This window comes from Clostridium sp. AM33-3 (assembly GCF_003480315.1).
Lineage (GTDB): Bacteria > Bacillota > Clostridia > Lachnospirales > Lachnospiraceae > Brotaphodocola.
In genome coordinates this window covers 159,406-241,841 of record NZ_QUIV01000002.1, presented here as the reverse complement: position 1 = coordinate 241,841, position 82,436 = coordinate 159,406, and the positions used below count along the sequence as shown (strand labels likewise).

Below are 82,436 nucleotides of genomic sequence, written 5' to 3'. Positions count from 1 at the left end.
AGCGGATGTAGTCCGATGCAGGCGAACGCGTGTTGTGAGAGCAAGCAAACAACGATATGCGAAAATAGAGGAAGGCGGTCTCATTCTCTTCCGGAACTTTATTCGTTCCGTCCTATAATTGCTATTTGTTTTCGATATCGAAGATCATATCCACTCTTCTCTGGTGGCGGCCACCCTCATACTCATTGTCCAGCCATTCATCCACGATCATCTTCGCCATCTCCACGCCTACCACGCGGGCACCAAAGGTCAATACGTTGGTGTTGTTATGCTTACGGGACATTCTTGCGCTGTATGGTTCGCTGCAGGTGCAGACTAAAACGCCCTTTACCTTACCTGCTGCCAGGCCGATACCAATGCCGGTACCGCAGATGGCAATGCCGTAATCTGCCTCGCCGGATGCTACTGCGCGGCCTACCTTCTCTCCATATGCCGGGTAGTCACAGCTTTCGCTGGAATTGGTTCCGAAGTCGATGACCTCATAGCCCTTCTGCTCTACATATGCCTTGATTGCTTCCTTCATCTCCACTGCGGAGTGGTCATTGCCCATAGCGATTTTCTTCATAATTTTCCTGTTTCCTGCCTTTCATTTTAAGTTTAATCCAATTTTGCATTCTTGCCCATCAGCAGCAAATCCACAATGGTCAGCGCCGTCATGGCTTCCACCACAACCACTGCCCTCGGAACGACCACCGGGTCGTGGCGTCCCTTGATTGCGATCTCCACGTTTTCACCGTGATTGTTCGCTGTCTTCTGCAGCTGCGCAATAGACGGAGTCGGCTTAAACGCCGCCCGCAGCATGATCTGGCTGCCGTCGCTCATGCCGCCTAAAATACCGCCTGCGTGGTTGGTCTTTTTATTGACCTTACCATAAGCATCGACATAAAATTCGTCGTTATTCCGGGAGCCCAGGGCCTTCGCTGCCTCAAAGCCATCTCCGATCTCAAAGCCCTTAACCGCACCGATGGACATGATGGCACCGGCCAGCCTTGCATCCAGCTTATCAAATACCGGCTCACCAACGCCGACCGGCATACCGTCTACCAGGCACTCTACGACGCCGCCCACGGAATCCTGCGCCGCGATCATGCGCTCCAGAAACTCTGCGGTTTCTTCTGCTGCGACCTTGTCCGGCATATTCAGGCTGTTCTTATCCCGCTCGGAAAGATCAAAACGCTTCGGGTCAATCTCAAACTCACCGATACTCTTTACATAGGCATTGACGGTAATACCGTAATGCGCCAGCAGCTTGCAGGCTACCGCACCTGCTGCCACCCGGGCAATGGTCTCACGGGCAGAGGAACGTCCGCCGCCCCGGTAATCCCGGAAGCCGTACTTCTGCTCAAAGCAGTAATCCGCATGACCCGGCCGGTATACATCCATGATCGCGCTGTAATCCTTGGAGCGCTGGTCCGTGTTGCGTACCATCATGGCAATAGGAGTACCTGTAGTCTTTCCCTCAAATACGCCGGAAAGGATCTCTACCTGGTCACTCTCGTTTCTCGCGGTGGTAAATTTGCTCTGCCCCGGCTTTCTTCTGTTTAAATAAGTCTGAATATCTTCCTCACAAAGCGGGAGTCCCGCCGGGCAGCCGTCGATGGTAACACCGACGCCCTTCCCGTGAGACTCTCCCCAGGTCATAATGCGGAAGATGGTTCCATATGTGGATCCTGCCATATTGTCCTCCGTTTAATCATCTACCTTCACAATAATGCAGCTGTTTGGCTCATTGCACTTGATGGCATTGGAGCTCATAATCAGCAGCTTTTTCTCATAATCGACCTTAAAGAAGGTAATAGTGTTGCTCTCATGATTGATCACCGCCAGATGCTTATCATCCGGGAACACGGAAATGTCCTTCGGATACTCACCGCTGATCGGCAGACAACACAGCATATCCAGAAGGCCGGTTTTCTCATCACGGCTGTAGACAGCCACGCTCTCATCTCCGGCATTGCTGCAGAACATATGCTTCTCATCCGGAGAGAAGCGTAAGGAGCATGCAGCTGCCAGGGAACTGTGCTTCTCGCCCAGGGTAGAAATCGTCTGGATCTTTTCAATCTCCGGCACACGGTCACCGGTCGCATAGGTAAATACATCGATTACATTCTTCTGCTCATACATTAAATAGAAGAATTTGCCATCCGAGCTGAAGCGCAGATTGCGCGGCGCAGACTCCATCTCACACGGAATGGTGTCTACCTGGACCAGATGCTCGTCCTTTTCGCTGAAACGGTAGATCTTGACCTGATCCAGTCCGGAATCCACGATCATGACATACTTGTTGTCCGGCGTACGTCTGCAGCAGGTAACATGCGGACGGAAATTACGCTCTGCCACACTGCCGAGACCCTTGTGGAACACACCATCCACGATCTCGCCAACACCGCCGTCTTTTCTTAAACGCAGCACGGTTGCCTTGCCGTCATGGAAGCCGGACACAAACACATAGCGGTCTTCCTTATCCATGGAGAGATGGCAGGCTCTCATTCCCTTGGTCTTTGCACTGTTTAAGCGGGACAGGCTGCCGTTCTCCAGAATGCGGAATGCCACCACACCCTCATCTGCTACAGAGTAAAGGGTCCTGTTATCGTTAGATGCCGTGACATAAGAAGAGTTATCCACTTCCACTTCACAGCGCTCCTTAAATGTTCCCTTTTCCACGTCCACATCGTAAACGGTGATTCCCTTTGCTTTGCCGTTATATGAATAGGAACCGACATACGCCATATACTTTCCTTCTGAAGCCATCGCTCTTCCTCCTGTTGCATTGCTTAGATTTTCTGTTCAAAGTCAGAATTTTCACCCGGTCTGCTCCAAAAACAGGCAAACCGGAAACTAATAATCAGCATACCACAGATTCTCAAAAAAATCTATTCTGAATCTATTGACATACAGATATTTTCCAGTATAATTGAGCTTGCTTTGTGTTTACTAAAACTAAACTTTGAAGCACATTTTACATTCATTTAATATTTCTAAACTTTTCGGATAGTACGATCATGGAGGGCTTTTATGGATATCGGATCAAAACTGAAGGAGATACGGACCCTGAAGGGTCTGACACAGGAGGAGCTTGCGGACCGGGCAGAGCTTTCCAAGGGTTTTATTTCCCAGCTGGAACGTAACCTGACCTCTCCCTCTATCGCGACGCTCACCGATATCCTGCAGTGCCTCGGCACCACACTCGGTGAGTTTTTTAATGAAACACCGGAAGAGCAGGTCGTATTCGGAAAGACGGATTATTTTGAAAAATACGATGCGGAGCTGAAAAATGAGATCCGCTGGATCATCCCCAACGCACAGAAAAATATGATGGAGCCGATCCTCATCACCCTGGAGGCCGGGGGCTCTACCTACCCGGACAACCCGCACGAGGGCGAGGAATTCGGCTATGTGCTGCAGGGAAGCATCTGCATCCACCTTGGAAACAAAACCTACCGGGCAAAGAAGGGCGAGTCCTTCTACTTTACCCCGGACAAGAAGCATTACCTCACAAGCCGTCACGGCGCATCGCTGATCTGGGTCAGCACGCCGCCCAGCTTCTAAACCATCCGGCTGCAGCCCGCACACTGCCAGGCTGCAGCATACAAAACCTTGAAAACAGTCACGAATATCACATGTGAATTTATAAACTTACTTTAGGAGGAATACTGCGATGGCACAGCCCCTGATCGATTTGGTCAATATTTCAAAAAGCTTTGACAATACCATGGTCTTAGATGACCTCAGCCTTTCCGTAAAAGAAAACTCTTTCGTAACCTTACTTGGTCCCAGCGGCTGCGGCAAGACCACAACCCTGCGCATCATCGGCGGCTTCGAGACCGCCGACACCGGAAAGGTCATCTTCGACGGTGTTGACATCAGCAAGCTGCCGCCGAACAAACGCCAGTTAAACACGGTATTCCAGAAATATGCCCTGTTCACCCACATGAATATCGCGGAAAACATTGCCTTCGGCTTAAAGATCAAGGGAAAATCCAAGGCCTACATTGACGATAAGATCAAATACGCCCTGAAGCTGGTAAACCTGGACGGATACGAGAAGCGTACCGTAGACTCCTTAAGCGGCGGTCAGCAGCAGCGTATCGCCATTGCCCGCGCTATTGTCAACGAGCCTCGCCTGCTGCTCTTAGACGAGCCGTTAGGCGCCCTGGACTTAAAGCTGCGCCAGGACATGCAGTATGAGCTGATCCGCTTAAAAAATGAGCTTGGCATCACCTTCATCTATGTCACCCACGATCAGGAGGAGGCACTGACCATGTCTGACACCATCGTAGTCATGAACCAGGGCTACATCCAGCAGATGGGTACCCCGGAACAGATCTACAACGAGCCGGAAAATGCCTTCGTGGCAGACTTCATCGGCGAGAGCAACATCGTTCCCGGCATCATGCTCCGCGATGAGCTGGTTGAAATCTTCGGTGCAAGATTCGCCTGCGTGGACAAAGGCTTTGGCAACAATAAGCCGGTTGACGTAGTGATCCGTCCGGAGGATATTGATCTGGTTGACCCGTCCGAGGGCACCCTGGTGGGCACCTGCACGCATCTGATCTTCAAAGGCGTTCACTACGAAATGGAGGTTACCACTCCGGACGGCTTCGAATGGCTGGTCCACAGCACCGATATGTGCCCGGTAGGAAAACAGGTCGGCATCAAGGTGGATCCGTTCGATATCCAGATCATGAACAAACCGGCATCAGAGGATGAGGAGGCTGTGGGAGTCAATGAATAAGAAATGGTTAGCCGGACCGTACCTGGTCTGGATGGTTGGTTTCATCGTCATTCCGCTGCTTCTGATCGTGTATTACGGACTGACGGATAAGTCCGGGGCTTTCACCCTGGCAAATGTGCTCTCCATCTCCACCCCGGAGCATGTGAAGGCGCTGTATCTCTCCCTGGGATTATCCCTGGTGAGTACGGTCATCTGCCTGCTCTTAGCCTATCCGCTGGCCATGATCCTGCGTAACCGCGGCATCGGCCAGGGCAGCTTCATTGTTTTCATCTTCATTCTTCCGATGTGGATGAACTTTCTGCTGCGCACCCTGGCATGGCAGACCCTTCTGGAGAAAAGCGGTGTCATCAACGGCATCTTAACCGCCCTGCACCTGCCGAACCAGAGCCTGATCAACACACCGGGCGCCATCATCCTGGGCATGGTCTACAACTTCCTGCCGTTTATGGTGCTTCCTATCTATAACGTGCTGTGCAAGATCGATGACAACACCATCAACGCAGCAAGGGACCTGGGCGCGAGCTTTACCCAGACGCTTTTGTGGGTATGGCTTCCCTTAAGCGTGCCGGGTATCATCAGCGGCATTACCATGGTATTTGTACCATCCCTGACCACCTTCGTAATCTCCAACTTACTGGGCGGCAGCAAGATCCTCCTGATCGGCAACGTCATTGAGCAGGAGTTCACCAAGGGCAGCAACTGGAACTTAGGCTCCGGCCTCTCCCTGGTTCTCATGGTCTTCATCCTGATCAGCATGGCGCTGATCGCAAAATACGATAAAAACGGCGAAGGGAGTACATTCTAATGAATAAGATCCGACAGAATTTCAGACGGTTCCTGCAGGATTTCTACCTGGTGCTCATCATGCTGTTTTTATACGCGCCGATTGCCACCATGGTGGTGTTATCCTTTAACAGTTCCAAATCCCGTACCCAATGGGGCGGGTTCACGCTGCAGTGGTACACCCAGATGTTTGCCAGCCGCAACATCATGGCCGCTTTGCAGAACACCCTGCTGATCGCATTTTTGTCCGCACTGATCGCCACCATAATCGGCACTGCGGCTTCCATTGCCATCAGCAGCATGAAACAGGTTCCCCAGACCATCGTCATGGGAATCACCAATATCCCGATGTTAAATGCCGATATCGTGACCGGCATCTCCCTGATGCTGGCCTTCATCGCTTTCGGCGTATCCCTTGGCTTTAAAACCGTGCTGATCGCCCACATCACCTTCAATATTCCCTATGTGATCCTAAGCGTCATGCCAAAATTAAAGCAGACCAACCGCTTCACCTACGAGGCAGCGCTGGATCTTGGCGCAAGCCCGCTGCGGGCCTTCTTTAAGGTAGTGTTCCCGGACATTTTACCGGGTGTGCTTTCCGGCTTTCTGCTGGCCTTCACCATGTCCCTGGATGATTTCATCATCACCCACTTTACCAGAGGCGCTGGCATCAACACCCTGTCCACCCTGATCTACAGTGAGGTACGCCGCGGCATCAAGCCGTCCATGTACGCACTGTCCACTGTGATCTTCGTGTCTGTCCTGGCCCTGCTTCTGATCAGCAATTTTGCTCCGAAGAAAAAGCAGGAGACTTAATATTACCGAAATCAAGATTGAGAGGAGATGACTATGAAAAAGAAAGTATTTGCAATTTCCATGGCAGGCCTTACTGCCGCTTCCGCCCTTCTGTCCGGCTGCGGTGCATCCGGAAACACCGGAGCCTCCGGCACGGATTCCGCTGCTTCCGGCAGTGCAGATGGCGGCGAGCTCTACGTTTACAACTGGGGCGAGTACATTGACGAGAATGTGATCTCCCAGTTTGAGGATGAGACCGGCATTACCGTTGTTTACGACCTGTTTGAGACCAACGAGGAAATGTATCCGGTCATCGAGGCCGGTGCTGTCAACTACGATGTCGTATGTCCGTCCGATTATATGATCCAGAAGATGCGCGAAAACGACCTGCTGGCTGAATTAAACTTCGACAACATTCCGAATATTGACCAGATTGATCCGGCTTACATGGAAATGTCCCAGGCCTTTGACCCGGAAAACAAATACTCTGTTCCTTACTGCTGGGGGACGGTCGGTATCCTGTACAATACCAGGCTGTTAGACGAGCTTGGCGTTCCGGCACCGACCAAATGGGCTGATCTGTGGGATGAACGCTTAAGCGGCGAAATCCTCATGCAGGACAGCGTCCGCGACGCCTTCATGGTAGCATTAAAAAAAGACGGCTACTCCATGAACAGCGAAAGCAAGGACGAGCTTGAGCAGGCAAAGCAGGAGCTGATTGACCAGAAACCACTTGTCCAGGCTTATGTCATCGACCAGGTAAGAGATAAGATGATCGGCGGCGAGGCTGCTGTCGGTGTCATCTATTCCGGCGAGATGCTTTATATCCAGGATGAGGTTGCAAATCTGGGGCTCGACTATAATCTGGAATATGTGATCCCGGAAGAGGGAACCAACCTGTGGCTGGATTCCTGGGTCATTCCGAAAAACGCGAAAAACAAAGAAAATGCAGAAAAATGGATTGACTTTATGTGCCGTCCGGAAATCGCGAAGGCAAACTTTGAGTACATCACCTACCCGACCCCGAACAAAGGCGCATTCGAGCTGTTAGACGAGGACATGCAGAACAACAAGGCAGTCTTCCCGGATATCGATTCCCTGAAGGATTCTGAGGTTTATCAGTACCTTGGTGATGAGACAGATGCTATTTACAATGAGCTCTGGAAAGAAGTCAAAGCAAACTAAATAAAATTCAGACATATTACGCAATACAAGAGGAGATTGAGAAAATGAAAAAAAGATGGATCGTATCTGCTGCGGCACTGTCCGCAGCGGCACTTGCTGTAACTGGCTGCGGCGCTTCTGCGTCTGACAGCTCTGCTTCCGGTAATTCCGGTGATTCCGCCGCATCCGGTGACGCCGGAGAGCTCTATGTTTACAACTGGGGCGAGTACATTGATGAAACCGTCATTGATGAATTCGAGGAAGAAACCGGAATCAAGGTTGTCTATGACCTGTTCGAGACCAACGAGGAGATGTATCCGGTCATCGAGGCCGGCGGCATTGCCTACGATGCGGTATGTCCGTCTGATTTCATGATCCAGAAAATGCGCGAGCACGACCTTCTGGCTGAGATCAACTTTGATAATGTACCGAACATTGACCAGATTGATCCCCTTTACATGGAGCTGTCAAAATCCTTCGATCCGGAAAACAAATACGCCGTTCCGTACACCTGGGGCACCATCGGCATCCTCTACAATAAGGAGCGCCTGCAGGAGCTTGGCGTTCCGGCACCGACCAAATGGGCAGACCTGTGGGATGAGCGCTTAAGCGGCGAGATCCTCATGCAGGACAGCATCCGCAGCGCCTTCATGACCGGTCTAAAGAAAAACGGCTACTCCTTAAACAGCACCAACCCGGATGAGATCAACAAGGCCAAGCAGGATCTGATCGACCAGAAGCCACTGGTCCAGGCTTATGTGGTAGACCAGGTTCGTGACAAGATGATCGGCGGCGAGGCCGCTGTCGGCATCATCTACTCCGGCGAGATGCTCTACATTCAGGGCGAGGACGGCACCGACAACCTGGAATATGTGATCCCAGAAGAGGGCACCGACCTGTTCATCGACTGCTGGGTCATCCCGAAAAATGCGAAAAACAAAGAGAATGCTGAGAAGTGGATCAACTTCCTGTGCAGACCGGACATCGCAAAGAAGAACTTTGAGTACATCACCTACTCCACCCCGAACAAGGGCACATTTGAGCTGTTAGATGAGGACATGCAGAACAACAAGGCAGTTTTCCCGGACATCGACTCCATCAAGAATGCCGAGGTATTAAAGTACCTGGGCGATGATGTGGATGAGCTTTACAATGAGGCATGGAAGGAAGTTAAGTCCAAGTAAATATTGATAAGTAAAGACGATAAACCCCCGGAACGCAGTGTAGAAGCTACGCCCCGGGGGGTTTTGTTTTAATCAATTATGTTTTAGTTATTTACAACCGACTGCTTATACCTGATCTGTTCAGATCAGTGCCAGAGTCTTTAACACATACAGCCAGAATGTCAGGGAAAACGCGCTTCCCAGTGTGGTGATTGCCACAATGCTGGAGCTTAAAACACCGCTGTGTCCCATATTCCGGGCCATAACGTAGCTGCTAACGGTGGTGCTGGAACCCAGCATGACCAAAATTGCGATCAGCTCTGCCTCACGAAAGCCCAGAAGCACCGCCACCGGAAGGAAGAGCGTACACAGACCGATCAGCTTCATGAAGCTTGCCGCGAATGCCGGCCCCATGCCGGATTTCGCTTCGCTCCAGTTAAAGGCAGCGCCCATTGCCATCAGTCCGAGAGGTGTTGTCAGACCGCCAAGACTGGAAACCGTCTTTGTAAGGATTGTTGGCATCGGAAGCCGTAAGACTGACCACAATACACCTGCCAGAATTCCCAGAATGATCGGATTAGTCGCAATTCCCTTTAAGGTCTTTTTGATCAGTTCCGGACTCATCCCATTCTGTCCCGGTTTTGTGAAGGAAAGAACAACAACTGCCATAATGTTGTAAAGCGGCACACTGCCAATGATCATCAGCGGTGCCATGCCGGAATTGCCATAGATATTCGTGATAAACGCAATGCCAAGGATCGCCGCACTGCTGCGGTATGCACCCTGAATGAATTCCCCGCGCTGGGATTTGTCTTTCAGCGCCATGGACATCAGCGCTACAAGAGAAATGCTCACCAGTGTCACCACAAAGCAGAACGCTACAAATTTTCCATTCCATGCCTCGGCAAAATCCTGCTTTGCCAGGTCGCCAAACAGCAATACCGGCAGCGTTGCCTTAAACACAAACTGGTTCAGGCCATTGATCATATTTTCCTTCAAAAGCCCTGTTTTCCTGAAAAACACGCCCAGCACCATCATCAAAAAGATGGGAATCGTGGCATTCAGGCTGAATATCAGATTTTCCATAGATTTCTACCTCTGTTTTTTCATATATTACAAATTTCCGCAGTTTTTCTTTAGCGTCACCACTGTAATTTGCTGAGCTTTACTATACACTCATAAATCTGATTTTGTCAATTGACGGATACTATATTTCCTGTGAAACAAAAAACCGGCAAAAATGGATTGATTTTATCCAGAATAAGTGGTAAAACATGAAACGGAAAGGGAAAGAAGGAATGCTCATGAACCGAAAGCACGGGTATCAAATGTCTGACTCACTGATCATCATGATTCTGCTGAATCTGTCCGGCGGAACCCAGGATGCCTGTTCTTATTTTTTACGCGACCATGTTTTTGCAAACGCACAGACCGGAAATATTGTTCTGATGGGCTGCTATCTGATCTCAGAGGACTTGCGTGATTCCATCCGGTATTTTCTCCCGGTATTCTGTTTTGCGCTTGGCGTTCTTACTGCCTGCTTTATTCGCAGCAAATGCCGCCACACTGGAAAGATCCACTGGCGTCATCTGGTTCTGGTCATGGAAATCCTGCTGCTCTTTGTGGTCGGTTTTCTGCCGCCACAGGTAAACTGGCTGGCAAACGCGCTTACCTCCTTTGCCTGTGCCATGCAGGTGCAGTCCTTCCGCACGGTCAGCGGCAGCGCCTATGCCAGCACCATGTGTATCGGCAATCTGCGAAGTGGTATGGATCATCTCTACCGGTTTATAACCGGGAAAAAGAAAGAAGAAGGAAAAACCGCAGCCATCTATCTGACTGCTATCACCTCCTTTGCCATTGGCGCAGCCTGCGGCGGTCACCTGACCACGTATTTTTCCTACCGCACCATATGGATTTCCTGCGGAATTCTGATTCTCTGCTTCCTTCTGATGCTAATCGAGGAGGAAGAAGATCTGGAAGTTTTGGAAAAGAAAGAACGGAAAGAACTTCAGGCAGAAAAGAATCTGGTAAAAAAAGGACAAGAAGAGCTTCAGGAGGAAAAACTTCTGATGAAAGAAACCGAAAACGAATTTCAGCAAAAAATTTCCAAAGGATAAGCACTGAAATTTTCAAAACAAGAAGGACCACTGTACAAACAGCGGCCCTTCCTATTTTTATCTCTTATTTTTAACCAAAGTATCTCTTTAACAGACCCTCAAATGCTTTGCCATGACGAGCCTCGTCTTTTGCCATCTCATGAACGGTGTCATGGATCGCGTCAAGGTTTGCAGCTTTCGCACGCTTAGCCAGGTCGAACTTGCCCTCGGTTGCGCCGTGCTCTGCAGCTACTCTCATCTCCAGGTTTTTCTTGGTGGAATCGGTTACGACCTCACCTAACAGCTCTGCAAACTTTGCAGCGTGCTCTGCCTCTTCGTAAGCTGCCTTCTCCCAGTAAAGACCAATCTCCGGATAGCCTTCTCTGTGAGCAACTCTTGCCATAGCCAGATACATACCAACCTCAGAGCACTCACCCTCGAAGTTTGCGCGAAGGTCTGCCAGGATATCCTCGCTCACGCCCTGTGCAACACCTACCACATGTTCAGCAGCCCAGGTCATCTCGCCCTCCTGCTCTTTGAACTTGGAAGCCGGTGCCTTACAAACCGGGCAGAACTCCGGTGCAGCCTCACCCTCGTAAACATAACCGCATACAGTACAAACCCATTTCTTCATAACTCAGATCTCCTTTTCTTATTTGATGTGTGATATTCTAACTTGTTGTTCTTGATTGATATTAGTAATTGTTACTGATATTAATATAGCAGATGTTTCTCATTTTGTCAACTCTTTTTTTTCAATTTGCATGAAATACGTAACGGTCCAACCGTTCGAATGCCTCCTGCACCCGGCTGAATGGCAACGCCAGATTCATGCGGATATGGCACGGACCATGGAAGGGTCTGCCGTCCTGCCAGATGACTCCGACCTCTACACCGGCTCTCTGCAGCTCATCGATCGTCTTCCCATGCTTCTCACACCACTTTGTGCAGTCCAGAAACAGCATGTAGGTTCCTTCCGGCTTTGATACCTCGATACCTTCAAAATGATCCTGAATATATCTGCAGGCAAATTCTACATTGCCGGTCAGCACCTGGCGCAGCTCATCCAGCCACTCATAGCCCTCCGGTTTGTACGCTCCAACCAGCGCGTGCATGGAAAGCACATTCATTGCATTATAATGAGATAAGGAAGACTCTTTCAGAACGCGCTCCCGCAGCCAGGTGTTATAAATAATATGGTAGCTTCCCACCAGACCGGCCAGGTTGAATGTCTTGGATGGCGCATACATAGCTACCGTGCGGTTTCTGGCATCCTCACTCACGGACTGAGTTGGAATGTGTTTGTGTCCTTCCAGAATCAGATCAGACCAGATCTCATCTGAGATTACAAAGACATCATACTTTTTATAAAGCTCCATGGCCTTCTCAATCTCCCAGCGCTCCCACACGCGGCCGCATGGGTTGTGCGGAGAACAGAACACGGCTGCATGAATACGGTTTTTCACGATTTTCTTCTCCATATCCTCAAAATCCATGCGCCAGACACCGTTTTCATCCTTTACCAGCGGAGAATGTACAATATGATATCCGTTGTTTTCCAGACTCATGGTAAAGCCGATATAAGTCGGGGAATGAAGCAGTACGTTGTCCCCTTTGGAACACATCACATTCAGGGCGCTGATCACACCGCCCAGCACGCCATTTTCATAGCCGATGTGCTCCGGCTCGAGTCCGGTCACGCCGTTGCGCTTCTCCTGCCATCGGATAATGGAAGCGTAATATTCTTCCGATGGATCAAAATATCCGTATGCCGGATGCTGCACACGCTCCATCATAGCCTCCACAACCGTTGGTGCGGTCGGGAAATTCATGTCAGCTACCCACATCGGGATCCGGTCAAAGCCTTCCTTCACCTGTGCGCCCGGAATCGGAATGTGCTCTACTGCAATCGCATCTTTTCCGTTGCGATCCAGAATCGAAGTAAAATCGTATTTCATAATCACCTTTTTTCCTTTCGTCAGCATTGTAAATCTATTCTCATCTTACCGCGTTTTCGGTCTATCTTCAATATTTTACATGCACAACACAAAAGACTTCCAAATCCAGGTACTTTCTCTGTGATTTGGAAGCCTTTTGTGCTATGATGGACATACTATGAATGAAAAGAAAGTGAGGGACTCCCGTTATGACGATCACGTATATCCACCACAGCGGTTATCTTCTGGAGACGGAGCAGGCGCTGCTGCTCTTTGATTTTGTAGAAGGCGCACTTCCGCCACTGGATCCCGCAAAAGACCTGTTCGTGTTTGTGAGCCACCGCCACGAAGATCACTTCAGCCCGAAGATCTTTGATCTGGCAGCCACTCACCCCCGCATCCGTTTTATCCTTTCCGATGACATCTGGCAGAACAAGGTACCGGAGCACCTGCACGGCCTCTCCTGGTTCATGGATCCGGGAAATGTTCTGGAATGGAAGGAAGGCGGCGGGCTTCGCGTAACAGCCTTCAAATCTACGGATGAGGGCGTGGCCTTCATGGTAGAAACCGGCGGTTATACCATCTATCATGCCGGCGACTTAAACAACTGGCGCTGGAACGGCGAAGAGCTGGCATGGAATAACAACATGAGCACCAACTACCGCCGCGAGCTGGAAAAGATCAAAGCTTCCGGTTTCCACCCGGATGTTGCCATGGTTCCGTTAGATGGACGCCAGGAGGATCTGTTTTACCTGGGACTGGATGATTTCATGAGGATAGTCGGCGCCGAAATGGTCTTCCCCATGCACTTCTGGGAAGATTTCAGCGTCATTCCGGCACTGAAAAAGCTGGACTGCAGCGCAGAATACCGGGATCGCGTGGCAGATATCCGCAAAGATGGGCAGCGTTTTTGCTTTCCGGCTTTTCCGGATAACCGATCAGGCGGAGAGACAACATGATATCCACAGTCACAAAAGCCCATGCACAGCAGGAAATCCTGCTCCTCGCCATGAAGGCCGGGCAGATCCAGCTGGAAAACGGAGCGGAAATCTTTCGCGTGGAAGATACCATCATGCATATCTGCCGCGCCTACGGACTTCATTCTGTCCATATTTTCGTGCTGAGTAACGGTATTTTTCTAAGCTGCGGAGATGAGACGGAACCCCTGTTTGCCAAGGTTTTGCAGGTGCCTGTCAACAATACCAACCTGCGCAGAGTTGCGGAAGTAAACCAGCTATCAAGGCGCATTGAGGAAGAAGGGCTTTCCCCGGAGAATGTACGCAGAGAGCTGACCCGCATCGAGGAGCATCCGGGCTTTCCTGCTGCTTTGCAGATTGCCGTGGCCGGGCTCGCCGGTGCCTGCTTTGGCGTCATGTTCGGCGGCTCGCCGTGGGATTTTTTATGTTCCATTGTTGTCGGAAGCCTGTATCAGGCCTATGCCGTGTATCTCGGCAATCCGCATTTGGGACGGATCGTGCGCACCATTCTCGGCAGTGCCTGGATCACCTTTCTTTGCATCCTCTGTTACCGCTTCGGCCCCGGAGAAAATTTTGATGCCATGATCATCGGCGGCATTATCCTCATGGTTCCCGGAGTTGCCTTCACCAACGCTATCCGCGACATGGTCGACAGTGATTACATTTCCGGCTCTGTCCGAATGCTCGATGCCGTCATAAGCTTTTTCTGCATTGCCATCGGTGTCGGCGTGGTGCTTGCGCTGTACGGAAATATAGCCGGGGCTCCGCTGCTTCCATAATAATAGGAAAGAGAGGTTCTTCATGCTGCACCTACTGATTCAGACCTGTGCGGCCGCCATGGCCACCATAGGATTTTCCCTGCTGTTTGGCGTTCCGGCCCGCTATTATCCCAGCTGTGCCCTCATTGGCGGCGTGAGCTGGCTTGCCTACCTGCTTCTGCTGCCCTACAGCTCTGTCTCTATTGCCACCTTCGCCGCCACGGTCATTGTGATCCTCATGTCACGATGGTTTGCGGTGCGGAAGCGGTGCCCGGTCACCATCTTTCTGATTTCCGGCATCATCCCGCTGGTGCCGGGTGCAGGAATCTACCGGGCAGCCTACTACACGGTCACAGATCAGCTTTATCTGGCTGTCCAGACCGGTTTTGATGCCGTCAAAATGGCAGTTGCCATTGTACTTGGGATCGTGTTCGTTTTTGAAATTCCGCAGACGGTATTTCAGATCGGCAATCAGAGGCTCCATCAAAAACAATAATATTTTACAGATAAGATACAGGAGGAATCATTATGCTGTTACTTCAGAATGGACGGGTCATCGACCCGAAATCAGGACTGGACCAGGTCATGGATCTGGTCACAGACGACAAAAAGATCCTGGAGCTTGGAAATGATTTAAAAGAAAAATACCCGGATGCCCGGGTGATCGACGCCACCGGTCTTGTGGTGGCTCCGGGACTCATTGATGTTCACGTGCACTTCCGTGATCCGGGACTTACCTATAAGGAAGATATTCATACCGGTGCTGCTGCCGCTGCCGCAGGCGGATTCACCACCGTGGTCTGCATGGCCAACACCAAACCGCCGGTTGATAACGTGGAAACCCTCGAATATGTGCTGGCAGAAGGCAAAAAGACTCCGATCAATGTCTTAAGCGCTGCCAATATCACGGTCGGCATGAAGGGCGAGGTTCTCACCGACATGGAGCTGTTGAAGGCCCACGGCGCTGCTGGCTTCACCGATGACGGTATTCCGTTAAAGGACAGTGCTCTGGTTAAAAAAGCTATGGAAGAGGCTGTCCGCTTAAACGTACCGTTAAGCTTCCACGAAGAAGATCCGACGCTTATCACCAATAACGGCATCAACCGCGGTGCCGTGTCCGAGCACTTCGGCATTGGCGGCTCTCCCGCTGCCGCAGAGGATGTTCTGGTAGCCCGCGACTGCATGCTGGCCCTGCACACCGGTGCCCTCATCGATATCCAGCATATCAGCTCCGGGCACTCCGTCCGCATGGTAGAACTGGCCAAGCAGCTTGGCGCTCATGTCATGGCAGAAGTTACCCCGCACCATTTCAGTCTGGATGAGACCGCAGTCTTAAAACACGGCACCCTGGCGAAAATGAACCCGCCGCTTCGCACGCTTGAGGATAAACAGGAGATTCTCCGCGGCTTAAAGGAAGGCGTCATCGACATCATTGCCACCGACCACGCACCGCACAGCGCAGAGGAGAAGGCAAAACCGCTTACCGAAGCACCGAGCGGCATCATCGGCCTGGAAACCGCACTGGCTCTTGGTGTCACCAACCTGGTCCGGGAAGATGTCCTGACCATGCCGCAGCTCATGGAAAAGATGAGCCTGAACCCGGCCATCCTCTACCACCTGGAGGGAAACAAGGGCCATTTAAGCACCGGTGCAGATGCCGATCTGGTACTCTTCGATCCAAACGAAAAATGGACCGTAAAGGAATTCAAATCCAAAGCCACCAACTCTCCGTTCATCGGTGAGGAGCTTTACGGAAAAGTAAAATACACCATCTGCGGCGGAAAGATTGCTTATGTTGCTATTCCCCTCCGGAATAACTGATATTTTTTCTCAATAACGGCCTTTTAGAGGGAGACTTCCGAATTCACCGGTTGTCTCCCTTCTTTTTTTCTGTTATAGTGGTTAGCAAACGCTTACCGTGTGCATATCAGGAATGTTCTTTGAACGGAAGCAGGCACTTTATTCAGGAGGAATCGGATACTATGGAATTACGTCAGCTGGAATATTTTATGATCACCTGCGAAAAAGGCAGCTTTAACCAGGCTGCCGAATGCCTTTACACCACACAGCCCAATGTCAGCAAGGTAATCAGTTCCCTGGAAAAGGAGTTGGGCCGCCCGCTTTTTGAGCGCAGCAGCCGCGGTATCCGCATCACTCCCTATGGTGAAACAGTCCGGGAATATGCCCAGAATATTCTCCACAATGTCAGCCTGATCGACTCCCTGACCGACCGGAACCAGGGCAAGAAATTCAGCCTCGCCACCTATCCCAGCAACATGATTTCCCGCCTGCTGACCGACTTCTATCAGGAAATGGGCGATTCCTACATCGTAGAACACTTAGAAGGCACCGTGGAAGAGATCTGCAACCGGGTTGCCCAGGGACTTTCCGAGATTGGGGTTGTCTATATCGCAGAAAAACAGCTGCACCAGTTCCAGCATATTCTGTCCCACAAAAAGCTGAAATTCATTCCCCTGGATATGAAAGAAGCCTGTGTTTATGTCGGCCCGAATCATCCGCGCTACCACGATGAAAGCATTGACTTTCAGGATCTTTCCTCTCTCTCCTTCGTCCGGGGCGTGCGGGATTTTTTCTCCGTGGAACACCATTTAAGCCATGTAAGCCTGGGCGCCATCAGTACAGAACAGCTCCATTATTCCGTCTACACCAACAGTGACCACCTGACCATCAACCTGCTGATGAATACCGATATCTGCAGCCTGGGCATCAATTTTCTCTATGACCAGTACCGCCAGTACGATGTCCGCCAGCTGCAGATCAACAACTGTGAGCCCTTTCTTCTCATCGGCTACATCTGCCCGGATGACGCAAAATTAAGCACAGCCGCCGACTGGTTCATCCGTCATTTTCAGGCAATTTTGTAAGGATTTCACCCTTGTTATAACGTTTTGGAATAACTAAGCCCCTCCAAATTCATCAGTAGTAAGCTCCTGCTAACCCATGTTATACTTTCATCGTTCGCACCGGATGTGTGGACAGAAACAATAACAAGCTTTTACAACAGGAGGACACTGATTATGAAAAAAAGATGGGGCACATTGCTTCTTGCAGGTCTCTTAGGCACCGCCGTGTTAAGCGGCTGCGGTTCATCCGCCTCTGACTCTGCATCTACTGCTGCCGCAGATTCCGCTGCTGCAGAAAATACCACTTCTTCTGAGAATACGAAAGAAGATCTGATCTTTGTAAACTACCGCGATATCCGCGATTTAAACCCGCATTTATATGCCGGCGAGATGTACGCGCAGGAAATGCTGTACGAGGGTCTCGTCAACATCACCGCAGACGGTTTTGAGGGTTGTCTGGCTGAGAGCTGGGATGTCAGCGAGAACGGTAAGGTCTACACCTTCCACATCCGTCCGGGTGTCCTGTTCTCCGATGGAGAGAAATGTGATGCCTATGCCATCAAGGCCAACTTCGACGCAATTCTGGAAAACAAGGACCGCCACACCTGGCTGGAGATGATGCACCTGCTGGTCGGCGTTGACGCTCCGGATGAAAACACCTTTGTCATCGAGCTGTCTGAGCCGTACTACCCGCTCTTAACCGAGCTTGGTGTTACCAGACCGTTTGCCATGATCTCCCCGAAAGCCATGAAAGACGGCAGCACCAAGGATGGTGTAGAGGCTTATATCGGAACCGGCCCGTATGTACTGGATGAATTTGTCACCGACGAGTATGCCATCTTCAAAGCAAACCCGAACTACTGGGGTGAGCAGCCGGCTATCAAAACCATTACCGTTAAGGTCATCCCGGATAACCAGACCCGTATCCTGGCTCTGGAAAAGGGCGAGATTGATATGATCTTCGGAAAGAACATGATCGATGCCGATGCCATCAACCAGTACTTAAACAGCGATAAGTTCACCGTAGAGCTTTCTGACCCGACCTCTACCAGACAGATTGTCCTGAATACCTCCTCCGATATTCTCTCCGAGAAGGATGTGCGCATTGCGCTTCAGCACGCTACCAACAAGCAGAATATCTCTGACGGTATCTTCTACGGACTGGAGAAACCGGCTGACACCCTGTTTGCAAAAACCATCCCGTACTGCAACATTGACCTGGAGCCGTATGCCTACGACTTAGAGCTGGCTGGCCAGATCCTGGATGACGCAGGCTGGAAGATGGGTTCCGGCAATATCCGCGAGAAGGACGGAAAGCAGTTAAACATCGACCTGCTTTACAACAGTGACAGCGTTACCGAGAAATCCATTGCCGAGTATCTGCAGAGTGAGTATCAGACCATCGGTGTTTCCTTAAACATCCACGGTGAGGAGGAGCAGTCCTACCGCGACAACATGAAGGCTGGTAATTTCGATATGGTATTCAACATCTGCTGGGGTACCCCGTATGATCCACAGTCCTCTCTGGCAGCGATGCGTGCGCCGGTATACGGTGACTACGCAGCCCAGCTTGGCCTGGATGATAAAGCCGAGATTGACGAAGCCATCACTGAGATCCTCATCACCACCGACGAGGACAGACGTCAGGAGCTTTACACCTATGTTCTGACCCATCTGCATGAGGACGCGGTTTACATTCCGCTGACCTATGAGTGCAATAAAGCCATTTATCGTTCCGATATGAAGGGCTTCCACTTTACCCAGACTCAGTATGAAGTTCCATTCCAGGATTTCTCTTTCTAAGTTCTGAGGAGTAATTCAACCTGAAATGTGTACGAAGCCGTCTCCCGCGAGGCGGCTTTGTATTGTTACGGTTCACACGTTTGTTGATTTTTACCGGAGGTACTGTTTTGAAACCATATATCATCAAGCGAATCCTTTCCGCGATCCCGCTGCTTCTCATTATTTCCTTTGTGTGCTTTGTTTTTATCAACCTGATCCCATCCGACCCGGCTGAGGTAGCCTTGCGCGTACGCCAGGTTCCCATCATTACCGAAGAAGCCATTGCCGAGGTCCGGGCGGAGCTTGGACTGGACAAGCCGTATCTGGTCCGCTATTTCACCTGGGTACTGGACTGTCTGCGCGGTGACTTCGGCATCAGCTATGTGAACCCGACCCGTACCGTGGCAGGTGAGCTGCTGCGCTGCATGCCGGCTACCCTTCAGCTGGCGGGTGCTTCCCTCGTCATGGTAATCCTGTTAAGCCTGCCGATCGGCTTTCTGTGCGCGGTATACAAGGATGGCTGGTTTGACCGGATCATGCGCGGCATTGTCTTCATGACCACCGCCATGCCGGCTTACTGGGTCGGCCTTCTGATGATGTGGCTGATTTCCATTAAACTGGATCTTCTTCCTACCAGTGGAAACGGAACCATCAAACACCTGATCTTACCGGCCTTTACCGTATCCTTAAGCTACATTTCCACCTATATCCGCCTGATCCGCAACAATATGCTGGAAAACATGAAACAGGACTATGTGCTCTACGCCAACGTCCGCGGCCTGCCGCAGAAATCCATTCTGGTAAAACATATCCTGAAAAACTCCATGCACACCTGCATCGTTGCCATCGGTATGAGTATTCCGCAGCTGATCTCCGGAACCATCGTCGTGGAAAATGTATTTGCGTGGCCGGGACTCGGAACTCTGTGCATCAGTTCCATTTTCAACCGGGACTATCCGGTGATCCAGACCTATGTGCTTCTGATCGGCGTTCTGTTTGTCGTATTTAACCTGCTGTTTGATATTCTTCAGACGGTGTCTGATCCGCGTATGCGAAAGGAGGGCAACTAATGTTACACCGTTTTCTTCATAATAAAACTGCTGTCGGTACCGTCTCTCTGGTGCTGATCGTAGCTCTGATGGGCATCTTTGCCCCGGTCATTGCCCCGCATGACCCTTACGCTACCGACATTCTCAACAAATTTGCCCACTTCAGCAAGGAATATCCGCTGGGCACCGATAACCTGGGCCGCTGCATTCTTTCCCGCATGGTCTACGGCATCCGCCCAACCCTTGGGCTTGCTGTTTTAACCATGCTTGGCACCATTGGACTGGGCGCCCTGATGGGACTTCTGGCCGGTTATTTCCGCGGTATCACCGAAGAGCTGATCATGCGTGTGGTGGATGTGATGCTTTCCTTCCCCAGCCAGATCATGGTATTTGCAGTCGTTGCGCTGCTCGGCATCAACGTCCAGAACGTCATTCTGGCGAACGTCTTCATCAAATGGGCCTGGTATGCCCGCATGATCCGCACCGGCGTCATGCAGTACCGCGACCGGAACTTTGTCCAGTTTTCCCGCTGTGTTGGCACTCCGGAGCGTTTCATCCTCTTCCGTCACCTGGTTCCTTCCATTGCGGCAGACCTGGCCGTGCTCTCTTCCCTGGATGTAGGCTGGGCCATCATCAACATTTCCACCCTGTCCTTCCTGGGACTCGGTGTACAGGCTCCGACGCCGGAATGGGGGGCCATGCTCAGCGAAGCAAAAAATGTCCTGACCAGCAACCCGGCCCAGATGCTGGTACCGGGTATCGCCATCGTTGTTCTGGTTTCTGCTTTTAACTTAATGGGCGACGCCATCCGCGATGTTCTTGACCCGAAGGAGGTGCTGTAATGTCTGCCATTTTAAAAGTAGAAAACTTAAATGTCACTCTGCAGCACCGCAGAGTCTCCAAAAAGCTGGTGGAAGATGTCAGCTTTGAGGTCCGTCCCGGTGAATGTCTCGGCATTCTCGGCGAGTCCGGAAGTGGCAAGAGCATGACCGTAAAATCTGTTCTCGGCCTGCTGGATAAGAATTTCCAGGTTTCCGGAAGCGCCATCTTTGACGGCCAGGACCTGTTAAAAGAAACCAAAGAGGAGCTGCGCCGCCTCCGCGGAAGCCGGATCACCATGGTCCTGCAAAATCCCATGACCTGTTTTGACCCGCTCTACCGCATTGGAAACCAGATGGCTGAAACCTTTGCCACCCACACCTCCTGGAACGCCCAGGAGATTCGCAGCCGGTGTCTGGAAATTCTCGATCAGATGCGGATCCGGAACGGCGAAGAGGTTCTGGAAAAATACCCGCACCAGCTTTCCGGCGGCATGCTCCAGCGCATTATGATCGGCATTGCCATGGCCCTGCAGCCGGAGCTTCTGATCGCCGATGAGCCGACCACCGCCATCGATGCCATCACACAGTATGAGATTCTGGAAGAATTTATCCGTATCAAAAAGCAGAAAAACACCGCCATGCTGTTCATTACCCATGACCTGGGAGCCATCTCCAAGGTTGCCGACCGCATCCTGGTCATGAACAGCGGACATGTAGTCGACAGCGGAAGCTTCGACCACATTCTCAAACATGCCGATGACCCGTACACCCGCATGCTGGTGGAGAAACGTTCTGCCGTCATGCACCGCTACCGCCAGATTTTACATGGAAAGGAGAGTTCCAATGCTTGAAATAAGTAACATCAATGTCAGTTTCCGCAGCGAACGCCAGGAAAAACTGTTCGGCACCACCAGAGATCAGGTTCTCTTTGATGTTTCCTTAAAGGTGCCCCAGGGAACCTGCCTTGGAATCCTGGGCGAATCCGGAAGTGGAAAGTCCACCCTGGGCCGCGTGATCTGCGGCCTGTTAAAACCTGACAGCGGCGAACTGAAGATTCACGGTACTTCCGTCTACGCATCCAGAAGCGGCCGGAAAAACCTGCAGAAGCGCTTAAGTGTTGTATTCCAGGATTATACCACCTCCGCAAATCCACGCTTCCGGGTAAAGGAGATCATTGCGGAAGGACTGGCCGCAAGAGAGCGTAACCAGAAAATCCGGTTAAACCAGGCAGAAGAAACCAGCCGCCTCTTAGAGCTGGTCGGCTTAAACGCTTCCTACGCAGACCGGTATCCACACGAGTTATCCGGCGGACAGCTGCAGCGCGTCTGCATTGCCCGGGCCGTGGCATGCCAGCCTGAGATCATCCTCTTTGACGAAGCCATCTCCTCCCTGGATGCCCACACCCAGGTCCAGATCATGGACCTTCTGCGTGAACTGAAGGAAAAGCTGGGACTGACCTATATTTTCATCACCCATGACCTGACCTCTGTCACCTACATCTGCGATGACGTGCTCTTTCTCTACCACGGCCGCATTACCGAACACATCCCGGTGTCACACATTGCGGAGACCAAAGACGAATACGCAAAGAAGCTCCTGGCTTCCATGATCGAATTTGACTAAAGGAGAATTTTTGAAATTTATGAGACTGTCTGACTTAAAAGCCGGCAGCGGAGAAAAACAGACCCTCCTGCTGCCTGTCACCAGCCCCTATCCTGTAGAAATGACCGTGATCTGCGGCTGCCGCCCCGGAAAAACCCTGGTGGTGACAGCCGGTGTTCACGGCTGTGAATATGTCGGCATCGAAGCACTGAACCGGCTGAAAAGAGAACTGGAGCCTGCCGCTCTCTCCGGCCGCGTAATCCTTCTTCCCCTGGTAAACCCAGAAGGCTTCTACCATGGCAGCAAACAGACCATCCCGACCGACGGACAAAACTTAAACCGGATGTTTCCCGGCAAATCCGATGGCACCTTTTCCAGCCAGCTTGCCAGAGTGCTGGAAGAAACCCTGTACCCTGAAGCGGATTTCCTGATGGACCTGCACGGTGGCGATGTCAACGAAGCACTGACACCGCTGCTCTTCTTTCCAACAGCCGTTCCGGAATCCTTGTCTGCCGCAGCTTGTGCAGCCGCTGAAAGCCTCTCCGTTCCTTACCGGGTTGCCTCCACCTCCAGAAACGGACTTTACAGCTGGGCAGCCCAGTGCGGCATCCCCGCCCTTTTAGTAGAGCGCGGAGAACGGGGGCTGTGGAGTGGAGAAGAGGTTTCTGCATGCCGGGAAAATGTGTATGAGCTGATGCGGCATCTGGGAATCCTGCATGTGGACATGGTATCTGCCTGCTTTCCGCAGACCGAAATCCGCAAAGCCGTCTACGAGGAAGCGCCCGCGGATGGCTTCTGGTATCCCGCAGTGTCTGAAGCCGGTCAGAAATTAAAACAGGGTGCCTTGCTTGGCACCCTGAGGGATTCTTATGGAAATGAAATTGCCCGCTATACTGCCCCATTTGAGGGAGTGGTGCTTTACTACACTCTAAGTCTTGGAGTAAGAAGCGGAGATCCGCTCATTGCATACGGAAAGCTGTAAATCTGTTACCCTTAGGCTGATACCCAGGCATATTCAGTGTGCCTGGGCATTTTCTTTCACCAGCACATTTTTCCCATCTATAATTACAGATACTTGACTTTTATTTTTTTCTCCCTATAATTAAGTAATAGCTTTATTAAGCAAATACTTCATTATAAAGGAGGCATTCATGACTGATCTTGAGTTGCTTCATATCATTACCATGCCTACACGCTACCAGATTCTTATGCTTTTGTTAAATCATCATTACTGTGGAAAGGCACTTTCCGCAAAACTGGGCATCAGTGAATCGGCGGTATCCCAGCACCTGCAGGTGTTAAAAAACTGTGGCCTGGTCACCGGTCTGCGAATCGATTACCAGATGCATTACCAGGTGAACAAAGACCTGATGCTCCGGGCTGTCAATGCCCTTTGCCAGGCGCTGTCAGAAACAGAAAAAACACACTGGGATCAGGAAAACTGTGACTGTGAATTTGCTGCGTCCTGCAGCAGGAGAGGAGATTCCAGAAAATCATGAACAAGAATAAAGACTATCTGATCACAGAAAAGCCATCCCGGGCACTGTTTGCCTTTGCGCTTCCCATGATCATCGGAAATCTGTTCCAGCAGGCATACACCATTGTAGACTCCGCTATTGTCGGACATTATGTAGGAGAAACCGCACTGGCCGCAGTCGGCGCGTCCTATGCGCTGACCAGCATTTTTATCTGTGTTGCCATCGGCGGCGGTATCGGCGCGTCGGTCATCATCAGCCAGCATTTCGGTGGACATGCCTACAGCCGCATGAAAACCAGTATCCGTACCGCCATGCTTTCCTTCCTGCTCATCAGTCTGCTGCTTGGCGGCATTGGCCTGTGCTTCAGCAGACAGATCATGGAAGCCTTAAACACCCCGGCCGATGCCATGGACATTGCTGTAATCTACTTAAACATTTACTTTTACGGTCTGCCCTTTTTGTTTATGTACAACATCCTTTCCTCCATGTTCAATGCCCTCGGTGAATCGCGGATTCCGCTGTATCTGCTGATCTTCTCCTCGGTGCTGAATATCTTTCTGGATCTGTACATGGTGGCCACCCTGCATCTCGGTGTTGCCGGTGCCGCTTACGCGACCTTTATTGCCCAGGGCATCTCGGCGGTCTGCTCCTTCCTGATCTTTCTGCACACACTCCGCCGGTTAGACGGGAAAGCAGAAACCTGGTTCAGTAAGGCAGAGTTTTCCTCCATGTCCCGCATCGCATTGCCATCCATTCTCCAGCAGTCCACGGTTTCTATCGGAATGATGCTGGTCCAGTCGGTGGTAAACGGCTTTGGCACACAGATCCTGGCCGGGTTTTCAGCCGGCATGCGGATCGAATCCCTCTGCGTGGTTCCCATGGCCGCCATCGGAAACGCCCTTTCCTCCTATACAGCACAGAACATCGGCGCAGAAAAACACGAACGGATCTCCCTGGGATATCGGACTGCCAACCTCATGGTTGCCATCACCGCCGTCATCCTGTGTCTGTTCCTGGAGCTGCTCCACCGTCCTTTGATCGCGCTATTCCTGGACGGTGCTCCCTCTGCCCAGACTGTTGCCACCGGAGAAGGATACCTGCGATTCATCGGCTTCTTTTTCTGCATGATCGGCTTTAAAATGGCGGTCGACGGCATTCTGCGCGGTGCCGGAGCCGTAAAAGTCTTTACCATCGCCAATCTGGTAAACCTGGGACTGCGTGTGCTCATTGCCAAGCTCGGAGCTCCTGTCTACGGCATTGCCATGATATGGTACGCCGTGCCGCTGGGATGGCTCGCAAACTTCCTGATCTCCTACGGATATTACCGGACAGGAAAATGGAAACAGATATCATAAGCATGAATACCGGAAAACCCCGGCTGGCCATCACGGTCCGCCGGGGTTTTTCTCATAATGCAGGTTTTATATGCTTTTAATCATCCTCTTCCGGTGCCAGCTCGGTAGTCTCTACCTTCGGCGGCATCAGCTTGGAGAATACTACAAATCCAATGAATGCTGCAACCAGGCCCGGGATGATCGGCTGGCTGAACTTAATGCCAAACAGCACACCCTTGGAAATATGCTCCAGATACACGACTACAACGGTTCCTGCAAGCAGGGAGGCAATGGTTCCCGCAGTGGATGCCTTCTTCCAGTAATGTCCCATAACGTACGGGAAGAAAGAGCCTGCTGCACGTAAGGTAAAGCAGAACATTAAGATGGAAACAATACTCTGGGTGTTAAACAGCGCAATGAACATGGATGCCACACCTACCAGACACATTACGATTTTGGTAACCTTCATGACAGATTCACTGGACGCATCCGGTTTTAAAACGGCTTTGTAAATATCATTCGCGAAAATGGAACCTGCGCCAAGCAGATCAGAGTCGGAGCTGGACATAGTCGCGGAAATGATACCTGCAAACAGAAGTCCGCAGATCAGGGCCGGCATCGTATTGATGGCCAGAACCGGAAGCGCATAACGAGCGCCTACAGAAGCAAACTGCTCAGAGCTGAACTTGCCCATATTGATCAGCGCCAGGGTGATGATACCCAGGATGGTCGGGATGAATGCGTAGATAAAGTTGACCAGTGCTGCCAGCCATGCGCCGCCCTTTGCTGCTTTCTCGTCTTTTGCCGCATAGAAACGGGATACTGCCTCCTGTCCTACAGAGAAGGTTGCGGTATACATGATCACCAGGGAAATGATGCCAAATAAATCATAACCCTCAAACAGGTTCATGGTTCCTTCCGGAATATTTGCGGAAATGCTGCTCCAGCCGCCTGCATAGTTCATGGCAAACGGAACTGCAATGATCATGCCGATGACGATCAGGAAAACCTGTACAAAGTCGGTCAGGGTAACGCTCCACAGACCGCCCATGATGGAGTAAACGGTAACTACCACTGCTACGATAATAACTGCTACCTGATAGTCAATGTTTAACATGGTAGAAAGAATCACTGCGGATGCAATAAACTGTCCTGCGGTCAGTCCTACCAGCGGAAGCAGCATGATCACAGCGGTGATCAGTCCGCACTCCTTGCCATATCGTCTGCGGAAATACTCCGGAACAGTCTTGACGGTTGCCGCACGGAACCTCGGAGCAACAAAGCTTAAAATGATGAACGCGATACCCATGGTGGTAATATACCAGGATGCGCTCAGACCAAAGCCTGACATACCATTTTGAACAACACCCAGAGAACTTCCGCCGCCGATCTCAGTTGCGGCCAGCGTTCCAGCCATTAAAAACGGTCCCAGTCTTCTTCCGGCTACCATAAAATCTGTGTTGCTCGTGATCTTAGTGGAAGAATACCAGCCGATCCACAGCATGAACAGCAGATACACGATAACAATTGCCGTGACCAATAAATTTGTTCCCATACACATACCCTCCTGTAATATTTGACAACCCTGACAAAAAGTTGTATAAATTGTTTATGTTTTTAGTTTACCACAGGTTTGATGTATGCAAAACTTCCAATTCTGCAAAAACAGGACCAAATATGCAACCAGGAGATAATGCCATGCTGAAAATTGCCATATGTGACGATACAAGAGAAGAGCGGGAGCTGGTGGAGCAATACGCAAAGCGCTATTTTGACGCCCGGAAACAGCCGGCCGAATTTGAGATTTTTCATTCCATGCAGGATGTCCTGGACACCGGCAGAGCCTGCGATCTATACCTTCTCGATGTCCTGATGCCCGGAAAAAGCGGCATTCAGGGAGCAGCCGATCTTCTGAAATTATATGCGGATCCGGTCATCATCTTTATCACCTCCTCCCTGGAATCCGCGGTAGACAGCTACCGTGTCTGCGCCTCCGGCTTTCTGTTAAAGCCCGTGGGCTGGGAGGACTTTGAAGAAACCATGGACCGTGTTTACAGGCAGCGTCTTTCCCTGCCCCAGGCCAGTCTCTCTGTCATAGTAAACCGGGTTCCGGTAGAGCTTTCGCTGGAGCGCATCTCCCATTTCGAGAACCGGCTTCACAAGGTATATGCGACCCTGACCGACGGCAGTGTTGTTCCTTTAAGCCAGAAGCTTTCCTCGATCCTGGAATCTGTAGCGGAACAGGAAATTTTTCTGCGCTGCCACCAGAGCTACATTGTCAATCTGGTACATGTCCGCACACTGGAGGATACCTTCTTCCGGATGGAAGACGGCACCTCCGTTCCCATTTCCCGCGCCTTCTATAAGGAAGCCAAAAATGCCTACTATCATTACCGCCTGCGTTAAAGGAGAATCTTACTTATGAACGATGCTGCCTGCAGTGTTTTCCAGGATCTGATCAATCTGTCCGTGCGCATGATGCCCATCTTTCTCTGCCTGGAGCCAAAACAGAAAAACAGGGAAACCATCGCGGCCTGCTCCGTTTATCTGTGGGTCATCATGATCTTTACCCAGTCCCTGTTCCACATCCCGGACCGCACCTTCTGGATCTTCCAGGGCATTTTTTCGTGCCTGTTTTTTCTGCTGCTCCTGATCTTTTTTAGGGGCTCTGCGGTGGAAAAGCTGTTTTTCTACCTGTCAGCCTGGATGCTTTCCAATCTTTCTTCGTTCCTGAACCGCTTTACAGCCTGGTGCTTCCACACATTGCTTCCATTGTCCGAAGAACAGCTCTGCACGCTCGTCTCTCTGCTCAATGCCTCGCTCTGCTGCCTGTTCGTGCATTTCTGGATGAAAAAGCGGGCAAGGGAAATCTTCGGGAGTCTCTCAGCCCGCTTTTCCCTGCTGTTAGCTGCCTATCCGGCGCTGTTTCTCTTCATCCAGCTGACCGGCGAGCGCGCCCTGTTTCCTTACGGCATTCCATCCGGTCAGAGCCGGAGTCTCCTTCTTTTCTTTCTCATTCTCTGTGTCAGCCTGCTGCTGCTCTATATGCTGACCTTAAACAGCACCGCACAGATCGTGAAACGCAAACAGACTGAGGAAGAGCTGACCTTTGCCCGCCAGATGATCAGCAAACAGCGGGAGCACTACAACCAGACTCTGGACTACATGGAACAGGTCCGTATCATCCGGCATGATTTCCGGCATCACATCCATGCACTGCTCTATATGGACAGAGAGCAGCAGATAAAATATTTAAAGAATCTTCAGAAAGAGCTTGAGACCTCTGAACAGAAGATTTTCTGCGAAAATCAGGCGGTAAACGGCCTGATCCGGGAATATGCGGCACGGGCCGAAAAAGCCGGAATTGCCTTCGCTGCCCGCCTGGATTTATCCGCCCACATCCCCATTGATGACCTGACCTTATGCATCGTCATCGGAAACCTGCTTGAAAATGCCATCGAAGCTTCGAAAAAGGTGACTCAGGGTCCGTTCATCCGCATTCAGGCTCGCATGGACGGCGAGCACCTGCTCATGCTGGTGGAAAATGCCTATCATGGCACCATTCATGAGAAAAACGGAAAGATTCTTTCCAGCAAAAAAGACGGGGGGCTCGGGATGCTGAGTATCCAGCGCATCCTGAACCGCCCCGAAGACGAATTTGATGTTTACTTTAATGATGATACTTTCACGGCCATGGTCCGGATCGGCATAGACCCTTCGGTTCACCGATAGAACGCTCCCTCATGGAAACTTTCTATACGGAAGCTATACAGAAGCAGCGGCCTGTCTGTCTTTCCGGATCATGATCTTCATCGCCTCAATCCCTACCTCAATGGCGCGCTCTTCCCAGCCGCTTGGATAATCATCGGCGTCATTGGAGTACTCTCCAAAATTGGTAGCGCTGATCATGACGCTGGAAGTACGGATGCCTAAGGATGCCCCGATCAGAAACAGAACAGAGCATTCCATGCTGGTGTTCGTTGCGCCGCCCTTTAAATAGGAATCCCACTTTTCCTTTAATTCATAATAAACCGGCTTTGTTTCCGGCTCTGCTTCCGTATAATAGGAATCCTTCGTGATGGTCACACCGATGTTATACGGATAGCCAAGCTTCTCTGCTGCCTCTTCCAGCGCCCTTAACATCTCAAAATCCGGCACTGCAGGAAATTCAAAGGGCAGGTAATGATTTCCTGTGCCCTCCATCCTCACTGCTCCGTTTGGGATCACCACATCACCGAGCTTTACCTTCGGTGATGTAGATGCCGCGGAACCGATCCGCATCATGGTATGGGCTCCGCAGGAATACAATTCCTCAATGGCAATTCCGGCAGATGGGCCGCCGATACCGGTACTGGTCACTGTGACCGGAACGCCCTCCAGGGTACCGGTGTAAGTCAAATATTCCCGGTTATGGGCGATCTTCACCGAATTGTCAAAATGCTTCGCGATCAGGCTCGCGCGCTCTACGCTGCCCGGCAGAAATACATACTTTCCCACCTGGTCAGAAGTTACCCCCAAATGCATGGTTTTTTCTTCGCTCATGGCCTTCTCCTTTACTGATGCGTTTTTTATTCTGCAGCGTGTTCCCTGTCGAAACGGTAAATGGCTTCCAGAACCACACGGATCTCTTCATCCCAGCCGGTAGCCAGACCTTCGTTTGCGGTCTCGTAAATAACCTCTCCGGTGATCAGGTTTCCGGAAACTGCACTGATCATTGCTGCGCGTTTTTTTCTTCTGGTACATACGGTATACAGCGCAGAGCTTTCCATCTCTACGTTCAGGCAGCCATAGGAGGACAGCTTTTCGATCCACTCCTGAGTTTCTCCGTAGAATGCGTCATCCGATGCATTGATCCCGTAGAAAACCTTTCCCTTTAACTCCGGCTGCATCTCTCTTGCCGTATCGATGATGGTACGGGTCAGATCGAAATCCGGTACAGACGGGAAGCAATCCGGCACATAAAAGCGGCTGGTTCCCTCATTTTTCATGGAGCCGGTGGAAATCATCAGATCTCCGATGCTGATTCCATCCTGCAGTGCTGCACTGCTTCCGATTCGGATCAGGCACTCTGCACCAATGTTCATCAGCTCCTCTGCTGCGATCGCTGCAGACGGACATCCCATTCCGGTAGAGGTTACAGAAACCCTGACTCCCTTATAATAACCGGTAAAGGTTCTGTGCTCGCGGTTATTTGCAACGAGCTCTGCATTGTCCAGATATTTTGCCACGCGGTCAGAGCGTGCCGGATCTCCCGGAAGAAGAACATATTTTCCGATATCACCCGGTTTTAAGTGAATATGATACTGTTTTTTACCCAAAGTCTTACTTTCTTTATCAAGAGCCATTTAGTTTGCCTCCTTTAAATTTTTCATTTTTTTCTCAGCCGCTGCAGCCTTCTGAATGGAATAAACAGTCAGACCTGCAATGGTTGCCAGATACGGAAGCATCTGAATAAACTCAGACGGGATTTTCAGTACCTGCAGGATATTGGACAGTCCGTCGAAGAACGCGAAGATCATGGAAGATAACAGTGCGCCCACCGGGGTTGCCTGTCCCATGGAGCATGCCGCCAGGGCGATAAAGCCGCGGCCTGCCGTCATATCACGTACAAACATGGTCAAATAGCCCATGGAAAGATACATACCGCCAAGACCGGTCAGGACACCACAGAGCAGGATCGCCAGGAAACGGATCCCCGTTACATTCTGTCCTACACTGGAAGCCGCATCCGGATTCTCACCTACCGCACGCATGCGAAGTCCCATTGGGGTCTTATACAGGAAAAACCAGATCACAAACACCATAAGCAGGGCGAAGTAGGTCAGCGCGTTGTGTCCGGAAATGATGCTGCCCAGCACCGGGATATCTTTGATCACCGGAATGTTTACCTGCGGAAAAGCAAAGCTCTTCAGGGAAGAGGAATTGCCCTTCTCACCGGTTGCCAGCTGGAGCACAAATACAGTCAGACCGGAAGCCATGGTGTTGACTGCCGTACCGCAAAGCACGTTGTTAGCCTTTAATACCAGATGGAAATACGCAAACAGCGCACTGACTGCCAGGGCTGCCGCCAGACCAGCCACCATACCCCAGAGCAGGCTGCCTCCAAAGGCACTGCCAAGCACTCCGGCCAGGGCAGAAATCAGCATGATTCCTTCCAGACCTAAGTTTACAACTCCGGCGCGGGAACAGATCACGCCGCCCAGAGAAGAAAAGATGATCGGAGTTGCCACACGAATCCACATATACACAAATTCCGGGCTGATGATATAACTCAGTACTTTCATTTCTGCGCCGCCTCCATTTCCTCTGCTTTTGCTGCTTTTACGATCAGTCTCTGTCTCCAGCCCCTCAACAATGCGTCTGCTGCGATCAGGAACATCATCACACCCTGAATGATGTCCACAACCTCACGTCCCACATCGGAGCTGCGCGCCATAATATCCGCACCTACATTCAGATAGCCGATAAATGCTGCCGCAAGCGGAACCAGAAGCGGATTGCTTCTTGCAAGCAGCGCAACCACGATACCGGTCCAGCCATAGCCCGGGGATGTGGTCCATTTAAAACGGTTATACATGCCGAGGATCTCAGCGCCGCCTCCCATTCCTGCAATTGCGCCTGCGATGATCTGGGCAACAAGCATCAGGCTCGTTACCTTTAATCCGGAATACTTTGCAAACAGTGGGTTCTCACCGGTGATACGAAGCCTGGTACCAAAGGAAGTCCGGTACAGGAAAAACCACACCAGGATACATAACACAATACCCAATACAATTCCGGCATGGATCCTGGTTCCCGGGATTACCACCGGAAGGCCTGCCGTCTCTTCAAATTTCAGAGAAGCCAGACTGGAGCTGCTGACCTCACGGAAGTGATAGCTGACCAGATAAATCGCAAAAAACTGCACAACATAGTTAAACATGATAGAAGTAACCAGCTCACTGACATTCCATTTCATCTTCAGCACAGCCGGTACCAGGGATACCAGTGCACCGCAGAAGCCGGCAAATAAAATAGCCACAGCCGGATGAACGCCGCCCGGGAGCTTGCAGGCGATCGCAATGATCATGGCTCCGGAGGTTCCGATAAAGAAAGAACCCTCCGCGATCATGGAAAACTGTCCGGAACCGAAAATGATGATAACAGCCAGAGCTGTGAACATAAGCGGTGCTGCTGCCTCAATGATATTTCCGATTCTTCGCAGAGAGGTAAACGGTCCGATAAAGAAGCTGGTGATGGCTGTCATCGGATCATCGCTGACGAGCAGCACGATCAGAGAAACCAGCGCACAGGCAATGAAGATAATCAGTGCCAGTTTTACCGCATCTACCAGCAGATTGATTTTTTTATTACTGTTCATGGCGCGCCTCCCGAATTTCTTCTTCTGTCTGTTTCTGGATACCCAGCATATAGGTTCCAAGCTCTTCCTCCGTCATGCTGGTCGTATCCTTGATGTACGCCGCGATCCTGCCCTCATAAAATACCAGCAGACTGTCAGACAGTCCCAGTACCTCATTCAGATCTGAGGTTACCAGAATGACACCGTTTCCCGCATCACGGGCTTCTACCAGGCGCTTGCGGATAAATTCCGTTGCACCGACATCCACACCACGGGTCGGCTGATCGGCAATGATCACCTGCGGGTCACCCGACAGTTCTCTGGCCAGAACAACCTTCTGAATATTTCCGCCTGACAGGCTGTCAATAGAAACATCCTGGGATTTACAGAGCACCTGATACTGATCTACCATCTCATCGCCATAGGAACGGACAGCCTTGCGGTTGATGATACCGTTTTTGAAAAACTTTTTCCAGTTTAATTTGTCCGCGATCATATTTTCTGTCAGGGAAAGCTTCGGGGCAATTCCCATGGTCATACGATCTTCCGGAATGTGAGCCACCTTCAATGCGCGAATAGCTGCGACAGAGCTTCCCTGGATGTCTTTTCCGCCGATTTCAATGCTGCCGGATGTATAACCTCCCATTCCGGTCATGGCCTCTACCAGCTCTGTCTGACCATTTCCTTCTACACCGGCAATTCCAAGGATTTCCCCTTTTCTTAAGGTAAAGGAGATTCCGTCTACCGCACGCTTTCCGTTTTCATCCAGGATCACAAGATCCCTGATCTTTACAAGCGCCTCACCCGGCTTGCAGGGACTCTTCTCGGTGTTCAGGATAACATCACGTCCCACCATCAGGCGGGAAATATCCTGCTCGGTAACGGTGGCTACCTCATGAACGCCCATGGTCACACCGCGGCGGATGATGGTGATCCGGTCGCAGATCTGCTTGATCTCCTGCAGCTTGTGGGAAATAAAAATGATGGTATAGCCATTCTCTTTTAAATGAAGAAGCTCATCAAACAATTCCTGCGTCTCCTGGGGAGTCAGCACTGCTGTCGGCTCATCCAGGATCAGGATCTTCGCACCGCGAAACAGCGCTTTTAAGATCTCCACTCGCTGCTTCTGGCCTACCGTCAGATCCTCCACCCGCTTATCGGGATCCACATAGAGGTTAAATTTTTTACCCATCTCCTCTACCTGCTGTCTCGCATAAGCCAGATCCACACGAATACCCTTCACCGGTTCCATGCCCATAATGATATTTTCCGTTACTGTCAAAGACGGCACCAGCATGAAATGCTGATGCACCATGCCCACACCCAGCTTGATCGCCATCTGCGGGGAGGTCATATGTACCTGGTTTCCATTGATATAAATTTCTCCTGATGTAGGCTGTTCTTCCCCAAACAGGATTTTCATGAGTGTGGATTTGCCAGCTCCGTTCTCGCCGGAAAGAGCATGGATCTCACCACGGTTTACTGACAATGTCACATCTTTATTTGCCATTACTCCGTTGGAGTAGACCTTGACGATATGAGGCATTTTTAAAGCTTCTTCCGCCATCTTCAACACCTCATCTGTAAACAGTTTCCCTGATTTTCAGTTTATAAATTTGTTTTTAAGTAGCAAAAAACCGGAGGGGAGCCGGCCCCTCCGGCGGTAAATTTGATTGCCGTTATCTGTTATATCACGGTTTCATGCTGTCACGCAGTGCTGCTACCTCGTCTGTGCTCATATCAAATGCAGTACCTGCCGTGATCTCACCATCGATAACCTTCTGCTCGGTCTCATCGATGAATTTCTGGATATCCTCCGGAACGATCGCCTTATAGTTCTCGTTCTTTGCAAGACCAACTGCTCCGCTGTCAAGACCAAGAGTATAGTCCTGATCCAGGCTCATCTCGCCCTTCTGCCATCCTTCCACTGCGGTAAAGATAGACTCGCCGACATTCTTTAAGCTGGAAGAAAGGATGTTCGCAGCCAGGTCCTTATCAGACTCAGCTAACTCAGAGTACAGATCCTGGTCACATGCGATCAGGTACTTATCTGCATTCTGTGCTGCAGTTGCCGCACCAAGGATAGACTGGGAAGCCGGTGCATATACTACCTGTGCGCCCTGATTGTACAGCTAGGTGGTCATCTCCATACATTTGGAAACATCCTCAAAGGAGCCTACATAAGAGGTCATGACCTTGATCTCCGGATCTACATATTTGACACCTTCCAGATAGCCTACCAGGAAATCGTTGATGTTTGCGGTATCCATGGAACCGACAAAGCCAAGTACCTTCTTGGACGGATCGATCTTTGCATCGCCGGACTCCAGCATCTTTGCTCCCAGAACACCTGCAAGATAAGCTGCCTGATTGGAGTAGTAATTAACACCCATCATGTTGCCGTCAACAACTACATCACGATCTACATCAGAATCGAAAAGCAGATAATGCTTCTCCGGGAACTGGGAAGCAATGTCCTGAGCCAGCTCTTTTACAGACCAGGTACCGGATACAATCATATCCCAATCCTGCTCGGATACATCCAGATAGTTGCCCTCGTAGCTGGTCTCGTCACGTCCCATCTCTACAGTCTTAACCTCGGCACCCAGCTTGTCCTTTAACATCTGCATGCCACGCTCAGCAGAATCGTTAAAGCCCTTATCACCCAGGCTTCCGTTGCACAGGTATACAACCCTTAACGGTTTGTCGCTTCCCTCTGCTGCTGCCTCGGTGCTCTCCTCAGCCTCTGCTTTGGTTTCGGTCTTGTCTGCTTCCGGTGCTTTTGTGGTTTCTTTGGAAGAACCGCCGCCGCATCCTGCCAGGACGCCCGCTGTCATTGCTGCTGCCAGTGCTACGCTTACTACTTTCTTTTTCATGATACTCCTCCTTATTGGAAATAAAAGTTGTTTATGTACAAACTGCCCACCGGCAGCTGTATTCCTGCTTAACGACCGCGTTCCAGGGAAAAGCGGTACCAGTTGCTGTCCATCCAGTATTTATGATAGGAAATGGCCCGGTCTGTATCCGAAAGGACCTCATCCATGACGAGAAGAATAGGTGTTTTCGGCTTATCGTCCTCTTCCTCGCCCCATTCCATGGCACTCATGACAAGCTCCGAGCGCCTGGCCTTTTTGTAAAGCTCCTCCAGCACAAAATGTTCGATCGCGGACTGATCATCCACAGAGATCCCCATTTTTTCCACCTCAGTTACCGGAATTGCCGCAACAGAGGAGGCAACGTGCTCTTCACCGACATAATAGCTGGTATTAACTACCAGGGCAATAAAGGATTCCCGGTCAAGCCCGAGAAGATCGCTGACCAGCTTTCCTCCATTCTGGAAGGTAATCTTTGATGTTGTCCCGGTAACCGGCTGCAGGCATCCGGCCAGACAGGGATGTACGATCTGGGTGATCCCCCTGCGGCTACGCTCCATCTTTCCGGTCACGGTTGTTTTTTTGCCCTGCATTTTGTAGATCAGGCCATCCTCCTCAAGCTTTCGAACGGCCAGACGAATGGTACTGCGGCTCACATTCCAGTAGGCTGCCATTGCATTTTCCCCCGGAATGGTGTCGCCCTCTTTCAAAATCCCGTTGCTGATCATCTCATACACAATGTCATAGATCTGAATGTAACAGGGAATGTTTAGCTCCCTCAGCAAAGGCAGTGTTCTGCAATCATCCATAAATCAGGCATTCTCCTTATCCTTCGCGATCAACACTCTCATGGTCTCGATTGCGGTACGGATCGCTCTGTCTTCAATATCGATATCTGATTTTCTTCCATTTTCAGAATAATCTTTACAGTTGGTAGCACTGGCCATCACGCAGCCGGTTCGAATTCCCAGAGATGCTCCTACCGTGAAAAGAACGGAGCATTCCATGCTGGTAGATGTTGCGCCGCCTTTCTCATAAGCCTCCCACCGGTAGATCAGCTCTGGTCCAACCGGCTTGGTCTCCGGTGCAGTCTGGGTGTAAAACGATGCTTTGGTAATGGTAACTCCGATATTGTACGGAAGCCCCAGCTTCTGCGCTGCCTGCTGTGCCGCCTTGACTACCTGAAAATCCGGAACAGCCGGAAATTCGATCGGAAGATAGTGAGTGCTCACACCCTCCATTCTCACCGCGCCGTTTGGGATCACGACATCTCCCAGCGAAACCTTTCTCGATGTGGATGCGCAGGTTCCCACACGAAGCATGGTGTCTGCTCCGCACTGGTACAGCTCTTCGACCGCAATTGCTGCGGACGGACCGCCGATTCCGGTACTGGTCACAGCCACCTTTACACCATCCAGCTCACCCACAAAGGTACGGAATTCACGGTTATAAGCAATCTCCTTCGGATCATCAAAGTATGCCGCGATCTTCTCCGTGCGCTCCGGGCTTCCCGGAAGAAATACATAGCGGCCAACCGCGCCCGGTTCCAGTCCAATGTGCATCATTTTCTTTCCCATACGGATTCCTCCTTTTTTTGAAGCATCTGCATTCTGCAGCGCTGTCACTGCCATAACTCCATTACCAGTTGTATCTTCCCGGTGTCATGTCCTGATATACTGCAAACAGTCTTCTCACTGCAACCTCAGAGTTGACCGACACACACGCTGCGATCTCTTCCCGGTCCAGGTTCGGAACAAAGCCCATATCCTTCTTGATCATGCCTTTAAACGGCTCATGCTCATATTCCACACTGGCGCGGATCATCTTGTAGAGACCCAGGCTCGGATCCTCTGCGATCAGCATAGCCAGCGGATCGTGTACCACGCAGGCATTTGCCATGCCCATGGATACGCGGTGGAACTCAAAATAGAACTTCAGGACATCCCGGATGTACTCTGCGATCGGTCTGCACTCCTCAGACGCATATTCACAGAGATTTTTCACATCACGGTCGGTGATAAAGGTCTTCATGGTCACATCCAGACCAACCAGCGTCATGTGGAAGCCTGCTCCCATGACAATATCCGCTGCTTTGGCATCTCCGTGGATATTTGCCTCCGCGTAGTTGCTGATATTGCCCGGAACATCAATACAACCTCCCATGGACACAACCTTTTTCAGTTTTTTCGGCAGGGTCTTATCCTTCAGATAAGCTTTAGCCAGGTTGGTCATACGGCCGGTCGTGATCACAATGAGCTCTCCATCCAGTTCGTCAGCTTTCCGGATGATGAAATCTTCCGCAGACTCCGCGACCGGCTTCTGGCTGCTCTCCGGCAGGATCACATTGCCGATGCCGTTGTCACCGTGGATATAAGCCGGAGCAGATTCAAATACGCCCTCTAAGGATTCATTTGCGCCAACTGCTACCGGAACCTCATAGCCGCAGTTGGAAAGTTTGATCAGGCGGAGGCAATTGTCTGCTGACTGCTCCGCATTGTTGTTGCCAAAACAGGTGGTGATTCCCTCTACATGAAAGTTCGGGGAACGCAGTGCGTAAAGAATCGCCAGGGAGTCATCTACTCCGGTATCCGCATCAATGATAATGTTTTTCATTTATAAATCCGCTCCTTTTTATCTTGTATGCTTATAATAAAACATGGCTACCATGTTTGTCAACATGATAGCCACGAATTTTTGTGATTTTTGACGGATTTTCTGTTTTTTCCTCCGTTTTTTTCTTAAAATTGCCTAAAAAATTTTATGTCAGGCTTACAAAATTTCTTTTCTTGCCGGAAATGATGGCTGTGCACCCTCTCTGGTTACCGCGATCGCACTTGCCTTTGCCGCAAATCCGAGTGCTTTCTCCAGCGGATTTCCCTCTGCCAGACTGCATGCCATAGCTCCGGTAAAGCAGTCACCTGCCCCAGTGGTATCCACTGCTGATGCCTTCACCGCAGGCACATTCTCCAGCTTTCCCTCTGCATCCAGGGTACAGCAGCCCTTTGAGCCGAGGGTAATGATCGGATGTGCTACGCCCATTGCCTTTAAGGTATTCAGCTCCCGCTCCGGCTGACAGGTCTCATCTGCCCGTCCCAGCACCTTCATGATCTCGGTCTGGTTCGGCTTTACGATAGTGAGTCCGCGGATCAGCTCTTCCGGAAGCTCTCTCGCCGGTGCCGGATCCAGGATCACGCATTTTCCGGCCTCTTTTGCCTTTTCTGCCACATAGCATACCGTATCAAACGGAATCTCCAGCTGCAGGATCACGATATCGCTTGCCTGGATGACATCCATAACAGAATCCACATAGTCCCTGTCTACCCTGTCGTTGGCCCCCGGAATGACAATAATGCTGTTGTCTCCCTCTGCATTCACTGCGATCAGGGCCGTTCCGGTGCTGACACCCTCCACGGTTCTGATATATTCCGTGTGAACTCCCGCATGCTGTAAACTATCCAGGCTCATACGGCCTGCCGCGTCATTGCCGACTGCTCCAAGCATTGTGACATCTGCCCCCAGATATGCTGCCGCATAAGCCTGATTTGCCCCCTTTCCACCCGGTTTTAAATCCAGTCCCTGTCCGGAAACAGTCTCGCCGACCCCCGGCTGCTGCTGTACATGGGTCACATAATCCATGTTGATACTGCCTACCACCACAATTTTCTTCATGATGATTCTTCCTCCTCCTGTCAGATACTGCGTTCATCATAACACGGGTCTCTGTAAAGTTCAAACAGAAAAACTGCCAGGCCTTCACCTGACAGTTTCTCCAGATTTCCTTTATGCTTTTTTATCTGCAGTTTTCGTCTTTGCTGCGGTTTTCGTCTTTGCTGCGGTTTTTGTCTTTGCTGCGGCTTTTGTCTTTGCTGCAGTCTTGGTCTTTGCTGCGGTTTTTGTCTTCGTTGCGGTTTCCTTCCGGGCCGTTGTCGTTTTCGCTGCAGCGCTCTTCTTTGCCACTGTTTTCTTTGGTGCCGCCGGCTCACAGCAAAATACGATCATGGACATAGGCGGCACGGTGATCTGCATGGAATGCTCACGACCATCATACTCTTCCTTCTTTGCAGCCCTCACGCGCGGATTGCCCTTGCCGCTTCCGCCAAACTGCTTTGCGTCACTGTTGAAGATTTCCTTATATCTGCCCGCAAACGGAAGTCCGATCTGATATTTCTCATGAAGCACCGGCGCAAAGTTGCAGACAAAGAGCAGTGTTTCTTCCGGTTTGTCTGTCTTTCTTGTAAAGACAACAATATTATCTGCCGCAGAAGTGCAGTTGATCCATTCGAAGCCCTCCTCATCAAAATCCTTCTGATACATGGCAGGTCTCGTGCGGTAAAGCTCATTTAACGCAGTCACATAATCCTGCATGCTCTTATGAAGCGGGTATTCCAGAATATTCCACGGAAGCTCCTCATTCTCATTCCACTCAGAGATCTGCGCAAACTCCTGACCCATGAACAGCAGCTTCTTGCCCGGATGGCCATACATAAATCCATATGCGGTACGCAGATTTGCCGCCTTTTCCTCATAGGTCTCACCCGGCATCTTGCAGAGCATGGAAGACTTTCCATGTACGACTTCATCGTGGGAGAATACCAGCACAAAATCCTCACTGTAGGCGTAAAGCATGCTGAAGGTCAGCTCCCCGTAATGCTGGTTGCGGAAATACGGATCGCACTGCATGTATCCGGTAAAATCGTTCATCCAGCCCATATTCCACTTATAATCAAAGCCCAGGCCGTTCTCCTTCACAGAGCCGGTGATCTGCGGCCATGCGGTAGATTCCTCCGCGATCAGAAGGCCGCCCCTGATCTCCTTTTTGAAGATACTGTTTAAATGCTTCAGAAAGTCCACGGCCTCCAGATTCTCATGGCCGCCGTAGATATTGGCCACCCACTCGCCATCATTCTTGCCGTAATCCAGATACAGCATGGACGCCACCGCATCCATACGGATACCGTCTGCGTGGTACTGCTTTGCCCAGAACAATGCATTTGCGATCAGGAAGTTTGTAACCTGCGGCCGTCCGTAATTATAGATCAGGGTACCCCAGTGCGGATGCGCTCCCTGCCTCGGATCCTGATGCTCGTAAACACAGCTTCCGTCGAAGCATGCCAAACCGTGGGCATCACGCGGAAAATGAGCCGGTACCCAGTCCAGGATCACGCCGATGCCCTGTTCATGCATGTAATTCATGAAATACATAAAATCATCCGGCGTGCCATACCTGCTTGTCGGCGCATAGTAGCCGGTTACCTGATAGCCCCAGGATTCATCTAACGGATGCTCCATCACCGGCATCAGCTCCACATGGGTATAGCCCAGCTTTTTCACATACTCTGCCAGCTTCGGGGCAATCTCCCGGTAGTTGTAAAACTCCGAACCGGTTACCGGCTCCCCGTCTTCGTCCAGCTTTAATTCATGGCGCATCCAGGAGCCCAGATGCAGTTCATAGATGGAAAGCGGCTTGTCCTTGGCCGACTCCAGCTCCCGGTTCTTCATCCAGACCTCATCACTCCAGGTAAACTGCTCCAGGTCCCAGACGATGGAGGCATTGTCCGGACGCAGCTCTGAGTAGTTTCCGTAGGGATCTGATTTCAGCATCGGCTCCCCGCGATGATTCTTGATCTCATATTTGTAAAGTGTCCCGGCCTTCAGCCCCGGCATAAACAGTTCAAAGACCCCCGAATCCCCAAGACGTTTCATCTGATTGCGGCGGCCGTCCCACATGTTAAAATCACCGACCACACTGACACGCATGGCACACGGTGCCCATACGGCAAAATAAACACCGTTTACACCGTCAATGGTCATTGGATGCGCACCCATTTTGCGGTATACATCATAATAGATTCCTGCGTCAAACTTTTTCAGCTCTGCGTCTGTAAACTGAGACGGGAATGCGTATGGATCCTGCAATTCCTCCGTTGTCCCGTTATCGTAAGTAATCTCCAGAAGATATTTGCTCATCTTCTTCCCATGCAAGAGCACCGCATAGTATCCGGCCTCGTCCTGCAGCTCCATGGGATAGCTCTCATTTCCAACCTTCGCTGCCACAGCTACCGCGTGCGGCATGAACACCTGGATCAGCAGTCCCTCTTCCACCTCATGCGCTCCCAGAAGGCGTTCCGGATTTGCCGCCTCGGAATACACGATTTCCTCAATTCCAGCCCAGTCCATTAAATCATATAATACCTGATCCATTGATAGCCCTCCCAAAATATAGAGTCGGAAATTCGACAAAAATTGCGACTTTTCAAATTTTCCGTTCATTAATTCTGAAATTTATTATAGCCGATTTTTCTCGCGTTTTCCACTGGTTTAATCCAAATTTATCAAGTTTTCGTTAAGAAATCGCTGCTGTATTCTTCGGTAGGATAACATCAGGTCCACCATCCTTCCGTAGCTTTTCATGCCGTCGGCCTGGGAGTTCATTTTCAGATAAGTGTCATTCATCCGGGTTGCCGCCTCCGATACCCTGCTTTCATACCGGTTCCAGAAATCCGAATTTTCATCCAGGTCCTGCCTTGCTTCTTCGCAAAGCTGGTTCGTCAGTTCTATGTAACGCTTCATGTCTGCCCGCGCCAGGGCATTTCCCGCGTAAACCCAGCCGGTCAGGTAACCGCTGTAGCGAAACACTTCGTTTTCTGATGAAATACAGGCCAGATATCCGATAAAATTCGCCTCATCCTCCCGCATAAAGCCCTTCAGATGGGATAACTCATGGCAAAGGGTATGGGGCACGTTGTAATCCGGCATATCTCCATTAAAATTTGCTTCCACGGTAAACGGAGAATATACCCCACATAACTGCTGCACGGAAAGGATCTGGGATACCAAAACCTCCTTTGGTTTTGGATAAAATCCGGCCAGACAGGAGAATTGTTCTCCCGCCGCCTGCATGGCTGTTACCGCTTCCGCCCGCCAGACACTGCGATGCTCCCGGTAAGACTGCCGACCGGTTTTTGCGGATTCATTGACCAGCTCCACCAGATCACTGCACAGGGTCTCCAGCTCTTCCACGGTGTAAGTGCCATCCTCCAGACCGGCGTAAGAGGAAAAAGAGGATGCATAGTAGTTGATGCCGCAGTTGACGGTATAGGAAAACAGAAGCGCACCGACGATCAAAAGCCACCGCCTGCCAATGACTGTCAGGATTTTAGCATGTTCCGCACGGATTGCCGCCATAGACAGTCGCACCACATCCAGAAACAGCAGGCACAGCAGACCATACAGACCCATCTCCACTACAGAAAATGGCAGCAGCCCGGTTAATCGGCCTACACTTTCCACAATCCACGGGTAAATATGGTGGGCATACCAGGTGCCAAAGCCCGGAAGTGTCCGGGCAGAAAGCTGAAATACTGCTGTCAGAAGCAGCAGGGAGATTCCTGCTGCTACAAGATATTGACTGCCATATCGCTTATTCTTTTTCATGAATCTCTCCTGAAATGTGTACCTCAAATATTGTCCAATAACGGCATGCTTTTTACTATAGTTTACTATATATTTTCACTATTTTCCATACAATACAGAAAAGCAGGAGCCAGAATCTTTGTACCATCTTAATACCGGGCAAAATACCTTTGTGCCCTCTTTAACTCTTTTTTTCTATAATAGAACTAACAAAAACAGCGGTATCACTACCCGACAGAAGATTGGAGCTGTATCCATGAAACCATTTTCCATAAAACCATTAAATTCTTTTCAGATCATTGTCCTGGGATTTGCCGGAGTCATTCTGGCCGGTGCACTTCTTTTAATGCTGCCGGTTTCCTCCGCCACCCACTGCGTTACTCCGTTTTTAAGTGCATTATTCACCTCCACCACCTCCGTCTGCGTAACGGGTCTGATCGTGGTGGATACCGGTACCTACTGGTCCGTTTTCGGTCAGGCTGTGATCCTGGTGCTGATCCAGATTGGCGGCATGGGAGTCGTAACTGTCGCTGCGGCAGTCACCATTGTTTCCGGACGCAAGATCGGTCTGATGCAGCGCAGTACCATGCAGGAAGCCGTGGCCGCACCAAAGATGAGCGGCATTGTGCGCCTGACCGGCTTTATCATCCGGGCTACGCTCCTGATCGAGCTGTCCGGTGCCGCTCTGCTGGCCCCTGTATTTTGCAGAGATTTTGGCCCCATCCGCGGACTCTGGATGGCCGTGTTCCATTCCATTTCCGCCTTCTGCAACGCAGGGATCGACCTGATGGGGATCCGTATTCCCTTTTCTTCCCTCACACTTTATGCCGCAAACCCACTGGTCAACCTGGTCATCATGGCACTTATCATCATCGGCGGCATCGGCTTTCTGACCTGGGAAGATATCCGCAGTAACCATCTGCATTTCAGCCGTTACCGGATGCAGAGCAAGGTCATCTTAACCACCACGGCTATCCTGATCCTGTTGCCGGCCCTCTATTTTTATTTCGGAGAATTCCGACAGGGAGGCTTTGGAACCAGGATCCTTTTATCCTTGTTTCAGTCGGTAACTCCACGAACTGCCGGTTTTAACACAGCAGACTTCAGTAAACTCACTGAATCCGGCCAGATGCTGACCATTATTCTGATGCTCATCGGCGGAAGTCCCGGTTCTACAGCAGGAGGCATGAAAACCACTACCCTCGCAGTTCTTACCGCCACTGCCGTATCTGTCTTTCGGCGGAACGAAAACCCGGAGCTGTTTAAGCGCCGGATTGCCCCGGAAACTGTAGCAAATGCTGCCTCCATCCTGATGATGTATCTCAGTCTCTGTCTGACCGGCGCATTTCTCATCAGCCGCATAGAGGAGCTTCCCATGATGGCATGTATGTTTGAAACAGCCTCAGCGGTAGGCACGGTCGGTCTCAGCTTCGGCATTACTCCCGGACTCGGAAGTATCTCCCGGATCATCCTGATCATTCTGATGTATCTGGGAAGAGTCGGAGGACTGACTTTAATCTACGCCGCATTGTCCGGACACCGGATCCGGTTTGGCAAATATCCGCTGGAAAAAATCACTGTAGGATAACACGTAAAGGAGCAAGATTATGAAATCAATTTTACTGATTGGCCTCGGCCGTTTTGGAAAACATATTGCCATGGAGCTGCATTCCCTGGGGCACCAGGTGATGGCAGTCGATCATAATGAGGTGCGTGTCAACGAAGCTCTTCCTTTCCTGACCAGCGCTCAGATTGGTGACAGCACCTCGGAGGATTTTCTTTCTTCCCTGGGCGTACGCAATTTCGATGTCTGCATTGTTGCCATCGGAACTGACTTTCAAAGCTCTCTGGAAACTACATCGCTCTTAAAGGAGCTTGGTGCCAGACTGGTTGTCTCCCGGGCTGCCAGAGATGTCCATGCCAAGTTTCTGCTGCGCAACGGTGCGGATGAAGTCGTCTACCCGGAAAAACAGCTGGCCAAGTGGACCGCCATTCGCTGCAGCTCTAACCACATCCGGGATTTTGTTGATCTTGACGGAGATCATGATCTGTTTGAAGTCGATCTTCCTGACCAGTGGATCGGCATGAGTGTCTCGCAGATCGACATCCGGAAGCAGTATGGCATCAACATCATCGGAGTGCGCCATAATGGCAAAATTGAGTATTCGGTTACACCGCAGACCAGTTTTTGCGCAGGAGACTCCATCCTGGTCCTTGGCCGCTACCGCGATCTGCAGAAATGTTTCCGGATCTGATTTCGGAGGTAATCTTATGGAAAATCTGATTCTGATTCTCCTTCTCATCCTGTTTTTTACCTTCATCTATCTGCTTATGAGCCGGATTGACCAGATTCTGGACCGGCTGCGCAAAGGGAATCTGCGCATGGAACAGCAGCGGCCGGACCCGGATAGGCCAATACCTGAAGAGAATGATACTTTGGATTGATTTCACAGACCATTCGTTTTATGATAAGGGTAAACGGAGGACTTTCCCATGACAATACACGCTTCCATTCATCCTGAAACCGCCCATCCCGAAAGACAGACGAGGGAACACATCCTTGTCTGTCTTTCTTCTGCACCCTCAAACTTAAGGATCGTGCAGACGGGTGCCCGCATGGCCGAGGCTTTTCATGGCACACTGACTGCACTCTATGTCCAGACGCCTGATCATTCTGCCATGTCCGAAGAAAATCAGAACCGTCTGAAAGAACATATGCGTCTGGCCGAGCAGCTTGGAGCCTCCATCGAAACGGTATACGGTGACGATGTTTCCTATCAGATCGCGGAATTTTCGCGCCTCAACAATATTACCAAAATTGTCCTTGGCCGCAGCAATATCCGGCGGCAGCATCTCTGGAGCAAGCCGTCCCTGACAGAAAAGCTGACTGAGATCGCGCCAAATCTGGATATCTACATCATTCCGGATGCCGCCTCCGTTCATAGCAGCTACCACCTCAACAAGCATCTCCGGTCCGCAGGCTGGCATATTCAGGCCACAGATCTGCTGCGTACCATTTTCATTCTGATTTCCGTGACACTGACCGGCCTCTTCTTCTACCAGGCCGGACTGTCTGAGGCAAACATCATCACGCTTTATATCCTCGGAGTCCTGCTGGCCTCTATCGCCACGACCGGATGGAGCTGCAGTCTGCTGGCTTCTGCCTGCAGCGTTATTGTTTTTAACTATTTTTTTACCACTCCACGCTTCACCTTTCATGTGTACGGAAAGGATTATCCGGTCACCTTTATTGTGATGTTTGCCGTGGCCCTGTTAAGCAGTGCCCTGACCACCCGCCTGAAGGATCACGCCCGCCAGTCCGCCAAGCTGGCCTACCGCACCAAGGTCCTGTTTGACACCAACCAGCTTCTGCAAAAAGCAGAAACCGACAAAGCCATCCTGAATACCCTGATTTCCCAGATCCAAAAATTACTCGGAAAACACATTATCATTTATCCGGTTCAGCATGGGACATTAGGAACTCCCATCCTCTCCCCGGATCCTGCTTCCGCAGAAAAATCCGAATTTCTGACCTGCCCCGGGGAGCGGGAGGTTGCCCTGTGGGTTCTGGCTCACAATAAACGGGCCGGTGCCTATACCGACACCTTTCCGGATGCTCTGTGCCATTATCTGGCCATCCGGGTACAGAACGCTGTCTATGGAGTTGCCGGCATGGAAGCCGGAGAGCATCCCATGGATTCCTTTGAATACAGCGTTCTGGTTTCCATACTGGGAGAGGGCGCCCTGGCCATGGAAAACCGCCAGAATATCCGGGAAAAGGAGCAGGCAGCGCTTCTGATGGAAAAGGAACGGCTCCGAGCCAATCTGCTGCGTACCATCTCCCATGATCTGCGCACCCCGCTGACTGCCATATCCGGCAATGCCAGCAACCTGCTCTCCAACCATTCCGCCATCGATGAGGCCACCCGGCTGCAGATCTACGCGGACATCTACGACGATTCCATGTGGCTGATCAATCTGGTAGAAAATCTGCTGGCTGTCACCCGTATTGAAGATGGCCGCATGAACCTACGCATGGAAACCGAACTGGTCAGCGAGGTCATTTCCGAAGCGCTCCGTCATGTCAGCCGTCAAAGCGTTGAACATAGCATTACAGCAGAAAGCACCGATGATTTTCTGCTTGCCCGCATGGATGCCCGGCTCATTGTGCAGGTCATCATCAACCTTGTGGATAATGCCATCAAATACACACAAAAGGGCAGCCGGATCCAGATTCTGACGGATAAGCTGGAATCCGACGTGCGGATCCGTGTCACGGATGACGGTCCGGGCATTCCGGATGAGGCAAAGCCGTTTGTCTTTGATATGTGCTATACCGGTGCAAACCGCATTGCGGACAGCCGCCGCAGTCTGGGACTTGGACTCTGTTTATGCCGCTCCATCATCCGGGCCCATGGAGGAGAAATTTCCGTCTCTGACAACACGCCCTCTGGCTGTATCTTTACCTTTACATTACCCTGCGAGGAGGTAACTATCCATGAATAAACCGCTGATTCTGGTTGTGGAGGACGATGCACCCGTCCGCAATCTGATCACCACCACTTTAAAGCTGCATGATTACCGCTTTCTGACCGCAGCAAACGGAGAAACTGCGCTGATCGAAGCATCTTCCCACAATCCGGATATCATTCTGCTGGACCTGGGACTTCCGGATATGGACGGAATCGACATCATCCGGCAGATCCGCAGCTGGAGCATCACGCCCATCATCGTCATCAGCGCCCGCAGCGAAGATACGGACAAGATCGAGGCACTAGATAATGGGGCAGATGACTACCTGACCAAGCCCTTTTCTGTTGATGAGCTTCTGGCCCGCCTGCGCGTGACCCAACGCCGCTTAAGCTTCATGCAGGGAACCATGTCCGCCCAGGATTCCGTGTTTGTCAACGGCCCCCTGAAGATTGATTTTTCTGCCGGATGCGCCTGCTTAAATGAGGAACCGCTGTCCCTGACCCCCACCGAATACAAGCTTCTGTGCCTGATGGCCCGCAACGTGGGAAAGGTCCTGACCCACACCTATATCACTGAGCATGTATGGGGGAGCAGTTTTAAAAGCGATGTAGCCTCTCTCCGGGTCTTTATGGCAACGCTCCGCAAAAAACTGGAATCCGCTCCGGGCGCGCCCCAGCAGATCCAGACCCACATCGGAGTCGGATACCGGATGCTGCGGCTGTAATCTTCCATAATTTTATATTTCATTTTGTTTCAATTTGGGATATACTTTTGATAACGCGTAACTGTGAAACACCTGGCAGTTACGGCATCACAGACTAAGGAGGCTGAAATTATGGTTCGCAAAGAAAACACAGTTGCGGTGGAACACTTAGGCGGCGGCAAGGGCACTGCTTACGTTCATCACATCATTTCCAAAGAAGAGTTTTTAGGTCACGGCAGAATGTACGCGAGGGTGGTACTTCCTCCGGGCGCAAGCGTAGGCTGGCACCAGCACGTCCATGACACCGAGCCGTATTACATTTTAAAGGGACAGGCTGACTTCATCGACAACGACAAGTCCGTCACCAAGGTTGGCCCTGGCGACTGCTGTATCATCGAGGTCGGACAGTTCCACAGCATTGAAAATAATTCCAATGAGGATGTAGAGTTCATGGCTCTGATCTACAATGAGCCGGGATTTTTATACGAATAGGAAAACGGAGCGTTAGCGAGTTGCTAACGCTCCGTTTTTTACACGCTTGTCTCTCACTATGCACTAAACGGTGTTCTCAATCAAAGATTCTCTTAATATCCTGATATCGGTTGATTACTCGATAAATTTCCACATATTCGTTTCCGACCTTGTAGATAATTACATAATCTTCCCATATTGCATATTTATAATCTGTCCGAAAGCTGACTCGTTTTGAAAGATCTGATCCTATTCCTGGAAATATCTGAATATTTTCAAATTTACCGTAAATTTCCTTTATGGTCTTTGCCGCATATGCTTCGTTATCTTCAGCAATATAATCCCGGATATTCTTCAGATCTTTTACAACAATCGGATTGATCCGCAGTTTTAACATCTTATTCCCCCACAAGTGCTTTCAATTCATCCAGATCCAGCCAGCCTTCACCGTCTTTCACTGCTTCTTCGGCTTCCTGCAGTTTCATCAGAAGTTTTTTCTCCGCGCGGTCACGCTCGTAATCTTCAAAATCCATAACTACAAAACGTCCTCTGCCATTCTTGGTCAAATATACCGGCTCTCCTTTGTGACAGTTTTTCAGGACTTCATTATAATTTCTCAAATCAGACACTGGTAAAATATTTGCCATATTCTTTCAGCTCCTTCCACTGACTTTCATTGTTTCTACTACTTCTATTATACGCAAAAAGCCGTAAAATTCAACGTGAATTTTTACAGCAAAAAGATATTTCATCATATCGTTTCTACCCCCGGCAATCACATTTAAAAAGTCCCACAGAAACAGCACATGCATACTGCTTTCTGTGGGACTTTTATCTTTAGTGTTTCAATTTCAAACGCACCATTGCGCGCTTCAGCGCTGCTTCCGCACGCGCTGCATCCAGATCAGCTTCATGGCTTGCAAGGCGGCGCTCCGCACGGGAACGTGCTTCCTCTGCACGCGCAAAGTCAATCTCATCCGGCCACTCTACAACCTCTGCCATGACAGTCACCTGCTCCGGCAGAATGGTGATGAATCCGGACATCAGCGCTGCTTCCTTTTCACTGCCGTCCTCATGGATTTTGAGGACACCCGGCGCTACTACAGCAGTCAGCGGAATGTGGTTCGGGTATATACCGATCTCACCCTCGGTAGTAGTTAGCTCTACCATGGAGACTTTTCCGTCGTAGAAACCGCCGGTCGGGGTGACAACCTTTAATTTCATTCCATCAGCCATAGACGTACCCCCTATTTCACACGGGCAAGAACGTCATCGATATTACCTGCATTCAGGAAATACTGCTCCGGAATGTCATCATGCTTACCTTCCAGGATCTCCTTGAAGCCCTGAATGGTCTCGCTCAACGGTACATAACGGCCTTCCAAACCGGTAAACTGTCCTGCTACGAAGAACGGCTGAGATAAGAATCTCTGGATCTTACGTGCGCGGGATACGGTCAGCTTATCTTCCTCGGAAAGCTCATCCATACCTAACATGGCGATGATATCCTGCAGCTCTTTGTACTTCTGCAAAACCTCCTGCACGCCGCGGGCTACCTTGTAATGCTCCTCACCTACAACACGCGGGTCGAGGATACGGGAGGTGGACTCCAGCGGGTCTACTGCCGGGTAAATACCCTGCTCTACAATGGCACGGCTTAATACCGTGGTTGCATCCAGATGTGCGAAGGTGTTTGCCGGAGCCGGGTCGGTTAAGTCATCGGCCGGCACGTAAACTGCCTGTACGGAAGTGATGGAACCGTTCTTGGTAGAGGTGATACGCTCCTGAAGAGCACCCATCTCTGTCTGCAGAGTCGGCTGGTAACCTACTGCGGACGGCATACGTCCAAGCAGAGCGGATACTTCAGAACCTGCCTGGGTGAAACGGAAGATGTTGTCGATGAATAACAGGACATCCTTACCACCTTTATCACGGAAGTACTCAGCCATAGTAAGCCCGGTCAGGCCGACTCTCATACGTGCTCCCGGCGGCTCGTTCATCTGACCGAATACCATGGTGGTCTTATTGATAACGCCAGACTCGGTCATCTCGTAGTAAAGGTCATTACCCTCACGGGTACGCTCACCTACACCGGTGAATACGGAATATCCGCCGTGCTCGGTAGCGATGTTACGAATCAGCTCCTGGATCAGGACGGTCTTACCTACACCGGCACCGCCGAACAGACCGATTTTACCACCCTTCTGATAAGGGCAGAGCAGGTCTACGACTTTGATACCGGTCTCAAGGATCTCAGTCTGGGTAGACTGTTCCTCGAAGGTAGGAGCTTTTCTGTGGATTGGAAGGTATTCTTCCACCTGTGGCTTTTCTTTATTGTCAATTGGCTCGCCCAGTACATTGAAAATACGGCCCAGCGTATTCTCACCAACCGGTACGGAAATCGGCGCGCCGGTTGCAATGGCGTCCATACCACGTCTCAGACCATCGGTGGTTCCCATTGCGATACATCTTACGGTATCGTCACCAAGATCCTGTGCAACCTCAACGGTCAGGCTGCCGCCATCTTCCAGCGGAACTCTGATTGCCTCGTTGATTTCCGGAATCTTGCCCTGGGAGAACTTGATATCCATGACCGCACCGATGATCTGTGTGATCTTACCAGTATTTTGTTCTGCCATCTTGCTTCTCCTTCATAATTCTTTCTCGAATGCACTCCTTGGAGCGCGATCGCTTCAGCAGAGCACCAGGCCCCGCCAAAACGGATTAATTGATCGCATTTGCGCCTGCAATGATCTCCGTAAGCTCCTGGGTAATGGAACCCTGACGCGCACGGTTGTACTGCAGCTCTAACTTGCCCAGCATCTCTTCTGCATTGTTGGTTGCCGAATCCATGGCGGTCATACGCGCACCATTTTCACTGGCAACTGCTTCCTGCAGCGCACCAAAGATCAGACTGCTCATATATTTCGGGATGATCATATCCAGCACTTCTTCCTCGCTCGGCTCATAATTCATGAGGGCTTCGGCTTTCGAAGCCTCGCTCTCGCCGTTCTCTTCCATGGTAAACGGAAGGAGCCTGATGAGCTTCGGAATATGAACCACGGTGTTCTTAAAGGAAGTGTATGCAAGATAGATCTCACCGATCTCCCCACGGCCGAATGCGGCCAGCAGCTCTTTTGTGAGATCTGCCGCATCCTGGTAGGCTGGCTCGTCGATGACCTCGGAATAATCCTCGGCAATCTCGTAACCCTTCTTAGCCAGTCCGTCACGGCCCTTGCGGCCAATGGCGTATACCCGGGTCTTCTCCGGAGTCAGCGCCTCATTTCCTGCGATGAGCTTGACAATGTTGTTATTGTAGCCACCGGCAAGACCGCGGTTGGAAGTGATCGCAATGACCGCTTTTCCATCCGTGGCACCTGCCCGCAGGTATTTGTGGTCGATGGTTCCTGACTTTTTCAGCATGGAAGAGATCGTCTCATACATCAAGTCGAAATAAGGCTTGGAGCCTTCTGCTTTCTGTCTGGATTTCTGCAGCTTGACTGTAGAAACCAGCTTCATGGCTTTGGTAATCTGGCCGGTGCTCTGGATACTTGCTTTTCTGCGTTTAATATCTCTCATCGATGCCATGATCGTTCACCTGCCTTATCTAGCGCTGCTCTTTGCACTCTTTGATTGCTTTTACAAGCAGAGCCTCGGTATCCTCGGACAGAACCCTGGTATCGCGGATTGCTGCCGGGATCTCCGGGTACTTGCTGTCAATGTATTTGAATAAGTCTTTCTCAAATGCCAGCACATCTGCAACCGGAATATCAAGAAGATGCTTTCTGGTTGCTGCGTAAATGATGATTACCTGGTACTCAACCGGCATCGGCTGGTACTGAGGCTGTTTTAAGACTTCACGGATGCGCTCGCCCTGTGCCAGCTGCTCGGTGGTTGCTGCATCCAGCTCGGAGCCGAACTGGGCGAAGCTTGCCAGCTCGCGGTACTGTGCCAGTTCCACACGGATCGGCGCTGCAATCTTCTTGATTGCCTTGATCTGTGCCGCGCCGCCTACTCGGGATACGGACAGACCAGCGTTGATAGCCGGACGGAAACCGGAGTTGAACATCTCAGTCTCAAGGTAGATCTGACCATCGGTAATGGAAATTACGTTGGTCGGGATGTATGCGGATACATCGCCCGCCTGAGTCTCGATGATCGGCAGAGCAGTTAAGGAACCGCCGCCCAAGTCATCAGACAAACGGGATGCGCGCTCCAGCAGTCTGGAGTGCAGGTAGAATACGTCACCCGGATAAGCCTCACGTCCCGGCGGTCTCTTCAGAAGAAGGGAGAGGGTACGATAAGCGGCAGCGTGCTTGGTTAAGTCATCATAGACTACCAGTACGTCCTCTCCGTTTTCCATCCACTCCTCGCCGATCGCACATCCGGAATATGGTGCGATATACTGTAACGGAGCCAGGTCGGATGCTGTGGAAACTACGATGGTGGTGTAGTCCATAGCGCCGAACTCCTCTAAGGTTCTTACAATGTTGGCAACGGTAGATGCTTTCTGACCGATTGCAACGTAGATACAGTGAACGCCCTGACCCTTCTGGTTGATGATGGTATCGATCGCGATGGCGGTCTTACCGGTCTGACGGTCACCGATGATCAGCTCTCGCTGGCCGCGGCCGATCGGGATCATGGCGTCAATTGCCTTGATACCGGTCTGTAACGGGGTGTCTACAGATTTTCTTTCGATTACGCCGTGAGCAACACGCTCAACACGGCGGAATTTGTCAGTCTCGATCGGGCCCTTGCCGTCAATCGGCATACCTAACGCGTTGACAACTCGTCCGGTCATGGCATCGCCTACCGGGACCTCAACCACGCGGCCGGTTGTCTTAACGATATCTCCCTCACTGATGTTCCTGGTATCACCTAAGAGAACGACACCTACGTTGTCTTCCTCCAGGTTCTGGACCATGCCGTATACTTCTCCCGGGAATTCCAGAAGCTCACCCTGCATGGCTTTCTCCAGTCCATGAACTCGAGCGATACCGTCCGCAACCGTGATAACGGTGCCGACATCAGAGACTTCCAGTTTGGTAGAATACTTTGCAATCTGTTCTTTGATTACCGAACTGATTTCTTCTGGTCTCAAATTCATTGTCTGTTCCTTTCCGACTTATTATGCCAGCTGAAGCGCGGATAACTCCTTCTTCAGCTCGTAAAGCCTTGTCTTGATGCTGCTGTCTACTACGCGATCTCCGATGCGGATGACCATGCCCCCAAGAAGGGACATATCCACATCGTAGTGCATTTCAAACTGCACGTAACCGGTGGTCTCAAGCAGTCTTTTTTCCAAAGCGGCCTTCTGCTCCCTGCCCAGCTCCACTGCGCTGGTCACATAAGCAGCTCCGATCTTTTTGAATTCCTTCACCCTCTGGATGAAATATTCCAGAATCGAGATCATCTCGTTCTGTCTGTCTTTCTCAACAATGATGCTCAAGAAGCCCATCAGCTCCTCCGCAATCTTTCCGGAAAAGACCTGATGTAATAAGGCAACCTTCTCTTCTTTTACGATCTGCGGATTTCCGAGAACGGAAAAGAGCTCTGGGTTGGCCTGTAAAATGGGGAGCAAAGCAGATGTTTCCTCGTAGAAAGTATCCACAAGCTCTTTTTCCATGGCTGTCTCAAACAATGCATCGCCGTACACCTTTGAAACTAGCTTTGCCATGTATGTTCACCCATTTCCTTCAAAGTCTCATCAATCAAAGCATCCTGAATCTTAACATCGATGGAGTTTCCAACAACCTTCTCTGCCATGAATGCGGCGATGTCTACGATCTCCTGTTTCATGTCATCGAGAGCTTTCTTCTTCTCCAGCTCAACCTCGCGGTTAGCCCGCTCAATGATTCTGGCTGCTTCGGCCTTGGCTTCATCGAGCATTTCCTCCTCACGGGCTTTGGCTTTACGCCGTGCAGTCTCCAGAATGCTCTCAGCTTCTTTGTTCACGTCTCTTAATTTTGCCTCATACTCAGCCTTCATAGCCTCTGCTGAAGATTTGTCTTCCGCAGCAGATGCCAGCTCGCCGGCAATCTTCTGTTTTCTCTTTTCCAGCACATCACGCACCGGATTGAAAAGCAGATAGGACAATGCAAAGAATAAAATGAAGATGTTGATACCGGTCAGCACTGCGTCATGCAGAAGCTGCGGATCAAATCCTATCAGTCTGTCCAAGTCTTACGCCTCCTTTCGTTATAATTCATTGCGCGCTCCGCCGCAAAACACTGCTGTCCGCCGCGTGCCTGCGCAATGTCCGTTCTTCTTATGCGCCGAACGGCTTAACGAACATCAGGATGATCGCTACAACCAGACCGTACAGACCGGTGGTCTCTGCTACTGCCTGACCAAGAAGCATGGTGGAAGTGATGTCGGATTTTGCGCCCGGGTTACGACCTACTGCTGCAGCACCGTGACCAGCTGCGATACCCTGTCCTACACCAGGTCCGATACCGGCGATCATTGCCAGACCAGCGCCGATTGCGGAACAACCAAAGATAAAGTCCTGTCCTGAGATACCATTCATAGTTAAGTCCTCCTAAAAAATAAATTTTATTCCATTTTGTCGTTGATGTATACCATGGTCAGCATACAGAATACGTATGTCTGGATCGCACCGGAGAATACATCACAATAAACATGAAGTGCCGCCGGAATACCGATATTGGTAAAGATCGGCATCATGCCATACCATAATCCCATAATGATAACGCCTGACAGCAGGTTTGCAAACAGACGCAGGGAAATGGAAATCGGGTTCGCGATCTCACCGATCAGGTTGATCGGAAACAAGATCGGGGTCGGCTCAAACAGGCTGGTAAAATGTCTTACGCCCCTGTTCTTGATGCCCTGGTAGTTTACAATGAAGAAGGTAAACATACCAAGCAGGAAAGTAACGCCATAGTCGGCTGTCGGAGCACGAAGGCCTAACAGTCCGCTCAGGTTACAGAAGAGGATAAATACAAAGATCGTTCCGATGTAGTTGATGAAACGTCTTGCATTGCCTCCCAGAATACCTGCCGTCATGCCCTGCAGTGCCTCATAGGCCATCTCCAGCACATTCTGAAATGTTCCCGGCTGGTCCGTTGCCTTTTTGAGGGTCCGGTTCGCCAGTACCGCAAGGATCAGGATCAGTGCTGTGATGATCCACATGCCTATGGTCGTTGTTGTGATCCAGAAGTCCTGACCAAATAACTGATACTTCAGTACCCCATGTATCATAAAGTCAGGCTCATTGGAAATCAGCATTCCCATTCACGGTTCCTCCTTTCTCTCATGATATCCCCGGCCGGTCATTGTCGGAAGTATCTGCGTGCGCAGAAGCTTCCGGTTCTTTTCCACCGGAAATTCTGTGAACCAGTGGCTGCAGGTATGCGCCTGCTTTCATGCCCATGGCTCCGATCACTGCTGCCAGAAGATCGATCTTAAGCACTTTCCAGCAGATCAGAAAGGCCGCAACCAATACCAGCTTGCGCAACATTCCCTGCGCTACCGTATATTTGTTTGCGTAGCTTTCACTTTTGCTGTCCAGCACCCGCTCGGTCGTCACTGCCATATGGATCAGCATGCAGATGGCTCCTGCAGCTCCCACCACCAGTCCCAGTACTACCGGGACCACCGGATAAGAAACCCTTGGAAGCATCACCAGCGCCAGGATCACCAGAATCATATTGTAAAAAATGATTCCGGCTGACATCTCCGCAAGCAGCCGCTTTGTTGACTTACTCAGCCATTCCATTGTGATCTGCCTCCTTTACTGTCTGTCCAGCATCTGTTTCCATGTTCTGCATACTGCCAGTTTCTGCATGCATGCTGCCCGACCGACCGGCTGTGCCGTTTTCTGTCTGGCTGCCCTCACGCAAAATGCGGCTTGGCTGTTTTGGTTTGCTGATTCCGCTTCGTCCCTGCCCTGCACTCTGCTGCTGCCGTAAGCGCTCATCCTCTTTCTGCTCCTGCAAAAGAGTATTTCTCGCCATGACCCAGCCGCAGCGTCCGCCTGCCAGAACACCCAGGATCAGCATCGGCACCATGAGCTTCGTCCCAAAATGGGAATCCACCAGATAACCTGTGTAAACACAGAGGAGGATCGGCGTCAGCACACTGAAACCAAGCTGCGTCACCATGGCAAGACTTCGGAATACGCTTCTCTTATAATGCACTGTTCCCACCTCTTTCTGCATTTTTGCATGTAACATCTATTATACCCAAATTTTTTAACTTTGTCCATTATGAATAGATGTTTCGTTGAAAAATAGTGAATCTTGCACATTGCAAATATTTATGTCATTTTTTTATCGAACATTTTCACAGAAATAACTGAGAAAAATTGTCATACTTGCCAGTTTAATGCACATTTATACCAAAAAAACCGTCACACTCGAAAAATGTGACGGTTTTAACGATTTTCTGCCTAAATAAGTTTCTTCTTATCTTAATATAAGTTTTGGGCTATCCTTTTTTATTTAATTTCTTCATACGGCACACGGTTGATGCCCTCCTCCACTGCCGCCTTCGCTACGGCATTGGCCACTGCCAGGGCAACTCTCTTGTCAAAGGAAGACGGAATAACATATTCTGCATTCAGTTCCTCCTCCGGAATGACGGAAGCAATCGCATGCGCTGCCGCGATCTTCATCTTCTCGGTAATGTCTTTCGCACGTACTGCAAGAACGCCCTTGAAGAGTCCCGGGAATACCAGCACATTGTTGATCTGGTTCGGATAATCAGAACGTCCGGTACCAACTACGGCTGCACCGCCTGCTTTTGCCTCATCCGGCATGATCTCCGGAACCGGGTTTGCCATGGCAAATACAATACCGTGCTGGTCATCGTGGAAGACCGGAATGTCACAGCGCTCTTTCAGCTTTTTCTCAATCTCAAAACAACGCGGAGCTGCAATATCCTCCAGGTTGATGCCGCCAAAGCTCTTGGAGATCAGGGCAATGGTATTGACGATGGTGTCCACATCCTTGGAATCCACACACAGCGGAAATGCGTCTACATCTGCAAATGTTTTAAAGAGTGCGCACTTTCCTTCCATAACCGGCATACCAGCAGACGGTCCGATATCGCCAAGTCCCAGCACTGCGGTTCCGTCTGTGATGACAGCAACCAGATTGCCTTTACGGGTATAATCGTAAGCCTTGTCCTCATCCTCTGCGATCAGCAGGCACGGCTCTGCCACGCCCGGGGTGTAGGCGATGGACAGCTCCTCCGGAGTTGTAACCTTCGCACGGGAAATGACCTCAATTTTTCCCTTCCATTCTTTGTGTTTTTCAATTGCAAGCTGCTTCTTATCCACCAGTTTGTCTTCCTGTGTTTGTTAAATTTTCTACATTCACATCAATTTTTCCAAAACGGCTGTTAACTTTCTGTCAGAATCTGGCATTGCCGTCCCGCATGCGCCTGACCGCGTAACGGTGCCAATAGATCTGCCATTCTGGTTTTCTGATGCGTTACAGCTGGTTTCATTCTAATGCAAAGTAGAAAAGGCGTCAACCTGACAGAAAGGAATGTTTTCGTCACTGCTCATATATCGCACAAACAACAAATTTTGCAGCATAGCTTCTATTTCAACATTTTGTTGCCTGGACAACGGATTTTCTTTGCTATTGCGTTTATAATAGAGTCATATGTAACTGCTAGCATAAAACAGTTACGGGCAGATTTTATCCAACATTCAAGGAGGTTTATCATCATGAGCTTTATCAAAAATATCGACAAGTCCCAGGTTCTCACATTAAAGGATGAGGTTTCCTACCAGAAAGGCCAGGTAGTCAGCAAGACTCTCGCCCAGAACGATGCCTTAAGCGTTACCCTCTTCGCGTTCGACAAGGACGAGGAGATCAGCACCCACGAATCCGGCGGTGACGCATTCGTGACCTGCTTAGACGGCGTTGGCCGCATCACCATCGACGGCAAGGCATATGAACTGCACGAAGGGGAATCCATCATTATGCCGGCAAAGCATCCGCATGCCGTGTATGGACAGGAGCAGTTTAAGATGCTGCTGGTTGTGGTATTTTAGTTGTTGAGAAAAAAAGATTCAACTGGAAACAAAACAAGACTTGCCCAAACAAGCGGTCCTATTGTATACTTGGTCTCAGCTGCGGTCATTTCAAGGACCGCGCAGTGCGGCTGTCTTGCCGGATAATATGAGAAAAAGTTTTAAGTTTATAAGATACCCAGAAGGGAGTCGCATGAAAGGTCCAAAGACCCGGAATGCGGCTTCCTTTGTTTTATTTCTGACAAACTTTTAGAAAACCTAAAAAATTTTTAGTTTTTGCTTGCCTTTTTCTCTGGCACTCTGTATACTTAGAGGCAGTTGTATTTGAGAAACATCATCATTTTGTACAATAACGTGGCGATCAAGCGCATGGCCACCTAACAAAAAGGGAGGAACACCTACTATGAGTCGTTTGGAAATCACCAGTCCCAACCAGGCTCAGCTCATGATTGAGGAGCTGTACAAAGACCTGGAACGCCGAATCGAATCCAGTCCGCCAGGTCTCTGCCCGGTTGACATGACCAGAGCCTTTGTGGAGATGTGCCACACCCACACCTGCGGCAAATGTGTCCCGTGCCGTGTCGGCCTGTGGCAGTTAAAGAACCTGCTCACCGATGTTATGAACGGGGAAGCCACCATGGAAACCTTAAAGCTCATGGAGGAACTGTCCCAGAGTATTATGAACGGTGCTGACTGTGCCATTGGCTACGAAGCTGCCCATACGGTATACCGAAGCTTAAAAGAATGCCGTGAGGACTATGAGGAACACGTTCATCAGGGCCGCTGTACCTGCAACTACACGCAGCCGGTTCCGTGCGTTTCCCTTTGCCCAGCACATGTGGATATACCAGGCTATGTTTCCCTGGTACGCGAAGGCCGCTACGCCGATGCCATCCGTCTGATCCGCAAGGACAATCCATTTCCGACCACCTGCGGCTTCATCTGTGAGCATCCATGTGAGGCCCGCTGCCGCAGAAACATCATTGACGATGCCGTCAACATCCGCGGATTGAAACGCTTCGCAGCAGATTATGCTGGCAAAGTTCCTCCGCCATCCTGTGCTGCTTCCACCGGCAAAAAGATCGCCATCATCGGCGGCGGCCCGGGCGGCTTAAGCGCAGCTTATTATCTGCAGCTCATGGGACATCAGACCACCGTTTTTGAAATGCTCCCGAAACTGGGCGGCATGCTCCGCTACGGCATCCCGAACTACCGTCTGCCAAAGGAGCGTCTTGATGACGATATCAACGCCATTCTGGAGACTGGTGTGAAAGTCGAGTACGGAAAACGGATCGGTACTGACATTACAATTCAGGAACTGCGCAAGGAATACGATGCCGTGCTCATCACCATCGGCGCAAGCACAGATAAAAAGCTTGGCATTGAAGGAGAATCTGCAGAAGGTGTCATCTCCGCAGTCCGCTTCCTGCGTGATGTCGGAAAGAACTTAAATCCGGATCTGAGCGGACAGGAGGTTGCTGTCATTGGCGGCGGCAACGTTTCCATGGATGCAGTCCGAACAGCAAAACGTCTCGGTGCAAAGAAGGTTTCTATCCTCTACCGGCGCCGTGTAGCTGATATGACTGCACTTCCGGGTGAGATTGAAGGCGCTGTTGCCGAGGGCATTGAAGTAAAAACCCTGATGGCTCCGGCCCGGATCGATGTCGATGAAAACAACCATGTGCGCGGTGTCTATGTCACCCCGCAGATGATCAGCAAGATTAAAGGCGGCAGAGCCAGTGTGCGTGCGACCGGCGAGCCGGATATCTTTGTTCCGTGCCAGACCCTGATCGTGGCAATCGGACAGGATATCGAATTCCAGCACTTCGAGGAAGCCGGTCTTCCGGTCAACCGCGGCAAGATCCAGACCGAGCGCTACGGCGGTTTCGACAATATGCCTGGCGTATTTGCAGGCGGCGACTGCGCGTCCGGTCCGGCATCCGTAATCAAAGCCATTGCCGCTGCCAAGGTCGTTGCGGCAAACATCGACGAATATCTTGGTTTCCGTCACACGATCAGCTGCGATGTTGTGCTTCCGGAGCCTGATCTGCGTGACCGCATTCCATGTGGCCGTGTCAATATGACCGAGCGCGAGGCCTGTGAGCGCGTCTGCGATTTCGAAGGCGTGGAAAACTGCATGACCGAAGCAGAAGCAAGACAGGAAGCAAGCCGCTGCCTCGGCTGCGATCACTTCGGCTATGGAATCTTCAAAGGAGGTCGTGAAAACAAATGGTAAATTTAAAGATCGATCATAACGAAATCTCGGTTCCGGAGGGAACCACCATTATGGAAGCGGCTGCCCTTGCAGGAATCGACATTCCAAAGCTCTGCTATTTAAAAAATATCAACGAGATTGCGGCTTGCCGCGTATGTCTCGTGGAGGTTGTCGGAAAAGAGCAGCTGGTAACCTCCTGCAACAATAAAGTGCAGGAGGGACTGGAGATCCTGACAAACAGTCCGAGGGTCCGTGTGGCAAGAAAACAGAATGTACAGCTCATTCTCTCCCAGCACGACTTTAAGTGCGCAACCTGTGTCCGCAGCGGCAACTGTACCCTGCAGACGCTTTCAAACGACTTAAACATCATCGACCTTCCGTTTAAAGAGCGTGTAGAACATGCTCCATGGGATAAGAATTTCCCGCTCATCCGCGACACGGAAAAGTGCATCAAGTGCATGCGCTGCATCCAGGTCTGCGATAAAGTGCAGGGACTGGGTATCTGGGATGTGACCAGTACCGGTTCCAGAACCACCGTCAATGTCAAAGGCAACCGCAAGATCACCGATGCAGACTGTGCCCTCTGCGGCCAGTGCATCACCCACTGTCCGGTGGGCGCCCTGCGCGAGCGCGATGACACCGAAAAAGTATGGGATGCCATTACAGATGAAAAGAAAACCGTTGTAGTCCAGATTGCTCCCGCAGTCCGCACTGCATGGGGCGAAGCCATGGGAATGAAACGCGAAGACGCTACCGTCGGCAAGATTTTAGATGCCTGGAAGCGCATGGGCGCGGACTACGTATTCGACACGTCCTTCTCCGCCGACTTAACGATCATGGAAGAAGCAACCGAATTTCTGGAGCGGTTCCAGAGCGGTTCCTTAAACAACCGACCGATGTTCACCTCCTGCTGTCCGGGCTGGCTGCGTTTTGTAAAAACCCAGTTCCCGGAGATGGTTTCGCAGCTTTCGACCGCGAAATCCCCGCAGCAGATGTTTGGTGCTGTCATGAAGACCTACTTCGCCCAGTCCATCGGCGTGGACCCGGAAAATATTGTGACCGTATCCGTTATGCCCTGCGTTGCCAAAAAGGCAGAGGCAAACATGGATTTCTACTATAAAGAATACGCAGGGAAAGACGTGGACATTGTGCTGACCACACGAGAGTTCACGCGCATGCTCCGCGAAACCCACATCCGGCCGGAAGTGCTGACTGACCGAAAGCCAGACAGCCTCATGCAGGAGTGGACCGGTGCCGGTGTCATCTTCGGCGCAACCGGCGGTGTCATGGAGGCGGCACTTCGAACCGCTTACCATGCCCTGTCCGGCAAAAATCCGGACCCGGATTTCTTTGATGACATCCGTACCGTCAATGAGGACTATGCACTCACAGAAGCAAACCTCGACTTTAACGGAACCACGGTCCGCACCGCCATTGTCAGTGGCCTCGGCAACACAAGAAAACTCCTCGAGGCGATCCGGCGCGGCGATGTATCTTATGACTTCGTAGAAGTCATGGCCTGCCCCGGCGGCTGTGTCGGCGGCGGCGGACAGCCGATCTGTGACGGCAAAGAACTTGCAGGTGTGCGCGGTGAAAACCTGCACTTCCTCGACAAGAACAGTAAGATCCGGTTCTCCCATGAGAATCAGGACGTGGCAAAGCTGTACCAGGATTTCCTTGAACATCCTCTTTCCCACAAGTCCCACATGATCTTACACACGGACCACAATGCATGGTCCATGCACGATCCGGAGTAATGACGGTTCGTGCGATGTAATTCATTTCCTCATTATCCTTCTAAACATGGTGTGCCGCCCTGCGGTATACCCACAACTGCCAGATCAGCGGAGGTGCCACCGGCACCTCCGCTGATTTTTTTAGACAAAGAAACGCCGCCCATTTTGCGGACGGCGTTTCTTCTATATATAATACTTCTGTTTCACTATCATCTGTACTTATTTTTCTACCGGTACATGCCACTCCCAGTTGCGGATCTCTTCGAGGTCCTGGCCGTACTCGGCAATGTACTGCTTGTGCTCTACCAGTTTGTCGTTCATCTTCTGGATCAGGAAAGAACCACGATTGCCAAGCTGCGGCAGATGCATCACGGCATCTTTCACCAGGCTGAAGCGGTCAAGCTGGTTCTGGACACGCATGTCGAACGGTGTCGTGATGGTACCTTCCTCCTGGTAACCATGAACAGACATATTGTGGTTGTTGCGCTCGTAGGTCAGCTCATGAATCAGGGTCGGATAACCGTGGAATGCGAAGATAACCGGCTTATCCGGAGTAAAGATTGCATCGTACTCTGCATCGCTTAAGCCGTGCGGATGCTTATGGTCGGACTCCATCTTGAACAGGTCAACCACATTTACAACGCGGATCTTCAGCTCAGGAAGCTCATCTCTCAGAATGGTAACGGCAGCCATGGTCTCCAGGGTCGGAGTATCGCCGCAGCATGCCATAACAACATCCGGCTCCTCGCCGCAGTCATTGCTTGCCCACTCCCAGATACCGATACCCTGGGTGCAGTGCTTTACAGCCTGCTCCATGGATAGCCACTGGCAGCTCGGATGCTTGGATGCAACGATCGCATTCACATAGTTCTTACTCTTGATGCAGTGATCGAAGCAGGACAGCAGGCAGTTGGTATCCGGCGGGAGATACATGCGGACAACGTCTGCTTTCTTGTTAGCGATATGGTCTAAGAATCCCGGATCCTGATGGGTAAATCCGTTGTGGTCCTGCTGCCATACGTTGGAAGTCAGGATGAAGTTTAAGGATGCGATCGGGCGTCTCCAGGACAGTTGGTTGCAGACTTTCAGCCACTTTGCGTGCTGCGCAGCCATGGAATCCACGATACGGATAAATGCCTCATAGCTTGCGAAAAAGCCATGACGACCAGTCAGCAGGTAACCTTCCAGCCAGCCCTCGCACATATGCTCACTCAGCATACCATCCATGATACGGCCATTTCTCGCCAGCTTATCATCGGTCGGAAGCAGCTCGCCGTTCCAGTCGCGGTTCTGCTCCTCAAATACTTTATACAGACGATTGGACATGCTCTCATCCGGTCCGAAGATACGGAAGTTCTTGCTGTCCTCATTGAGCTTAAAGATATCACGGATATAACCGCCAAGTTCAATCATATCCTGAGCCTTGGTCTTGCCCGGCTCAACTGGAATGCCATACTTGCGGAAATCCGGGAGACGCAAATCTTTCAGCAGCAGTCCGCCGTTTGCATGCGGGTTTGCACCCAGACGCGCATTGCCCTTTGGAGCCAGCTCAGCCAGTTCCGGAATCAGACGTCCTGTTTCATCAAACAGTTCTTCTGCGTGGTAGCTCTTTAACCACGCTTCTAACAGCTGTAAATGCTCCGGTTTTTCCATACTGATCGGCACCTGATGGGCACGGAAAGAACCCTCGATCTGCTGTCCGTCTACTACCTTTGGACCAGTCCAGCCCTTCGGAGTGCGCAGGATGATCATTGGCCACTTCGGACGCTCCGGATCCTGCTCCTCTCTTGCATGCTTCTGAATGGCTTTGATCTCCTCGATGACGGTATCCACGGTCTCTGCCATCTTCTTGTGCATGGTCATCGGATCATCACCCTCAACAAAGTACGGCTTCCAGCCGCAGCCCTCGAAGAAGGACTTGATCTCGTCATGCGGGATACGGGAGAAAATGGTCGGGTTGCTGATCTTGTAACCATTTAAGTGCAGGATTGGAAGAACTGCACCATCGGTAACCGGGTTTAAGAATTTATTGGACTGCCAGGAAGTTGCAAGCGGACCGGTCTCGGCCTCGCCATCGCCTACAACTACCGTTGCGATCAGGTCCGGGTTATCAAACACGGCGCCAAATGCATGCGCAATGGAGTAACCCAGCTCACCGCCCTCGTTGATGGAACCAGGCGTTTCCGGAGCGCAGTGGCTCGGAACACCGCACGGGAAGGAGAACTGCTTGAACATCTTCTTCATGCCTTCCTCATCCTGGCTGATATTCGGATATACCTCGCTGTAGCTTCCGTCCAGATAGGTGTTGGCGATCAGGAAGTTTCCGCCATGTCCCGGACCGGAAAGAAGGATCATATCCAGATCATAGCGCTTGATAGCACGATTGCAGTGCACATACACAAAGTTCTGGCCAGGAACGGTTCCCCAGTGTCCTACGATTTTCTTTTTGATCTGATCCATGCTCAGCGGTTTCTTTAAAAGCGGATTATCTAACAGATATAACTGACCGGCAGACAGATAGTTTGCCGCACGCCAGTAGGCGTTCATCTTTTCCAGCATTTCCTCACACAGAGGCTGCTTTTCCAGACAGGTGTTGTTCTCCATGATCTTACCTCTTTCTTTGCTTACGTCATTTTGCTGCTGTCTGCGCAACATGGGAAACGTTGCGTTTCTTGCTCAAAAATTGGGTTTGTTATTTTTCTAACGTTTACGCATTGTATTTTCGCACATACAATCCAATCTGTAAAATGCAATTTCTGCATTATATTCATATCAATTTGATATGGATATGCCGCAAACCGTGGATTTCCCTTGATTTCTGTACTATAATGGAGACAACCTTTTGAGAAAAACAGACTGATAAACTTGGAGAATATACCATGACATCTAATTTCGAATACTATAAAATCTTTTACTATGTCGCAAAATACGGCAACTTAACCCGCGCCGCCGCTGCATTGAACACCAGCCAGCCTGCCGTAACCCGCGTCATCCACAAGCTGGAAGCAGACCTTGGCTGCCGTCTCTTTATCCGCAGCAAATCCGGAATGGAACTGACCGCCGAGGGAAGCCGCTTCTTTGAATACGTCTCCGCCGGATGCCTGCAGTTTTTCCGCGCCGAAAGCCACTTAAGTGATCTGCTGCAGCTGGAGAATGGCAGCATCTCCATCAGCGCCACAGAAACCGCCCTCCACTCCTGGCTTTTTGAAGCCATGGAAAATTTCCATGAGGAATATCCTGGTGTCCACTTCCAGATCTTAAATCACAGCACCCAGGATTCCATCCAGGCTGTGCGGGATGGCAAGGTGGATTTTGCCGTGGTTTCTTCTCTCCCGCTCCATATTTCTGAACCTCTGCGCATGAAAAAGCTGCACACCTACCGCGACATTCTCATCAGTGGAAAACGCTTCTCGGAACTGAAAGGTCATCCGGTCTCCCTGCGCGAGCTGGCCTCCTACCCCTGGATCAGCCTGACCTCGGAATCTATCAGCCGTACTTTTTTAAACACTTACTTTGCGCAGTACGGACTCTCCTTCTCACCTGACATGGAGCTGGCCACCACCGACCTGATTCTGCCCGCCGTGCGCCACAACTTAGGGATCGGGTTCATCCCGGAAGCCTTCGCCCACAGCGAACTCGCCGCCGGAAACATCTTCCAGATCCAGGTGCAGGAGCAGTTTCCGGAACGAAACATCCTGCTGATCTCCGACTCCGAATATCCGCAGAGCGTGGCATCGAAAGCTTTCCAGAAATTCGCGAAAGAAATAAGCCCCGTGTGAACTGCCATTCGGCAGTTCACACGGGGCTGTTAAGCCTGATAATATTGTTATTCTACATATGCGATCAGCTTCTCGCCCTTCTCATCGGTATCGATCACGATGGTCTGGCCTTCACTGATGTTGCCTTCCAGAATGATCCTTGCTGCCAGCGTCTCTACATTCTTCTGCAGATAACGTCTCAGCGGACGTGCACCGTATGCCGGATCGTAACCGTGGCCGGTTACAAAGGTCTTGGCATTATCGGTCAGTTCTACCTTCAGTTCGCGGTCTTCCAGACGGCGGTTGACATCGGCTACCATCAGATCCACGATGTGGCTGATGTTATCCTTTGTTAACGGCTTGAAGAGGATCGTCTCATCCAGACGGTTCAAGAACTCCGGACGGAAGTGGGCACGCAGATCTTGCATGACCATAGCCTCAGCCTCCGGCTTGATATTGCCGTTTTCATCGATGCCATCCAGCAGATACTGGGAACCGATGTTGGAGGTCATGATCAGAATGGTGTTCTTGAAGTCCACGGTCTTGCCGGTGGAATCGGTGATACGTCCATCGTCCAATACCTGAAGCAGGACATTGAATACATCCGGATGTGCCTTTTCCACCTCATCGAAGAGAACAACAGAGTACGGTTTTCTGCGGACTGCCTCGGTCAGCTGACCACCCTCATCGTAGCCGACATATCCCGGAGGTGCTCCGATCAGGCGGGCTACAGAATGTTTCTCCATGTACTCACTCATATCGATACGGACCATATTGTTCTCATCGTCGAACAGTGCCTCAGCCAGGGCTTTCGCAAGCTCAGTCTTGCCGACACCGGTCGGTCCAAGGAACAGGAAGGAACCAATCGGTTTGGTCGGATCCTTGATCCCGGCTTTGGAACGAAGGATGGCTTCAGTTACCTTTTCCACGCCTTCATCCTGGCCTACGACCCGTTTGTGCAGCACGGTATCCAGATGCAGGATCTTGCTGCGCTCGCTCTCGTTTAATTTATTTACCGGAATGCCGGTCCAGCGGGAGATGATCCGCGCGATCTCATCCTCGGTGACACTCTCATGCACCAGACTCAGATCCTGATTCTTGACCTTCTCCTCCTCGGCTTCCAGTTCTTTCTGCAGCTGTGGCAGCTTGCCGTACTGCAATTCTGCTGCTTTATTTAAATCATACTGCTGCTGGGCAGTCGCGATATCGCGGTTTACCTGCTCGATCTCCTCACGCAATGCGGACAGATGGGAAACGGAATTCTTTTCATTCTCCCACTGTGCCTTCTTGCTGGCAAACTCGTCATGCAACTCTGCCAGATTTTTCTGCAGATCCGCCAGACGCTCCTGGCTCAAATGATCTGTCTCTTTCTTTAATGCAGTCTCCTCAATCTCCATCTGCATGATCTTTCTGGAAAGTTCATCCAGTTCGGTCGGCATGGAGTCAAGCTCGGTCTTGATCAGGGCGCAGGCCTCATCAACCAGGTCGATCGCCTTATCCGGCAGGAAGCGGTCGGTGATGTAACGGTCAGAAAGCACAGCTGCTGCCACCAGGGCAGAGTCCGTGATCTTGACACCGTGGAACACTTCGTAACGCTCCTTGATACCACGCAGAATGGAAATGGTATCTTCTACGGTCGGCTGGTCTACCAGCACCGGCTGGAAACGACGTTCCAGGGCCGCATCTTTCTCAATGTATTTCCGGTATTCATCCAGTGTGGTCGCACCGATACAGTGCAGCTCGCCTCTGGCAAGCATCGGTTTTAACAGGTTGCCTGCATCCATGGAGCCCTCGGTCTTGCCGGCTCCCACAATGGTATGCAGCTCATCGATGAACAGAATGATCTGTCCTTCACTCTTTTTCACTTCTTCCAGAACGGCTTTTAACCGCTCCTCAAACTCGCCACGGTACTTGGCGCCTGCAACCAGCGCGCCCATATCCAGCGCAAACAGCTTGCGGTTCTTTAAGCCTTCCGGCACATCGCCGCGGACAATACGCTGGGCCAGTCCCTCGACAACCGCCGTCTTACCAACACCAGGCTCACCGATCAGGACCGGGTTGTTCTTGGTCTTTCGGGAAAGAATCTGGATTACATTACGGATCTCGCTGTCACGACCGATGACCGGGTCAAGCTTCTGGTCCTTCGCACGCTCTACCAGGTCGTAGCCATATTTTTCCAGGGTGTCATAGGTTGCTTCCGGATTGTCGCTGACAACTCTCTGGTTGCCGCGCACCGTAGACAGTGCCTGCAAAAAGGTGTCGCGGGTAATGCCGTACTGGCGGAACAGATCCTTCATGGTACGGTCCGCATACTTTAACATGGACAGGAAAATATGCTCAACGGAGACATATTCATCGCCCATGGCTTTGGATTCGTCCTCCGCATTGATGAGGACTTTATTTAAATCATTGCTGATGTAAACCTGACTGGAACCGCTTACCTTCGGCAGTCCTGCCAGCTTCTGCTGTGCTTCATTGGTGATCAGCTCTTTGCTGATGCCCATCTTGGTTAACAATTTTAAAATAAGGCTGTCATCCAATGTGAGCAGACTGTAGAACAGATGCTCCTGTTCGATCTGCTGATTGCCATATTCGTAAGCAAGCTTTTCACAGTTCTGGACGGCTTCCATTGATTTCTGGGTAAATTTGTTTATATTCATAAATCACACCTCCATTCCTTTTAGTGCAACGTCATCTTTTATCTCATCTGTTATACTACTTCTATAACATCAGCTGTACTATAGCACATGTTGTTAGCACTGTCAAGAGGTGAGTGCTAATTATTTGTGAAGAATTTGTGTCTTTCACAATGCCATCTTCTGCAAATGCAAAAGAGCTGTTTTTTCGTCTGCGGGAATCCAAAAAAGCTTCTTTCCAGATTTTCTTCTCCCCGGCAAAAAAGAGCGCCGACACGGCAGCGAATCCCCAAGCGGTATCCGAAAAGTCTGGATCCAGTCTAATATTCTTATTTCATCGCAATACATGGACTCCCTTGTCCACATGCTCTGGCTGTCTTCTATTTCCTTGCATCTAATTGTTAACCAATTTTAAATTATATGTTGACAATTATATCTCCTCGTGCTATTTTATTTCTCAAAACCAATTTTTATTTACCATATCAAAGGAGATCCGATCTTATGAGCACAACGCCTGATATTTCCACCGATCCACAGCTTTCCCGCGAGGAAGCGCTTGCCATCTTAAACACTCCGGATGGAGAACTTCCGGAACTCATCGCCCGTGCAGAAGTCCTGCGCAGAAAGTATAAAGGAAACCATGTAAGCATCCATATCCTGACCAATGCCCGCAGCGGAAACTGTTCCCAGGACTGCGCTTACTGTGCCCAGTCCTGCCGCTCCAAAGCTGAGATTGATAAATACAAATGGGTAGACGATGAGAAATTATATAAAGACAATGACTTTGTCAACGAGAACCATCTGTCCCGCCACTGTATCGGCTTAAGCGGAATGAAATTCACCGACGCGGAAATCGAAGATCTGGCGAAACGGATCCGTAAAATGAAAGAAACCGGTACGCATCTGTGCTGTTCCATCGGCTTTCTGACCGAGCATCAGGCGAAAATCTTAAAAGAAGCCGGGCTCGACCGCATCAACCACAATTTAAACAGTAGCCGTTCCTATTATCCCAACATCTGCTCCACCCATACCTTTGAGCAGCGCGTGGCCAACATCAAAATGCTTCAGGGACTGGGATTTGAGATCTGCAGCGGCGGGATCATCGGCATGGGCGAGTCCAAAGAAGATGTTGTTGACATGCTTCTGGAACTCCGCGAGATCCAGCCGGAAGCACTCCCGATCAATTTCCTGCTTCCGATCCCGGGCACTCCGTTAGAGCACGCCGATATTTCTGGGCTCACAACGGAATACTGTCTGAAGGTGCTCTGCCTTGCCAGACTTCTGGTCCCGAAATCTGATATCCGCTGTGCTGCCGGACGGGAAGTTTATTTTAAGGGAAAAGAAAAAGACCTGCTCCGCGTGGTGGATTCCATTTTTGCCTCCGGTTACCTGACCGCGGGCGGGCAGGGAATCCAGGATACCATCCGGGCCATTGAGGAAGCCGGTTTCACTTACGAAATCGAATCCGCTTAACAAAAAACGAAAGGAGTTCACTATGACAAACCAGACTACCGCCGGATCTTTCCGGAGAAGCAACACTTATGCCATGACTATGACAGCGCTTATGACCGCTGTCACCTGTATTCTCGCACCGCTGTCCATCCCGATCGGGCCGGTGCCGATCTCTCTTACTAATTTCGCCATCTATCTGTCTCTTTACCTGTTGGACTGGAAAAAAGGGACAATCAGTTATTTCATTTATTTACTGCTCGGCTTTGCCGGACTTCCTGTCTTTTCCGGTTTTACCGGTGGCGTTGCCAAGCTCGCCGGACCAACCGGCGGTTACATAGTAGGCTTTATCCCGATGGCAATCATTGCCGGATTTGTGATTGACCACTGCAAAAAGCACTGGGTTCAACTGGTCGGCATGATCGTCGGCACCATGATCTGTTACGCACTCGGAACTGTATGGTTCTGCTTCCAGGCCAACTACACGGTATCGGCTGCCCTTGCAGTCTGTGTTATCCCATTTATCCCGGCTGACCTCATCAAGATGGTGCTTGCCATGAGTATCGGTCCGGAGATCCGCAAAAGACTGGGTTCTGTGGTTCAATAATAGCAACAACTGTAGTATAATGGATGTCATGGGTGTCTCCATGAGACAACGAACCGTAAAAACACAAAACCTTAAACAGGCGAGGAAAAAAACATGACATCCATCCGAGGTCTCCTGATCAGTCATATGATCTGGAAAAATATGAATCATAATGCGCCACATAAAAAGCATTCTGCCGCAAGACACCGCTGGCAGAATGCTATTTTCAATAAAGACCGCTTGCCAGAAGCCTACACCTGGTCTGCAGAGACCACACCAGGCGGCACTGCCTTTCAACGTGTCATCCGTACAGACACCGGACGTACCGGACGTGTACTCCTATATTTTCATGGAGGTGCCTACCGGGACGGCCTGGTGCCATCCTACCGCAATTTTTCCACCGGCTTTTTTCAAGCAGCCAATGGCTGCGAGACCATTTACCTGGATTACCGGTGCGCTCCGGACTACCAATACCCCACACAATTAAATGAAGCCCTGGATCTTTGGGATGATCTTACCAAACGGCAGGGTTATGCGCCGGACCAGATCATACTGGGCGGTGACTCCGCAGGCGCCAATCTGGCCCTGGCTCTGCTCTTAAAGCTGCGGGATCTAAACAAAACCATGCCGAGAGCCGCATTCTGTATCTCCGCCTGGACCGACATGACCTGCAACACCCAGAGCTTCCGTGACAATTACGGAAGGGATGTCATGTTCGGCAACAAGGGAAAAACTCTGACCGAAGATCGCCTGCAGGCACTCATGCAGGGAAAGATTTTTTCATTTCTGGGAAATGCAGACCGGACAGATCCGTATGTTTCACCGATCTTCGGGGATTATCACGGCTTTCCACCCATGTTTTTCTCTGTTGGCACCCATGAAATGCTGTATGACGAGACTTTACAGGTCGTAGAGAAGCTGAAAGCATGTCAGGTTCCGGTCACCTGTGAGATCCAGCCGGGAATGTTCCATATTTATGTCGTATTTGCCCGCCTGGTTCCAGAGGGAAAGATTTCTTACCACCGGCTTTTAGATTTTATACGCGCGAATTTTGTCGATTGAATCGCCTTGCGCTTACGATTTTCCTATGTTATCCTAGAGAAAAGTTCTTGTGTTTTTTATTGCAATGCTATATAATGGTTTTTTCATTTTGCAAAGGAACAATACATATGAAAATATTACTGGATGATGTTAAGTTGAATTTATTGCTCGAACAAAAGAAACAATTTATAGGTAAGACTGTTGTATGGGATAGTTTATTATCAGCAGTCTCTTTTTTGATATCTGTAATTTGGGCTTCTTATAGCGATTTTTTCATAATTTCTGGCATTGTCATAAAAACTATTTTCGTCCTATTAGGCTTATTTTTTACCGGAAAAAGTATTTTTGATATCTATCATTGTTCCAAAAACTCCTATACATACGAAGATCTTTTTCAGGACATCAATAGGCTGAATGAAATAACTCACAATCATTCAATTATTGCAATCAAAAACACGTTTGATGAATTTCCAAATAAATTTTTACTCTACTACGATACCCGTTGGAATGCTTATTTATTCTTAAACTTCAAAGATAACACGAATAACGAAAACTTTATTGTATCTGGAATATCAAACAAGTTAAAAATAAAAGCAGACGATATAAAGCTCCAGTATATTGCCCAAAATCTCAGTAAGAAATACTCGGAAAGCCATAAAGAAGAACGTATTTACAGTCACAAATTGTATTTGGCAAATATTTCTTCTTTTCCGAATGCTGCGAGATCGAATTCATTTGAGATTGATGGCGTTTCCTATTGTTGGATGAGTATTTCTGAGATGGAAAACGATCCTCGAATCATGGAAGTAAATGAAGATATCGTACAATTTGTAAAAGAAAACTGTAATTAGGTTGCGCATAATACCAAGGCCTGTGCAGGCAGTTGACTGATAAAATCAGACCAGCAGCCCGCACGGGCCTATTATAAATATAAGATGTTGTTACTTTTCCTTGTTCTGCCAGCAGATCTGCTCGCCCTGCACAAGCGGATATCGCGCGAGTTCTGCCCCGTCCAGATTCTCCGCATGCATGTCCACGCCTGTGATCTGGTGATTTTCGTAGGTGGTGTAGTAGTAGATTCCCTTGTCTGCATTGCAACAGGAAGTATAAATCGTGATCTCGTACTTTTCGCCGCCTACATCGCAGCAACCTCTCTGCTGCTCTACGGAGTGCAGGATATGGAAGAACTGGCTCACGCTCGCGCTTTCAGAATCCCCCGATAAGGAATTTCCGCGCACATAAGCAGCACGGACGAAGCGGGAAGCAGAAGATAGATCGCCCGGCAGCCCCAATGCACCCATACCGCGACTGTAGGCCGTAAGGTCAAGTCCCGGTGCGAAGGTGTTTTCCGGCTGCCTCGGAGATAGACCGCGGTAATCATTTAAGCGGAACATCTGCTGCGGAAACGGCGGGTTGTTTGTGAGGACTCCGGCCGGATTATCATAAATATGAAGTCCGTCTGCCACGGCTTCCACTACGATGGTTTCTTCCCGGTCCGCGATCATCCAGTGGAGCTGGGAAACCGGATATTTTTCATTGAATGGCGTATTCGTGATCTGGATTTTTGCAAGCAGCGCACGCACCTCCTTCACAGTTGCGCACTGTCCCAACAGCCACAGCGGCAGTTCAAACTGCGCAACATTTTCTTTTGTTCCATCGGTTACGGGTTCTCCGTACACAGCGTTTCCCACAAAGTTCAGACCGGCCATGCCGAGCCCTTTTTCATTTACCGCATCGTAATAAAGCGGATAGTTATCCGCAATATGTGCCATGCCGATCATGGCATAATGATGCTCCATCTCACCAAGGAAACGGAAATGGAACGGATAATTCCGGGGTGTGACTGTAACCTCCTCCCCGTACGGAAATTCGTAATCCAGATTCCGTCCAAAATAAAAGTCTTTTGTTTTATAGACTGCTGCTGTACACATCGCGGTTCCTCCTTCTTTATCATTCCATATATTTCCAGCATTTTAACACCATTATAATGCAATTTTGTTGTTTAAACAACATTCAAATGCAGCCATATCTATTATACTCTGACCATGTTGTTACGTTACTGATATTATTTGTGTTGTAAGGAGGAAATATTTATGAGTCAGAATATGTTTTGCTATCAGTGCCAGGAAACTGCAGGCTGTACCGGATGCACCAATTCCGGTGTCTGCGGAAAAACTCCGGAGGTCGCTGCCATGCAGGACCTTTTAGTATATGTTACCCGCGGGATTTCCGCTGTCACCACGCATCTGCGCAGCCTGGGAACCGAAATCAGCGCTGAGATCAACCATCTCATCACTGTGAATCTCTTCACCACCATCACCAACGCGAACTTTGACAAAGAGATGATCGTTGCCCGCATCCGCGAAACGCTGGACACCAAGGAAAATCTCTTAAAGCAATGCCCGGATACCTCCGTGCTTCCGGCTGCCGCACTCTGGAACGGCGAGGAACATACCTTTGCAGTCAAAGCGGCCCTGGTAGGGGTTCTCTCTACCAAGGATGAGGATATCCGCAGCCTGCGCGAGATGATCACTTATGGTTTAAAAGGACTTTCCGCCTACAGCAAGCACGCGAATGCCCTGTTAAAGGAGAATGCGGAGCTGGATGCTTTCCTGCAGCGCGCCCTGGCCGCTACGCTGGATGATTCCCTGACTGTCTCGGATTATGTAAACTTAACCCTGGAGACCGGAAAATACGGTGTGGAGGGCATGGCTCTGTTGGATGCAGCCAATACCGGCGCTTACGGTCACCCGGAAATGACCCGTGTAAACATTGGTGTCGGCAAGCGCCCGGGCATTCTGGTTTCCGGCCACGACCTGCGCGACCTTGAGATGCTGCTGATCCAGACACAGGGAACCGGTGTAGATGTATACACCCATTCCGAGATGCTTCCGGCCCACTACTATCCGGCTTTCAAGAAGTATCCGAACTTCGTCGGCAACTACGGAAATGCATGGTGGAAACAGAAAGAAGAGTTTGAGAGCTTCAACGGACCGATCCTTATGACGACCAACTGCATCGTGCCGCCGAAGGACAGCTATAAAGACCGCCTCTACACCACCGGGGCAGCCGGATATCCGGGCTGTAAGCACATCGGCGGTGAGATTGGCGAAGAAAAAGATTTCTCTGAAATCATCGAACAGGCAAAACGCTGCGCCGCTCCGACGGAAATTGAGCAGGGTGAGATCCTGGGCGGCTTTGCCCACAACCAGGTGCTGGCCCTGGCTGACCAGATCGTAGACGCAGTAAAAACCGGTGCGATCCGGAAGTTCGTAGTTATGGCTGGCTGTGACGGACGGGCCAAATCCAGAAACTACTACACCGATTTTGCAAAGGCACTGCCGCACGATGCCGTGATCTTAACCGCAGGCTGCGCAAAGTACAAATATAATAAGCTGGACCTGGGCGATATCAACGGGATCCCGCGTGTGCTGGATGCCGGACAGTGCAATGACTCCTACTCCCTGGCTGTCATCGCACTGAAATTAAAGGAAGTTTTCGGTCTGGATGACATCAACGACCTGCCGATCGTCTACAACATCGCGTGGTATGAGCAGAAAGCGGTCATTGTCCTGCTGGCGCTTTTATACCTTGGTGTGAAGAATATCCACTTAGGACCGACCCTTCCGGCCTTCTTATCCCCAAATGTTGCGAAGGTTCTGGTGGAAAACTTCGGCATCGCGGGCATTGGAACAGTTGAAGAGGATCTGAAATTATTTTTCGAGTAATGGAGTTTCTGCAAAAATGCACCGCAAGCCAAAAGCCTGCGGTGCATTTTCAATGTCTCACTGATGTTTGATATTCACATCCATCTGGTTGAACGGGATCTCAATGCCGTTCGCATCGAACACTTCCTTAATGCTTTCCAGCACATCCCAGCGGACCTGCCAGTAATTTTCCGTTTTGGTCCAGCCGCGGCAGCCGAGCATAACCGCGCTGTCGGCCAGCTCATCCACATAAACGGTGATGCCGTCCTCTGCCAGTACCAACGGATGCTTCTCGTACACCTGACGGATCAGCTCTTTTGCCTTTTTGATATCGGCGCCATAACCGATTCCTATCACCAGGTCTACCCGGCGCTTTTCCTGGGAAGTAACATTTACAACCGTGCTGTTGGAAATCTGGCCATTTGGGATCGTAATCTTTTTGTTATCGACCGTAATGATAGTGGTGTAAGCCAGGCCGATACTCTGTACCGTTCCCTCGTATCCGCCGCTCACAATGTAGTCATGCACGCCAAACGGACGCAGCAGCAGCAGCAGGATTCCGCCTGCCACATTCGCCAGGCTGCCCTGCAGGGAAAGGCCAACGGCCAGTCCGGCAGAACCCAAAAGCGCGATGATGGAAGCCGACGGGATACCGATCTTATCGGCCGCGATAAAGATCGCCAGCGCGTAAATGCAGGCATCTGCCACAGAGATCAGGAAACGGCTGATACTCGGATCCAGATTCATGCGTGTAAAGGTCTTATATAAGAACTTGCGCACGGCATGCACGATCCGGTTTCCGATCACCAGAATGAGAATGGCGATCACCAGACGGTAACCAAAGCTCATAAGTCCCGGAAGCCAGCTCTTTACGGTTTCTAAAATTACATTGGGTTTTAAATTCTGCAGATCCTCATGCACCTCTTCTGCCACTGCCTTGGTTTCCTCCAAAACAGTAGAAAGGTCTGCATCCGTTTCTGCTGCCGTGAGCAGCATCAGCTTTGTCAAAAACATCATTGTGGTTCTTACCCTCTCTTATTTAGTAGTGCTTCGATCTCCTGCTCCTCCTGGGAGAACAGCAGATTCCGGTTGTACTGGTAATAGCGCTCGCATTCATAATCCTGCAGGAAATGAACGCTGTATGCCCCGGTATTGAGTTCTGTCACAAACAGCACCAGCTCCTGGCTGTTTGCAAAAGCCGCTTCCATAAAGTCAAACGCATGCTCCAGCGCTGCGCCCGCCTCATCGAACAGTTCCTCATAACGGTCACTGTCCACGCCAAAACGCTCACGCAAAAGCGCAAAACCCTCGTCCCAGTCGGTGATGCCGCTCTTTAAAAGTGCCATGGAATCCTCTTCCAGTTTGGCACTCACCGCACGGCAGGTGCGAAGCTGCGTACGGGAGAGCAGGGCATTTTCCAGCCGGTTGGTCCAGTCTGCGCGGAATTGATTGGCAAGTGCTGCCAGGGCATTTGCCAGCACACCATCCCGGTTTGCTGTCTGGGCACTCTGCAGCTTTTTCATCTGCTCCATACGCAGACTCATCATCTCTTCCATATAAATAAGATTTCGGAACTTTTCATTCAGCCCCGACAGAAGCAGACTCACCACGCTGATGCGCTCATCAAAGGATGCCCGCTGCAGCTTGTCCACCGCAGCCTCGGAAATATGACCCGCAAGCACCTGCTCCACCTGGTAATCATCCTGGTATTTGTAGTACAGCTCCAGATAATTTGCAAAGTCCTTCGCAATCTTTGGAAACTGCAGATATTCTCCCACCAGTTCCCGGTCCATCTTGCGGCCCTGCTTTTCGTAGATCCAGATCAGCTCGGACAGATCTTCCCAGCCACGCGGCGTCACAAAGCGCTTGCCGTCCACCGTTGTCTCGATCTGACAGAAATTCTGCGGCCGCACGCTCAGATAAGAAAGGATCGCCGGATGCACCCCGGCTGTCTTTGCATACTCTTTCCAGACGTTCAGATCCGGCTCCACATCGATGCGGCGGATCCGGTCCATGGTGACGATATCGAACTCGCGCACTGACTTGTTGTATTCCGGCGGGTTTCCTGCTGCCACAATGATCCATCCCTCCGGAATCTTATGGTTTCCAAATGACTTACCCTGCAGAAACTGTAGCATGGTCGGTGCCAATGTTTCCGACACACAGTTGATCTCATCGATAAACAAAATGCCCTCCGGCATTCCACTCCGTTCCATGCGCTCGTAGACCGATGCCACGATCTCACTCATCGTATACTCGGTAACGGCATACTCCTTTCCACCGTACTGTTTATGCTCGATAAAGGGCAGTCCCACCGCACTCTGCCGGGTATGATGGGTGATGGTATAAGCCACCAGACCGATCTGACATTCCTGCGCCACTTGCTCCATAATCTGGGTCTTGCCGATTCCCGGCGGTCCGATCAGAAGCATCGGGCGCTGGCGGATGGAGGGAATCTCGTAAGCCCCAAACTCATCCTTTGCCAGATACGCGGCCACAGTGTCTTTGATTTCCTGTTTTGCCCGCTTAATGTTCATGATTCCTATTCTTCCTTTCCAATGTAATTCTGTCGTAACTGTTCCGTACCTTCACAGTTACGTTCCGTCCGTCATGTTCGCTGCCTGTGACATCGTTCTCCAGCAGCTGCTCCTAAAGCGGACCGTCCTTCGCTGCCTTACTGCCAGAAGATTGTCCTCCGCTGTTCTCCAGCAGCTGCTCCGGCTCCAGGATCAGCTTCATGGCCCAGGCCGGGACAGAAATATCGGTATACTGATCCTTCAAAAAGACGAAAGCGGTATCATACACCGGCCGTTTTACCGGATAGATCCCCTCTCCGTCTGTAAAATACAGCAGTCCCTTCAGGCGGCGAAAAGCCCCCTGGCGGATCAGTCCATTCACATACTCGAATGCCGGACGGAAATCCGTGCCGCCCTGCCCGATGATGGTAAAATCCCGCATGTAGGCTTCCATCTCTTCCTGATTCGTAATGAGACGATCCTGCTGCACCTGTTCATCGCACTGGATGATGTGGATGTTGGTCTTCTTAAAATAACTGTCCGACTGACAAAGCACATCGTAGGTTTCCTCCAGAAAACACCGCACCAGATCCCCGGAACAGGACATGGAGGTGTCGATCACCACAACAAAATCCTCGATCCGGCTGACTTCTTTGGATTCCAGCGGCTCGATGAGCGGCATGTTGCCATACAGCGAAAGCCCGTAGGTATAAAAGATCGTATCGAAGGAATCCGGATCGACCTGCATCTCCTCTCGCAGCACCGAAAAGCGCTGCAGAAAGTGACGGTAATCATACCGTTCCCGGTTCTCCACCTGGATCTGCTCCAGCATACTTTTATTTTCCTCGTCCTGCTGGTTTCCCATGGTCTCCATCTCGGTCTGCACCTTTTCCCGGTTATTGCTCCACTGCGTCTGGCGCACCATGGGAGTCTTCGGGGAATCCCCCGGGAGATCCCAGAAACTGTGGTCATCCACCAGAAATTCCGCTGCCAGACGCTCCAGCCTCCTCGGCTCCAGCTGCTCTTCCTTCAGCACACGATACACGCCCTCTGCATTCAGCACAGTAAGCTTCGCATGCAGCCGTCCGTACCAGTCCCGGCGAAACGGCGTCGGTGCCACACGAATGCATTTTACATACATGTCGTCCAGCATGGATTCCACCGCAATATCGCAGGCCAGGTTCCAAAGTTCCGGTTCCCGTTTGCCGCGCGTGTCCATATGGCAGAACAGGCAGTGCAGCACCATGTGCAGATATGCCCGGTTCACATGCACGCGCCCCCTCTGGTACAGATCGCAGACGTAATCCGGATGATAGTAGATCACAAATCCATCTGTCCCCACACCACGGCAGCACGGGTCTGCCTCAAAGCCAAGCGAACTTAACGAAAGGTCCAGATACCGCATATTCAGGTACAGTTCATTCCTGGCATTCCGGAAGATCCGGGTACAAAGTTCCACCATATTCAGTTCTTCCAGCTGTCTGTGCCTGGTTGGATCGATCATGTTCCGTAATTCTCGTTACCAGACACACAACCATGTGCGTCCGACAGCGATTTCCCCTTTCTTATCTATCAACTGCCCATCGCCAAAAAACACTGCGAGGGCGGTTTTCAAAATTTGAATCGGCGTTTCCGCTTTGATGACTGCGTTTTCACTGAATGTTCCATGTCACCAGTTAAATCCTGTATTGTTTCGGCATCATGTAGTGCACCTGCAGACTGCATCGAATCTGCAGCCCGAAGCTGATGCCGCCGTTCCATCAGCCAGCTCACCATTTCCGTATCGCCGGATTCCTGAGCTATCTGAATAAATGTGGAAAGCTGGGCAGAGAAATTCTGAAGCGACTGATTTTGTTCCGTATTCCGGAGTTGTTCTGCCGCAAGTTCTGGCTGTCGGGTTTCGCATTGATCCTTCCTTGGCATAAGTACCTCTTCTACCAGCCACGGCAGTTTTCCTGGTTCCAGGTTGCTCACGTGGTTCTTCTTCATGTTATCTGCCTGAATCAAAAGCCGTCCGGCCATCTCCCAGTGCTCCCGAATATAAGTCTGGTACTGTTCCCGGAATTTCTCCGATAATTCTTTGGGATAGAGCAGCCTTCCCAATGCCAGCTCTGTGACCAGTTCTTCTTTTTCCTGCACCTGCACATGTGGAAAAAGCTCATCGTAGCCCCGGTACTGGAACACCCGCCCGGCAAAACAGTACCGGTAACGGTGCCCACAGCCATGCGTCTCGATGCAGACAATGCGGGCTGGTGTATTCTCAACCGAATCCTCGAAATACTCCGGAAAGATCAGTCTCGCCTCGTATTCTTCCGGCAGTTTCTCCGAAGACAGATCCAAGTTTTGCTGTTCTCTTTCCCGCTGCTTTGTTTCTCCCGGTTTTAAGATTTCCTGCCCTGCTTCCTTTCGCCCCGCCTGCCGCAGCGGCTGAATCATTGCTGTACACGGGTAGGAATTTTCTGAACTGAAAATTCCGTACGATACAGTTGTGGCTGCGGATTTTGCCGATTTGGAATGCGAAGCATCGGCAAAATCCTGTTGCTGCACACGCATGCGTGTGCAGTAACAATGGATCTGCACCCGCAAAGTCTGCCGGAGTTCTGTCAACATCTCCTTTAAGCAGGAACGCTCACCCGGAAACTCCGTAATATCCAGATACTCTACTGCAGGTACACCAGCAAACAGCCCGGCACCAAGATCCAGCACCCGGCTGTAACAATAAATTCTTTTTAGTTGTTCACACTCATAAAATCCGTACGCACCGATCTTTCTGACATACGGTGGAAGATGAATCTCCTCCACAGAACTGTGCGCCAGCACATAGGAGCCAAGCTCTGTCACCGGACAATCCTCAAAACGCTCCGGTACATAGATCACCGCCTCTGGGTCTTCGATCTGATCTATACGGATTTCATCGTTGCTTCTGGTATAAATAAACTTCATCGTAATGCCTCTATATTCTAACTTGTTGCTGAAAAACAACAAACAAATCCTGCTGTTTGCGCAACGCATGAACGGTAATAACTGCATTACACTTTGCAGTCACACGGTTCTTTACTATATTAGAAAACTTTAGAGCAAAAGTAAAGCCTTGTTTCTTTTCCCCATTCCTCTTATAATGGAAAATAAGAGAGGAAGTGTTCATTATGCCATTATTAAAATCTGATTATTATACCTCAAAAGACTATTGGAATCAGCCAGAAGGCGAACGTGCTGAGCTAATTGACGGGAAATTCTATGATATGGCACCTCCCAGTCGGATTCATCAGAAGATTTCCGGTCAAATTTATAAGATTATTGCAAATTATATCGATTCACATCACGGACTTTGCGAAGTTTACCCTGCACCATTTGCCGTTAATCTTGACGCAAATGATAAAAACTGGGTGGAACCCGATGTTTCCGTAATCTGCGACCCAGACAAACTGACCGATCGCGGTTGTTCCGGAGCTCCGGATCTCGTTTTTGAAGTGGTTTCTCCAGCTAGCCGTAAAATGGACTACACCTTAAAAAATACCATCTACGCACAGGCCGGAGTCCGGGAATACTGGATCATAGATCCAGCCAGGGAGCACGTCACCGTTTACCACTATGAAAATGATGTAGCACCAGTTATCTACGGCTTTGATCAAGATGTTCCGGTTGGAATTTACCCCGGGCTGACTATATGCATTCAAGACATATTGACAACATGGCAAAAATAGAATATGATGTAGGCCACTAAGGAATGTGAGAATTTCCATATGGCAAAACAAAACCCCCAAAGGCTGCATCCTCTGGGGGTTTTCAAATAAAAACTTTCAGTAATTTCATTTACACAAACAAATAACGGATCCCGAATAACTCGGAACCCGTACTCTTGAGAGCGCGAGACGGGACTCGAACCCGCGACCCCGACCTTGGCAAGGTCGTACTCCACCAACTGAGCCACTCGCGCATATTAAATTGTTGTCTCTCGGACATTTCATATCTTATCACAGGTTTTCCTAAATTGCAAGCACTTTTTAAAGTTTTTTGAAATTCATGAAAAGCCGATAAATAAGAACAATTGTCATATCCAAGTGCCTTGGACCGGAATCGAACCAGTGACACGAGGATTTTCAGTCCTCTGCTCTACCAACTGAGCTACCAAGGCCCGTCTCATCGTAACTGTGAATACCTGAAACTATG

Annotated in this window: 76 protein-coding genes, 2 tRNA genes and 1 pseudogene; 38 read left to right on the top strand and 41 right to left on the bottom strand. The window is 50.6% G+C overall.

The annotated features are described in order from the left end of the window. Positions 1 to 121: 121 nt before the first annotated feature. Genes rpiB through DW819_RS02385 form a run of 3 tightly spaced genes read right to left on the bottom strand, consistent with a single transcriptional unit; the run spans position 122 to position 2,751 of the window. Positions 122 to 565, bottom strand: coding sequence for a ribose 5-phosphate isomerase B (rpiB, locus tag DW819_RS02395; RefSeq protein ID WP_118534425.1), 444 nt, complete (start codon positions 563 to 565; stop codon positions 122 to 124). 32 nt (positions 566 to 597) lie between these two features. Further along, positions 598 to 1,677, bottom strand: a complete 1,080-nt coding sequence (gene aroC, locus DW819_RS02390; protein ID WP_118731898.1) for a chorismate synthase — start codon at positions 1,675 to 1,677, stop codon at positions 598 to 600. A 12-nt stretch (positions 1,678 to 1,689) separates the two neighbouring features. Beyond that, positions 1,690 to 2,751, bottom strand: coding sequence for a beta-propeller fold lactonase family protein (locus tag DW819_RS02385; RefSeq protein ID WP_118731897.1), 1,062 nt, complete (start codon positions 2,749 to 2,751; stop codon positions 1,690 to 1,692). A gap of 264 nt (positions 2,752 to 3,015) precedes the next feature. Between DW819_RS02385 and DW819_RS02380 the strand changes: the two genes are divergently transcribed. The 6 genes from DW819_RS02380 (at position 3,016) to DW819_RS02360 (ending at position 8,661) form a co-directional block, all read left to right on the top strand. Continuing rightward, the gene (locus DW819_RS02380; protein ID WP_118731896.1) at positions 3,016 to 3,549 is read left to right on the top strand and encodes a cupin domain-containing protein; all 534 of its coding nucleotides are present in this window, start codon (positions 3,016 to 3,018) and stop codon (positions 3,547 to 3,549) included. Positions 3,550 to 3,658: 109 nt separating this feature from the next. Then, positions 3,659 to 4,735 carry an ABC transporter ATP-binding protein gene (locus DW819_RS02375; RefSeq protein WP_118731895.1) on the top strand — a complete coding sequence of 359 codons (1,077 nt, stop codon included), beginning with the start codon at positions 3,659 to 3,661 and terminating at the stop codon, positions 4,733 to 4,735. Then, positions 4,728 to 5,540, top strand: coding sequence for an ABC transporter permease (locus DW819_RS02370; protein WP_118731894.1), 813 nt, complete (start codon positions 4,728 to 4,730; stop codon positions 5,538 to 5,540). The genes DW819_RS02375 and DW819_RS02370 overlap by 8 nt, the downstream gene beginning before the upstream one ends. Continuing rightward, complete coding sequence (locus tag DW819_RS15880) at positions 5,540 to 6,334, top strand: ABC transporter permease (RefSeq protein WP_243025500.1); 795 nt, start codon at positions 5,540 to 5,542, stop codon at positions 6,332 to 6,334. Before DW819_RS02370 ends, DW819_RS15880 begins: the two co-directional genes overlap by 1 nt. Before the next feature lie 33 nt (positions 6,335 to 6,367). Continuing rightward, positions 6,368 to 7,498: an ABC transporter substrate-binding protein gene (locus DW819_RS15875; RefSeq protein ID WP_243025498.1), complete on the top strand. Its 1,131-nt coding sequence runs from the start codon at positions 6,368 to 6,370 to the stop codon at positions 7,496 to 7,498. A 44-nt stretch (positions 7,499 to 7,542) separates the two neighbouring features. Further along, positions 7,543 to 8,661, top strand: a complete 1,119-nt coding sequence (locus tag DW819_RS02360; protein ID WP_118731893.1) for an ABC transporter substrate-binding protein — start codon at positions 7,543 to 7,545, stop codon at positions 8,659 to 8,661. A gap of 120 nt (positions 8,662 to 8,781) precedes the next feature. Here DW819_RS02360 and DW819_RS02355 read toward each other — a convergent pair whose 3' ends face one another. Next, positions 8,782 to 9,726: an AEC family transporter gene (locus DW819_RS02355; protein ID WP_118731892.1), complete on the bottom strand. Its 945-nt coding sequence runs from the start codon at positions 9,724 to 9,726 to the stop codon at positions 8,782 to 8,784. A 218-nt stretch (positions 9,727 to 9,944) separates the two neighbouring features. Between DW819_RS02355 and DW819_RS02350 the strand changes: the two genes are divergently transcribed. After that, positions 9,945 to 10,757: a YoaK family protein gene (locus tag DW819_RS02350; protein WP_243025496.1), complete on the top strand. Its 813-nt coding sequence runs from the start codon at positions 9,945 to 9,947 to the stop codon at positions 10,755 to 10,757. Positions 10,758 to 10,827: 70 nt separating this feature from the next. On the opposite strand, the gene DW819_RS02345 is transcribed toward DW819_RS02350, so the two are convergent. Both DW819_RS02345 and DW819_RS02340 read right to left on the bottom strand, forming a co-directional pair. Beyond that, the gene (locus tag DW819_RS02345) at positions 10,828 to 11,370 is read right to left on the bottom strand and encodes an NADH peroxidase (RefSeq protein WP_118534417.1); all 543 of its coding nucleotides are present in this window, start codon (positions 11,368 to 11,370) and stop codon (positions 10,828 to 10,830) included. 121 nt (positions 11,371 to 11,491) lie between these two features. After that, positions 11,492 to 12,694, bottom strand: a complete 1,203-nt coding sequence (locus DW819_RS02340) for an aminotransferase class I/II-fold pyridoxal phosphate-dependent enzyme (protein ID WP_118731914.1) — start codon at positions 12,692 to 12,694, stop codon at positions 11,492 to 11,494. A gap of 188 nt (positions 12,695 to 12,882) precedes the next feature. Here DW819_RS02340 and DW819_RS02335 point away from each other — a divergent pair, with 188 nt between their 5' ends. The 13 genes from DW819_RS02335 (at position 12,883) to DW819_RS02275 (ending at position 25,359) form a co-directional block, all read left to right on the top strand. Then, positions 12,883 to 13,632, top strand: coding sequence for an MBL fold metallo-hydrolase (locus DW819_RS02335; protein WP_118731891.1), 750 nt, complete (start codon positions 12,883 to 12,885; stop codon positions 13,630 to 13,632). Continuing rightward, positions 13,629 to 14,429 (top strand): threonine/serine exporter family protein, encoded by an 801-nt coding sequence (locus tag DW819_RS02330; RefSeq protein ID WP_118731890.1) that lies wholly within the window; start codon positions 13,629 to 13,631, stop codon positions 14,427 to 14,429. The genes DW819_RS02335 and DW819_RS02330 overlap by 4 nt, the downstream gene beginning before the upstream one ends. Positions 14,430 to 14,451: 22 nt before the next feature. Continuing rightward, positions 14,452 to 14,904: a threonine/serine exporter family protein gene (locus tag DW819_RS02325; RefSeq protein ID WP_118731889.1), complete on the top strand. Its 453-nt coding sequence runs from the start codon at positions 14,452 to 14,454 to the stop codon at positions 14,902 to 14,904. Between the two features lie 32 nt (positions 14,905 to 14,936). Further along, positions 14,937 to 16,229, top strand: a complete 1,293-nt coding sequence (locus tag DW819_RS02320; protein WP_118731888.1) for a dihydroorotase — start codon at positions 14,937 to 14,939, stop codon at positions 16,227 to 16,229. Between the two features lie 161 nt (positions 16,230 to 16,390). Then, positions 16,391 to 17,293 (top strand): LysR family transcriptional regulator, encoded by a 903-nt coding sequence (locus tag DW819_RS02315; RefSeq protein ID WP_118731887.1) that lies wholly within the window; start codon positions 16,391 to 16,393, stop codon positions 17,291 to 17,293. A gap of 153 nt (positions 17,294 to 17,446) precedes the next feature. Then, a complete protein-coding gene (gene nikA / locus DW819_RS02310; protein WP_118731886.1) occupies positions 17,447 to 19,075 on the top strand; it encodes a nickel ABC transporter substrate-binding protein in 1,629 nt (542 codons plus the stop codon). Between the two features lie 107 nt (positions 19,076 to 19,182). After that, positions 19,183 to 20,124, top strand: a complete 942-nt coding sequence (gene opp1B, locus DW819_RS02305) for a nickel/cobalt ABC transporter permease (RefSeq protein ID WP_118731885.1) — start codon at positions 19,183 to 19,185, stop codon at positions 20,122 to 20,124. Then, positions 20,124 to 20,945 (top strand): nickel/cobalt ABC transporter permease, encoded by an 822-nt coding sequence (gene opp1C, locus DW819_RS02300; protein ID WP_118731884.1) that lies wholly within the window; start codon positions 20,124 to 20,126, stop codon positions 20,943 to 20,945. Before opp1B ends, opp1C begins: the two co-directional genes overlap by 1 nt. Beyond that, positions 20,945 to 21,775 (top strand): ABC transporter ATP-binding protein, encoded by an 831-nt coding sequence (locus DW819_RS02295; RefSeq protein WP_118731883.1) that lies wholly within the window; start codon positions 20,945 to 20,947, stop codon positions 21,773 to 21,775. The genes opp1C and DW819_RS02295 overlap by 1 nt, the downstream gene beginning before the upstream one ends. Then, complete coding sequence (locus DW819_RS02290) at positions 21,768 to 22,547, top strand: dipeptide/oligopeptide/nickel ABC transporter ATP-binding protein (RefSeq protein WP_118731882.1); 780 nt, start codon at positions 21,768 to 21,770, stop codon at positions 22,545 to 22,547. Before DW819_RS02295 ends, DW819_RS02290 begins: the two co-directional genes overlap by 8 nt. A gap of 19 nt (positions 22,548 to 22,566) precedes the next feature. Then, a complete protein-coding gene (locus DW819_RS02285; protein ID WP_118731881.1) occupies positions 22,567 to 23,508 on the top strand; it encodes a succinylglutamate desuccinylase/aspartoacylase family protein in 942 nt (313 codons plus the stop codon). A gap of 169 nt (positions 23,509 to 23,677) precedes the next feature. Then, a complete protein-coding gene (locus tag DW819_RS02280) occupies positions 23,678 to 24,025 on the top strand; it encodes a winged helix-turn-helix domain-containing protein (protein ID WP_118731880.1) in 348 nt (115 codons plus the stop codon). After that, positions 24,022 to 25,359, top strand: coding sequence for an MATE family efflux transporter (locus tag DW819_RS02275; RefSeq protein ID WP_118731879.1), 1,338 nt, complete (start codon positions 24,022 to 24,024; stop codon positions 25,357 to 25,359). The genes DW819_RS02280 and DW819_RS02275 overlap by 4 nt, the downstream gene beginning before the upstream one ends. Before the next feature lie 76 nt (positions 25,360 to 25,435). On the opposite strand, the gene DW819_RS02270 is transcribed toward DW819_RS02275, so the two are convergent. Continuing rightward, positions 25,436 to 26,893, bottom strand: coding sequence for a sodium:solute symporter family protein (locus DW819_RS02270; RefSeq protein ID WP_118731878.1), 1,458 nt, complete (start codon positions 26,891 to 26,893; stop codon positions 25,436 to 25,438). A gap of 143 nt (positions 26,894 to 27,036) precedes the next feature. On the opposite strand from DW819_RS02270, the gene DW819_RS02265 reads away from it, so the two are divergent. Both DW819_RS02265 and DW819_RS02260 read left to right on the top strand, forming a co-directional pair. Further along, entirely contained in the window at positions 27,037 to 27,744 is a 708-nt protein-coding gene (locus tag DW819_RS02265; protein ID WP_118731877.1) for a LytTR family DNA-binding domain-containing protein, read from the top strand. Between the two features lie 15 nt (positions 27,745 to 27,759). Next, positions 27,760 to 29,070, top strand: a complete 1,311-nt coding sequence (locus DW819_RS02260) for a GHKL domain-containing protein (RefSeq protein WP_118731876.1) — start codon at positions 27,760 to 27,762, stop codon at positions 29,068 to 29,070. Between the two features lie 33 nt (positions 29,071 to 29,103). On the opposite strand, the gene DW819_RS02255 is transcribed toward DW819_RS02260, so the two are convergent. From DW819_RS02255 to DW819_RS02200, 12 genes and pseudogenes are all read right to left on the bottom strand, one after another. Continuing rightward, entirely contained in the window at positions 29,104 to 29,880 is a 777-nt protein-coding gene (locus DW819_RS02255; protein ID WP_118731875.1) for a nucleoside phosphorylase, read from the bottom strand. A gap of 26 nt (positions 29,881 to 29,906) precedes the next feature. Next, positions 29,907 to 30,683, bottom strand: coding sequence for a nucleoside phosphorylase (locus tag DW819_RS02250; RefSeq protein WP_118731874.1), 777 nt, complete (start codon positions 30,681 to 30,683; stop codon positions 29,907 to 29,909). Continuing rightward, positions 30,684 to 31,622 (bottom strand): ABC transporter permease, encoded by a 939-nt coding sequence (locus tag DW819_RS02245; protein ID WP_118731873.1) that lies wholly within the window; start codon positions 31,620 to 31,622, stop codon positions 30,684 to 30,686. Continuing rightward, the gene (locus DW819_RS02240; protein ID WP_118731872.1) at positions 31,619 to 32,698 is read right to left on the bottom strand and encodes an ABC transporter permease; all 1,080 of its coding nucleotides are present in this window, start codon (positions 32,696 to 32,698) and stop codon (positions 31,619 to 31,621) included. The genes DW819_RS02245 and DW819_RS02240 overlap by 4 nt, the downstream gene beginning before the upstream one ends. After that, on the bottom strand, positions 32,688 to 34,244 hold the full coding sequence (locus DW819_RS02235) for an ABC transporter ATP-binding protein (RefSeq protein ID WP_118731871.1): 1,557 nt from the start codon (positions 34,242 to 34,244) through the stop codon (positions 32,688 to 32,690). The genes DW819_RS02240 and DW819_RS02235 overlap by 11 nt, the downstream gene beginning before the upstream one ends. Before the next feature lie 124 nt (positions 34,245 to 34,368). After that, a pseudogene (locus DW819_RS02230) lies at positions 34,369 to 35,514 on the bottom strand (BMP family ABC transporter substrate-binding protein). 107 nt (positions 35,515 to 35,621) lie between these two features. Further along, positions 35,622 to 36,359: a GntR family transcriptional regulator gene (locus tag DW819_RS02225; protein ID WP_118731870.1), complete on the bottom strand. Its 738-nt coding sequence runs from the start codon at positions 36,357 to 36,359 to the stop codon at positions 35,622 to 35,624. A 3-nt stretch (positions 36,360 to 36,362) separates the two neighbouring features. Next, entirely contained in the window at positions 36,363 to 37,127 is a 765-nt protein-coding gene (locus DW819_RS02220) for a nucleoside phosphorylase (protein ID WP_118731913.1), read from the bottom strand. Positions 37,128 to 37,188: 61 nt separating this feature from the next. After that, positions 37,189 to 38,163, bottom strand: a complete 975-nt coding sequence (locus DW819_RS02215; protein WP_118731869.1) for a nucleoside hydrolase — start codon at positions 38,161 to 38,163, stop codon at positions 37,189 to 37,191. 156 nt (positions 38,164 to 38,319) lie between these two features. Beyond that, entirely contained in the window at positions 38,320 to 39,219 is a 900-nt protein-coding gene (gene rbsK / locus DW819_RS02210) for a ribokinase (RefSeq protein ID WP_118731868.1), read from the bottom strand. A gap of 111 nt (positions 39,220 to 39,330) precedes the next feature. Next, entirely contained in the window at positions 39,331 to 41,751 is a 2,421-nt protein-coding gene (gene glgB, locus DW819_RS02205) for a 1,4-alpha-glucan branching protein GlgB (protein ID WP_118731867.1), read from the bottom strand. Between the two features lie 117 nt (positions 41,752 to 41,868). After that, entirely contained in the window at positions 41,869 to 42,984 is a 1,116-nt protein-coding gene (locus DW819_RS02200) for a DUF3810 domain-containing protein (protein ID WP_118731866.1), read from the bottom strand. 235 nt (positions 42,985 to 43,219) lie between these two features. On the opposite strand from DW819_RS02200, the gene DW819_RS02195 reads away from it, so the two are divergent. The 6 genes from DW819_RS02195 to DW819_RS02175 all read left to right on the top strand — a co-directional run bounded on the left by DW819_RS02195 (position 43,220) and on the right by DW819_RS02175 (position 48,631). Continuing rightward, positions 43,220 to 44,551, top strand: a complete 1,332-nt coding sequence (locus DW819_RS02195; RefSeq protein WP_118731865.1) for a potassium transporter TrkG — start codon at positions 43,220 to 43,222, stop codon at positions 44,549 to 44,551. A gap of 19 nt (positions 44,552 to 44,570) precedes the next feature. Further along, on the top strand, positions 44,571 to 45,218 hold the full coding sequence (locus DW819_RS02190; RefSeq protein ID WP_118731864.1) for a TrkA family potassium uptake protein: 648 nt from the start codon (positions 44,571 to 44,573) through the stop codon (positions 45,216 to 45,218). A 16-nt stretch (positions 45,219 to 45,234) separates the two neighbouring features. After that, a complete protein-coding gene (locus DW819_RS15555) occupies positions 45,235 to 45,408 on the top strand; it encodes a hypothetical protein (RefSeq protein WP_177303832.1) in 174 nt (57 codons plus the stop codon). A 48-nt stretch (positions 45,409 to 45,456) separates the two neighbouring features. Next, on the top strand, positions 45,457 to 47,469 hold the full coding sequence (locus DW819_RS02185) for a DUF4118 domain-containing protein (protein ID WP_118731863.1): 2,013 nt from the start codon (positions 45,457 to 45,459) through the stop codon (positions 47,467 to 47,469). Continuing rightward, a complete protein-coding gene (locus DW819_RS02180; protein WP_118731862.1) occupies positions 47,462 to 48,160 on the top strand; it encodes a response regulator transcription factor in 699 nt (232 codons plus the stop codon). The genes DW819_RS02185 and DW819_RS02180 overlap by 8 nt, the downstream gene beginning before the upstream one ends. A 111-nt stretch (positions 48,161 to 48,271) precedes the next feature. After that, a complete protein-coding gene (locus DW819_RS02175) occupies positions 48,272 to 48,631 on the top strand; it encodes a cupin domain-containing protein (protein WP_118731861.1) in 360 nt (119 codons plus the stop codon). A gap of 76 nt (positions 48,632 to 48,707) precedes the next feature. Here the strand turns inward: DW819_RS02175 and DW819_RS02170 are convergent, their stop codons facing one another. The 13 genes from DW819_RS02170 to DW819_RS02110 all read right to left on the bottom strand — a co-directional run bounded on the left by DW819_RS02170 (position 48,708) and on the right by DW819_RS02110 (position 57,917). After that, positions 48,708 to 49,007: a type II toxin-antitoxin system RelE/ParE family toxin gene (locus tag DW819_RS02170; protein ID WP_118731860.1), complete on the bottom strand. Its 300-nt coding sequence runs from the start codon at positions 49,005 to 49,007 to the stop codon at positions 48,708 to 48,710. A gap of 1 nt (position 49,008) precedes the next feature. Further along, positions 49,009 to 49,257 (bottom strand): type II toxin-antitoxin system prevent-host-death family antitoxin, encoded by a 249-nt coding sequence (locus DW819_RS02165; RefSeq protein WP_118731859.1) that lies wholly within the window; start codon positions 49,255 to 49,257, stop codon positions 49,009 to 49,011. 190 nt (positions 49,258 to 49,447) lie between these two features. Next, the gene (gene atpC, locus DW819_RS02160; protein WP_118731858.1) at positions 49,448 to 49,846 is read right to left on the bottom strand and encodes an ATP synthase F1 subunit epsilon; all 399 of its coding nucleotides are present in this window, start codon (positions 49,844 to 49,846) and stop codon (positions 49,448 to 49,450) included. A gap of 11 nt (positions 49,847 to 49,857) precedes the next feature. After that, on the bottom strand, positions 49,858 to 51,249 hold the full coding sequence (gene atpD / locus DW819_RS02155; RefSeq protein WP_118533142.1) for a F0F1 ATP synthase subunit beta: 1,392 nt from the start codon (positions 51,247 to 51,249) through the stop codon (positions 49,858 to 49,860). 85 nt (positions 51,250 to 51,334) lie between these two features. Continuing rightward, positions 51,335 to 52,198 (bottom strand): ATP synthase F1 subunit gamma, encoded by an 864-nt coding sequence (gene atpG, locus DW819_RS02150; RefSeq protein ID WP_118731857.1) that lies wholly within the window; start codon positions 52,196 to 52,198, stop codon positions 51,335 to 51,337. A gap of 19 nt (positions 52,199 to 52,217) precedes the next feature. Then, entirely contained in the window at positions 52,218 to 53,720 is a 1,503-nt protein-coding gene (gene atpA, locus DW819_RS02145) for a F0F1 ATP synthase subunit alpha (protein WP_118731856.1), read from the bottom strand. 21 nt (positions 53,721 to 53,741) lie between these two features. Then, the gene (atpH, locus tag DW819_RS02140; protein WP_118731855.1) at positions 53,742 to 54,290 is read right to left on the bottom strand and encodes an ATP synthase F1 subunit delta; all 549 of its coding nucleotides are present in this window, start codon (positions 54,288 to 54,290) and stop codon (positions 53,742 to 53,744) included. Continuing rightward, the gene (gene atpF, locus DW819_RS02135; RefSeq protein ID WP_118533134.1) at positions 54,278 to 54,793 is read right to left on the bottom strand and encodes a F0F1 ATP synthase subunit B; all 516 of its coding nucleotides are present in this window, start codon (positions 54,791 to 54,793) and stop codon (positions 54,278 to 54,280) included. Before atpF ends, atpH begins: the two co-directional genes overlap by 13 nt. Positions 54,794 to 54,881: 88 nt before the next feature. Further along, entirely contained in the window at positions 54,882 to 55,142 is a 261-nt protein-coding gene (atpE, locus tag DW819_RS02130) for an ATP synthase F0 subunit C (protein ID WP_118544256.1), read from the bottom strand. A gap of 26 nt (positions 55,143 to 55,168) precedes the next feature. Beyond that, entirely contained in the window at positions 55,169 to 55,870 is a 702-nt protein-coding gene (gene atpB, locus DW819_RS02125; protein WP_118544255.1) for a F0F1 ATP synthase subunit A, read from the bottom strand. 19 nt (positions 55,871 to 55,889) lie between these two features. Further along, a complete protein-coding gene (locus DW819_RS02120) occupies positions 55,890 to 56,354 on the bottom strand; it encodes a hypothetical protein (protein ID WP_118731854.1) in 465 nt (154 codons plus the stop codon). Further along, a complete protein-coding gene (locus DW819_RS02115; RefSeq protein ID WP_207665289.1) occupies positions 56,338 to 56,775 on the bottom strand; it encodes an AtpZ/AtpI family protein in 438 nt (145 codons plus the stop codon). The genes DW819_RS02120 and DW819_RS02115 overlap by 17 nt, the downstream gene beginning before the upstream one ends. Before the next feature lie 299 nt (positions 56,776 to 57,074). After that, positions 57,075 to 57,917 carry a malic enzyme-like NAD(P)-binding protein gene (locus tag DW819_RS02110; protein WP_118731852.1) on the bottom strand — a complete coding sequence of 281 codons (843 nt, stop codon included), beginning with the start codon at positions 57,915 to 57,917 and terminating at the stop codon, positions 57,075 to 57,077. A 396-nt stretch (positions 57,918 to 58,313) separates the two neighbouring features. Between DW819_RS02110 and DW819_RS02105 the strand changes: the two genes are divergently transcribed. The 3 genes from DW819_RS02105 to DW819_RS02095 all read left to right on the top strand — a co-directional run bounded on the left by DW819_RS02105 (position 58,314) and on the right by DW819_RS02095 (position 62,594). Then, a complete protein-coding gene (locus tag DW819_RS02105; RefSeq protein WP_177303823.1) occupies positions 58,314 to 58,643 on the top strand; it encodes a cupin domain-containing protein in 330 nt (109 codons plus the stop codon). A 382-nt stretch (positions 58,644 to 59,025) separates the two neighbouring features. Then, positions 59,026 to 60,858, top strand: a complete 1,833-nt coding sequence (locus DW819_RS02100; protein ID WP_118731851.1) for an NAD(P)-binding protein — start codon at positions 59,026 to 59,028, stop codon at positions 60,856 to 60,858. After that, complete coding sequence (locus DW819_RS02095) at positions 60,852 to 62,594, top strand: [FeFe] hydrogenase, group A (protein WP_118731850.1); 1,743 nt, start codon at positions 60,852 to 60,854, stop codon at positions 62,592 to 62,594. The genes DW819_RS02100 and DW819_RS02095 overlap by 7 nt, the downstream gene beginning before the upstream one ends. A gap of 198 nt (positions 62,595 to 62,792) precedes the next feature. Here DW819_RS02095 and DW819_RS02090 read toward each other — a convergent pair whose 3' ends face one another. Beyond that, positions 62,793 to 65,177 (bottom strand): phosphoketolase family protein, encoded by a 2,385-nt coding sequence (locus DW819_RS02090; RefSeq protein ID WP_177303821.1) that lies wholly within the window; start codon positions 65,175 to 65,177, stop codon positions 62,793 to 62,795. Between the two features lie 275 nt (positions 65,178 to 65,452). Between DW819_RS02090 and DW819_RS02085 the strand changes: the two genes are divergently transcribed. After that, positions 65,453 to 66,352 carry a LysR family transcriptional regulator gene (locus DW819_RS02085; RefSeq protein WP_118543195.1) on the top strand — a complete coding sequence of 300 codons (900 nt, stop codon included), beginning with the start codon at positions 65,453 to 65,455 and terminating at the stop codon, positions 66,350 to 66,352. 47 nt (positions 66,353 to 66,399) lie between these two features. On the opposite strand, the gene clpB is transcribed toward DW819_RS02085, so the two are convergent. Next, complete coding sequence (clpB, locus tag DW819_RS02080; protein WP_118731849.1) at positions 66,400 to 68,991, bottom strand: ATP-dependent chaperone ClpB; 2,592 nt, start codon at positions 68,989 to 68,991, stop codon at positions 66,400 to 66,402. A 477-nt stretch (positions 68,992 to 69,468) separates the two neighbouring features. Here clpB and bioB point away from each other — a divergent pair, with 477 nt between their 5' ends. The 4 genes from bioB to DW819_RS02060 all read left to right on the top strand — a co-directional run bounded on the left by bioB (position 69,469) and on the right by DW819_RS02060 (position 72,894). Next, positions 69,469 to 70,440: a biotin synthase BioB gene (gene bioB / locus DW819_RS02075; RefSeq protein WP_118731848.1), complete on the top strand. Its 972-nt coding sequence runs from the start codon at positions 69,469 to 69,471 to the stop codon at positions 70,438 to 70,440. A 22-nt stretch (positions 70,441 to 70,462) separates the two neighbouring features. Then, complete coding sequence (locus tag DW819_RS02070) at positions 70,463 to 71,023, top strand: biotin transporter BioY (RefSeq protein WP_118731847.1); 561 nt, start codon at positions 70,463 to 70,465, stop codon at positions 71,021 to 71,023. Positions 71,024 to 71,116: 93 nt separating this feature from the next. Continuing rightward, positions 71,117 to 72,064, top strand: a complete 948-nt coding sequence (locus DW819_RS02065) for an alpha/beta hydrolase (protein WP_118731846.1) — start codon at positions 71,117 to 71,119, stop codon at positions 72,062 to 72,064. 107 nt (positions 72,065 to 72,171) lie between these two features. Beyond that, positions 72,172 to 72,894: a hypothetical protein gene (locus DW819_RS02060; RefSeq protein WP_118731845.1), complete on the top strand. Its 723-nt coding sequence runs from the start codon at positions 72,172 to 72,174 to the stop codon at positions 72,892 to 72,894. Between the two features lie 90 nt (positions 72,895 to 72,984). Here the strand turns inward: DW819_RS02060 and bsh are convergent, their stop codons facing one another. Next, positions 72,985 to 73,974 carry a choloylglycine hydrolase gene (gene bsh, locus DW819_RS02055; protein WP_118731844.1) on the bottom strand — a complete coding sequence of 330 codons (990 nt, stop codon included), beginning with the start codon at positions 73,972 to 73,974 and terminating at the stop codon, positions 72,985 to 72,987. 162 nt (positions 73,975 to 74,136) lie between these two features. On the opposite strand from bsh, the gene hcp reads away from it, so the two are divergent. Continuing rightward, on the top strand, positions 74,137 to 75,771 hold the full coding sequence (gene hcp / locus DW819_RS02050; RefSeq protein WP_118719569.1) for a hydroxylamine reductase: 1,635 nt from the start codon (positions 74,137 to 74,139) through the stop codon (positions 75,769 to 75,771). 57 nt (positions 75,772 to 75,828) lie between these two features. Here hcp and DW819_RS02045 read toward each other — a convergent pair whose 3' ends face one another. The 4 genes from DW819_RS02045 to DW819_RS02030 form a co-directional block, all read right to left on the bottom strand. Beyond that, positions 75,829 to 76,767, bottom strand: a complete 939-nt coding sequence (locus DW819_RS02045) for a mechanosensitive ion channel domain-containing protein (protein WP_243025494.1) — start codon at positions 76,765 to 76,767, stop codon at positions 75,829 to 75,831. A gap of 8 nt (positions 76,768 to 76,775) precedes the next feature. Then, a complete protein-coding gene (locus DW819_RS02040; protein ID WP_118731843.1) occupies positions 76,776 to 78,287 on the bottom strand; it encodes an AAA family ATPase in 1,512 nt (503 codons plus the stop codon). A gap of 112 nt (positions 78,288 to 78,399) precedes the next feature. Further along, positions 78,400 to 79,770: a VWA-like domain-containing protein gene (locus tag DW819_RS02035; RefSeq protein WP_118731842.1), complete on the bottom strand. Its 1,371-nt coding sequence runs from the start codon at positions 79,768 to 79,770 to the stop codon at positions 78,400 to 78,402. 107 nt (positions 79,771 to 79,877) lie between these two features. Then, on the bottom strand, positions 79,878 to 81,209 hold the full coding sequence (locus tag DW819_RS02030) for a leucine-rich repeat protein (RefSeq protein WP_182432545.1): 1,332 nt from the start codon (positions 81,207 to 81,209) through the stop codon (positions 79,878 to 79,880). Between the two features lie 203 nt (positions 81,210 to 81,412). On the opposite strand from DW819_RS02030, the gene DW819_RS02025 reads away from it, so the two are divergent. After that, positions 81,413 to 81,970, top strand: coding sequence for a Uma2 family endonuclease (locus tag DW819_RS02025; protein WP_118731840.1), 558 nt, complete (start codon positions 81,413 to 81,415; stop codon positions 81,968 to 81,970). A gap of 160 nt (positions 81,971 to 82,130) precedes the next feature. On the opposite strand, the gene DW819_RS02020 is transcribed toward DW819_RS02025, so the two are convergent. Together DW819_RS02020 and DW819_RS02015 are read right to left on the bottom strand one after the other, a co-directional pair. Continuing rightward, positions 82,131 to 82,203, bottom strand: a tRNA-Gly gene (locus DW819_RS02020). Between the two features lie 125 nt (positions 82,204 to 82,328). Further along, positions 82,329 to 82,401: transfer RNA gene (locus DW819_RS02015), tRNA-Phe, on the bottom strand. Positions 82,402 to 82,436 lie beyond the last annotated feature (35 nt).

Excerpts from the sequence above, each read along its gene's own strand:
- atpH (WP_118731855.1), bottom strand. The coding sequence starts at position 54,290 with ATGGCAAAGCTAGTTTCAAAGGTGTACGGCGATGCATTGTTTGAGACA.
- atpA (WP_118731856.1), bottom strand. The coding sequence starts at position 53,720 with ATGAATTTGAGACCAGAAGAAATCAGTTCGGTAATCAAAGAACAGATT.
- DW819_RS02255 (WP_118731875.1), bottom strand. The coding sequence starts at position 29,880 with ATGAGCGAAGAAAAAACCATGCATTTGGGGGTAACTTCTGACCAGGTG.
- DW819_RS02315 (WP_118731887.1), top strand. The coding sequence starts at position 16,391 with ATGGAATTACGTCAGCTGGAATATTTTATGATCACCTGCGAAAAAGGC.
- DW819_RS02095 (WP_118731850.1), top strand. The coding sequence starts at position 60,852 with ATGGTAAATTTAAAGATCGATCATAACGAAATCTCGGTTCCGGAGGGA.
- DW819_RS15555 (WP_177303832.1), top strand. The coding sequence starts at position 45,235 with ATGGAAAATCTGATTCTGATTCTCCTTCTCATCCTGTTTTTTACCTTC.
- DW819_RS02240 (WP_118731872.1), bottom strand. The coding sequence starts at position 32,698 with ATGAACAGTAATAAAAAAATCAATCTGCTGGTAGATGCGGTAAAACTG.
- DW819_RS02060 (WP_118731845.1), top strand. The coding sequence starts at position 72,172 with ATGAAAATATTACTGGATGATGTTAAGTTGAATTTATTGCTCGAACAA.
- DW819_RS02040 (WP_118731843.1), bottom strand. The coding sequence starts at position 78,287 with ATGAACATTAAGCGGGCAAAACAGGAAATCAAAGACACTGTGGCCGCG.
- rpiB (WP_118534425.1), bottom strand. The coding sequence starts at position 565 with ATGAAGAAAATCGCTATGGGCAATGACCACTCCGCAGTGGAGATGAAG.
- DW819_RS02340 (WP_118731914.1), bottom strand. The coding sequence starts at position 12,694 with ATGAAATACGATTTTACTTCGATTCTGGATCGCAACGGAAAAGATGCG.
- atpE (WP_118544256.1), bottom strand. The coding sequence starts at position 55,142 with ATGAATGGTATCTCAGGACAGGACTTTATCTTTGGTTGTTCCGCAATC.
- DW819_RS02225 (WP_118731870.1), bottom strand. The coding sequence starts at position 36,359 with ATGGATGATTGCAGAACACTGCCTTTGCTGAGGGAGCTAAACATTCCC.
- DW819_RS02295 (WP_118731883.1), top strand. The coding sequence starts at position 20,945 with ATGTCTGCCATTTTAAAAGTAGAAAACTTAAATGTCACTCTGCAGCAC.
- DW819_RS02370 (WP_118731894.1), top strand. The coding sequence starts at position 4,728 with ATGAATAAGAAATGGTTAGCCGGACCGTACCTGGTCTGGATGGTTGGT.
- atpC (WP_118731858.1), bottom strand. The coding sequence starts at position 49,846 with ATGGCTGATGGAATGAAATTAAAGGTTGTCACCCCGACCGGCGGTTTC.
- DW819_RS02105 (WP_177303823.1), top strand. The coding sequence starts at position 58,314 with ATGAGCTTTATCAAAAATATCGACAAGTCCCAGGTTCTCACATTAAAG.
- DW819_RS02380 (WP_118731896.1), top strand. The coding sequence starts at position 3,016 with ATGGATATCGGATCAAAACTGAAGGAGATACGGACCCTGAAGGGTCTG.
- DW819_RS02345 (WP_118534417.1), bottom strand. The coding sequence starts at position 11,370 with ATGAAGAAATGGGTTTGTACTGTATGCGGTTATGTTTACGAGGGTGAG.
- hcp (WP_118719569.1), top strand. The coding sequence starts at position 74,137 with ATGAGTCAGAATATGTTTTGCTATCAGTGCCAGGAAACTGCAGGCTGT.
- DW819_RS02025 (WP_118731840.1), top strand. The coding sequence starts at position 81,413 with ATGCCATTATTAAAATCTGATTATTATACCTCAAAAGACTATTGGAAT.
- DW819_RS02290 (WP_118731882.1), top strand. The coding sequence starts at position 21,768 with ATGCTTGAAATAAGTAACATCAATGTCAGTTTCCGCAGCGAACGCCAG.
- DW819_RS02350 (WP_243025496.1), top strand. The coding sequence starts at position 9,945 with ATGAACCGAAAGCACGGGTATCAAATGTCTGACTCACTGATCATCATG.
- DW819_RS02100 (WP_118731851.1), top strand. The coding sequence starts at position 59,026 with ATGAGTCGTTTGGAAATCACCAGTCCCAACCAGGCTCAGCTCATGATT.
- DW819_RS02360 (WP_118731893.1), top strand. The coding sequence starts at position 7,543 with ATGAAAAAAAGATGGATCGTATCTGCTGCGGCACTGTCCGCAGCGGCA.
- DW819_RS02245 (WP_118731873.1), bottom strand. The coding sequence starts at position 31,622 with ATGAAAGTACTGAGTTATATCATCAGCCCGGAATTTGTGTATATGTGG.
- rbsK (WP_118731868.1), bottom strand. The coding sequence starts at position 39,219 with ATGAAGAAAATTGTGGTGGTAGGCAGTATCAACATGGATTATGTGACC.
- bioB (WP_118731848.1), top strand. The coding sequence starts at position 69,469 with ATGAGCACAACGCCTGATATTTCCACCGATCCACAGCTTTCCCGCGAG.
- DW819_RS02045 (WP_243025494.1), bottom strand. The coding sequence starts at position 76,767 with ATGATGTTTTTGACAAAGCTGATGCTGCTCACGGCAGCAGAAACGGAT.
- atpD (WP_118533142.1), bottom strand. The coding sequence starts at position 51,249 with ATGGCAGAACAAAATACTGGTAAGATCACACAGATCATCGGTGCGGTC.
- DW819_RS02065 (WP_118731846.1), top strand. The coding sequence starts at position 71,117 with ATGACATCCATCCGAGGTCTCCTGATCAGTCATATGATCTGGAAAAAT.
- DW819_RS15875 (WP_243025498.1), top strand. The coding sequence starts at position 6,368 with ATGAAAAAGAAAGTATTTGCAATTTCCATGGCAGGCCTTACTGCCGCT.
- DW819_RS02250 (WP_118731874.1), bottom strand. The coding sequence starts at position 30,683 with ATGGCTCTTGATAAAGAAAGTAAGACTTTGGGTAAAAAACAGTATCAT.
- DW819_RS02285 (WP_118731881.1), top strand. The coding sequence starts at position 22,567 with ATGAGACTGTCTGACTTAAAAGCCGGCAGCGGAGAAAAACAGACCCTC.
- DW819_RS02275 (WP_118731879.1), top strand. The coding sequence starts at position 24,022 with ATGAACAAGAATAAAGACTATCTGATCACAGAAAAGCCATCCCGGGCA.
- DW819_RS02035 (WP_118731842.1), bottom strand. The coding sequence starts at position 79,770 with ATGATCGATCCAACCAGGCACAGACAGCTGGAAGAACTGAATATGGTG.
- DW819_RS02085 (WP_118543195.1), top strand. The coding sequence starts at position 65,453 with ATGACATCTAATTTCGAATACTATAAAATCTTTTACTATGTCGCAAAA.
- atpG (WP_118731857.1), bottom strand. The coding sequence starts at position 52,198 with ATGGCATCGATGAGAGATATTAAACGCAGAAAAGCAAGTATCCAGAGC.
- DW819_RS02220 (WP_118731913.1), bottom strand. The coding sequence starts at position 37,127 with ATGGGAAAGAAAATGATGCACATTGGACTGGAACCGGGCGCGGTTGGC.
- DW819_RS02260 (WP_118731876.1), top strand. The coding sequence starts at position 27,760 with ATGAACGATGCTGCCTGCAGTGTTTTCCAGGATCTGATCAATCTGTCC.
- aroC (WP_118731898.1), bottom strand. The coding sequence starts at position 1,677 with ATGGCAGGATCCACATATGGAACCATCTTCCGCATTATGACCTGGGGA.
- DW819_RS02215 (WP_118731869.1), bottom strand. The coding sequence starts at position 38,163 with ATGAAAAACATTATCATTGATGCGGATACCGGAGTAGATGACTCCCTG.
- DW819_RS02120 (WP_118731854.1), bottom strand. The coding sequence starts at position 56,354 with ATGGAATGGCTGAGTAAGTCAACAAAGCGGCTGCTTGCGGAGATGTCA.
- DW819_RS02270 (WP_118731878.1), bottom strand. The coding sequence starts at position 26,893 with ATGGGAACAAATTTATTGGTCACGGCAATTGTTATCGTGTATCTGCTG.
- clpB (WP_118731849.1), bottom strand. The coding sequence starts at position 68,991 with ATGAATATAAACAAATTTACCCAGAAATCAATGGAAGCCGTCCAGAAC.
- DW819_RS02170 (WP_118731860.1), bottom strand. The coding sequence starts at position 49,007 with ATGTTAAAACTGCGGATCAATCCGATTGTTGTAAAAGATCTGAAGAAT.
- DW819_RS02375 (WP_118731895.1), top strand. The coding sequence starts at position 3,659 with ATGGCACAGCCCCTGATCGATTTGGTCAATATTTCAAAAAGCTTTGAC.
- DW819_RS02195 (WP_118731865.1), top strand. The coding sequence starts at position 43,220 with ATGAAACCATTTTCCATAAAACCATTAAATTCTTTTCAGATCATTGTC.
- opp1C (WP_118731884.1), top strand. The coding sequence starts at position 20,124 with ATGTTACACCGTTTTCTTCATAATAAAACTGCTGTCGGTACCGTCTCT.
- atpB (WP_118544255.1), bottom strand. The coding sequence starts at position 55,870 with ATGGGAATGCTGATTTCCAATGAGCCTGACTTTATGATACATGGGGTA.
- DW819_RS02180 (WP_118731862.1), top strand. The coding sequence starts at position 47,462 with ATGAATAAACCGCTGATTCTGGTTGTGGAGGACGATGCACCCGTCCGC.
- glgB (WP_118731867.1), bottom strand. The coding sequence starts at position 41,751 with ATGGATCAGGTATTATATGATTTAATGGACTGGGCTGGAATTGAGGAA.
- nikA (WP_118731886.1), top strand. The coding sequence starts at position 17,447 with ATGAAAAAAAGATGGGGCACATTGCTTCTTGCAGGTCTCTTAGGCACC.
- DW819_RS02280 (WP_118731880.1), top strand. The coding sequence starts at position 23,678 with ATGACTGATCTTGAGTTGCTTCATATCATTACCATGCCTACACGCTAC.
- DW819_RS02090 (WP_177303821.1), bottom strand. The coding sequence starts at position 65,177 with ATGGAGAACAACACCTGTCTGGAAAAGCAGCCTCTGTGTGAGGAAATG.
- DW819_RS02200 (WP_118731866.1), bottom strand. The coding sequence starts at position 42,984 with ATGAAAAAGAATAAGCGATATGGCAGTCAATATCTTGTAGCAGCAGGA.
- DW819_RS15880 (WP_243025500.1), top strand. The coding sequence starts at position 5,540 with ATGAATAAGATCCGACAGAATTTCAGACGGTTCCTGCAGGATTTCTAC.
- DW819_RS02185 (WP_118731863.1), top strand. The coding sequence starts at position 45,457 with ATGACAATACACGCTTCCATTCATCCTGAAACCGCCCATCCCGAAAGA.
- DW819_RS02175 (WP_118731861.1), top strand. The coding sequence starts at position 48,272 with ATGGTTCGCAAAGAAAACACAGTTGCGGTGGAACACTTAGGCGGCGGC.
- DW819_RS02330 (WP_118731890.1), top strand. The coding sequence starts at position 13,629 with ATGATATCCACAGTCACAAAAGCCCATGCACAGCAGGAAATCCTGCTC.
- DW819_RS02355 (WP_118731892.1), bottom strand. The coding sequence starts at position 9,726 with ATGGAAAATCTGATATTCAGCCTGAATGCCACGATTCCCATCTTTTTG.
- DW819_RS02030 (WP_182432545.1), bottom strand. The coding sequence starts at position 81,209 with ATGAAGTTTATTTATACCAGAAGCAACGATGAAATCCGTATAGATCAG.
- DW819_RS02070 (WP_118731847.1), top strand. The coding sequence starts at position 70,463 with ATGACAAACCAGACTACCGCCGGATCTTTCCGGAGAAGCAACACTTAT.
- bsh (WP_118731844.1), bottom strand. The coding sequence starts at position 73,974 with ATGTGTACAGCAGCAGTCTATAAAACAAAAGACTTTTATTTTGGACGG.
- DW819_RS02335 (WP_118731891.1), top strand. The coding sequence starts at position 12,883 with ATGACGATCACGTATATCCACCACAGCGGTTATCTTCTGGAGACGGAG.
- DW819_RS02385 (WP_118731897.1), bottom strand. The coding sequence starts at position 2,751 with ATGGCTTCAGAAGGAAAGTATATGGCGTATGTCGGTTCCTATTCATAT.
- DW819_RS02235 (WP_118731871.1), bottom strand. The coding sequence starts at position 34,244 with ATGGCGGAAGAAGCTTTAAAAATGCCTCATATCGTCAAGGTCTACTCC.
- DW819_RS02320 (WP_118731888.1), top strand. The coding sequence starts at position 14,937 with ATGCTGTTACTTCAGAATGGACGGGTCATCGACCCGAAATCAGGACTG.
- DW819_RS02265 (WP_118731877.1), top strand. The coding sequence starts at position 27,037 with ATGCTGAAAATTGCCATATGTGACGATACAAGAGAAGAGCGGGAGCTG.
- DW819_RS02325 (WP_118731889.1), top strand. The coding sequence starts at position 14,452 with ATGCTGCACCTACTGATTCAGACCTGTGCGGCCGCCATGGCCACCATA.
- DW819_RS02190 (WP_118731864.1), top strand. The coding sequence starts at position 44,571 with ATGAAATCAATTTTACTGATTGGCCTCGGCCGTTTTGGAAAACATATT.
- DW819_RS02165 (WP_118731859.1), bottom strand. The coding sequence starts at position 49,257 with ATGGCAAATATTTTACCAGTGTCTGATTTGAGAAATTATAATGAAGTC.